The sequence below is a fragment of the Rhodococcus sp. P4_F3_2 genome, from assembly GCF_056401335.1.
On record NZ_JBFUJN010000020.1, the window covers coordinates 1 to 92,338 of the forward strand.

Here is a 92,338-nt window from a genome sequence, read left to right on the forward strand (position 1 = left end):
CTGTTGCTCGTACCGCAGCGCACACTCTGTTGCTCGTACCGCAGCGCACACTTCCTGTGCATCGGCGGCAGAAGCGACACGGCCGGTGCCGATGGCCCAGACAGGCTCGTACGCGATGACGATCTTGGAGATCTCCTCCGCGCTCAGGCCCGCCAACGAACCCTTGAGCTGGTCGACGTTGTAGGCGACGTGATCGCCTGCTTCGCGGATCTCGAGGCCTTCACCGATGCACACGATCGGTGTGAGGCCGTTCTTGAGAGCAGCCTTGGTCTTGGCGAGGACGGTCTCGTTGGTCTCACCGTGAAGGGTGCGACGCTCGGAGTGACCGACCACGACGAAGGTGCAACCGAGCTTGGCCAGCATGGAGCCGCTGATCTCGCCCGTGAACGCACCCGAGTCCTGAGCCGAGACATCCTGCGCGCCGTACGTGAGGAGGAGCTTGTCGCCCTCGATCAGGGTCTGGACGCTACGGATGTCGGTGAACGGCGGGATGACCGTGACATCCACTTTGTCGAAGTACTTCGCAGGCAAGGAGAATGCGATCTTCTGCACCAGGGCGATGGCCTCGAGGTGGTTCAGATTCATCTTCCAGTTGCCGGCGATCAACGGCTTACGTGCCATGTCGGATCAGCCTTCCAGTACTGCGATGCCGGGCAGCTCTTTGCCCTCGAGGTACTCGAGGGAAGCGCCACCACCGGTGGAAATGGGCGAGAAGCCCTCGTCCGGGATACCGAGCTGACGAACGGCTGCTGCGGAGTCGCCGCCGCCGACGACGCTGAAGGCGCCCTTCTCGGTTGCCTCCACGATTGCCTCGGCGACACCACGGGTGCCTGCCTCGAACTTCGGGAACTCGAACACGCCCATCGGGCCGTTCCAGAACACCGTCTTGGCGCCGGTCAGGATCGCGGCAAAGCGCTTGACCGACTCCGGTCCGATGTCCAGACCCATCCAGCCGTCGGGAATCTTGTCGAACGGAACGATCTTCGACTCGGCATCGGCCGAGAAGGAGTCCGCGACAACGACATCCTGAGGAATGTGGATGACGTCGGCGTACCGGTCGAGGAGATCCTTGCAGGTCTCGATCATGGACTCTTCGCACAGCGAATTGCCCACGGAGACACCCTGAGCTGCGAGGAACGTGTAGAACATTCCGCCGCCGATCACCAGAGTGTCGACCTTCGGCGCCAGTGCCTCGATGACGGCCAGCTTGTCCGAGACCTTGGAGCCGCCGAGCACCACTGCGTACGGACGCGCTGCGTCCTGCGTGAGCTTGGCGAGCACCTCGACCTCGGCGCCGACCAGGTAGCCCGCGTAGTGCGGGAGCAGCTTCGCGACGTCGAAGACCGACGCCTGCTTACGGTGAACAACACCGAATCCGTCGGAGACGAATGCGCCGTCGTCACCGACCAGCTCGACGAGAGCTTTGGCGAGCTTGACCCGCTCGGCTTCGTCCTTGCTGGTCTCGCGAGGGTCGAAACGGATGTTCTCGAGCATCAGGACGTCACCATCGGTGAGTCCTTCGGAACGAGCCAGCGCGTCCTGTCCCACGACGTCACCGGCGAGTTGCACGTTGCGACCGAGGATTTCGGCCAACTTCGCGGCAACCGGTGCGAGGGAGAACTTGGGATCGGGCTGACCGTCTGGGCGCCCGAGGTGCGCGGTCACGATGACCTTCGCTCCACCCTCGGCAAGTGCCCGCAGGGTGGGAGCGGACGCGACGATGCGGCCCGGGTCCGTGATTTCTCCGCCATCCAACGGGACGTTGAGGTCGGAACGCACCAGTACGGTGCGCCCCTCGACCCCAGCGTCCAGCAGATCCTTCAGCGTCTGAACTGCCACTGTTATCGAAACTCCGCTCAGAGAGACTTGGCGACGAGGCCGATGAGGTCGGCGAGGCGGTTGGAGTAGCCCCACTCGTTGTCGTACCAGGAAACGATCTTGACCTGGTCGTCGATGACCTTCGTCAGACCCGAGTCGAAGATCGACGAGTGCGGGTCGGTGACGATGTCCGAAGAGACGATCGGTGCGTCGGTGTACTTGAGGATGCCCTTGAGGGGTCCTTCGGCAGCAGCCTTCATCGCGGCGTTGATCTCGTCGGCAGTGGCCGACTTCTTCAGGTTCGCGGTGAGGTCGGTGACCGAGCCCGTGGGGATCGGCACGCGCAGTGCGTAGCCGTCGAGCTTGCCGAGCAGCTGCGGGAGAACCAGGCCGATGGCCTTGGCTGCACCGGTGCCGGTGGGAACGATGTTGAGGGCGGCTGCGCGGGCGCGACGGAGGTCTGCGTGCGGTGCGTCCTGCAGGTTCTGATCCTGGGTGTACGCGTGGATCGTGGTCATCAGACCCTTGACGATGCCGAACTCGTCGTCGAGAACCTTGGCGATGGGGCCGAGGCAGTTGGTGGTGCACGACGCGTTGGAGATGATGTTCTGGCTGCCGTCGTACTTGTCGTCGTTGACGCCCATGACGATGGTGATGTCTTCACCCTTGGCCGGAGCCGAGATGATGACCTTCTTGGCGCCGGCTTCGAGGTGTCCCTTGGCCTTTGCGGCGTCGGTGAAGATGCCGGTGGACTCGACGACGACGTCGACGCCCAGCTCGCCCCAGGGAAGCTCGTTCAACGGGCCGCGGTGTGCGAGGGCCTTGATGCGCTGATCGCCGACGACGATCGTGTCGTCACCGTCGAGCGACACGTCGTACGGCAAACGGCCGAGGATGGAGTCGTACTTCAGCAGGTGAGCGAGCGTCGCGTTGTCAGTCAGGTCGTTGACTGCCACGATCTCGATATCGGTGGTTCCGAGCGCCTTCTGCGCATCCACCGCCCTGAAGAAGTTACGTCCGATACGGCCGAAACCGTTTACGCCAACCCGGACAGTCACAATTCGCTCCTTTGACCATGATTCTGGTGTGCAACTTGACCCACGCATACTCCGAATCCGTGTGTGCACGACGCGGACGTGGGGTTCATCGGTCGATGTGACTCATACCCTAATGCGCGTGGCCCGAACGTGCGCAGCCCGCCCTGACGGAGGGCAGGTCACCCCTCTTCGAGTAGCTCCACATTCACTGCGGATTCGGTGTCGGGTATGCCCGTTTCCTTCGCCTTGCGATCAGCCATGGAGAGCAGGCGACGGATACGTCCGGCAACGGCGTCCTTGGTCATCGGCGGGTCGGCCAACTGGCCGAGTTCTTCGAGGGACGCCTGCCGATGCTCGACGCGCAGTGCGCCCGCCGCCGCGAGGTGATCGGGCACGTCCTCGCCGAGGATCTCCAACGCACGCTCGACGCGCGCAGCAGCCGCAACGGCAGCGCGAGCAGAGCGTCGCAGGTTTGCGTCGTCGAAATTGGCGAGACGATTGGCGGTGGCGCGGACCTCGCGTCGCATCCGTCGCTCCTCCCACACCAGGCGTGTGTCCTGGGCTCCCATTCGGGTCAGGAGATCGCCGATGGCCTCACCGTCGCGGATCACCACACGATCCGTTCCGCGAACCTCACGTGCCTTCGCCGAGATCCCCAGACGCCGCGCAGCTCCGACCAGAGCAAGTGCAGCTTCCGGGCCGGGGCAGCTCACTTCGAGCGCCGACGAACGGCCGGGTTCGGTCAGGGAACCGTGCGCGAGGAACGCACCGCGCCAAGCTGCTTCGGCGTCGCCGACACTTCCGCCGACGACCTGCGCAGGCAAGCCGCGAACCGGGCGCCCGCGAAGATCGAGCAGTCCCGTCTGGCGCGCGAGGGCCTCACCCTCCTTCGCCACACGCACGATGTAGCGAGCGGATTTTCGAAGCCCGCCCGCACTGAGTACGTGAACATCGGCACTGTAGGTGAACAGGTCGAAAATCTCCCGGCGCAGACGTCGCGCCGTAGAGCCCAGATCCACCTCTGCTTCGACGACCACCCGGCCGCCGACGATGTGGAGCCCACCGGCAAAGCGCAGCAACGCGGAGACCTCTGCCTTGCGGCAGCTGACCTGAGTCACCACTAACCGGCTCAGTTCGTCCTTGACCTCCGCTGTCATTGCCACGAAGCGTTCTCCCTCTGTTCTTCGGATTGCTGTTCTGGCAGGGAAGACTGTGTCGAATCCCCTACTGCCGCACTGCTCGACAGTTCAGCCAGTACATCGGCCAGTTTTGCCGGATCGTGTACATGCGCTGCGCCCGGTGAGGTGTCCGCGACATCCGCGTACCTGACTTCGGCTGAAAATTGATCCGCCGCACGCTGCAGATGTTCACGTTCACGCCCGGCCGGTACCGACGCCGAGTCGACCACCACGTAGTCGACCCGAAAATCGGGCACGTGTTGGGAGAGTACGTGCAGGTGACGCTCTGCGGAGAATCCGGCGGTCTCCCCCGGCTCGGGTGCGAGATTGAGCACCAGCACCTTTCGAGCATTCGTCGACGACAGTGATTCGACAAGTTCGGGTACCAGTACGTGCGGGATCACGCTCGAGAACCACGATCCCGGGCCGAGAACCACGAGATCGGCACGATCGATCGCAGTCACAGCCTCGGGACACGCGGGCGGATTGGACGGGAGCAGTCTCACACGCCGAACCTTGCCCGGCGTGGTCGCGACGGCGACCTGTCCACGAATGCAGCGGCTGACGCGTGGGTCCTCTTCGAGTCCTTGAACGTCGGCTTCGATCTCGAGCGCGATCGGCGACATCGGCAGCACGCGGCCACGGATTCGCAGCAGTCGCGCCATCTCGTCGAGCGCGACGACCGGATCGCCGAGCACCTCGGTGAGTCCGGCCAGGATGAGATTGCCCACCGAGTGCCCGGCAAGTGCGCCGACACCGCCGAAGCGATGCTGAATGGTCCGAGTCCAGTCGACTATCTCGGGTTCGTCCGACGCGAGAGCCGCGAGCGCCATCCGGAGGTCACCGGGCGGGATGACGCCGAGTTCGGCGCGCAGCCGGCCCGACGAACCACCGTCGTCGGCGACCGTGACCACTGCGGTGACGTCGACCGTCAGGCGTCTGACGGCCTGGAGCGTGGCGAACAATCCGTGCCCGCCGCCGAGCGCGACGATGGCCGGCCCATCTGGCTTCTCCCGCGAGCTATGCGTCGGTTCACTCATTCGCGCCCCAGATCCCGGTGCACGATGCTGACCGAGATGTCGTCCTCGGAACCCAAACGCCTCGCGAGAGCTTCGGACATGGCCACGCTTCGGTGCTTACCGCCGGTGCACCCGACCGCAATTGTCATGTAGCGCTTTCCTTCTCGCCGATATCCGGCGATCGTCAAATCCACCAGATGTCGGTAGGTGTCTAGGTAGTCTTCCGCACCCTCGCGGGACAACACGTAGTCGCGGACGTCGGCATCCTGACCGGTGTGCGGGCGAAGTTCCGGGATCCAGTGGGGATTGGGCAGGAATCGAACGTCACAGACGAGATCGGCGTCCATCGGCAGGCCGTACTTGAATCCGAACGACTGGACCGTCACCTTCATCGTGCGGTTGGCATCGTTCCCGAACGCCGTTTCGATCTTCTGACGCAACTGATGTGCCTTCAGCGCCGACGTGTCGATGACCAGATCGGCGGCCGCCTTCACCACGGCCAACTGCCGACGCTCGGCTGCKATCCCTTCGGACAACGTGCCGTCGATGCCGTCGTTCTGCAACGGATGACTGCGGCGCACCTGTTCGAACCGTCGGATCAATACGTCGTCGGACGCTTCGAGGTACAGCACCCGAGTGTGGATCGGCTCCGCCTCGAGTTCGGTGAGCACCCACCCGAGATCGCCGGTGAAGAGTCGACTCCGCACGTCGATCACGACGGCGAGACGATCGACCGGCGGATCGGAGGTCAAGCTCAGACCGACCATCCGAGAAATGAGCTCAGGTGGCAAATTGTCCGCGACATACCAGCCGAGGTCTTCGAGCACCTTGGCAGCGGTACTCAAACCGGCTCCGGACAATCCCGTCACCAGCAGGAAATCCATCGTTCGACTGTCTTTGGCGCTGTCGGTAGTCACTGTGCACTCGGCCCCGTCGTCGGCATGGACAATTCTCGCGACTCGGAGCCCTTGTCACCGCTACCGGATTCGGCGCTTGGCGCGTCAGCAGAGGTAACAGACGATTCGGATTCCGTGTCCAGCTCATCATCCCCTACCGCGGCTGGCAGCGCTCGAGCTTCAGCACCCGCATCGGCTGCAGCCGAATCCGTGCCGAGTGCGGCCAGAACTGCTGTGGCTGTGGTCTCACCGATACCGGGGACCTGCATGATCTCCTCGACCGTTGCCGTTTTCAGCTTCGCCACGGAACCGAAGTGAGCCACCAGAGCAGTACGACGAGTTTCACCGAGCCCCTTGACCGAGTCCAGAGCCGAAGCCGTCATCCGCCTCGAGCGCTTGCTGCGATGGAACGTGATCGCGAAGCGGTGGGCTTCGTCTCGGATGCGTTGCAGGAGGTACAACGACTCGCTCGTTCGGGGAAGGATGACCGGATCTTCTTCCCCCGGTACCCATACCTCTTCGAGCCGCTTGGCCAAGCCGACTACCGCAACGTCGGTGACCCCCAGCTCGTCGAGGACCGCCGCTGCGGCCGTGACCTGGGGGGCGCCGCCGTCCACGACGAACAGATTGGGTGGATAGGCGAACCTCCGAGGCCGGCCCGTCGCCGGGTCGATCGCCGCTTCGGGAGCCAGATCCCCACCGTCCGCGTCCATGGTCRACGCCGACGCAGCGAGAATGCCCAGGTCGCGGTTGTGTCGCAGGAACCGCCTGCGAGTGATCTCTGCGATACTCGCCACGTCGTCGGAATGACCGTCGCCGGCAGCTTCCTTGATCGCGTAATGGCGGTAGTCCGACTTACGCGGGAGCCCGTCTTCGAACACGACCAGTGACGCCACGACGTCGGTTCCCTGGACGTGACTGATGTCGATGCATTCGATTCGTAGCGGAGCCGAGTCCAGGTCCAGTGCTTCCTGGATGCCCTGAAGCGCCGCAGAACGCGAGGTGAAATCGCCGGCGCGCTTGAGCTTGTGCTGCGCCAGAGCCTCTTTCGCGTTTCGCTGGACCGTTTCGGCGAGGTCCTTCTTGTCGCCGCGTTGCGGAACCCGCAGTTGCACTTGCGATCCCCGAAGCTTGCTCAGCCACGCCTGGATCTCGGTCGCGTTGGCAGGCAGGACCGGCACGAGAACTTCCTTGGGAACGGCGCTGATCCCGGCCTCGGAGCCCGCTCCCGGGTCGAGTGCCGCCTGCTCACCGTAGAACTGGGTGAGGAACTGCTCGACCAGGATCGGCAGGTCGGACTCGGCGTCGAGTGCGGCCCAGTCGATGGCATCGCCTGCCTTCTCCACGACCCATCCACGCTGACCCCGCACGCGTCCGCCGCGCACGTGGAACACCTGAACGGCGGCTTCGAGATCATCGGTGGCAAAGGCGACGAGATCGGCGTCGGTGCCGTCACCGAGTACGACGGCCTGCTTCTCGAGCGCCTTGCGCAAAGCCCCGATATCGTCACGCAGACGGGCTGCAGTCTCGAAATCGAGGTCCTCGGAAGCCTGCTGCATGCGCTTTTCGAGATCTTTGACCAGCTTGTCCGTGCGGCCGGCGAGGAAGTCGCAGAAATCTTCGACGATCTGACGATGCTCCTCGGCGCTGACTCGCCCGACGCAGGGCGCCGAGCACTTGTCGATGTAGCCGAGCAGACACGGCCGGCCGATCTGGTTGTGTCGTTTGAAGACTCCGGACGAGCACGTTCGTGCGGGAAACACTCGCAGCAGCAGATCGAGTGTTTCGCGGATGGCCCAGGCATGGGAGTAGGGACCGAAGTAGCGGACGCCCTTGCGCCGCGGACCGCGGTAGACGAACAGCCGCGGGAACTCTTCGTTGAGCGTCACGGCGAGAACCGGATACGTCTTGTCGTCGCGGTACCGCACGTTGAACCGCGGATCGAATTCCTTGATCCAGTTGTACTCGAGCTGAAGCGCTTCGACTTCGGTACTGACGACGGTCCACTCGACGCTGCCGGCGGTGGTCACCATCTGCCGAGTACGGGGATGAAGTGTCGTGACGTCCGCGAAGTACGAGTTCAAACGTGAACGGAGGCTTTTCGCCTTTCCGACGTAAATGACCCGACCATGCGGATCGCGAAATTTGTAGACGCCCGGCGCAGCCGGAATGGTTCCGGTAGCGGGGCGGTAAGTCGAGGGATCCGGCACGGTTTCAGGTTAGTCGCCGCCACCGACCGACTCGGAAACGCGCAGGATGCGGGCACCGAACCGGTCGGAAGACGTCAGTTGCTCTTGTGCGCGACCGGTGCGTAGCGGTCGGCCAGTTCGCGGAACTTGCCGACCGTGTCGACGGCGTACTCACGGTCGTTGGACTGGATCGCCATCACTGCCATGTACTCGTCGTCGGGCAATTCGATGCGTGCCCAGGCGGCGCCGTCGGGGAACGAGAGTCCCTCGAACAGATCCCAGTCGACGATCTTCTCGCCCAAGATGTTTCGTACGGCGATTCCCTGCTTGCCCACCTTGACCCGGGGCCGCGTCAACATCAGTACACCGAGAGCCAGAATGGTGCCGATGCCTGCCATCGCAAGTTGGTCCGCGGCGCGGAAGTACACGCCGGTGGACCCCTGGCGGAGCAGGAGTGCAAGTGTGACGTGAACGATCACCAGGAGGACAGCAACTCCGATCGCGTATCGCGTCGACTTACGCGGTGACGCAATCAGTTCCCAGTTCTCGTTGTCGCCGGGTGTACTCATCGAAACGAATCCTCGGTCCATGGTGCTCGGAGATGGCGCAGGGTCACTGCGGTGTCCAGTGCGGCGGCGCAGGCCTGTGCGCCCTTGTCCTCGACGCTACCCGGCAGCCCCGAACGGTCAAGAGCCTGCTGCTCGGTGTCGGTGGTCAGGACACCGTTCCCCACGGGAGTGCTTTCGTCGAGCGAGACGCGTGTAAGGCCCGCGGTGACCGCGTCGCACACGTACTCGAAGTGCGGCGTGCCGCCGCGGATGACAACACCGAGTGCGACGACGGCGTCGTGCGTGCGAGCCAATGCCTGCGCAACGACCGGCAGTTCGATCGCGCCGGCGACACGGACCAGTGTCACGTCCTTGATCTGTGCCTCCTGCGCGACGCGCTGCGCGCCGGCGATCAGAGCCTCGGAGATCGTCGCGTGCCACTGTCCGGCAACGATCGCCAGCTTCAGATCCTTGGCCTCGGCGATCGCGAGCTGCGGCTGACCTTCGCCGCTCACAGTGCGGTTCCCGGCTGTGCGGTGTTCTGGTTCGCCTCGTACTCGTCCAGTCCGATCAGATCGTGACCCATCCGATCGCGCTTGGTGCGCAGGTAGGTGAGGTTCTCCGCATTCGCGCGCAGCGGCATCGGAACGCGATCGGTGATCTGCAGGCCGTAGCCGTCCAGACCCACACGCTTGGCCGGGTTGTTGGTCAGCAGACGCATCGACGAGATCCCCAGATCGACGAGGATCTGCGCACCGATGCCGTAGTCGCGGGCGTCCGCCGGTAGCCCGAGTTCGAGATTGGCGTCGACTGTGTCGGAACCGGCGTCCTGGAGCTGGTAGGCCTGCAGCTTGTGCATGAGGCCGATGCCACGACCCTCGTGTCCGCGCATGTACAGAACAACGCCGCGGCCTTCCTGGGCGACCATGTCCAGTGCGGCGTCGAGCTGCGGGCCGCAATCGCACCGCAGCGAACCGAAGACGTCGCCGGTGAGGCACTCGGAGTGAACGCGGACGAGTACGTCGCTACCGTCGCCGTCGGGGCCTGCGATGTCGCCGCGCACCAGCGCAACGTGCTCGACCTCGTCGTAGATGCTCGTGTAGCCGACAGCGGTGAACTCACCGTGGCGGGTGGGGATGCGGGCCTCGGCGATGCGCAGTACGTGCTTCTCGTGCTTGCGACGCCACGCGATGAGATCCGCGATCGAGATCAGAGCAAGGTTGTGTTCGTCGGCGAAGACTCGCAACTCGTCGGTCTGAGCCATCGCGCCTTCGTCCTTCTGGCTGACGATTTCGCAGATGACGCCGGCGGGACGCAGGTCCGCCATGCGGGCGAGGTCGACTGCAGCTTCCGTGTGGCCCGGACGACGCAGCACTCCGCCTTCCTTCGCGCGGAGCGGAACGACGTGGCCGGGACGAGTGAAATCGTTGGCACCGGATTCGGGGTTTGCGAGCAGACGCATCGTCGCAGCGCGGTCCGATGCCGAGATGCCGGTACCGATTCCTTCGCGGGCGTCGACGGTCACGGTGTAGGCGGTGCCGTGCTTGTCCTGGTTGGTGGCGTACATCGGGGGCAGGCCCAGCCGATCGCAATCGTCACCGTCGAGCGGCACGCACAGGTAGCCGGAGGTGTACCTGACCATGAACGCCACCAGTTCCGGGGTGGCTTTCTCGGCGGCGAAGATGAGGTCGCCCTCGTTCTCGCGATCCTCGTCGTCCACGACGACAACAGCTTTACCTGCAGCGATATCTGCTACTGCGCGCTCGATACTGTCGAACCTGGTCACGTGCTCGCACTCCAAAGTCTTGACTTTTAACATCATCGAATACAACAAGTGCATCCGACGGATGCACTGACAACCCTACGACCAATCGGACGGGTCCGATCAGCCTGGTCCTACCGACCGGCAGAGTGAAGCCGCTCGACGTACTTGGCGATCACGTCCACCTCGAGGTTGACCGGCGTACCGACCACAGCGGTTCCGAGCGTCGTCAACTCGAGCGTTGTCGGGATCAGCGAGATCTCGAAGTACTCGAACCCGCGGTCGCCACCCAGCGCGGAGACCGTCAGCGAGACTCCGTCGACAGTGATCGAACCCTTCTCCACCACGTATCGGGAAATGGAGTCCGGCAGTGCGATCCGCACCACCTCCCAGTTCTCGGAAGGCGAGCGGGAAATGACGTGGCCAGTTCCGTCGACGTGCCCTTGAACCAAGTGGCCGCCGAGTCGACTGTTCAGCGCCGCGGCGCGCTCGAGGTTGACGCGAGAGCCGACATCCAACTTCGCCAGGCTCGAGCGGTTCAGCGTTTCCTGCATGACGTCTGCGGTGAACGAACCGTCGGCAAGCACATCGACGACCGTCAGGCACACGCCGTTGACCGCGATCGAATCGCCGTGACCGGCGTCGGAGGTGACCAGTGGCCCGCGCACCGTGAAGCGTGCAGCATCGACCAGTTCTTCCTTGGCGACAATTTCGCCGAGTTCTTCCACAATTCCTGTGAACACGCGCCCTACTCCTCGTTCCCCGGAGCAGAACTCTCCGGAACCAGACTCAACAAAATATCGGGGCCGATCGTTACCGCGGACTCCAAACGGAATCGGTGGGCGTCGGTGATGGTGTGCACTCCGGCATCGACGAGCGCGGAAGCGCCCGCGCCGAGCAGTATCGGAGCGATGTACGCCTCGATGACGTCGACATATCCGGCGGCGAGGAATGCTCCGGCCAGACGGGGCCCACCCTCGAGAAGTACGTCTGTGTACTCCCCCAACGCCTCGACTACTTCGTCGATGTTGTCGGTGTTGAGCACCAAAGTCGGTGCGGTGTCATCGAGAACGCTTGCCGTCGAAGGTATTTCACGCTTTCCGACGACGACGCGTACGGGCTGATGCGCCGCGAGCTCACCGGTGGGCTGACGCGCCGTCAGCCATGGATCGTCGGCGAACACGGTGCCGGTGCCGACCACGATCGCATCGATCTGCGCCCGCTGAGCATGCACGCGCGCCCTCGCCTGCGGACCGGTGATCCACTGACTCGTTCCGTCCTCGGCGGCGCTGCGTCCGTCCAGACTGGCCGCGTACTTCCACGTGATGTGCGGGCGACCGGTGCGCTGTTTGTGCAGCCAGGCCCGCAGTGGACCAGCTTCCACCTCGGGTGCTCTCAGTCCGGCCGTGACGCTGATTCCAGCTCGCATCAGCGTCGCTGCGCCGCCGGAAGCCTCGGGATTGGGATCACCGACTGCGTAGACGACCGCCGAGACTCCGGCATCGATCAATGCCTGCGAGCAGGGCCCGGTTCGCCCCTGGTGATTGCACGGTTCCAGTGTCACCACGGCCGTACCGCCACGCGCTGCATCGCCGGCCTCGTCGAGAGCCACGACCTCCGCGTGCGGTCCACCGGGCGGTTGCGTCATACCGACGCCAGCGATGGTGCCGTCGGCGGCGAGGATAACAGCGCCGACCGGCGGGTTGGGGCTGGTGAATCCGCGCGCAGAATCCGCTGCGGCCAGCGCGATCTGCATCGCGGCGTCAAGATCAGCCGTCGACGCCTGTCCACCCTTTGCCATCGAGCGGCTCAGACCGACAGCGTCAGGTGCGGCGACGCCGAGGCGGCCTGCGCGCGTAGCTTGCGCACCGCCTCACCGGGATCACTCGCTCCGTACACCGCCGAACCGGCGACGAAGCAGTCGATCCCTGCTTCAGCGGCCTGCTCGATCGTGGAAGCGTTGATGCCGCCGTCGATTTCGACGAGGAGCGTCAGCTCACCCGAGTCGACGAGCTTGCGAACTGCGCGTGCCTTGTCGAGCACCTGAGGCATGAAGGACTGACCACCGAATCCGGGTTCGACGCTCATGATCAGGAGGGTGTCGAAGTCCTTGAGGATTTCCAGGTAGTCGTCGATCGGGGTTCCAGGCTTGATGCTCAGCCCCGCCTTGGCACCAGCTGCACGAATATCGCGGGCAACCGAACGCGGGTCGTCGGTGGCCTCGGCGTGGAACGTGACGTTGTACGCACCGGCCTCGGCGTACGGCGGCGCCCAGCGCTCCGGGTTTTCGATCATGAGATGGCAGTCGAGCGGAATATCCGTCGCCTTCAGCAGACTCTCGACCACCGGCAGACCCAGCGTGAGATTGGGAACAAAATGCGCGTCCATCACGTCGACGTGAAGCCAGTCGGAGCCGGACACGGCAGTCGCTTCATCGGCGAGTCGAGCAAAATCTGCGGACAAAATGGACGGTGCAATCATCGGGGAAGCCACGCCGCCGAGTTTAGCTGTGACTCATCGCCGACCGTGCATGCACATCGGCTGTGCTTCATCGCCGACCGTGCATGCACATCGGAGCCGCTGAAATCCGATCAGTTCTTGACGACGGTGCGGAGCTTTCGCACCTTGGCGGGCGCCTTGATCCGCCACGCATCTTCGAGCATCTCGCCCAACTGCACCTCGTCGATCAGTTCGAGGTGCACGAGGATCGATCCGTGCCCGTGATAGTGATCTGTGGTGAAGAAAGCCGCCTCGCCACTGGCGAGTAGCGCCTCCTTCTCGTCCAGACCGCACATCACGACCAAAGCCCCCTCCGCTTCGGTGCGGAGCCGCGCAAAAGTTTTACCTGCCACCTTGAGTGCCGGGGTGTTGTACGAGGTCGACTCTTCCACGGAGGGAAGAGCCGAACCCAGTACTACAACCTGTTCCCACGTAACCATGTAGGCACCATACGACTACCGATGCCCAGAAGTCATCCGATCAGGCCAGCGGCTTGCGCAAAGCGGCCATGAACATAGCGTCCGTGCCGTGTCGATGCGGCCACAACTGAACCGACGATCCGTCGCCGACGTCCGGGACACCTGGCACCAATTCCTTGGTGTCGAGTTCCACGACGCCATGACGCCGCACCGCATCGGCGACCACTGCCAGCGTTTCCGACAAGTGTGGCGAGCACGTGGAGTACAGCACCACTCCGCCGGGCCGAACCAGTTCGATTGCGGCAGCAAGCAATTCACGCTGCAACTTCACGAGCGGAGCCACATCGGACGGCTGGCGACGCCAACGTGCCTCCGGGCGCCGACGCAGCGCACCCAACCCGGTGCAGGGAGCGTCGACGAGGATGCGGTCGTATCCGGGTTCGAGCCCGGATTCGCGGCCGTCCGCCACGTGTACGTCCACGGGAAGCTCGCGAGTGGTCTTGCGAATCAACTCGGCACGGTGTTCGACCGGCTCGACGGCGTCGAGTCGACCACCTTCGATGCCGGCAAGAGCACCGAGAAGTGCCGCTTTTCCTCCTGGACCTGCACAGAGGTCGAGCCAGCGTCCGGAGTCTTCACCTTCGAGAGGAGCAATGCTGAGGGCGCGGGCAACCAGCTGACTGCCCTCGTCCTGCACTCCTGCCAGGCCTTGGCGGACCGCCTCGAGTTGTCCGGGGTCACCGCCGTCGAGATGCACGGCGTACGGCGAGTACGGCCCGATCTCGCCGCCGGTCACCAGTGCGAGCTCCTCGGCGGAGATCTCACCGGGGCGGGCGACGAGGTGCACGGCGGGGCGGGCGTCGTCGGCGATCAGGACGTCTTCGAGCTCTCCGGCTGCGGCGCCGAGCGAGTCGGCAAATACCTGCGCGATCCACAGGGGATGCGCGTGCTCGAAGGCGAGTCGGCCGACCGGGTCCTTCGGCGCCAGCAGCTCGACCCACTCGTCCTGGGTGCGTTCGGAAACACGGCGCAGGACCGCGTTGACGAATCCTGCTCGGCCCTGGCCGTTTTCGGCGCGGACGAGGTCGACCGAAGTGGCAACAGCAGCGTGCGGTGCGACACGAGTACGCAGCAGTTGGTACGAGCCGAGTCGGAGTACATCGAGCAGGGTTCCGTCGATCTCTTCGATCGGCCGACCCGCCGCATGCGCGATCACCGCATCCAGGAGGCCCTGAGCACGTGCCGCGCCGTACGCGAGTTCGGTTGCCAGCGCCGCATCGCGTGCGTCGAGTTTGCGGTCACGCAGGAGCCCGGGCAGAACCAGGTTCGCGTATGCGTCACGTTCACGGACCGCGCGCAGGACGTCGCGCGCAGCCAGGCGCGGTTGATCGAGCCCGGCGGTTGCCGGATCCGGCCGCTTGGCCTGCTTCGGCTTGGTGTTCTTGCCGCCGGTTGCATTCTTGGCTCCGGGACCCTGTGTCCGCCGTGCCGGTCGTCGTGATTCGGTCACTGTGCTCGTACCTCCGCGTCGAGTCGGGCACCGCGTGCCCAGTCCCCTGCCGACATCAATTTCTTGCCCGGGGGCTGAATCTGCCCGAGTCGTACCGCGGTGGTCGCGGTACCGATGTACAGACCATCCTTGCGTACCGAGATCTCACCGACTGCCAGGGTCTCGTCCGTAACGGTGACCGGGCCGACCTTGACTCGAAGATCACCGATCATCGTCCATGCCCCGGGTGCGGGTGTGACGGCTCGGATGTGCCGGTCCACCGTGCGAGCGGGCAATTCCCACCGCACGCGGGCCGCGTCCACAGTCACCTTGGGGGCGTACGAGACGCCGTCGTCAGACTGCGGAACCGCGTTGATCTCTCCGGCCTCCAGGCCGTCGAGTACCGATTCGAGCAGGGCAGCGCTGTTTTCCGCCAGACGCCCGAGCAGGTCGCCTGCCGTATCGGTGTCGCGAATCCGCTCGGTCATCACTCCGTACACGGGGCCGGTATCCATGCCGGCTTCCAAACGGAACGCACTGGCGCCCGTCACTTCGTCACCGGCACTGATCGCGGCCTGCACCGGCGCGGCGCCGCGCCACGCCGGAAGCAGCGAGAAATGCAGATTGACCCAACCGCATTTCGGAATGTCGAGGACGTTCTGCGGCAACAGGTTTCCGTAGGCGACGACGGGTGCGCAGTCCGGTTCGAGGCGGGCGAGTTCGGCTGCGAAGTCGGGATCGGACGCCTTGACCGGGGTCAGGACCGGGATGCCGTGCTCGTCGGCAAGCAGACCGATCGGCGAGCGGGTGACTTTGCGACCGCGGCCCGCCACAGCGTCCGGACGCGTGACGACGGCTACCACTTCGTGGTTGGCGGACTCGATGAGACGCCGCAGCGAAGGAACCGCGGGTTCGGGCGTTCCGGCGAACACGACGCGCATGTCAGCTCTCCCGTTTCGTTGGGCTCTTCGGACTCTGATCAGCCGATCGGCCTGTCGAACGCGGTGGACTGCAACTCACGAAAATGCTCCCGGATGTGTCGGTGGGTGGAACTGTCAGTCTAAGGACTGCGGGAGCTACGACCTACCTCGCGCCACACCGAACCACTTTCTCAGCAATTTCTTTGATCAGAACCCTGCAGATTCACCGGTCCTCGGTATTGACTGTCTCTGTCGTCGCCACTCGGCGGAGGCTGATACGGGATACACCGATCACACGGAGGAACTTAGATGGCAGGCATCGACAGTAAGTTCGACAAGGCCTACGCAGGAAAGTCCGTCGAAGAATTGGCGGACGCCCCGGTCGCGGCACTCAACGGCGTAAGCGATTCGGACGCAGAACATTTGAAGGCAGCGTTCAACATCAAGACCGTCCGCGACCTCGGAACGAACAAGTTCTTCCTGTGGGCGCAGGCCACTGCCAAGCTCGCCGAGTAAACATCCCGACCCACGTGGTCTCGGTGCTCACGAGTTAGCAGATCACGAATTTGCAGCTCACGAATTTGCGTCGATGACCACTTGCGGAATATCCGTGCCGAGCGGCACCGCGCTGCACGAAGCGTGCCGCTCGGCATCGGGGTCGAGGACCGTCCGGATGACGTCGATCACGTAGGGGTCGTACGGCATGCGGAAGTGGCCGGTCAGGTTCGACGGGCACAGATCCTGGAGGACGATGTTTTCTGCACCGGCGTCGCGGAGCGCGATGTTCGAGGACGGTTGGATCATCTCGTCGACAGTGGACCCGATAGTCGTGTAGCGCACTCCGGGTACGGTGTCACCGCCGTCGTTGAGGGCGTTCAACGTATCCGACCCCTGCATCTGCTCGCGGACAGCTCGCGAAAAGACATCTTCGACAAAGTCTTCTCCGCCGGGGATCGCACGGACGATGGGAACCAACCCGAACATCACCCCGCCGTAGGTCGGCGAAGCCAAACCGACCCAATGATCGACGTAGGCGTCGCCGCCCATTTTGTTGACGTAGTACCGCGTCACCGTCGCGCCTTGGGAGTAGCCGATCACGTCGACCTTGTCCGCTCCGGTCGCGGTCAGCACCTGATCGACGAAAGAACCGAACGCGGTGGCACTACCGACTATGTCGCCGACGCCGTAAGTCTCGTGTGCGACGTCCCCGTCTTCTTCTTCGATCGCACCGCCGTAATTGAGGGCGAAGACGCAATAGCCGTCAGCTGCCAGTGCCGGCGACAGGGCCGCCCAATCCGCGTACGCCTCGGTGTCGGTTCCGTGGGCGAGTACAACTGGTCGGGGATGCGTGGCGGAAGGCTCACAGGCGAAATCGTTCGACCCGGCAGGTGCGGATCCTCGATGAGCATGCGCATATGCCGTGGCAACGGAACGAGTCGCCTGACCCGGACCGATGTCGAGAGGAACGTCCATCGCGTCGGCACTCGCAGACGGGAGCGTCGGTGCGGCAGCCGATATCGCCGGCGGTGCTCCGATCAGCAGCGCCACTGCTACCGAAAATGTCAGTCCCACAGACCGTTTGACGCCAGCCATTGTTCCTGCTCCTGCTCTGATCCTACGAGGGAGCTGACCGTAACACCAGAAACTTCGGGGCGCATACCCTACCGAACAGTAGGTATCCGACGTCTCAATTGCCGCCTTCATCGGCGTCATCACCGGCAAGCACTCGGTAGAGCGACTTACGCGCCTCGACAAGCACGTCGGCTGCGGCCTTGACCTGCGCTGGTGTGCCTACAGCAGCCACTTGACCGGCCGCGCCCATCAGCTGGCCGATCAGTTCACGAAGGTCCTGCTCCGGCTCCCCTACGCTGAGACGAACGTCATCCCACGGTGCCCCGAGATCGGCGCGATGCTCCTCGACGTACGCGAGGCCTTCCTCGGTCAGCTTGGCGGTCTTGCGGCCGGCGACCTTTTCGATGATGACCAGTCCCTCGTCCTCGAGTTGGGACAGCGCGGGATAAATAGAACCCGGACTCGGCTTCCAGACGCCGCCGCTGCGCTCGACGATCTGCTGAATCAATTCGTAGCCGTGCATCGGCTCTTCCGCGATCAACAACAGAATCGCAGCGCGCACATCTCCACGACGACCTCGTCCGCCACGTCCTCGCCCGCGACCGAACTGAGCGCCCGGACCGAAGCCGGGGCCGGGTCCGCCGTCTGGACCGAAACGCCCCCGCCGATGGCCTCTGCGTGGCATGTCACCGAAGCCCGGCCGCTCGTGCGGTCGACCGCGTCGTCCACCGTCTCGATCGCCGGGACCATCGCCCGGCGCGCCGTCGTCCGTCGGCGCCCACATCACAAATGGTGGCCGTTGCTCACGGCCGAAACCGCCGAAGAAACCGCGTCGGCCGAACATCCCCTCGTTCGGGAAACTTGCATCCATCGTCGAACCTCCATCACTATCGTTGATAGTTCGACGATATATCGCCATATCGGGTTGCGCAAGATTTTTGCTGCACACAAGCATGCCTCTGAGAACTCGAAAATCAGCCGATGCGGCGTGGGTCGATCTGAATGCGGACCGGACCCGATGACTTCCGCGCACTGCGCGCGGCCCTCGCATGTGCCAGAGCGTCCGCAAGGCCGCGACCGTCCTTGCGTGGAACGCGGACCAGCATTCGCTCCGGCGCGACACCGCTCTCGTCCTCTCCGGAATACGGAAGCCTCTCCCCCGCAGGCAATTCCACTGGTCCGAGTAGTACAGCACTTGCCGGCAGATCAGCTGAGTCCACCAACTCCGCAATTGCTGCGGATCCACCGTCGATCGCAGCCATGTGAACGGCCGGAGGAAAGCCGACCTCGTCCCGTTCCTCGAATTGAGATTGTGCGTGCCCCACTGGATCCCATCGGACCAACGCCTGCACCGTCGGGATACCCGAGTCTGCGACAACCACAACTTCACCGCCTTCGGACAGCGGAATCACCATGGCAGCAGCCGACATCCAGTGTCTGAGTGTTTCCTCGGCGGCGCGCAGATCGGGCCGGCCGAGCAGTGCCCAACCGTCGAGCAAGAGCGCGGCGCCGTAGCCGCCGGTCATCACCGGCTCCGCACCCACTGTCGAGACCACCAACGCGGGCCCGTGTGGCAGTTCCTTGACCACATCACCGCCCCCGGACAGAACAACTTTCACACCGGGAAACGCCCGCCCGAGTTCTTCGGCGGTCCGGCCGGCACCGACTACCACCGCGCGCAACGCTTTCGCCCCGCACGCGTGACATCGGTAGGCGGCATCGGCAACCCCGCACCAGCGGCACGCCGGTGTCCCGGCGCCGTCGGGACCTGCCGCAGCGGGAAGAGCCAGTGGGCCGTTGCACCGACGGCAACGTGCCGGGGCACGGCACTTTCCACAGGCCAGGGTCGGTACGTACCCCCGCCGAGGCACCTGCACCAGGACTCCGTTGCCCTCACCCAGAGCGCGCCGGGCGGCCGCGAATGCAATAGCGGGCAAACGAGCCGCTCTGGCTCCCGGATCGCGGGCCAAGGCTTGATCGCTGTCGGCAAGCGCGGTGATCTTGGGTGCGTGAGCACGAACGACGTCCCGCGTAGCGACCAGATCGTGCGCCCATCCCGAGTCGACGAGTACCTGCGATTCTGCCGTACGGGAGAACCCACCGATCACGACGGCGCACCCGGCGACGTAGCCACGCAGGACGGCAACTTCGCGGGCATGTGGATACGGCGACCGCGGCTCGGACAAGTTGTCGTCGCCGTCGTCCCAGACGACGACAAGACCGGTCTCGGGCGTCGGCGCAAAAACTGCACTGCGCGTGCCGACGACGATCCGGGCGGTCCCGCGCAGTGCAGCGAGCCACCTTCGGTATCGCATGGCCGGCCCCAGGCCTGCGGACAGACCCACCACTGCATCCGCTCCGGAGAGTTCGGTACATGCGGCGACGACGCGGTCCAGGTCGCGTTGATCGGGCACAACCAGAATCGCGGATTTACCACTTGCCGCTACAGCCCCGGCCAATTCGGCCAGGCGCAGTGGCCAGTTTTCACCAGGCAACGCCTGCCAGACCGCACGCGGGCTTTTCGACTCGCAAATCGCGGACAGGAAGGCGTCACCGAATCTGTAGAGATGCCAACCATTTTCGATCGGTTCAGGAGCGGACGGCGGCTCGGCGGGCTCCCACGGTTCCGCCTCGACCTTCGCGTGGCGCGGCGGTACCGCCAAACGGAGAACGTCAGCACGGGTTCCGGCATAACGCTCCGCCACACGATCGACGACTTGCGCGATTTCGGCCGTCAGGACCCGCTCGGACGAGATGACGCGTTCGAGCCAGCCGAACTTCCCCTGATGGTCACTGGTCGCCTCGCGCGAGACGATGAAACCGTCCACCAGACGACCAGCGAAGCGGATGCGCACCCGGACTCCGGGCTGCGCATCCGCTTCGAGTTCACGAGGAACGAGGTAGTCGAATTCACGGTCGAGGTGAGCGAGCGGGAGCATCGGCAGCACCCGGGCGACCGGATCGACTTCTGCCGCTACTCTTTCCGCGCCCACCCGCGCCCCGTCTGTACGTCAGTGATCAGAGACCAGCTGCGCTACGCAGCTTGTCGGCACGATCGGTGCTCTCCCACGGGAGGTCGATGTCGGTGCGACCGAAGTGACCGTATGCCGCCGTCTGCGCGTAGATCGGACGCAGCAGGTCGAGGTCGCGGATGATCGCTCCCGGACGCAGGTCGAAGATCTCGGTGATCGCCTTCTGGATCCGTGCCGGATCGGTCTTCTCGGTGCCGAAGGTTTCGACGAAGAGGCCGACCGGAGCCGCCTTGCCGATGGCGTAGGCGACCTGAACCTCGATGCGGTCGGCCAGACCTGCGGCAACAGCGTTCTTGGCCACCCAACGCATGGCGTAGGCAGCGCTTCGGTCGACCTTTGACGGGTCCTTGCCGGAGAACGCGCCGCCGCCGTGGCGAGCCATTCCGCCGTAGGTGTCGACGATGATCTTGCGGCCGGTCAAACCGGCGTCACCCATCGGGCCACCGAGGACGAACTTGCCCGTCGGGTTCACCAGCAGACGAACATCGGAGGTGTCGAGATCGGTGAGGTTGACGTCGGTCAGCACCGAGTGAAGCACCTTCTCGCGAAGATCGGGCGTCAACAGGTTGTCGAGGTCGATGTCAGCGGCATGCTGGGTGGAGATGACCACGGTGTCGAGACGGACAGCCTTGTCGCCGTCGTACTCGATGGTGACCTGGGTCTTGCCGTCCGGGCGCAGGTACGGCAGCACGCCGGACTTACGGACCTCGGTCAACCGGCGAGAGAGACGATGAGCCAACGCGATGGGCAGCGGCATCAGTTCCGGCGTGTCGGTGGTGGCGTAGCCGAACATCAGGCCCTGGTCGCCCGCACCCTGACGGTCGATCTCGTCGTCGCTGATTCCGTCGACGCGAGCCTCGTGCGAGTGATCGACACCCTGCGCGATCTCGGGCGACTGAGCGCCGATCGCGACGTTGACGCCACAGGAGTTACCGTCGAAGCCCTTTGCCGAGCTGTCGTAGCCGATCTCGAGGACCGTGTCGCGCACGATCTTCGGAATGTCTGCGTACGCAGTGGTCGTGACCTCGCCGGCGACGTGAACCTGGCCGGTGGTGACCAGAGTTTCGACGGCCACGCGGGCGCGYGGGTCCTGGGTGAGCAGCGCGTCGAGGATCGAGTCGCTGATCGCGTCACAGATCTTGTCCGGGTGCCCCTCGGTGACGGACTCGCTGGTGAATAGCCGACTGCCGGACTTGCTCACAGATCTCCCTCTCGACGACTGAGTTCTTGACTACAGCTTATTGAAGTATCCGAATCACCGTTCGGTGACCGTTTTGTCATGCTTTGTTAGCTGGGGGCTGAGCCGACGATAACGGTTGGACCGCCTGCGCAACACCCTTGTGCTCACCCGATTATCGTGGGGTAACTCTCACCACCGGGCGCGTGTCGCTACTCGGGGAAGAGCTTGACCAGGGCGTCGAGTACTCGACTGGCCATCAAAGCCTTGGATCCGTGCTCGAGCGCGGACTCCGAGCCGTCGGAACCGAGCAGCCAACCGTCGTTGTGATCGACCTCGAACGCCTTGCCCTCGCCGACCGCATTGACCACGAGGAGGTCGCAACCTTTGCGGGCAAGCTTGGAGCGGGCGTAACTGAGAACGTCACCATGGGCGTCACCGGTCTCTGCGGCGAATCCGACGATCACCGTTCGAGCGTCCAGATCGCCGTCACGACGCGCTTCGACGAGACCGGCGAGGATGTCGGCGTTTCTGGTGAGGCTGATCGAGTCGGGTTCGTTTGCGCCCTTCTTGATCTTGCTGCCTTCGACGGTGGTGGGGCGGAAGTCCGCGACAGCTGCAGCCATGACGACTCCGTCGTGTCCCGGTGCRTGCTTCTCCACTGCCAACCGGAGATCTTCGGCCGTCTTGATGTGCACGACGTCGACAGCGGCGGGGTCGGCAAGATCGGCCGTGTAACCGGCGATCAGCGTGACGTGAGCGCCGCGTTGGGCGGCCAGACGGGCGAGCGCGTAGCCCTGTTTGCCGGAGCTGCGATTACCGAGAAAGCGCACCGGATCGAGCGGCTCGCGAGTACCGCCGGCGGTGACCAGGATGCGGCGACCTTCCAGGTCGCGCGGCAACGCGTCCGAGCGCTCGAGGAGCAACGATGCCAACCCGACGATCTCGTCGGGTTCGGGAAGTCGACCGGCCCCGGTGTCTTTTCCGGTCAAACGCCCGGAGGCAGGTTCGATCACGTGGACGCCGCGCGAGCGCAGTGTCGCCACGTTGGACACCGTTGCGGGGTGCTCCCACATCTCGGTGTGCATTGCGGGGGCGAAGACGACCGGACAGCGTGCGGTCAACAAGGTGGCTGTCAACAGGTCGTCTGCGCGGCCCATGACAGCTCGCGCCATCAGATCAGCGGTTGCCGGCGCGATGACAACGAGATCGGCTTCCTGTCCGAGGCGGACATGCGGAACCTGCGGGACGTCGTTGAAGACGCCGGTGTGAACCGGGTTGCCGGAGAGTGCTTCGAACGTGGCGCGGCCGACGAACTCCAGAGCGGATTCGGTCGGAATCACGCGGACGTGATGACCGCTCTCGGTGAAGCTGCGGATGATCGAGCACGCTTTGTACGCGGCGATACCCCCACCGACACCGACGACAATGCGCTTACGTATCGATGTGGGCGCGTCGGACACTCCCCCGACACCCGAACGAGGTTCGGGTGCGGCAGACGTGGTGCTCACTCGCCTTCGGTGTGCTCGAGGAGATCAGCGTGGATTTCACGCAACGCGATGGACAGCGGCTTTTCCTGCAGACCGGGCTCGACCAGAGGTCCGACGTATTCGAGGATGCCGTCACCGAGCTGGTTGTAGTAGTCGTTGATCTGGCGCGCGCGCTTGGCCGAGTAGATGACCAGGGCGTACTTGGAAGAGGTGCGTTCGAGCAACTCGTCGATCGGCGGGTTGGTGATGCCGAGCGGGGTGTCGTAGGCAGGCAGAGCGCCCTGACCTGCTGCGGACGCGGCTGAAGTGCTGCTCACTCTTGTGTCTCCTGAATTAGATCTTCATTGAAGAACTAGTTTTATCGATCCGGATATCTGAGAAACGGGGTGGAAATCGGTTCCCGAAGGGTGCGGAATCAGTTCCCAACCAACAAGGATACCAACTCATCGCAAGCACGGCTTACATCCTCGTTCACGATGACCGTGTCGAACTCGTCCTGCGCGGCCAATTCCACTCGGGCCGTCTCGAGTCGGCGTGCCACGACGTCTTCCGTTTCGGTTCCCCGTCCGGTCAGCCGTTGCACCAGAACGTCCCAGCTCGGTGGAGCCATGAACACCAACAGAGCTTCGGGCATCGCCTGGCGGACAGCTCGTGCTCCGGCGAGATCGACCTCGACGAGTACGGGCTTTCCAGCTTCGAGCGCTTCTTCGATCGGCGCTGCCGGGGTGCCGGAGCGCTGTAGACCGCCGTGGATTTCCGCCCATTCGAGAAGTTCACCGGAGTCGATCATCCGTTGAAATTCTTCACGGGAGGTGAATCGGTAGTCCTTGCCGTCCACTTCACCGGGACGGGGATCGCGAGTGGTCGCCGAAACGCTGAAAACGAGTTCAGGCAACCGAGTTCTCAGCTCGCGAACGACGCTGGACTTACCGACAGCCGAAGGGCCGGCCAGTACAACCAGCCGACCCCTCCGCACTGCGGTCTTGCTCTCTGACACTGTTGCGTCAGCAATCATCAGACACTGCCGCGTCAGCAATCATCACTTGTCGGCTCAGGCCTCGAAGTCAAACTTGGTGAGCAGAGCCTTGCGCTGCCGATCACCGAGGCCACGAAGGCGACGGGTCGGTGCAATCTCCAGCTCGGTCATGATCTCCTGAGCCTTGACCTTGCCCACCTTGGGCAGCGCCTCGAGCAGTGCCGAAACCTTCATCTTGCCCAAGATTTCGTTGTCTTCGGCGTCCTTGAGGACCTGCTTGAGGTCGGTGCCGCCACGCTTCAGGCGCTCCTTGAGCTCAGCCCTGGCCTTGCGGGCAGCAGCTGCCTTCTCCAAAGCAGCAGCGCGCTGCTCATCAGTCAACTGGGGAAGGGCCACGGTTCCTCCGTCTCGTCGTGTGCAAATTTTGTCTATTCCGCTGATAACCAGCAGCGATAGCGACCGTACTCACGCCTGGCGCGAATTGCTAACCCACCCCCCGCGGTCCGATGCAGATCGCGGTGGGTTATGCGCGTCGAATCGATGTCACACATCGTCGCCGTTTTCGGCTGGATCGAGACGGATTCGACGCAACACGAACGTGCGTACAGTACCGAAATAGACTGTAACACAAAGCATTTCGATACATCGGGTGCGACGTCCCCATGCGTGTGTGCGAAATCGTTACCTGCGGGAATGAACGTGGTCGCCGACACATCCAAAAATTTCGAGCATTTTCGACGCCCATGCGCGTGTCGCGGCCTGTTTTCAGGTCGGCATCGACGATTTCGGATCGTCGGCATCGACCGTGTCCGGTTCGGTGCGGCTCACGCCGGGGGCGGCCAGAGCGACTACTACCGCGAGGCTCGCCCAGAGCAATGAATTCTCCAGGACGAAGCCGACGACCGGGATATCCATGTCCGCGCCGACCCGAGGAAGCCGAAACAGCACGACCGCAGCGGTGAGGCCGATCGCGATCCAGGACCACGCGGGTACCGATCGGGTGTCCTCCCCCACGCCCGACTTGATCGGAACGAGGAGCACACCCACCGCCGGCACCAACCACACGAAGTGGTGGGTCCAGGCAATGGGAGTCACGATTGCCGCCAGCAGAGCCACCACCGTGAAACCGGCAAGATCACCTCGCAGGCGCTGAGCGCGCCGCGTCGCGACAATTCCGAGGACACCCAACACTGCACAGGCGACGAGCCATGCCGGACCCACCAGGCCCTCGGGGAGTAGCCGTAAGGCCATTCCACGCACGGACTGGTTACCGAACACAGACGGGTCACCGACCGCGACGCGCCCCGAGAGTGAGGCGATGTCACCGAAGTAGTCGATCGTCTGTCGCGGGAGAACGGCAAAGCCGAGTGCCGTGGCGCCGAGGAAGCCGGCGAGGGCGCCCGCAACCGCTTTCCAACGCCCGGTGATCACGTAGTAACCGATGTAGACGAGAGGCACCAGTTTGACGGCCCCGGCGATCCCCACCAGCACACCCTCGGGAATCCACCGTGGTCGAGCCAGCACGTCGATCAGGCACAGAAGTGTCAGGAACAACCCGACCTGCCCGTACCCGAGGTGATCGGAGATCGGCGATGCCGCCGTCCACAGGACCAGGAAACCCACGTAGACGACGACGGGCCGCCTACGTGTGAACGGGACCTCGCGATAGCTGAGCACGATGATCGCGGCCAGCATCAGGAGGCTGACGAAACTCCATCCCCACTGGACCGCACCCCAGGAACCCAAGGCGACCGGAACGGCGACGAGCGCAGCGAAGGGCGGATAAGTGAACGGCAGTCTCGCGTTGAACGACTCGTCGTACAGGTTCGAGCCGTCGAGGACGGCTTGACCTGCCGTCCGGTACACGGCGAGATCGTCGCCGTGTACGCCGGTGACGGATTGGAACCCGGTGGCGAGCAGCGCGCACGCCGCGACGAGAAGTCCGATCTGCCACCAACGATTCACCGACGGACGGTACCACCGGGTTCCACCGCTCGAACGAGCCTCGAGGTCACTCACGGATCAGTGCGCCAATGCGGCTTCGATCTCGTCTCGGTCACGCATTGCTGCCTCCCGAAGTGCCGATACCGAAGGACCATGCTTGAGCACCCCACGGGAAGTGTTCGGGAGCAGGAGCTCGGTCGATCCCGCGAAGATGTCTGCGAGATCCGCTGCCGTCGCACCCTGCGCGCCGAGCCCCGGAGCGAGAATCGGGCCGTTGAACTGCGACAGGTCCAGACCGTGGTCCCGAGTTGCACCGACCACCAGTCCGACGGTGTCGCGTCCGTCGGCGTTCGCGTCGACCGCAGCGTTGACGATCGACTGAGCCACGCTCACACCGTCAGCCGACGACTGTTGAAGTACGCCGCCTTCCGGATTGGAGGTTCGTGCCAGCACGAAGATCCCGCGTGCGTTCTGCCTTGCCAGTTCGAGTGTCGGAGCCAACGCCCCGAATCCCAGGTACGGCGAAACGGTGACCGAGTCGGAGGCCAACGGCGAATCACCCAACCAGGCTTGCGCGTACGCGTCCATCGTCGAACCGATGTCACCGCGCTTGGCGTCCGCGACGACAAGCGTTCCAGCATCGCGAAGAACCGAGATGGTCCGCTCCAACACGGCGAAGCCGGCGCTGCCGTACGCCTCGAAGAACGCAACCTGAGGTTTGACGAGTCCAACCTCACCGGTGAAGGCCTCGACGCAGATCTCGGCGAAAGTCTCCAGACCTTCGGCGGTACGTGGCAGTCCCCACGCGTCGAGAAGCGCGGGATGCGGGTCGATACACGATGGTCTCGGCACCGGCCGGAACATCCTCACCCGACTGCTTGTACACCTGCTTGCACTCGATACCGTTGCGCCGCAACACATCTGCGGTTCCTTCGGTGGCAAGGATGGTGAATCCGAGATCTGCCAGGCGCTTGACCGGGAAGATCAGCGAACGCTTGTCCTTGTTGGCGACCGAGACGAACACCGCGCCTGTGGTGGGTAACGACCCGTAGGCGGCCGTCTGCGACTTGGCGAAAGCCGTACCGAAGTCGAAGTCGATTCCCATGACTTCACCGGTGGACTTCATTTCCGGGCTGAGCAAGGTATCCACGCCGGTACCGTCGGCGCGGCGGAAGCGGTTGAACGGCAACACAGCTTCCTTGACCGCGATCGGTGCACCGGCCGGGGTGTTTCCACCGTCGCCGGTCGCCGGCAGGATGCCGCTTGCGCGCAGGTCGGCGATCGATTCGCCGAGCATGACGCGGGCGCATGCCTTGGCCAGCTGGACGGCCGTCGCCTTGGAGACGAACGGAACCGTACGGCTGGCGCGGGGGTTTGCTTCCAGCACGTAGAGGATGTCGTCCTTGAGTGCGTACTGGACGTTGAGCAGGCCCTTGACGCCGATGCCCTTTGCGAGAGCCTCGGTGGAGCGGCGGACGTTCTCGAGATCCGCCCGGCCCAGAGTGATGGGCGGGAGTGCGCACGCCGAGTCACCGGAGTGAATGCCGGCTTCCTCGATGTGCTCCATGACGCCGCCGAGGTACACCTCGGTGCCGTCGCACAGAGCGTCGACGTCGATCTCGACCGCGTCTTCGAGGAAGCGGTCGACCAGGACCGGACGATCGTCGGAGATCTCCGTGGCACGCGAGATGTAGTCGGCGAGTGAAGCCTCGTCGTAGACGATCTCCATGCCGCGTCCACCGAGCACGTACGACGGACGCACCAGCACCGGGTAGCCGATGCTTGCTGCGATCTCGCGGGCGCCGTCGAACGTGGTGGCGGTACCGAACTTCGGTGCAGGCAGACCGGCTTCGGTGAGCACGCGACCGAATTCGCCGCGGTCCTCCGCCAGGTCGATGGCTGCGGGGCTGGTTCCCACGATGGGAACGCCGGCAGCTTCGAGGCGCTTCGCCAATCCGAGCGGGGTCTGGCCGCCGAGCTGGACGATGACGCCGGCAACGGTGCCCGACTGCGCCTCCGCGCGGTAGACCTCGAAGACGTCCTCGAATGTCAGCGGCTCGAAGTACAGGCGATCAGCGGTGTCGTAGTCCGTGGAGACGGTCTCGGGGTTGCAGTTGACCATGACGGTCTCGTACCCGGCCTCGGACAGCGTCTGGGCAGCGTGGACACACGAGTAGTCGAACTCGATGCCCTGGCCGATGCGGTTGGGGCCGGATCCGAGGATCAGAACCTTGGGTCGCTCGGTCTGCGGAGCCACTTCGGACTCGGCCTCGGGATCAAGCTCGTAGGTCGAGTAGTGGTACGGCGTCTTGGCCTCGAACTCTGCGGCGCAGGTGTCGACGGTCTTGTAAACGGGGCGCACGCCAAGCTGATCACGCAGAGCGCGAACGGCGTCCTCACCTGCGTGCGTGTCACCACCGAGTTCGGGGCGCAGAGCCGCGATCTGGCGGTCCGAGATGCCGTGGTACTTGGCCTGGCGCAGGGCAGCCTCGTCGAAAGACTCTGCAGCGCGAAGCTTTTCACCGAGCTCGTGAATCTGCTGGAACTGGTCGAGGAACCACGGATCGATCTTGGTGGCGTCGAAGAGCTGCTCGACAGTTGCGCCGAGGGCGAATGCCTTCTCGATGCCGTACATGCGGCCGTCCTGCGGAACGCTCAGATCGGCGAGCAGGGCGTCCAGGCTCTCCGTCTCGATGTCGGCGCCGGTCCAGTAACCCGCACGCTTGGTCTCGAGTGAACGCATGACCTTGCCGAAAGCCTCGGTGAAGTTGCGGCCGATGCTCATGGCCTCGCCTACCGACTTCATCGTGGTGGTCAGGGTTCCGTCGGCACCGGGGAACTTCTCGAAAGCGAACCGCGGAGCCTTGACGACGACGTAGTCGAGTGTCGGCTCGAAGCAAGCCGGGGTTTCCTTGGTGATGTCGTTGACGATCTCGTCGAGCGTGTAGCCGATGGCAAGCTTGGCGGCCATCTTGGCGATCGGGTAACCGGTCGCCTTCGACGCCAGCGCCGACGAGCGGGAAACACGCGGGTTCATCTCGATGACAACCAGGCGGCCGTCGGCCGGGTCCATCGCGAACTGGATGTTGCAGCCGCCGGTGTCGACGCCCACCTCACGCAGAATGTCGATGGAGAGGTCGCGCATCGCCTGGTACTCGCGGTCGGTCAGCGTCATCGCCGGAGCGACGGTGACGGAGTCTCCGGTGTGGACACCGACCGGGTCGACGTTCTCGATGGAGCAGACGATCACGACGTTGTCGCGACTGTCGCGCATCAGCTCGAGTTCGTATTCCTTCCAGCCGAGGATGGATTCCTCGATCAGGACGTTCGCCGTCGGCGACGCGGCCAGACCGCCACCGGCGATGCGGTTGAGATCGTCGACGTCGTACGCCATGCCGGAACCGAGGCCGCCCATGGTGAAGGACGGACGCACGACAACCGGGTAACCGAGTTCGGCGACCGTGGCGTGTACTTCGTCCATCGTGTAGCAAACTGCGGACTTCGCGGATTCGCCACCGACCTTGGCGACGATGTCCTTGAACTTCTGGCGATCCTCGCCGCGCTGGATGGCGTCGAAGTCGGCGCCGATCAGCTCGACGTCGTACTTCTCGAGGATGCCCTGCTCGTGCAGCGCCACAGCGGCGTTGAGAGCGGTCTGACCGCCGAGCGTCGCGAGGACGGCGTCGATCTTGTTGCCCTGCAACGCTTCCTTGGCGATGACCTTCTCGAGGAACTCGGCCGTGATCGGCTCGACGTACGTGGCGTCGGCGAACTCGGGGTCCGTCATGATGGTGGCCGGGTTGGAGTTGACCAGGCTGACGCGTAGGCCCTCCTCCTGGAGGACGCGGCAAGCCTGGGTGCCCGAGTAGTCGAACTCGCAGGCCTGACCGATGACGATCGGACCGGAGCCGATTACCAAGATGTGCTTGAGATCTGTACGGCGTGGCATTAGTTCTTGACTCCGGTTTCTTTCCGTGCGGAGAGCAGGCTGGTGAAGCGGTCGAAGAGGTACGCAGCGTCGTGCGGGCCGGCTGCCGCCTCCGGGTGGTACTGCACCGAGAAGGCCGAATCGTCGAGCAGGCGAACACCTTCGACGGCTCCGTCATTGGCGCAGGTGTGGCTTACCACGGCGCGACCGAACGGGGTGTCGAATTCCTGGCCGGCTTCACCTTCGAGTGCGAAGCCGTGGTTCTGCGCGGTGATCGCGATGCGACCCGTCTGATGCTCGATCACCGGGATGTTGATGCCGCGGTGGCCGAACTTCATCTTGTACGTGCTCAGGCCGAGTGCGCGGCCCAGGATCTGGTTGCCGAAGCAGATACCGAACAGCGGCAAGCCCTGTCCGATGACCTCTTTCGTCAGGTGCACTGCGCCGTCGGCGGTGGCCGGGTCACCGGGACCGTTGGAGAGGAACACTCCGTCGGCCTTGAGGTCGAGGATCTGTTCGAGACTCGCATTGGACGGCAACACGTGGACGCGGATACCGCGCTCGGCGAACATGCGCGGGGTGTTGGTCTTGATACCGAGGTCGATCGCGGCAACCGTGTACAGCGCCTCCCCGCCCTTCGGCTCGACGACGTAGCCGCTGGTGGTGCTGACTTCACCGGCAAGATCGGCGCCGAGCATGGTCGGCTGATCCTGAACCCGTCGGACCAGTTCGTCATCGGCGGCGATGGCTTCACCGGAGAAGACGCCTGCCTTCATCGAACCGCGAGTACGCAGGTGGCGAACCAGGGCACGAGTGTCGATCCCGGCGATTCCGACGATGCCTTGCTCTTCGAGCTTGGCCTGCAGCGAACCGGTTGCACGCCAGCTCGAGGTGACGCGCGAGGGGTCACGAACGACGTACCCGGCAACCCAGATCTTGGCACCGGCACTCTCGCCGGTCGGTCCGACCGACTCGTCGTCTTCGTCGTTCCAGCCGGTGTTGCCGATCTGCGGCGCGGTGGAGACCACGATCTGGCGGTGGTAGCTGGGATCGGTGAGCGTTTCCTGGTAGCCGGTCATGCCGGTGCTGAACACCGCTTCGCCCAGGGTCTGTCCAACCGCACCGAAGGTGGTTCCGCGGAACACCCGTCCGTCTTCGAGGACCAGTACTGCGGGGCTGTCGCCAAAGCCGCTCATGCGTTCTTTCCGTTCTGCTCGATGTCGCCAGAGCTTGCGTCTTCGTTGTCATTCGTCTTGTTCGAGGCAGTCTTGTTCGAAGCAGTCTTGTTCGAAGCAGTTACCGGCTTGACCCAGTCCGGATAAACCGTCTTGTCGTCACCGCGCACGCCCGTGTCGATCTCGGTTCCGCTCGGCAATTCCCAGCGAATCACCAGGACGCCGTCCTTGCTCATGACCTTGCCGGCAAGACCGTTCTCCGTGCGGATCGCACGGATCGACTTCTCCGGAATCCAGATGGCCGACGCACCGTCACGCTCGACCAGAATTCCGCCGCTGTAGCGGCTGATCTCGCAGGTGGCGCGGAAACCGAGGTCGCCGACGGCGATGCGGTCCTGCCAACTGGGTGCGATGGTGCTACCGACGTACAGGCCGGTGGTCGGCAGGACGAGCAGTTCCCCCAGGGTTGCCGGTACCGTCGGCAGTTCGCCGATCTTGTCTTTCTGGCGTCGAGCGCGTCCACGCCAACCGACGTACATCAGGCCGATCATCGCGACCCAGAAGATCGCCAGACCGATGATCCACAGTGCTCTGTCCATGACGCGCTACTCCTCGCTACTCCGCAGCCGCACATTCCCGTCGTGTGCGGTGATGCGGCCACGTAACAGTGTGGTCGTGACCCGTGCGGGCAATGTCATCGACTCGTACGGAGTGTTATGCGCGACACTCGCCAGGTCGGGTCCGTGGACCGTCCACTCGGCCGACGGATCGACCAATGTCAGGTTGGCGGGCTCCCCCACCTCGATGGGACGGCCTTGATCGTCGAGCCCGACGATCGCCGCCGGGCGCTCGCTCATGACCCGCGCAACACCGCGCCAGTCCAACAGGCCGGGCTGGACCATCGTCTGCACGATGATCGAGAGCGCGGTCTCGAGGCCGAGCATTCCGGGGCGGGCGGCCGCGAATTCGCAGCACTTGTCCTGCTCGGCGTGCGGAGCGTGATCGGTGGCCACGCAGTCGATGATGCCCTCGGCCAGACCCTTGCGCAGGGCAGCAACATCGCTGGCCTCACGAAGTGGCGGGTTGACCTTGTTGATGGCGTCGTACGTCTCGAGACGTGAATCATCGAGGAGCAGGTGATGCGGGGTGACCTCGGCGGTGATCGAAATCCCTTGGCTGCGAGCCCACTTCACGAGTTCGACGGTTCCGGCGGTGGATGCGTGGCAGATGTGAACGCGGGCGCCGGCGTCACGCGCGAGCAGTGCGTCACGGGCCACGATCGATTCTTCGGCTGCTCGCGGCCAACCGGCCAGTCCGAGACGCGCGGCCGTGGGACCCTCGTGGGCGACCGCACCGACCGTCAAACGCGGTTCTTCCGCGTGCTGCGCGATCAGGACGCCCAACGAGCTGGAGTATTCGAGCGCGCGACGCATGATCAGTGGGTCGTAGACGCAGTGACCGTCGTCGGAGAACATCTTGACCTTGCCGACGCCTGCGGCCATGGTCGCCATCTCGGCGAGCTGCTTGCCCTCCAGGCCTGCGGTGACTGCGCCGACGGGGTGGACGTCGACGAGGCCGACTTCCTGTCCGCGTCGCCAGACGTGATCGGTGATGACCACCGAATCGGCGACGGGGCTCGTGTTCGCCATCGCGAAGACCGCGGTGTATCCACCCAGAGCGGCCGCGGAGCTTCCGGTTTCGATGGTCTCGGTGTCTTCGCGACCAGGCTCACGTAGATGGGTGTGCAGGTCCACGAAGCCGGGAAGCAGGATCTGCCCGCCGGCATCGATCACCTCGGATGCCGTGGCCGGATCGAGGTCCACGCCGATCTCGAGGATCGTGCCGTCGCCGACGAGGACGTCGGTGGGCTCACCTTCTCCGTAGATCAGGACTCCGCGGAGCAGGACACTCACGGGTGATTCTCCGTTCTCGTTTCTGGTCACAGCGCACCGTCCTCCGACCCGACCAGCAGTCGGAACAAGACAGCCATGCGCATGTGTACGCCGTTGGTAACCTGTTGCAGTACAGCAGTTTTCGAGGAATCGGCGACGGCGGATGCGATCTCCATGCCGCGCAGCATCGGACCGGGGTGCAAGACCACCGCGTGATCGGCCAGCATCGCCAGTCGCTTCTCGGACAGGCCGTAGTTGATCGAGTACTCGCGCTGCGAAGGGAAGAAGCCGCCGTTCATGCGTTCGGCCTGGACCCGCAGCATCAGCACCGCGTCGAGTCCGGGCAGTTCGGCGTCGAGCGAATGCGAGACCGTGACCGGCCACGTGTGCGCACCGATCGGCAGCAGAGTCGGCGGGGCAACGAGGACAACCTCGGCGCCGAGCATCGACAGAAGCAACGCGTTGGAGCGGGCCACACGACTGTGCAGGATGTCGCCGACAATGGCGATCCGCTTGCCCTCGATGTCGCCGAGACGTTGACGCAAGGTCAGAGCGTCGAGAAGCGCCTGAGTGGGATGCTCATGCGTGCCGTCACCTGCGTTGATGACTGCCGGGCCACCGTCGTCGGCCGCTCCGGTCCACTTGGCGATCTGATGGGCGGCACCCGAAGCCGGATGCCGCACGATGAGAGCGTCGGCACCGGCCGCGCGCAGGGTCATCGCGGTATCGCGCAGGGATTCACCCTTGGACACCGAGGAACTCGATGCGCTGACGTTGATGACGTCCGCGCTCATCCACTTACCGGCCACCTCGAAGGACACCCGGGTGCGCGTCGAGTTCTCGAAGAACACCGTCATGACCGTGCGTCCGCGCAGCGTCGGGAGTTTGCGTACTTCGCGACCCAGCAGCGCCTGCTCGAAGCGTTCTGCCTCGTCGAGAAGTTCTACCGCGGACTCACGATCGAGGTCCGCGATGGAAAGAAGGTGCTTCACGCGCTCTTACCTCCGGAGATGACTACCGCTTCCCTGCCGTCGTGTTCCTGGAGGAGAACCTTGACGTCTTCTGACCTCGCGGTCGGGACGTTCTTGCCGACGTAGTCGGCGCGCAGCGGCAGTTCGCGATGACCGCGATCGACCAGCACTGCGAGTTGGACGGCCCGGGGGCGACCGAGATCGCGCAACGCATCGAGGGCGGAGCGCACGGTGCGACCGGAGAAGAGGACATCGTCCACCAGGACGACCAGAGCATTGTCGACGCCACCTTCGGGGACGGACGTGCGCTCGAGCGGGCGATGCGGCTTGGTGCGGAGATCATCACGGTAGAGCGTGATGTCGAGAGATCCGATGGGAAGACGCACACCGGAGAATTCTTCGATCTTGGCGCGCAGTCGCGTGGCGAGGGTGGTTCCGCGCGTCGGGATGCCGATCAGGACCACACGAGGGGCTGTTCCCTCGGGTCCGTCGAGTGCGGTTTTCTCGATGATCTCGTGAGCGATCCGCGCGATGGTCCGGCCCACATCCTGGGCGGACAACAATTCACGGGTCTCACTACTTGCCTCGGCACCAGCGGATGCCTTGGCGCTGCCTGGACCTGCAAGATCGGATGGGCGAGACCCTTCGGGCACGCTCATACAGCGACCTCCTTCTCCGCCTCACTGGACGGATCGTTAAAGGATGTCTGACGGTCCCCACCCTATCAGCCGACAGACCTGATCCCGCCGTGCGAGCAGCGACTTCGACCGGTTGTGTGCAGACACACAACGCGCACGGTGACACTCGCACGGCGGTGGTGGAACAGAACTTGCTACTCGGTACCCGAATCCGATTCCTGCGCGCGCTGCGAGGTCGCAGCTGCAGCCGATCGAACCTGCGGCGCAACGAGAACGACCTGACCGAGGATTCCGTTGACGAATCCCGGAGAGTCGTCCGTCGAGAGCTGCTTCGCGAGTTCGACGGCCTCGTCCACGGCGACAACCGGCGGAACGTCCGTCGCATGGAAGAGCTCCCACACGGCGATACGCAGAATCGCACGGTCGACGGCGGGCAGACGCTCGAGCGTCCAATCCTGCAGATGCGAGGAGATGACCTGATCGATCCGGTCCAGATTCTCCGCAACGCCGGACACCAACGTGACGGTGTAGGCCGCGACGGGTGCTACCGCGTCGTCCTCGACGGACAGATCGGAACGCTCCGATGCGAGCGCGACCGGATCGAGGTCACGTGCCTCGGCTTCGAAGAGGAAGTCGACGGCACGCTTGCGCGCCTTGTGGCGTGCACCGAGTTTCTTATGTGTGCCGGACACTCAGGAATTCACACGCCCGAGGTAGTTGCCGTCACGGGAATCGACCTTGAGCTTGTCACCGGTGTTGATGAAGAGCGGCACGTTGATCTCGGCACCGGTCTCGAGGGTGGCAGGCTTGGTGCCGCCGGTGGAGCGGTCGCCCTGCAGGCCCGGATCGGTGTGCTTGACGACGAGCTCGACCGTGACCGGAAGCTCGACGAAGAGGGGAACGTCTTCGTGGGTCGCGACCTGGACGGCCATGTTCTCGAGCAGGAAACGCGACTGGTCGCCGACGGTGGATTCACTGATCGACACCTGGTCGTAGGTGTCGCCGTCCATGAAGATGTAGTCGCTGCCGTCGTGGTACAGGTAGGTCATGTCACGACGGTCGACCGTGGCGGTCTCGACCTTCACACCGGCGTTGAACGTCTTGTCCACTACCTTGCCCGAGAGCACGTTCTTGAGCTTGGTGCGCACGAAGGCAGGGCCCTTGCCGGGCTTGACATGCTGGAACTCGATGATCGTCCACAGCTGGCCTTCGATCTGCAGAACCAGACCATTCTTGAAATCACTGGTGGAAGCCACTTGCTTCGCGTCTCCTAGGGGTCGGGAAACCGTCTCAGACGACGGTAAGGTCTTTTGCGGTCAGTGTGAGCAGCTCTGGCCCCTGCTCACGAACAACGAGCGTGTCCTCGATCCGTACACCTCCGCGCCCGGAGAAGTACACGCCCGGCTCGACGGTCACCGCCGCGCCGGAAAGAAGTGTACCGGTGCCGAGCTTGCCGATTCCCGGTGCTTCGTGGATTTCGAGGCCGACACCGTGGCCGAGGCCGTGCAGGAACAACTCGCCGTAGCCTGCATCGTCGATCACCGAACGGGCGGCGGCGTCCACGGCCGCACATTCGACACCCGGAGCGAGGGCATCGCAACCGGCAGCTTGTGACCGCGCGACGAGTTCGTAAATCTCCCGTTGCCAATCGGAAACGGACTCGAGCACGTACGTCCGGGTCATGTCCGAGTGGTACCCACCGACCTGTGCGCCGAAGTCGAGTTTCACGAAGTCACCCGACGCCAGGATCGCGTCGGTCGGTCGGTGATGCGGAATCGCCGAGTTGACGCCTGCCGCCACGATCGTCTCGAAGGAAATACCGTCTGCGCCGTTGTCGAGCATGAGGTTTTCCAGTTCACGACCGACCTCTCGTTCGGTTCGGCCAGGTCGCAGACCGCCGCGAGCGATCAACTGCGCCAACGCGACATCGGCTGAAGTGCATGCGGCGCGCAACAACTCCACCTCGTGCTCGTCCTTGACCATGCGCAACTGTTCGACGAGTCCACTCACCGGTTCGAACCGGATCTTCGGTGCTGCCTCGGTCCATGCGCGATGTTCGGCGAACGTCGCGACGTGTGACTCGAACGCGAGAACGGGCATCGTCGACTTCTCGATCAAGTGCGCAGCACTCGAACGGGCGATTTCAGCGCGCAGGTCCGGAACCTGCTCCGCCACCTGCGTCACGTAACGACCGTCGGTGCAGATCACCGTCGCGCGTTCGTCGGACGCCGAATCGGACGCACTGACGACGAGCGCAGCATTGGAACCGGTGAAACCGGTGAGGTACCTGATGTTGAGGAGATCTGTGACGAGAATCGCGTCGAGTTCGCGCTCCGCGAGGAGGCGTCTGAGGGATTCACGGCGTGTTCTGAAGTCGACCGGCATCCCTCGAACCTACCGCCCTGGCAGACCTGCCGATCAACTCGAAACTCACGGTTACAGCAATAAGTGTGGGTTAGGCCACAAGGTGTAATGGGTTCTAGTTAGGCTGTACCCATGAATGCGTGGTTGGTACGTGGCCTCGGCATGGCCCTGATACATGTTGTGTTTCGTGCATTGCTCGGTGCAGCAATCGCACAGTGGCCACTTCAGGGGTCCACCCTGCGCTGGCTGTCCCTGTTGATCGTCATCGTCTTCGCCGCGATCTGGGGTGGTATCGACGGCATTCGCGACCGCCGAAACTTCCCCGAACCCGAGGACGGCGCCGATCTGACCATGCTGTGGCTCAAAGCTGCTTTGGTCGGCGGATTCGTCGCCGGCGCTGCCAGCTGGGCACTCAGCCTGGTCCCCTCCCTCGAACTCACTCAGCAGGGCTTGTTCTTCGAGGTGACCTCCGGTGCGGCGTTCACGATCCTTCTCATCTTCGTCCCTGCCATGATCGCCATCACCGTCGGACGTTTCTTCGTCAGTCGTGAACAGCGCAAGAACGGAACCGCTCCGCAGACCCCGTCCCACGAGCGTCACCACGAACCGGTGCCCGTCAGCGAGGGCTACGACTCCCCCACCGAGCAGCACGCATACAGCGGAGCCGCCATGTCCGTCGAGGAATCCGACGCCGATACCGCGGTCTTCCCAGCGATCGATCTGGGCAAGCGCGAGCAGTAACGCCCGCCGTCCACACAACCGAATGCGGCCCCGAGGAAATTTTCCTCGGGGCCGCATTCGTATGGTCGGCTTTTCGAATTCCCTCGTTCAGCCTCGCTCGGCGAGGAACCTGATCGCCAGCGGATACGCGGCGACGCCGAGTCCGACGATCACGCCGGTCGCAATCGGACTCAGGTAGGAATGGTGCCGAAACTCTTCTCGCGCATGAACGTTCGAGATGTGCACCTCGACGAGACCTGCGGTCAGTTCGGCGCATGCATCTCGCAGGACCACCGACGTGTGCGTCAAGCCACCGGCATTGAGGATCACCGGTTCCCCCGCGTCCGCCGCGTCGTGGATCCAACCGAGCAGATCGCCTTCGTGATCGCTCTGACGGACGATCACCTCGACGCCGAGGTCCTTACCTGCCGCGACGCACAATTCGATCAGATCGTCGTGTGTGGTCGCGCCGTAGACCTCGGGCTGACGCTTACCCAGACGCCCCAGATTGGGTCCGTTGACGACGTTGATCCTCACAGCAGGACCGTTCCGCCGGCCGGCCGAGGATCACGGGCGATCGCGGAGTATGCCGCGACCAGCAGGCTCGGATCCGGCCCTTCGAGGCGGCCCGGCTTGGCGAGGCCGTCGAGGACCACGAAACGGAGCAGCCCGGCACGGTTCTTCTTGTCGGTCTGCATTCCCTTCATCAGATCGCCGAACGCATCACCGTCGTACGACGTCGGCAGCCCGACGAGATCGAGGATCGACTTGTGACGATCGGCGGTGGCGTCGTCGAGTCGGCCCGCGAGCCGTCCGAGTTCGGCAGCGAAGACCAGGCCGACGGAGACGGCGGCACCGTGGCGCCACTTGTAGCGTTCACGACGTTCGATCGCGTGGCCGAGTGTGTGGCCGTAGTTGAGGATTTCGCGCAGATCCGACTCGCGCAGATCCGCGGCCACGACCTTGGCCTTGACCTCGACGGAGCGCCGAATCAGCTCGGGCAGAACAGTTCCCGACGGATCGAGAGCAGCCTTGGGATCGGCTTCGATGAGATCCAGGATCACCGGGTCGGCGATGAATCCGGTCTTGATGACCTCGGCCATGCCCGCAACGATCTCGTTGTGCGGCACAGTCTCGAGCGTCGCGAGATCGATGAACACCGCTCCCGGTTCGTGGAACGAACCGACGAGGTTCTTGCCCGCTTCGGTGTTGATACCGGTCTTGCCGCCCACTGCTGCGTCGACCATCGCGAGCAAAGTGGTGGGGACGTGAACAACCTTGACACCACGCATCCACGTAGCCGCTACGAAGCCGGTGAGGTCGGTCGCCGCTCCCCCGCCCAAGCTCATGATCGCGTCGCTGCGAGTCAGGCCGATCCGGCCGAGCACGTCCCAGCAGAAGCCCGCGACGGCAAGATCCTTACCGTCCTCGGCGTCGGGGATTTCGATGCGGTGAGCGTCGATTCCCTTCTCCGCCAATGCAGCCCGTACAGCCTCCGCGGTCTCCGCCAGCGGCGGCTGATGGAAGATCGCGACAGTGCGCGCGCCGTCGAACTCGGCAACAAGGTCACCGAGCAGGCCGCGGCCGATCACGACCGGGTAGGGACTTGCGGTCTTCACCTCTACACGTACGGGTTCGGTCACTGCTCCACTACTCCGCTCCGGTTGTTCATTTGTCTTGAAGTTTCGACACCAATTGCCCGACGACACGCGCCGGGCTTCGGCCGTCCGTCCGAATCCGAATCGTGGCCGAACGCCGGTACAGCGGACGACGACGCCTCATCAGCTCTTGGTACTTGACCTTGGGATCTCCGCCGGCCAGCAGCGGACGATGATTGTTCGCCCCCGTGCGGCGAAGCCCTTCGGCGACACTGATCTCCAGGTAGATGACCGTGTGACCCTGGAGCAGTTCGCGCGTGCGATCGGACAGGATCGCACCACCGCCGAGCGAGACGATTCCGTCGGTGGCCTGCAACGCGTCGCGAACCACCGATTCCTCGATCTCACGAAACCGAGGCTCTCCGTCATGGGTGAAGATCTCCGGGATCGTTCTACCCGTGGTCCGTTCGATCTCGGCGTCGGTATCGACCAATTCGAGTTCGAGTGCCTGCGCGAGACGTCGACCGATGGTCGATTTGCCGGCACCGGGCGGACCGATGAGTACAGCCTTCGGCTTCATCGATACGTGAGTCCTATCGAGGCGGTCGGGCTGCGATGCCCTCGGCGTAACGACGGTAGTTGGCAGTGGTTTCAGCAATGGAATCACCACCGAACTTTTCGAGTGCGGCCTGAGCCACGACAAGCGCAACCATCGATTCGGCGACGACGCCGGCGGCCGGAACCGCGCACACATCGCTGCGCTGGTGGATGGCAACCGCTTCCTCGCCGCTCTCCATGTCGACCGTCGCCAGAGCGCGCGGAACCGTCGAGATCGGCTTCATCGCGGCGCGAACTCGAAGGGCCTCACCATTGGTCATGCCACCTTCGATACCGCCTGCGCGGTTGGTGGAGCGCACGATGCCGTCCGGGCCCGGGCGGATTTCGTCGTGAGCTTCGCTGCCACGACGGCGCGCGGTCTCGAAGCCGTCACCGACCTCGACGCCCTTGATGGCCTGAATTCCCATGAGGGCAGCGGCAAGTCGTGAATCGAGACGCTCGGCGCCACTGACGAAGGTGCCGAGTCCGACCGGCAGGCCGTGGATGACGACCTCGACGACGCCACCGAGGGTGTCGCCGTCCTTCTTGGCCGATTCGATTTCGGCGATCATCGACTCTTCTGCAGCCTTGTCGAATGCGCGGACCGGGCTCGCGTCGATCGCGTCCAGGTCCTTGCCCTCCGGCACGGGCCCGACGTAAGGCTCGGAAGCACCGATGGAAATAACGTGTGAAACGACCTCGGCACCGAATACCTGACGCAGGAACGACCGTGCGACTGTTCCGGCGGCTACACGGGCTGCGGTCTCGCGAGCGCTGGCGCGCTCGAGGACGGGACGCGCGTCGTTGAAGCCGTACTTGAGCATGCCGCTGTAATCGGCGTGACCGGGACGCGGGCGCGTCAGCGGGGCATTGCGAGCCTGATCGGCGAGCAGGTCCGGGTCGACCGGGTCGGCGGACATGATGGTTTCCCACTTGGGCCACTCGGTGTTGCCGATTTCGATGGCCACGGGGCCACCGAGCGTAAATCCGTGGCGGACACCACCGATGATGGTGACCTTGTCGGCCTCGAACTTCATCCGCGCGCCACGGCCGTAACCGAGTCGACGACGGGCAAGTTCGGACGAGATGGCCTCAGAGGTCACTTCGACCCCCGCGACCATGCCCTCGAGCATCGCGACGAGGGCGGGACCATGGGATTCTCCGGCAGTTATCCAACGCAGCACGCCGACCATCTTTCCACGTCGCGGACCTCAGTTGTCACAGTGGCCCTCCGGGTGAACGCAGATGGCCCACACGCACGATGCGTGTGGGCCATCTCAGAGGTTCCTGCGGGCCTAGAACAGGCGGAATCCTCCACCGTTGGCATTGATGTCAGCCAAACCGATGTTGATGTCCGCCGAGTTGTCGGGAGCATGGAACGGCGGCGGGAGCGGCTCGAAGCAGTACGGTTCGAAGCCGTTGCTGATCAAGCCCACCAGGCGATCGCCGACGACGAGTGGTCCACCGGAGTCTCCGGGAATCGAGCACGTGTGCTCGACAATTTCACCGTAGACGGAGTCGTAGCCCCAGGTGATACCGCACGTGTTGCCGGTCGAACGGCCTTCCTTGCACACGATCGTGCCCGGTGCCGGCGGAGCGCCGATTCCGTTGATCGTCGTGCCGCCGACGGTACGTAGCGGGGCTACCTTCGCGTCGTCGAGATCGATCACCGCGATATCCGAGACCGGACTCGAGTAGGAGAACCGACCGATGGGGCCGGCTTCGGGCAGGTATTCGGCGAACACCCGGTCCCCGACAACTCCGCAGTGTCCGGCGGTGAGTGCCACGAGCGAGCCGGCGTTGTCGTATCCGACCGCGGTCAACGTGCACGCCGCAACTTGCTCCGGATCGGAATGATCCACGTCCGGCAGCAGGATTCCTGAGCCCCCGCCCAGTGCCACCGACGAAGGTGCAGGCGCGGCGCCGGCGACGCCCGCCCCTGCAGCCACAGCCGCCAAACAGGCTGCCGCAGCGACGAAAAGCCTTGTGCGCATAGGTTCCCCCGATAATCGAGTGCGAAACGAGATTCGTTTTGTCCCATTTCCGAAGCCTCAGTCAACGTCAGGGAGTGGACATTCGGCAAGTCCGACTCGCCGCATGCTGGGACTGCGCGCCTGCGATACCCGCCTTTATGAAACCGACGGTTACGTCTTTCCTGCAGATCACGGTCCGTCGTTGAATAGTCAATAACGCAAGGTTTTCCGCGGATGTTGCACTCGTCACGTCAACCAGGCAAACGCCGTCGAACCGCAGGCTGCCAGGCACATCGAGGGACCGTGCGCGATGGGCGAATTGTGGGCTACCGGCCCCGACTGTCGCCGGCCCAGTTTTCGCAGTTCGATCACGACACCCAGGGTTGCGGTGAGCACCGATGCAGACACCAACGACCACAGCCAGGCGTCAGCGCCCACCAATCCGGTCAGAGCGCCCAACGGAAGAGAGAGCTTCACATCGCCGAGTCCCATGGAACCAGGCGACATCACGTGCGCCAGGAGGTGGATTCCGGCGAGCAGTGCCGATCCCACTGCAGCAACCCACACCGTTCCCGACGCCGCCGCGTAGACCATCACGACGACGTAACCCGGCAGCGTGAAACTGTTGGGCAGCCGGCGCACGGCCAGGTCGACAGTCGAGATTGCGACGCACCACCACACCACGGCAAGACCTGAGATCAGTTGCACCACCGAGGTATTCAGTGCGCCGACGGCAACCCAACCTGTGGCGACACCGCACTGGGGCACACAACAGAGAGCCACGACTGGTCGATAACCGTGTCGTCGCAACCAACTGTCGACGATCGCCCGAGCACCGACACCACCGACTACCCCAGCGCCTGCCAAGACCACCAACGTCCACATGGTTTCGAGCTTGGTGTCTAGCGTTCACCAGCGGCACACTACGAATCGTCTTGTGGACTACCTCGACACTGTGAACAGAGCTAAGCGATAGCGGCTGCCATCGCCTCTCGCGGAGCGGGCTTGCCCGTGAACTGCTCTACCTGCCCGAAGGCCTGATTGAGCAACATCTCGAGGCCACCGATCACCGTGCCACCAGCCGCCTCGACAACCGAAGCGAGTGGCGTCGGCCAGGGGTTGTAGATCGCGTCGAGGACAAATCGTGCCCTCCCCAGTTGCTGGGCGAAAGGCGCGGCCGCTTCTGCGGGAACGGTGCTGACCAAGACCGAGGATTCGGCACAGATCCCACCGAGTCGTGCGTCGTCGAAAGAGACCAGATCAATGCCCAACCCGACAGCACTGCCGCATTCGATGGCACCGGATGCTCGCCCCGGATCACGCGCGACCACGGTGACTGTCCGAACTCCCATGTCGGCCAACGCGACCAATGCCGGCCGCGCGGTGCCGCCCGCGCCGACGACTACCGCCGAAGTGCCGCTGAGATCGCCGACGCCGCCGGCGATCAACGCACCGCTGACTCCGTCGACGTCCGTGCAGTCGGCACGCCAACCGCCGTCGATGCGGACCAAGGTGTTGGCCGAGCCTATGGTCACCGCTCGCGGTGTGCGTTCGGTGGCATAGTCGAGTGCTGCGATCTTGCCCGGCATCGTCACGGAGAGGCCGACCCATTCGGGGCCGAGTGAGTCAACGAGGGCAGGCAACTGCTCGCCGGTGCATTCGATCCGCTCGTAGGTCCAATCGCTCAGACCCAAAGCCTCGTACGCAGCAAGGTGCAGCAACGGCGACTTCGAGTGAGCGATCGGGCTTCCGAGAACTGCCGCCTTACGCGGCGTCGCGAGCGAAGTCGCGGTACTACCGTCCACTGTCGAGAATCCCACTTTGCTGTGCCAGTTCGATGTTGGCCAGATGCTCCTCGTAACTCTTGGTGAAGAGCGTCTGGCCTTCCTTGTTGATCGTGACGAAGTACAACCAGTCACCGGCCGCCGGAGATTCCACGGCCTTCAGCGCGTCGATGCTCGGTGAAGCAATAGGCGTCGCAGGCAGACCGGGCATTGCGTACGTGTTCCAGGGCGTGACGCGCTCACGGTCCGCATCGGTCGTGGCGACCTCGGTGGTGTCGAGTGAGTAGTTGACCGTGGAGTCGAACTGCAAAGGCTGATCGACTGCGAGTCGGTTGACGATCACCCGCGCGACCTTGGCCATGTCGCCAGGCAATGCCTCACGCTCGACCAGCGACGCTGCCACCAACAACTGGTACGGCGACATTCCGACTCCGCTGCCTGCTGTCAGGATCCCGGTGGCCTCGTACTTAGCGGCGCTGCCCTCGACCAACGAACGCAGGATCTCGGTCGGCGTCGCAGTGGGGTCGAAATCCCAACTGCTGGCAGCGATCAGGCCTTCGAGCTGACGGTCCTTGTCCGGCACGCTCTTGACCGACGACATCGCCCAGTCCGGCACGCCGAGCGAAGCCAGATCGGAAGACGCTCCCGCAGTGTTCAATTCGTCCGTCGAGACGCACTTCTGAGCGGAAACCGGGCCGACACAACTCGCCTCGGAAATGAGGTTGTAGATGCCCTTCTTGAGCGAGCCCGTCTGCGCGTCCGAACTGTCGTGCAGCTGACGCCCTTCGGCGATGACAACACTGCCGACTCGGGAGTCCGGGGCAACCAAACTGTCGAGTGCGCTCGCGGCACTACTCTGCACCGGCACCTGGTAGAAGCCGGGTTGTACCTTCTGGATCTCCGACGGATTGGCGATCGCAGCGTTGTAGAAAGCAGCGGAACTCGCGACGACGTTCTTCGCCTCCAGCGTCGCACCGATCTCCGATGCGGTTTCTCCACTGTTGATCTGGATGACCACGGGTGCGCCGCCCGGGCCGGCGAAGTCCTCCGCGGCCTTGTTGCGATCCATGTACCAGAGGGCACCGTATGCACCGACACCGAGAACCGCGATCACCAACACCAGGAGAGCGAGAACACCAACCTTCTTACCTCGCTTGGCGCGCTTGTTGCGCGCTTCGCGTTGCTTGCGTGCCTCCGCTCGCGACATATGCGGCGGATCGATGTTCTGCGGCAACGCACGCATGACCATGGTCTCGTCGTTGTCGAAGTCGAACGAACTGGTGGGCCGGCTTCCGCCGCCCTCATCCCACCGCGCGTTCACAGATCGCCCTCCAGTGCAGCGTCCTTCGACGACTCCCCTGGTTTCACAGCTCTACTCCGCTCGTCCAGCCAGCCTTGCAGGATTTCCACCGCCGCAGCCTGATCGATCATCGGCCGCTGGCCGCGTGCCTTGACTCCACTTTCGCGGAGGTTGCGCGCAGCCGTGACGGTCGTCAGTCGTTCGTCGGACAATCTCACCGGGATCGGTTCGACGGCCCGCTGCAGTCGTTTGGCGAATGCAGTCGCGATACCGGCGGCTTTACCTTGCTCACCGCGCAGCGTCTGTGGCAGTCCGACGATAACCTCAACGGCCTCGTATTCGGACACGATGGCGATAATGCGCCGGATATCCGGCGCGTCGGGCCCACGCTCCTTCGAGCGTGGAACCGTTTCCACCGGTGTCGCGAGGATGCCGTCTGGGTCGCTTGACGCGACGCCGATGCGAACACTGCCGACGTCGATGGCGATGCGCCGCCCGCGACCAGGGTCGTCGATGCCGGGGCGATCGGGACCCTGCTGCGTAGCCACCACCGTCAGCTGCCGCCCGCCAGCTCTCCGACTCTGTCCCGGATCGCATCGAGCGCCGCCGGGATTCCGGCAGAGTCCGAACCCGAGCCCTGGGCCATGTCGGGCTTTCCGCCGCCGCGGCCACCGATCTTGGGACCGAAGGACGCGACAAGCTCGCCGGCCTTCACACCGAGACCCTGGGCCGCCTTGCTGGATGCGACCACGAACGGGACCTTGCCGTCGACGTCACCGAGGAGAGCTACGACGGCGGGTTCGGAGCCGAGTCGGCCCTTGATGTCCGTGACGAGGCTGCGCAGATCGTTGCCGCCGACTCCCGCGGGAGCAGGCTCGGCAATGACCAGGACGCTACCGATGCGCTTGGCCTTGGAGACGTACTCGCCTGCCGACGCCAGCACAGCCTTGGCCTTGGTCTGCTCGAGTTCCTTCTCGGCCACCTTGAGTCGCTCGACGAGCGCCTCGACGCGGGCGGGTACCTCTTCCGAAGGAACCTTCAGTGAGGAGGAGAGTCCGGCGAGGAGAGCGCGTTCCTTGGCGAGGTAGCGGTAGGAGTCCAAACCGACGTACGCCTCGACGCGTCGGATTCCGGAGCCGACCGACTGCTCACCGAGCAGCGTGACCTGACCGATCTGGGCGGAGCTTCCGACGTGAGTACCGCCGCACAGTTCCATCGAGAACGGACCGCCGATTTCGACGACACGAACCTCGTCGCCGTAGTTCTCACCGAAGAGTGCCATCGCACCCATCGCCTTGGCCTTGTCGAGATCCGTGACAAATGTGTTGACCGCGTAGTTGGACGCCACGGCTTCGTTGGTGAGTGCCTCGATGTCCTGCTTCTGAGAGTCGGACAGCGCACCCTGCCAGGAGAAATCGAAGCGGAGGTAACCCGGCTTGTTGAGCGAACCCGCCTGAACGGCGTTGGGGCCGAGCACCTGACGCAGCGCCGCGTGCACCATGTGGGTACCGGAGTGCCCCTGGGTTGCACCCTTGCGCCACTCGGCGTCGACGTGCGCGAGCACGACGTCGCCCTCGGTGATCTCGCCCTTCTGCACCGTCACCTTGTGCGTCCAGACCTTCTTGGCGATCTTCTGCACGTCGTTGACCTTGGCTTCGAGGCCCGGCGCGGTGAGCGAACCGATGTCGGCGATCTGTCCACCGGACTCTGCGTAGAGCGGGCTGCGGTCGAGGATTACCTCGACGTCCTGACCGGCCTTCGCGACCGGCACGCGGACACCGTCGACGATCAGTGCGAGGACGTGAGCCTCGGAGACGAGCTCGTCGAAACCGGTGAACTCGGTGGCACCTCGATCGAGCAGTTCCTTGTAGACCGTGAGGTCCGCATGCGCGTGCTTGCGCGCTTGAGCGTCGTCCTTGGCGCGCTTGCGCTGCTCGGCCATGAGCGTGCGGAAGCCGTCTTCGTCGACGGTGAGACCGGCCTCGGATGCCATTTCGAGCGTGAGGTCGATCGGGAAGCCGTAGGTGTCGTGCAGTGCAAACGCCTGATCGCCGGCGATGACCGACTTTCCGGACGACTTGACCGTCTCGGCAGCATTCTCGAACAGGGCCGAACCCGACGCCAGCGTCTTGAGGAACGCGGTCTCCTCACCGACGGCAACGTTCTCGATGCGCGTGAAGTCGGTTTCCAGAACCGGGTACGACGGCGCCATCGTGTCGCGGACGACGATCATGAACTCGCGCATGGTGGGCTGCTCGCTGCCGAGCAGTTTGGCCGAGCGCACGATGCGACGCAGCAACCGGCGCAGGACGTATCCGCGGCCGTAGTTGCCGGGGTTCACACCGTCGGCGATCAACATCGCGGCGGTGCGTGCGTGGTCGGCGATGACGCGGAAACGGACGTCAGAAGTGTGATCGGTCCCGTACACGCTGCCGGTCAGTTCGGCGGCCTTGTCGATGACGGGGCGGAGAAGGTCTGTCTCGTAGACGTTTTCGACGCCTTGCAGGAGGAACGCAACGCGCTCGACGCCCATGCCGGTGTCGATGTTCTTCTTCGGCAGCGGTCCGAGGATCGGGTAGTCGCCCTTGTTGGTGCCCTCGCCGCGCTCGTTCTGCATGAACACGAGGTTCCAGATCTCGATGTAGCGATCCTCGTCGGCTTCTGGGCCACCCTCGACGCCGTACTCGGCGCCGCGGTCGTAGAAGATCTCCGAGCAGGGGCCGCACGGTCCGGGAATGCCCATGGACCAGTAGTTGTCCTTCATGCCGCGGCGCTGGATGCGCTCTTCGGGCACACCGACCTCGTCGCGCCAGATCGAGAACGCTTCGTCGTCGTCGAGATAGACGGTTGCCCACAAGCGCGTGGGATCGATGCCGTATCCGCCGTCCTCGACCGAACCTGTCAGCAACTGCCAGGCGTGGGAGATGGCTTCCTTCTTGAAATAGTCACCGAAGGAGAAGTTGCCCGCCATCTGGAAGAAGGTGTTGTGGCGGGTGGTGATGCCGACCTCCTCGATGTCCAGGGTGCGGACACACTTCTGCACCGACGTCGCGCGCGAATAGGACGGCGTCTGCTGCCCGAGGAAGAACGGCACGAACGGAACCATGCCCGCGTTGACGAACAGAAGGTTCGGGTCGTCGAGAATCAGCGAGGCGCTGGGCACCTCGGTGTGGCCGGCCTTGACGAAGTGGTCGAGGAATCGCCTGCGGATCTCGTGGGTTTGCACTAACCGGTCCTTACCTTCAAGAGCGTCGAGCTATGGGTGTCCAGACTAACGCGTCGACCGGTGGAACCTGGCAGGCGTCAGCCACGAACGATTCGGCGGAGTTTGCTCACCCGATCGGCGATCTCTCGCTCGTTGCCGTGTGCGGTGGGCTGGTAATAGTCGACACCCACCAGATCGTCCGGTGGATACTGTTGCCGCAGAACACCATCACGTGTGTCGTGCGGGTACTTGTATCCGACTGCGTTGCCCAATTGCTCGGCACCCTTGTAGTGCCCGTCACGCAGATGCGGCGGTACCAGTCCGGATTTTCCGGCGGCCACGTCGGCCATGGCTGCACCGAGAGCGGCGATCACCGCACCCGATTTGGGAGCCGTCGCCAGATGAATGGTGGCCTGTGCCAGCGCCAGACGAGCCTCCGGCATACCGATCAGCTGCACTGCCTGGGCAGCGGCGGTGGCAGTCTGCAGCGCCATCGGGTCCGCCATGCCGATGTCCTCGCTGGCATGAACCACCAGACGCCTCGCGATGAAACGAGGGTCTTCGCCCGCGGTCAGCATCCGAGCGAGGTAGTGCAGGGCGGCATCGACGTCGGAGCCGCGAATGCTCTTGATGAAGGCGCTGATGACGTCGTAGTGCTGATCTCCGGCACGGTCGTACCGAACCGCGGCCTTGTCGACACTGGCCTCGACGGTCGCGAGGTCGAGCACCACCGGGCCCGAAGCGTCACCGGCCGTGTCCAGTGCAGCTCCGGCAGCGACCTCCAGTGCCGTCAGGGCTCGGCGTGCGTCACCGGCGGCCAGACGAACGAGGTGTTCCATCGCGTCGTCGTCGATCGCGATCGCTCCCCCGAACCCGCGCTCGTCGGTGACCGCACGCTCGAGCAGTTCCTGGACATCCGCAGCGGTGAGCGATTGCAGTTGCAGGACCAACGAGCGCGACAACAGCGCGGAGACGACCGAGAAGGACGGGTTCTCGGTGGTCGCGCCGACCAGGAGCACGATCCGGTTCTCGACCGCGGCGAGCAAGGCGTCCTGCTGGGTTTTGGAGAAACGATGGACCTCGTCGATGAACAAGACGGTCTGTTCGCCGTTCAGCAGACGACGGCGGGCAAGTTCGATGACACCGCGAACTTCCTTGACACCCGCAGACAAAGCAGACAGTGCCTCGAACCGACGGCCGGTAGCGCCCGAGATCAACGAGGCGAGCGTGGTCTTGCCGGTGCCGGGAGGTCCATACAGGAGAACCGATGCGGCGCCGGACCCCTCGACCATTCTGCGCAGCGGAGCACCAGGGCCGAGCAGGTGCTGTTGACCGACAACTTCACCGAGGGTGAGGGGACGCATGCGGACCGCCAGAGGAGCACCGGGCGGCACCGAGGACAATACGCGCTCGGCGACAGACACGACATCGGGTTCCTCGACGATCGCGGATTCCTCCGGAGTTGCCTCGAACAGGCCGTCTTCCGCCACCACGCCGTCTTTCGCCCCCACACTGTCTTCCGCTTGCCAATCGCTCACGAATCGACGCTACTAGAGACCACCGACGCTTGACACAACCCGCGGTTCCGCCAGCCCTCACGTCCTCGGCAAAGGCGCTGTAATAGCGTTGTCGCCATGAGCACCTCCGAGATCGCCACCGTCCTCGCGTGGCACGATGCACTCAACTCCCAAGACATCGACACACTTCTGCAGTTGTCGAGTGACGACATCGAGGTAGGCGGCCCCAAGGGCGCGAGCCAGGGACTCGCTGCCCTGCGCGAGTGGGCCACCAACGCCGGCATCACGCTCGTCCCCGGGAAGATGTACGTCCACCACGGCGTGGTCGTCGTCGAACAGACCGCAACGTGGGCGGCCGAACCGGACAAGTCCGCGACCCTGGCCTCGGCTTTCCGAGTCGTGGCCGACCAGGTGACGTCGACGTTCCGCCATCCTGATCTGGCGACGGCCCTCGCGGCGACGGACCTGTCCGAGAACGATCTGGTCTCCGACAACTGAGCGGACTCGACCGAAAAAGGGCGCTCGTGCTGCATGCACGGGCGCCCTTCTGCGTGTGATCAGTCAGAGACTCAACTGAACTCGGTGCGCAGCGCCGCCACGACGTCGCGGGCGTGTGCCTCGACGGCGTCGTTGCCGGCGAGCTTCGCCGAACGCGCGAGCCTTGCCCAGCGTCCCACCAGTGCGTCGGCCCGTGGAATCGAGAGATAGTGCTCGCGGACAGCGGCGATACGTGAATGATCCTCGGGCAGGTACAGATAGGTGCTGAGCCAGACCCAGATGAGTTGGGCCTCGACGATCCTGCGCCCCAATTCGGCCTCGTCGGCCAGGGCAGGCCACATCCCGACGACCTCGGCCCGCCAGGCATCGACCATCGCCGACGCCCGCTCTTCGGTCAGGTCGATGTTGCACAGGCAACCGGGGAACGACACCAACGCGTAGGTGATGTCGAGGAGGGCGTCCCGGTAGCCACCCCACTCGTAGTCGAGGAACTGCACGCCGTCGTCGTTGACGATGATGTTGTCTGGGCACAGGTCCGACGGACTGAAGGCGCGGAATCGACCGCCACTGAACAGTGTCTGCGCGTGCCGAACCTGCTCGAGAATGTCCGAGCTCACATCGATGCCGAGACTTTCCACCAACATCGCGGGAACACCGGCCACTGCGCGTCCCACTTGATCCGCCACTTCATCGGAGCAATGGGCGACCTCGGCTCGACGCAGCAGTGCGGTGAAGTCGTCCTCACGGCCGACGGTCGCGGCGTGCATGCGCCCCATGGCCTGCGCCATGGCCATCAGCGTGTGAGTGACGGTGTCCGGGTCGGAGTCTTCGAGTCGGACGCTGATGGCGGTGGCGTCGCCGAGATCACTCAGGATCAAGAGGCGAGCATCGAGGTCGGACGCCAACAGTTCGGCGCCGGGGCGTGCGTCCTTGGCAAGCGCGTTGGCGAACTGATACGACACCGCTTCACGAAGGAAAGCGGTCTCGACGTCGAAGTCACCTTCAGACGCGGCGGGGAGCGCAATCGCGGTTTTGGTAGCTCCCTGGAAGTTGTCGCGGACCTGCTTGATCACCAGCGTTCGAGGCAGGGAGAACGGGTTCTCGGCGACACGTACGCGCAGCACGACGGTGCGGCCACTCCCCCCGAGATCGACTGGATCCACCAGGGTTACGGGTGCCCCTGTGCGGCGTGTCAGCAACTGCTCAGCAGCTGCGACGACTTCGGAAACGGGGTCTGCCAGTAATGCGGTCATCACCGACCAACTTACCCGTTAGTGACTCCGATCATGCCCAGCTCATCCACTCACAGCGGAGAATTCAAGCTCTCACCGCGATAGAAATTGCCGCCTACCTGCGGTGATGACGAAAGTCCCTAATCGCCACACCGGCACACAGTTCTCGCGAGAATTCTGCTGTCGGTGAGCAGAACTCCGAACCGGCGATGTCATGGAGTTTTGTCCTCGTCGACAAATCGAGAAATGCCTTTCAACGCTGCTTCGAATTCCTCGTCGGCCCGGGTCCTGACCCAGAGAACGAGCACGCAGGCAGTGACGATCCCGAGCAGGTTGACAGCCAGTTGCAGCGACGACAACCCGGCGATCCGCCATTCTCCGTTTGCTGCCGCAACCACCGCGAAACCGGCGGCAGGAACCGTGGTGACGGAGATGAACACTCCGACCAAGGCAGCGGACTTCGACGAGACGAGTGCCAGCATTCCAGCCGCACCGGCAAGAAGCGCGACCACAAACGAGATGGGCCCGACCTTGTAGACGAAATCGACCTCGTGGAGCGATTCGAGACTCACGACGTCCATCCACCCGAAGAACTTCACCACGAACGTTGCGGCGAGAGTCACGCCCATCGCGATGGGGAATCCGACGGCGAGCGCGAGAATCGAACGTCGACGCAACCGTCGATCCCGCCGTACGAGTGCCACAGCCAGCGCGGCCAGCGGCCCGAACTCCGGGCCGACGACCATGGCGCCCACGATCGTGATCTGAGAGTCGGTGACAACGCCGATTGCCGCGAGCAGACATGCGATCGTCAGGAACGCGACGAACAATCCGTTGAGAGTTGATTCTTCCCGAGTGCGGGACAGCAATTCCTCCCACACGACGGAATCCGCGGGATCACCCGGCACGTCGCGCTCAGCTTTGCGCGCCGCCGCCGACAACACCGTCTCGACTGGTACGAGCGTCATTCCGCCGTCCTCGGCGACGCCGAGAGCGGTCAGAGCATCGACGACGTCGTTGGCCGCCTCACGGGCGACGTCGGCCTCCACCATGTCGCCGGCGGGATGAACCGCGACATCACGTAATACGACGATGTGTGTCGCGCCCCGCTGCGACGCGAGCGCACCGAGAACTTGCTCGGTGCGCTCGGTCGGGCAGATCACCCGCAAATGCAGCATGGCGATCCGGTGTCGGCTCTACTTGGCTTCGACGGTGTCGCCTTCGGACTTCTTGTCCTCTGACTTCTTCTCGGGCTTCGCATCAATACCCGATTCCTTGCGCTGCTGCGCAGAAATCGGTGCCGGAGCATCCGTCAGCGGGTCGACGCCGCCACCGGACTTCGGGAACGCAATGACCTCACGGATGGAATCCATGCCGGCGAGGAGAGCTGTGATGCGGTCCCAGCCGAAAGCAATTCCGCCGTGCGGAGGCGCGCCGAAGGCGAAGGCGTCGAGAAGGAAGCCGAACTGCTCCTGCGCCTCTTCCTCGGAGATACCCATCACCTTGAACACTCGTTCCTGAATGTCCTTGCGGTGGATACGAATACTGCCGCCGCCGATCTCGTTGCCGTTGCAGACGATGTCGTAGGCGTAGGCGAGTGCGGAATCCGGATCGGTGTCGAACGTGTCGAAGAACTCCGGCTTCGGCGACGTGAACGCATGGTGCACGGCGGTCCAGGCGGAGTGGCCGAGAGCAACGTCACCGGATGCAGTGGCGTCGGCGGTCGGCTCGAACATCGGAGCGTCGACGATCCACACGAAGGCCCACGCGTCGGGATCGATGAGATCCTTCTTGCGGGCGATCTCACCACGGGCAGCGCCGAGGAGAGCGCGCGTCGACTTGGTCGCGCCCGCTCCGAAGAAGATGCAGTCACCCGGCTGGGCTCCGACGTGAGCGGCCAGGCCCTCGCGCTCGGCGTCGGTCAGGTTCTTGGCAACGGGACCACCGAGAGTGCCGTCTTCACCGACCAACACGTACGCCAGGCCCTTGGAGCCGCGCTGCTTCGCCCACTCCTGCCAGGCATCGAGCTGCTTGCGCGGCTGGCTTGCACCACCGGGCATCACGACGGCGCCAACGTATTCGGCTTGGAAGACGCGGAAGGTCGTGTCCTTGAAGAACTCCGCGCACTCGACGAGTTCGATACCGAAACGCAGGTCCGGCTTGTCGCTGCCGTAACGACGCATTGCCTCGTTGTAGGTCATGCGGTCGATCGGCGTCTTGATCTCGTGGCCGACGAGCTTCCAGAGCGCCGTCAGGATTTCCTCGGCAAGCAGGATGATGTCGTCCTGGTTGACGAAAGCCATCTCGATGTCGAGCTGAGTGAACTCGGGCTGACGATCGGCGCGGAAATCCTCGTCGCGGTAGCAACGCGCGATCTGGTAGTAGCGCTCGATGCCGCCGACCATGAGTAGCTGCTTGAACAGCTGCGGGCTCTGCGGCAGTGCGTAGAAGCTACCGGGCTGCAGGCGTGACGGTACGAGGAAGTCACGGGCACCCTCTGGCGTCGAACGCGTAAGCGTCGGAGTCTCGACCTCGACGAACTCGTGGTGCGCGAGAACGCCGCGCGCTGCGGCACTTACCTTGGAACGCAAGCGAATTGCGGATCCGGGCCCTTCACGACGCAAGTCGAGGTATCGGTACTTGAGGCGTGCTTCTTCGCCGACCTGATCGTCGAGCTGGAACGGCAGCGGTGCGCTTTCGTTGAGAACCTCGAGTTCGGTGGCGTTGACCTCGATTGCTCCGGTGGGGATCTCGAAGTTCTGGTTGCCCTCGGGGCGAACCTCGACCGTTCCGGTTACGCGAACGCAGTATTCCGCGCGCAGACGGTGCGCCTGCTCGGCCACGTCACCTGCCCGGAAAACTACCTGCGCAACTCCGGATGCATCACGGAGATCGATGAAGATCACTCCGCCGTGATCACGACGCCTGGCTACCCAACCGGTGAGCGTTACGGTCTGCTCTGCCTGCTCGGGTCGCAATGAACCGGCGAGATGTGTGCGCAGCACGGGATTCCTTTCGAACTACTTCCAATAACCGACGACCGACTACTTTGCCTGCGATCCTACGGAGCGAACTGCGCAGAGCGGAAACGCGGACCCGCATCGCATGCGAAGCTATCTCCAGAAGTGACGGCAAGCACTTGTTCACGACAGCAGAAAGCGGACATAGATGACCTTCAACGAGGGGGCCCGCGGCGAAGCGGGACGCGTTCAGGTTCAAGGCGGCGGGGGCGGCGGTGGCCGCGGCGGCAAGATCGCGATCGGCGGTGGCGCGGGCGGCATCATCGTTCTGATCCTGGCGCTGTTGTTCGGCGGTGACCCCGGCTCACTACTGGGCACGTCCACCGAAACTTCGAGTTCGTCGACCGGACTGTCGTCGGTCGACGAGTGCACCGGCGCTCAGGCAAACGCCGATGTGAACTGCCGCGTCACACTGACCGTCGGAAGCCTCGACGACGTTTGGGAACAGCAGTTGGTCAAGCAGACCGGCACGGCATACGTGCGACCCGAAGTCATTCTGTTCAGCGGTTCGGTCAACACCGGTTGCGGCCAGGCGTCGAGTGATGTCGGTCCGTTCTACTGCCCGGCGGACCAAACGGCGTACTTCGATACGAGCTTCTTCCAATTGCTCGTCGACCGTTTCGGTTCCAGTGCCGGACCGCTCGCACAGGAGTACGTGGTCGCTCACGAGTTCGGACATCACATCCAGAATCAGCTCGGCGACATCGGCCGCGCGCAAGCTGACCCACAGGGCGAGCAGTCCGGCGCGGTTCGCACCGAACTCCAGGCCGATTGCTACGCCGGCGTCTGGGCACATTTTGCGGACACGATTCCCGACGAAGCGACCGGTCAACCATTCCTGAAGCCCTTGTCCGAGAGCGATATTCGGGACGCCCTCTCGGCGGCGTCATCGGTGGGCGACGACCGCATCCAGAAGTCCACGACCGGTCGGGTCAACCCCGAAGGTTGGACACACGGTTCCTCCGCACAGCGGCAGGCGTGGTTCAAGACCGGATACCAGACCGGCCAGATTTCGTCGTGTGACACGTACTCGGCGCGGGATCTGAACAATCCGCCCGATCTGAAGCGGTAGAGAACCTCCGAAATACCATCCCGCCGACAATTTTTTCTGTCTTGACAGATTTGGTTGTCGGTGGGATGGTTTTCTCATGTTGGAAGTTGCAGTCATCGATCGTCCCGCAGCTGCCGAGGCCTCGCTCGATCCGATCCGCCAACGGATTCTGGCTGAACTGGCAGTCCCGGCATCAGCATCCTCGCTGGCACCCCGAGTGGGCTTGACGCGCCAGAAGATCAATTACCACTTGCGCACTCTCGAGGAACACGGACTCGTCGAACTCGTCGAGGAGCGCAAGCGGGGAAACATGACGGAGCGGATCATGCAGGCCAGCGCCGCGTCGTACGTCATCTCCCCCGCTGCAATGTCCGCGCTCGCGCCGGACCCGAGCCGGTTCCCGGATCAGCTCTCGGCGCGCTGGCTCGTCACTCTCGCGGCGCGGATCGTCCGAGAGGTCGGCGAACTGATCGCCGGCGCAACTGCGGCCGGAAAACCGTTGGCGTCCTTTGCCATCGACAGCGACATCACCTTTGCCACGGCGGCCGACCGCGCCGCCTTCGCCGGCGAACTCGGCGAGTCGGTCAACTCACTCGTGGCCAAATACCACGACGGCAATTCCGAAGCCGGGCGCAAACACCGCTTGGTTGTCGCCCTGCATCCCAGTCTCACCACACCCCACGTCACCACACCCGAAACGGAGCAGTAGCGATGTCCGAGAAATTCGAAATCCGCCGCGAGGTGGTCGTCCCCGGAACTCCCGAGCAGATCTGGGCCGCAATCTCGGCAGAGACGGCCGGCTGGATGTTCCCGTCCCCGCTCGAAATCCCTGCGGACGGCAGTAGTCCGGACAGCCCGATCATCGCGACGTGGGAGCCGCCCCGCGAGCTAGCCATCCACATGCAAGGCCCCGACGGCTGGTTCAACAACCTCGAGTACGTCGTCGAGGCCCGCGACGAGAGCACCGCCGTTGTCCGCTACGTCCACGCCGGAGTGTTTGCCGAGGACTGGGACAACCAGTACGACGGCGCGAGTAAGCACACGGACTTCTACCTGCACAGTCTCGGCCAATACGTGCGGTACTTCGCCGGCAAACCCGTCACCTATGTCTCGGCCGAAGGCCCGGAATCCTCGTCCTCGCCGCAAGCGATGGGAACGCTTCGCAGCGCCCTCGGAATCACCTCGGGCACCGCTGTCGGTGACGCCACGTCGGTGGAAGTCCCCGGAATCGGAACCGTCGACGCGATTGTCGACTACATCAACGACTGGTTCATCGGCTTGCGTACCGAGGACGCATTGGTGCGGTTCTACGGACGAAACGCCTTCGGCGGCACCGTCGACGCGGCCCATCACCTCTTCGCAGAGGGCGCTGACGGTGGATCAGCAACGGCAGCGTGGCAGGCCTGGCTCGACGGCGTGTTCGCCTGAGTCGTCACACTCCCCGCTCTGCTGACACGCGACCGTCGTCGATCGCGGTCAGCAAAGCGGCATGATCGCGTGCGTTGCGTTTGGCGTAGGAAGCCGCGAACTCCCCGATCGCGAAATCGAATTCGGTTCCGTCACCGAGATATTCGGCGATCGCAATCCGATCGGACGAGCGAGCATGCGCATAGGCCAGGACCCTCGCGCATAGTCGCCCGTAGAGTTCCATCCCTTCAGGTTTCATGGTTTCGATGACCGCTGATCCCTTGCCGTCCCGAAGTTGGCGGATGTAGAAGTCGTGCTCATCCTCGTCGAGTCCCGGTCCGCGCTCCCACCCCAGGAAGATGTCACTGGTGGCCTGCATCAGGCGCTGCCCGTTCACTACTCGTTCACCCTCGTTGGAGAAGGTGGGGCCATCGACGTACGCCGAGAGAACGGACGGCTGCGCCTCCTTGACCTGCAGGATCAACGGATCGTCGTCGTCGACGCCTTTCATCAGGATCATCCACGCGCGCGTTCCGACGCTCCCGACACCGACAACTTTCCGCGCGATGTGCGTCATCTCGAAGCTTTCGAGCAACACCCGACGGTCCCACTGCAACGTGCTTCGATAGGAACGAACGCGCTGACGTAGCAACTCCTCGATCTGAGTGAGGTCGGTGCCCGCGAACAATTCCTCTGCCGGCACGATCAGCGGCGGGTCACTGATGAACCGCCTTCTCCCGTCGACGATTTCGGTGAATTTGCCGGCCGCCTGAGCGCTGTCTCGGCGACGAGCCTTGTCCAACGTCGCCTGGGTCCGCTCGAGCATTCGCTTCTTCAAATCGACGCGAAGTTCTTCCAGTCCGTCTTCGGGTGCGATGTGCGCGTACCAAACTGCGAGGTTCCCCAATCCTGCCTGAGCGATCAGGGTTTCGCGATACTCGGCCGCACACCCGCGAACGATCTTCTTACGCTCTTTGCCGGAGTATCCGTTGTCCTTCGCTGCGATCGCCAAACTGGCGGCCAGCCGTTTCACGTCCCATTCGAACGGCCCCGGGTACGTTTCGTCGAAGTCGTTGATGTCGAACGCGAGCTTTCGCTCGGGCGTCGCATAGATACCGAAGTTGCTCAGGTGTGCGTCGCCGCAGAGTTGGCTGTTCAGGCCGGAATCAGGGCTTCGGGACAAGTCGTCCGTCATCACCAGGGCAGCACCACGGAAGAACGAGAACCGGGACGCCGACATGCGCCCGTATCGGATGGGCACCAGGTCCTGTACCCGCGACTTCGCCTGCAATTCCAGCAGTGATATCGGATCGCGGTCACTCTCTGTCAGATCCGCGAGCGCGGCCAATGGCGTATCTCTACGCGCCTGGCGGCCGCGCGCCCGCCTCTCGTCGACAGTGGGATGCTCGGTACGCACTGCTGTCATCTGCCCGACCTTTCACTCGCAACGGCTATCGCTACGAACTCGACGCGTCGGGCGTCGTTCGGCCTCCTGATCCGCGCGCTGCGCGTACCAGGAGTTCCGGACTTGACACCAACGCCTTGCGCCACGGAAGTACCCCGTCGATCTCGATCTGAATCGACAGGCTCAACACGGTCCGAATCAGAACGATCATGCCCAGAACTGCGGCGTCGGTCAGCGACGGTGAAGACGTCACAGTCTTCACCAGATCAGCGGCGACAAGGATCTCGAGCCCGAGAAGGATGACCGCACCCATCGTCTCGCGCAGAGTGCGAAACGCTGAACTACCGTCGCGCGTTCGACTCCAGGCGCGCCCCGCGATCACGAATGCGAACACGAACCCGAGGACCATGGCGACAACACCGAGTACTTCGAACCATTCGGTGACAAGCTCGAAGAACCTGATTTTGTCCATGATCATGATTCTCGAGGTAATGCACCGATAAGTCGAGGTGACACGACGGAGTCAGCTGAAGATCCGCTCGATGTCGTCGAGTCGCAGCTCGGTCGCGCGAGGAGAATAGCCCGAGCCCCACAGGCTGTCGTCGACGTAATGGACGTTCCCCGAGCGGACAGCGGGAAGACGCTCCCAGAGCGGGTTCATTGCCAACTGCGCGCGGACGTCCTGCTGGTCCTGGAATGCACCCACGATGATCACGTCGCTGGTCACCTGATCGAGTTGCTCCGCTGTGAGTGTGCGGGTGAACTCCTCCGATGTAGCTCGATCGCCCGGGAAACCGAGAGCATCGAGAAGAGCGTCGACCTGGTTGTAGACGACACCGTTTTCGCCGGTACGCAGCAGCGTCACCGACGGTAGCGAGCCGAGGGCCGAGAGCCGATCCTTGATTGTGAGGAGGCGCTCTTCCGTTCTCGCGTTCAATTCCGCAGCAGCTTCTTCCCGTCGGACCGCGACGCCCATCGAGGTGACCAACTTCTTCATCTCGTCCCACGTGAGGTACCCGTTGAAGCCGGCGAACACTGGAACACCGGTCGCAGAGAGTTCGTCGTAGGACTTTGCCGCATAAGCATTTCCGGCGGTCAGGAGCATGACGATCAGATCCGGCGACGCGCCGATGATCGCTTCCTTGTTCCACGTTCCCGCCGTGCCGAGGTTCGGGATGTTCGCCGCCTCCGGCATCGTGCGCAACACCGCGTCGCCGCCCACCCCTTCGAGACCGAAGAAGCCGCCGACGATCTTCTCCGGCGGCACACCGAGGTCGAGGACCGTCGCCATGGCGCTGACGTGGGCGATGACCATTCGCTGCGGATCCGACGGAATCTCGACTCTGCCCGTCTCATCCTGCACTGTGACGAGACCACTTGGCGCCGAGCCGTTTTCGTCGCTGCTGCACGCTGCCAGCAATGTCGCAGCCGCGACACCGAGCCCGGCGCCGAGGAATCCCCTGCGTGTCAGCGCATCGACGATGCGTTCCCACTGCTCGTCTGTATCGAGTGTGGTGTTATCGAGTGCGGGCGCCAGGCAGATCGAGTTCGGCACAGTTCGGTCCATTCGTTCGAGCGGTCGAAGATCTCCTCGATTGTGGCTATCGAACCGTCGAAACTGAACAGGATTTCGAGCCGACATCTATCGCTGTCCGGTCACACCTTCTTGACGACGCTCGACTTCAATTGCATCGGTCCGATGCCGTCGACCTTGCAGTCGATGTCGTGGTCGCCAACGCCCTGAACAAGGCGGATGTTGCGCACTTTCGTACCTGACTTGATGCCGGTCGGACTGCCCTTCACCTTGAGCGTCTTGACGACCGTCACCGTGTCTCCGTCCGCAAGGATGTTGCCTACGGCATCTTTCACCACACCCAGTTTCACCACACCCGAGTCCTCGCCGGCACTATCGGTCGGCGCCCACTCGTGCGCGCAGGACGGGCAGACCATCAACGCGCCCATCTCGTAGGTGTATTCGCCGGCGCATTCGGGGCAAGGGGGCAAGGTGTCTTCCACGCGGTTCATCCTATCCACCAGGCACCCGATCCCCATTTTTGCATTTCATGAGGCATTCTTGGGCGAAATATTGCATTCGATGAAACTTTGCACTCTGTGCAATTATGGATGAAATGGGAACCGAAACTCTCGGATTGCGCGAACGAAAACGAATTGCGACGAGGCAGCTGATCGAGCACACTGCCGTCGAACTCGTCCTCGACCTGGGCTATGACGAAGTGACCGTCGAGAAGATCTGCGAGGCCTGCAATCTGTCGACCCGCACGTTCTTCAACTACTTCCCCACCAAGGACGCGGCGATCGGTGGGCTCATGCTCGTCGTGCCAAGTGAGGCAACCATGCTCACGCTCATCGGCGAGCACCCGGACGATCCGCTGCGCGGCGCCCTCGCGGTCTTCGAGGCGGCGATGCAGATCGTCGACGAGCGACCCGATCTGCTCGCGCATCGACGCGAATTGTTCGAACGTCATCCCACGCTGTTGCAACAACATCTGGCCACCTTCCACGATCTTGAAGACACGCTCACCCGGATCCTCACGCGGGAGTTGTCGCACAGAACCGAGTATCGCCGCCTGCACTCGGATACAGCCGCTGCCGACGAAGCCACGGCAACGGTCATCACCGCAGGCGCCGCGATGCGTTACGTCTTCCGAAAATGGCAGAACAGTGAACGGGCAAGCCCCAGAACCGACTTGCTTGATCCGGCACTACTCCTGATGGCTCGAATACTCAGGTCCGAGAGCTGATCCACACTCTCTCGCACCAGCTGTCACTCAACTAAGGAACTACATGTCCACTCGAGAAGCTGCGACCGTCGAGCCCGACGGCACGCATACCGATACCGAGGCCGCGCCGGACAAACGGTCGATCATCCTCGTTTTTGTCGGGCTTATGATCACGATGCTTCTGGCATCGCTCGACCAGATGATCTTCAGCACCGCGCTCCCGACCATCGTGGGTGAATTGAACGGCGTCAACCACATGGTCTGGGTGACGACGGCATACATCCTCGCCTCGACCGTCATGATGCCGGTGTACGGAAAACTCGGTGACCTGATCGGGCGCAAGGGCCTCTTCATCGGCGCCATCAGCATTTTCATCGTCGGTTCGGTGATCGGCGGTCTGTCCCACGACATGACCACACTCATCGCTGGTCGAGCCGTGCAAGGACTCGGCGGCGGCGGATTGATCCTGCTGTCCCAGGCGATCATCGCCGACGTCGTCCCCGCCAGGCAACGCGGCCGGTACATGGGTGCGATGGGCGGCGTGTTCGCACTGGCTTMGGTTGCCGGCCCCCTTCTCGGTGGATGGTTCACCGAGGGCATCGGCTGGCGCTGGGCATTCTGGATCAACATCCCCCTCGGGCTCCTCGCCATCGCGAGCGCAATGGCATTCCTTCACCTGCGGAAGCCGAACCTCGGCAAGCCTCGCATCGACTATCTGGGAATGGTCTTGGTCGCAACGGCCGCAACCTGTCTGATCCTGTTCACCACTTGGGGCGGCAACACCTACGCCTGGGGGTCAGGCGTCATCATCGGGTTGATCATCGGCTGCATCGTGACCGCAGTGGCGTTTGTCTTCGTCGAGAAGCGTGCTGACGAACCGGTAATTCCGATGCACCTGTTCGCTCAACGAAACTTCGTGTTGACCACGGTCGCGGGTCTGATCATCGGCATCGCGATGTTCGGTGCGCTCGCCTACCTGCCGACCTACATCCAGATGGTGACCGGTAAGAACGCCACCGAAGCAGGACTGATGATGATTCCGATGATGGCAGGCCTGCTGGTCGCCTCCATCGGATCCGGTCAGCTGGTCAGCAAGACCGGCCGCTACAAGATCTTCCCCATCGTCGGAACATCCATCGTCGCAGTCGCTCTTGTCCTGCTCTCACGTCTGACGCCGTCGACCTCACTGCTGGTCTTCGGTTGCTACATCGCACTCATGGGTATCGGCCTCGGCCTCGTCATGCAGATCTTGATCTTGATCGTGCAAAACACCTTCCCCGCGGCCGAAGTGGGAACGGCCACCGCGTCGAACAACTTCTTTCGTCAGATCGGTGCGTCGTTGGGCAGCGCGATCGTGGGCAGCCTGTTCGCCTCGCGTCTGACCAATCTCCTGGCCGAGCGACTCCCGGCGAATGGCGGCGCGGTCGGTGGTGACGAGAACTCCTTGACCCCGGGAATCCTCTGGAAGTTGCCCAGCCAGGTTCGCGAGATCATCGTCGGTGCGTACAACGACGCGCTGGCGCCGATCTTCCTGTATCTCGTCCCCTTGGTCATCGCGGCAGTTGTCCTGTTGCTCTTCGTCAAGGAGAAGCCACTCGCGACAACGATCGATCGCTCGGCACCCCCGCTCGACTAATTGACTATCGTGGCGTGATGTCGCACGCACCGAATACGCCCAGACGCACTCTCGCTGTTCTGGGCGTATTCGGCGTTGTGGTGGTCGTAGTTGTCGCCGGCGCACTGTGGTGGTTCGCGCGCGGCGACGACGCTCTTGCCGGCGAGAATCTCGATTCGTTCCCGGCCGTCGACCACAGCATTCTCAGCGCTCAGCAGAGTGCGCTACTGGGCGTCCTCGAGCAGGAGTGGGAGTCAGGGAGTCCCGGCACCAAATACGCCGAGGGTGTCGAAGAATCGTGGTGTGCCGATTTCGTGAGCTGGTCGATGAACCAGATCGGCACGCCGTTCTCGAACCCCAACTCAGGGTCGTGGCGCATCCCCGGGGTGTACACGCTGCAGGAGTATTACGAGTCCGTCGACGCGTTTGTCCCCTACGGTCAGGACTACCAGCCCAAGGTCGGCGACACGATCCTGTACGGCGACTCGAGCCCCTTCGGCCAACACGTCAACGTCGTTCTGGTCAACGACGGCGGCACTCTGACGACCGTCGGCGGCAACGAGAACAACAAGGTCATGCTCCATCGCATCGTCCCGTCGGAAGTCCCGGGGATCGTCGGGTTCGGCGTCATCTGAGCCACCCCCGCCGTCGTTGCTTGATGGTTCTTGCGATGTGCAGAGGTGAGGCTACAGATTCGGGGTTGCCGTTGGATGGCACTTGCTATCAACCAATATTCGGATAATTCCGTGTTTCCGTCATTGACAGATATTAGACATCTGTGAAGAAGTTTCCCTGCCAACTAGATTCGTATCCAGCTGTCCCCCACCCAGAACAGGAATTCGATGCGCCCTGGTGAGCTCACCACTCTCGAGCAGATACAACTCATGGCCCGCGCGGCTGCTACGCAGGCCATGAGCACGCCGTCGATGCTCTGGCTGCGGCTCGGCCGCTACCCCACTCGCACACCCGAGCTGCGCAAACGCCCACTCCCGGACACCAAGCTGTGCAGCGAAGCGCTCGATCACGCCAGAGGAACCCTCTCCCCCGCGGTCTTGAACCACAGCCTGCGCTGCTGGATCTGGGCCGACGCCTTCGCGCAGATCGATGCGATCGAGTACGACCCCGAAGATCTCTTCACTGCGTGCGCCCTTCACGATGTCGGACTGGGCGCAGAAGGATCGGCCGAGCACGGGTGTTTCACCTACATCAGTGCCGCAGACGCAGAAGAACTCGCGACCCGAGTGGGAACTTCGGAGAGGTCGGTACGGCGAATCGGCGAAGCGATCCGTCTGCACATGGATCTGACCGTCGACCGCGGCGCGGGCGCTGACGCCTATCTACTGCATGCCGCAGCGCATTTCGACGTTGCCGGTCGGCGTGCGCCCGAAATTCCGCGAGCAACTGTTCATGCAACAATCGCGGAGTACCCGCGAACAGGGTTCACCGACGAGTTCGCGCAATCGATGCGGCGCGAGGTCGAGCTCCGTCCGCACTCTCGCGCGGCGACGCTCTGGAGATCGGGAATGGCCCTGCCGTTGCGTACCAATCCCCTGGATTGGAAGAGCCGGTAACTACGAAAAGTCCTCGAGCACTGCAGTTCGCGGTCCTCCGACGTTCCCGGTATTCACCACGCCGACGGGTTCGATCAACATCACCTCCGCTTCTTCCTCGGCGATCGGGCAATGTTCGACTCCGCGAGGTACCACGAACAGTTCACCGGGCCCCAGTGGAACATCGCCGTTTCGGAGTTGGATTCGAATCTGCCCCTTCGTCACCAGGAACATTTCGTCGGTGTCGGTGTGGGAGTGCCAGACGAATTCACCTTTGATCTTGACGATCTTGATCTCGTAATCATTGAGGACCGCAATCTTCTTGGGCGACCAGTGCTCGGTGAACTGACCGAACTTCTCGCGGAGCGATACCGCTGTTGCCGAACTGTTCATGTTGTTCCTCCCTCGGGCGCGCCACCACCGCGATGACGACCCCGCCACTCTTCGTCACCCGCGGCAGCTGCGTCTTGTACGTTTCTGACATGGATCCCCGCGGCGCACAGATCACCGCGTGGGCACCGGGCCTCGCGGGAATCACCGAGGTCTTCCATGCCGATTTCGTCGGACACGCCTATCCCAAACACACGCACGATCAGTGGTCTCTGATGCTCGTCGACCGCGGCACGATTGCATACGACCTCGATCATCGCGCTCATGGCGCAGCACCCGAGATCGTGACTCTGTTGCCGCCAGGCATCGCACACGACGGAGTTCCGGTCACCGAGGCCGGATTTCGTCAACGAATCCTTTACCTCGACACGTCAGTTCTCGGCGAGGTCCTCATAGGCCCGGCGGTGGACAGCCCCGAGATTCGAGACCCTCTACTGCGCCACCGCATCGATCAACTGCACTCTGCACTCGGCCCGGACGGCGAATCACTCGAAGCCGAAAGTCGCCTGAGGTTCCTCGCTGAAAGATTGAACAAGATCCTCACACCGGCCACAGGTCGATCCCTTCACACGCCGACCGTTGACGAACGCGTTGCCGATCAACTTCGGGACCTGCTCGATGCGCGACTCACAACGGGAATCACGATGCGGGAAGCGTCGAACATCCTGCAACGGAACCCCACGTATCTGATCAAGAACTTCGCGAAGCATTTCGGGCTTCCGCCTCACAAGTACGTGACGGGACGTCGGATCGATCTGGCGCGACGCGCAATCCTCGCCGGGCGCGAATTGGCGGACGTGGCCGTCGACGTCGGATTCCACGATCAATCCCACCTGTCGCGGCACTTCGTCAAGCATGTCGGGGCGCCGCCCGGTAAATACGCACTGAACGTGGTCGGCAGAGCGCGCTAGTCGAAGCACCTGGCACCGGTTTCGTCGAGCAGACACTGGTTCCGGTCAGCTGGTGCCTGTGTCCACTGAATGAAAACGGTGTCAGGTCCCAACGATCAAGCAGCCGTCTCGAGGTCGACCAGGAGGAGGTCCTCGCGCCGCGGCCCGTATTCACGATCGGTCAGCTGATACGAGCGCAACGCGCGAGGCGCGCGGGCCAATTCGTAGAACCGCTCGGACCCGGACACGAACTGCCTCGATGCCCAACCCCAGTTCGGGCCGTGCGGAAACTTCGGGTCGGGCAGCATGTCGGACTCCATCGACATCAGCCGTAGACGGCGAACCACTCCGGTAGTGGAGGCATTCTCGTCGAAATCGGTCCACGCCTGACGGGCATTTGTGTCGTCACGAGGAGTTCCGGCGCGTAGTTGCAAAGCGCCCGCGGCTTCGATCCGAGACGGCAACGGTAGTTCGGCGTCGAACATGAATTGCAGTGCGCCGACGCGAGCGATCGCCGGCTGGACCGGCTCCCGGATGTCYGACCCCTCGCAAGGCAGTCTCCACATCAATGGTTTCGAACTCGTTCGCACTTCCGCCGTCAAGAGCCACGCCGGCTCGACTACCGCCCACCTGCTCGGGCTGTCGACATTCCAGGAGAGTCCCCACCGGACGGTCTCCCCCAATTCCGGAGGAACGAACCACCGAAGACTCAGAGCGTCGACCACTACCGGCGTGATCATCGTGTCGAAGTTCGCCGACGCACCGACCACTCGACCGGCTCCACCGCATCGTCCAGCCCGAGAACCACGCGAGCTGCATTGCGCCCTTGATCAAACAGGGACTGGCGAACTGTGGTCAAGCCGGCGTCCGATGCGGCTGTTGTGTCGTCCCATCCGACGACTGCGACATCGTCGGGCAGCGCGAGGCCGAGTTCACGGATCGCGTCCAGAACCCCCAGAGCCAGTTCGTCACTCATCGCCAAGATGACATCGGGCCTTCGGCCCTCGGGAACGTCGAGAAGGGACCGAGCCATCCGCGCACCCTCGCTCCGCTCGTTGACGGTGACGACCCCCACCCGCACCGAGGGCCAATCGAGGCCCGCGTCGCGGACGGCGCGCTCGTAGCCCTCGAGCCGATGGCGGGACACCGGAAAGAAGGCTTCACTTGAAACCACGTCCATCCGAATCTCGGACCGACGCTCACGATCCCACGGAAGGCTGATCACCGCGGGCCGCTGCGCCCCCGACAACCCGACTGCCGCGATCGCAACGGCGCCGGCAACATCGTCCATCCCGACGAGATCCACACCCTCGTGCAACGGCCCACCCTGGATGCATGCGGGTTTTCCGGTGCCGACAATCGCGTCGAGGATGGGATCGTCGAAGACGGTGGTCCAGACGACAAAACCGTCTACTGCCGCGTCGCGAACTCTGTCGACGTCTCCCGGTTTCCCCGAGTTCGGCAGCATCATCAGCCCGGCGTTCGCATCCAGGCACGCTTCGGCGACTCCCGAGAGGAATCGCCGAGCTACTGCGTCTTCGAAGGCGTACGTCAGCTTCTCGCTGAAGACGACCGCGATGTTGTTGAATTTCCCGCTCCGCAAGGACTGCGCCGCCCGGTTAGGGCCCGCGTACTCGAGCTCTTCGGCGGCGGCGAACACCTTGGCTCGCGTTGATTCAGACACGCGCTCGGGCTGTGCGAAGGAGTACGACACCGACATCACCGACACGCCTGCGGCCTTGGCGACGTCGGCCATCGTCGGTCGACTCGAACGCTGCGCACGTATGGCCATGAGCATCAGCATAGCGAGTGCAAAATATCCATTGCGCAGGTGTGTATCGATACATGTATCGTTACACAACATGACTGTTCGACTGCCGAAGGCAACCACGCTACGGCTGATGACACTGGCCGGAGCAGCCTTCGCCTACGTGACGGCCGAAATGCTCCCCGTCGGACTGCTCAGCGAAATCTCGACGGACCTCGACGTCACCGAAGGGCGTGTCGGCCTACTGCTGACCTTCTACGCATACGGTGTCGCGGTCTTGACGCTTCCGCTGATCGGAGCGGTCAAAACCTGGCCGCGCCGACGCGTTGTCGTTCTGACGGTGGCCACCCTCGCGGTGTCGCAACTGGTCGCAGCATTGGCCGTCAACTATCCGATGCTGGTGATCGGACGATTGCTCTGCGCTGCGACGCACGGAGTGTTCTGGGCTGTCGTTGCCCCGGTCGCAGCCACTCTGGTTCCGCGCGGACAACAGGGCAAGGCAATCGCGATGGTGTATGCCGGTACGTCTCTCGCATTTGTTCTCGGAGGTCCACTGTCTTCGGCGATCGGCCAGTCCTGGGGTTGGCGGACTGCGTCGGCGGCAATCGGCGCGGTGGCAGTGGTCATCGCTTTCTCACTGCATCGTGCGTTGCCCGAAATGTCGGTCGATCAACACCATCGGAGCAAGCGAGACAAGCCGAAGCCGACACCGGAGATGAAACGGGCACTCGCCGTCATCTGCGCGGCAACGCTGTTTGCCGCCCTGGGGCAGTTCGCTTCGTACACGTTCTTCACACTTCTGGTGGAGGAAAGCCTCGGCTCGTCCGGTGGCATCCGTACCGCGATGCTTCTGGTCTACGGCGCCGCCGGCGCAGTCGGAGTGTGGGTCGCCGGCAAGTACTACGACCGCCGACCGCGTCTCTTCACGCTCATCTCGATCGCGACGGTGGCAGGCGCGCTGGCCATCTTCTGGCTCTTGGCGCCGTCGATGGGAGCGTTCGCCGTCGTCGCCACGATCTTGTGGGGTGCGGCGTTCACCACCGTTCCGATCTGCCTCCAATCCTCGGTTCTGCGCGCCGTTCCGATCGGGACCGACCGAGCCTCCGCCGTCTACGTCGTCGTGTTCCAGATCGCGATTGCAACGGGCGCTCTGCTCGGCTCTGCCGTCGTCGACGGTGGCGGGCTCTCACATCTGGCGGGCATCGGGGCCACTCTGATGATCGGTTCGTTGGTGATAGTCGGGTTCGGCCGACGCGCATTTCCCCGCGAACCGCAGCGGTCTACTCACTCCCCCACCGACGCGGCAGCGACGGTCGCGTCGTAGATCAGGGTGTATCGCCAGAACAGTCGTCTCCTGATCCGGCTACCTGGCAAACACAACGCGGCCGCGCGTCGGACGTCAGCCATCGACTCACCCGGTTCCGCGGTGGGAGCCGTCATCGCCTTCAGTGGCTCGGAGGCAACCCGTCGATGCTTGACGACGCCGACGACGGGATTGCACACGGTCGCCAACACCGACAGGAGTGCGTCGGTGGCTGTGGTCGATCGATAACACCCGACCACGACGAGCCGGCCGCCCGGTTCGAGCAGGCCGCTCAGCCGCTTCATCGACTCCTCGAGTGGAAGATGGTGCAACGCTGCAACGACTGTGATCGCGTCGTACTTCGCCTCGTATGCAAAGTCCTCGATCCGCCGCGCTTCGATGATCACGTTCTCGTCGTCGACAAACCTTGCGCGCACGGCGGCCGACGTCGTCAGGTCAGGTTCCACACCGACCACCACGTCGAACCGCCGCCGCAAGAGGTCGATCAGATTGCCGGTCCCGCTCCCCACGTCGAGAGCGCGACCGGACCTGACCCCGCGCAGATTACGTAGAACCCACCGGCCGTAGTGATCGTTGTGACTCCACGGATGGCGTCGGTTGAAACCGTCCAAGCGCGCAATCACACCCATACCCGACGGTATCAATCCGAGCCCGGGCACCGGCCGTCACAACCGCGGGTCGACCGGCTCCGATTCGAGAGCCAACACTGCGAACACGGCCTGGTGCGCTCGCCACAAAGGTTCACGGTCGACGAGCCTGGATACCGCCTCCATGCCGAGCGCGTACTCGCGCAGCGCCATCGACTGCTTGTGTCCGAGGTTGCGGTTACGCAATCTCGCAAGAGTCGACGGTTCGAGGTAGTCGGCACCGTAGATCAATCGCAGGTACTCCCGGCCGCGGACCTTGATCCCCGGCTGAACCTTCGCGTTGTACCCCCGCGGTCCGTGAATCTGATTCGCCAGCGGTTTGACGACCATCCCCTCACCACCGTCACCGGTGAGTGACTCCCACCACTTCGTCGCTTCGGACACCGAGTCTTCGGAACCGAGATCGACCACCAGGCGACGTGTAGTGGTAAATCGATTCGGGTCGGCCGCGGCCAGGCGGTCCGAAATACCGAGGTGCCATTCGTGATCCCGTTCCCCGTACGACTTGCCCTCGGCCGCCAGAATCTGGAACGGCGCGATGGTGACGCCGTCCAGTCCGTTCGTCGGCCACACGTACCGTCGGTAGGCCTCTCCGAAGCGCTCGATACTGGCGGCCCGAACAGTTGTCTGTTCGAACATCTCCGCCACGTCCAGGCCCCGCGCCCCGGCCTGCGCCAACACGGCCTCGCGAGCTGTGAGGTCTGATCGCCCGGCCGCCGCGACCGACGCGTACTGCGAGCGCAGCAGACCTTCCGCTTTGACGTTCCACGGCAACAGTTCGCAGTCGAGGAGCAGCCAGTCGGTGCCCAACTCTTCCCACAACCCAGCGGAGGTGACTGCGGCGGCGATGTCGTCGATCAACTGCTGAGTCAGGTCGTCGTCGAAGAACTGGCGGCCGGTGCGGGTGTGCACCATCCCGGTGAGCGCATCCGGTGCGTCGAAGCGGGACTGAGCAACCGATCGATCACGGCACACGAGCACCACTGCCCGCGAACCCATGTGCTTCTCTTCGCAGATCACTGTTCCGATTCCGCCGGCCCGGTATGCGTCGAACGCGGTCGACGGGTGTTCCAGATAATCATCGGATTGGGCGCTCGCGCAGGGCGCCATGGTCGGCGGTAGGTACCGCAGCCATTGCGGCGCGACGGCGAATCGGCTCATCACTTCCAAGGCGCCGGCAGCGTTGTCGGTGCGAACGGACACTCGACCGCGCAGTTCGGTGTCGACGCCTGTTGTTTCGAGGACGTCGGCGAGATCGAGCACGTCCGGATCGCGAGTCGGCGGTGCCAGCGGTACCACCGGCTCGTACCAAACCTGCTTCGCCGGAACCGACACGATCTCTCGTTCCGGGTATCGAAGGGCGGTGAGGGATCCACCGAACACGCAGCCGGTGTCGAGGCACGCGGTGTTGTTGATCCATTCCACCTCGTGCACCGGAGTGTGACCGTAGAGGACCATCGCTGATCCTCGGTAGTCCTGCGCCCACGGGTACCGAACGGGCAAGCCGAATTCGTCCGTCTCACCGGTGGTTTCACCGTAGAGCGCAAAGCTTCGCACTCGGCCGGACGCCCTGTTGTGGTAGTCCTCCTTGAGACCGGCGTGCGCGACAACGAGTTTGCCGTCGTCCAGGACGAGGTGCGCGACGAGACCGTCACAGAAGTCGACGACGCTTTCGCGGAACTCCGCCGACTCGGTGGCCATCTGCTCGAGGGTCTCGGCGAGTCCGTGACTCGGCGTGACCTTCTTACCGCGCAGCGCCTTGACGAGTTTGTTCTCGTGGTTACCCGGAACCGCTATCGCATGTCCCGCCGCGACCATCCCCATGACCAGACGCAGCACACCGACCGAATCCGGACCTCGATCCACGTAGTCACCGAGGAAGACGGCAGTTCGCCCGTCCGGCGGCACCGCATCGACAGCTCTGCCATCCGTCCCGAAGTCGACGGTGTAGCCGAGTTTCACGAGGAGCGTCTCGAGCTCACTTCGACATCCGTGGATGTCACCGATGACGTCGAACGGACCACGCTCGACACGCAGATCGCTGCGGAGCGGGTGGCGCAAGAATGTGGCTTCGGAAACCGCGTCCTCACCTCTGAGGATGTGAACCGAACAGAAACCTTCCTTACCCAACCCGCGGAGCGAGCGAGTCAACTGTTGGTGCTGGCGGCGAATCACGTCGCGTCCGAACGTCCGGTCAGAGCGAGCGTCGTTTCGTGCAGAGCAGACCGATTCCAGAACATCGAGCACGACTGCCACCGGCAGTATGTCGTGCTCGCGAGCCAACGCAACGAGTCGCTTGCGCGCAGCGGGCTGGACGTTGGTCGCGTCGATCACCGTGAGGCGTCCGCGTCGCAAACGCTTGGCCGCGACGAACTCCAGCACTTCGAAAGCATCGGACGTCGACTCCTGTGAGTTCGGATCGTCACTGACCCACCCTCTGAATGTGTCACTCGAGAGGGTTTCGTACTCACCGAAGTGGCGCGCCGCAAAGGTCGACTTTCCCGAGCCACTGACGCCGATGAGTACTACCAGGGCGAGATCTGGAATCTCGTACACCGTCATGACGTTCGTGCCTCCTTCGTGAAGATTGCCATCTGTGTCGGCCCGCCGAGGACCGGATCAATTGCTCCGATAAATTCGAACTCCACGCAATAGCCGTGGACTCGGGCCGTTTCGGTTGCCCAGTCGTCGAATTGGGTCCGTGAGAACTCGAACCTGTGATCGGGGTGCCTGAACTCTCCCGCGGCCAATGCCGGATACAGCACGTTGTAGTCGGCATTCGGAGTAGTCAGCAGCACATACTGCGGTGCTGCGTCCACGAAGACCGATCTGACCAGCGCCGGCAGGCGCGCCGTGTCTACGTGCTCGACCACCTCCATCAGCACGGCTGCGTCGAAGCCTTTCAAGCGTGCGTCGCGGTACGTCGCGGACGACTGCATCAAAGACACACGTTCACGCTGGACGTCGGACATTTCGGTGAACTTCAATCTGCGTTGCGCCCGGGTCAGTTCGCGCGCGCTCACATCGACGCCGACAAGTTTGTCGAATCGAGCGTGCGGCATCAGCGCCTCGAGCAATTTACCTTCGCCACAACCGATGTCGACAATTGTTCTCACGTGCAGTCGCTGAAGCGTCGCCAAAACTGCGTCGACGCGAAGGCGTGCCAGCGGCGGATCCGGTCTCGGTGCTTCGATCTGCGCCTCAGCTTGTTCGGGAATCAGTCGATCGACCACCGATTCGACCAGGTCGCGTCGACGAGCCAGGTAGCGGGACATGATCAGCGCGGAATCCGGATGCGACGCCAACCACTCTCCAGCGACGCGGATCAATTTGTCTGCCTCGTCAGGTCCCACCCAGTAGTGCTTCACATCGTCGAGGACGGGCAACAGCACGTAGAGGTGCCGTAGGGCACTCTGCACCGTGTGTTCCCCGGTCAGTGTCAGCGACACGAAGTCGGAGTTTCCCCACGTCGGTAGGTGCGGATCAAGCTGCACCGGTAWCGCGGTCACGTCCCAGCCCAGCGGCTCGAACAGCCGACGAGGCAATTCCGCATCGCCGCCACACGGAACCACCGGAATCGAGAAGGTCAACGCGAGTTCGGCTCCGACGAGTTCCGGGTGCGACTTGCACGTTCCCGTCAACGCGGTGCGAAACAGCTTCGATAGAGCAACCGAGAGTATGGACGACGCCGCATACGGCCGATCGTTGACGTACTCCCCCAGCGAAAAGTTGTCGCCACTCTTGCCGCGTCGATACCTACTCTGCACAAGTTCGATGGGGTCGACGTCCACAATCACTGCCACCGTGGTCTTTTCGGCCGTGGCCTCCGGGTACAGAACCGTGGCGGTGCCGATCGCCAAGTCGAAGCTTTGCACGCGGTCGGGATGTTTGTGCAGCAGGTAGCTCAACGCGGTCGCATCAGGAGTCTGCGGGGTCGGGGTGGACGTCAGTGTGAGTAGCACCAGGCGAATGTAGCCCGGCAAACGTCCGGGGCGCCTCCGATTTACGCGCCCGCGGCCGTCAGAACAAGGTGAGAGCTGCTCCCGCACCCACCAGTTCCCGAGGCGCCTCACGCGATTCACTGCCAGCTGCACTGACATCTCGATGCTCCGAACGACCACCCAACCCATGACGCTCGACCAATGGCTCGACACGGCTTGCGAGCCAACGCTTGTATTCGGGAGTGACATACGCACCCCGCCCGTACAGCTCGCGGTAGCGACGGATGAGTGCCGGATGTTCCTGAGCAAGCCAATTCATGAACCAACCCCGAGTACTCCCCCGCAGGTGCATCGGGAAGACCGTCACACTCGTCGCACCGGCTTCGGACAGTGCCTCGAACAGACCGTCGAGGTGACTGGTGGAATCGGTGAGGAACGGAATGACCGGCGCCACCATGACATTGCACGAGAATCCCGCGTCGGTGATGGCCCGGATCATCTCGAGACGCGCCCGCGGTGACGGGGTACCAGGCTCGATCTGCTTCTGAAGTGCAGCGTCGTTGATCGCCAATGACACTCCGATTCCGACGTCGACCTGCGCCGCCGCCATCTTCAACAGCGGCAGGTCCCGTCGGAGCAGAGTTCCCTTCGTCAAGATCGAGAAGGGAGTTCCCGATTCGGTCAACGCGCGAATAATGCCGGGCATCAAGCGGTATCGGCCCTCCGCTCGCTGATAAGGATCAGTGTTGGTACCCAGTGCCACTGCCTCCCGTTTCCAGGACTTTCGCGCCAATTCCTTGCGGAGCACCGCGGCAATGTTCGTCTTCACGACCACTTGGGAATCGAAATCCGCGCCGGCGTCGAGGTCGAGGTACTCGTGACTCGGTCTCGCGAAGCAATATCGGCATGCGTGCGAGCAACCACGAAAAGCGTTGACGGTGAAGCTGAACGGCAACGTCGACTCTTCGGGCATCTTGTTGAGCGCGCTCTTGCAGAGCACCTCGTGAAACGTGATTCCCTCGAACTCGGGAGTCTGCACGGAGCGAACCAACCCGGCCCGTTCGAGTCCGGGTAGCGCTCCGTCATCTGCATCCAATGCCTGACCCGACCACCTCATGGCCCCAAGTCGAACACTTGTTCTAAGGTATGTCAAGATGGAGCGAATACCCGACCGTGCCTCACCACGGCCGGGGAGTTGTTGGCAGAATTCGGGGCATGTCGAACAGAATCAATATTTCGTCCGGTTCCGAATGGGAACCCAAGATCGGTTACTCCCGTGCCGTGCGCATCGGTAACCAGATCGCAGTCTCTGGCACCACCGCTCCTGGTGAGACCCTCACAGATCAGACCCGCGCAGCGCTCGAAACTATCAAGGCAGCACTTGCCGAGGCCGGCGCCTCGCTCGACGACGTCATCCGCACTCGCATGTACCTGCGCGACATGACGCAGTGGGAGCAGGCCGCTCTCGCGCACGGTGAAGTGTTCGGCGAGATTCGTCCCGCCACGACCATCCTCGAGGTCAGCTCGCTGATCGACCCCGCTCTGCTCATCGAGATCGAGGCCGACGCGGTTCTCAGCTGATCGCCAATCCGGACATTTGTGAAATGGGCGCCTAGTCTGAGCCGATGAAACCGATGCGGCTGTATCCGTTGACGCTCGCGCTCGGCATCACCGCCGCTTTCCTCTCGCCCGGTTCTGCACTCGCAGATCCGGGCGAGAGTCTTTCGACGGCTTGCGGCAGCCAGTTGAGCAATGCCGAGGTAGGCCGGATTGCCGAACTCAGCGACGTCACGACGCTGAACGGTGCCGGACTGCCTCGGCTCGAGACCGCTGTCGAACGTCATCGTGAGATCACGTCGATCCTCGTCTCACACCACGATTGGCGAGGCTTGTTCTCCATCGGCCTCGACGCTGTCGAACACGAGGCGGTGATGCCGCTGCAGCGAGACCCTGCGGCCTTCGCCGATGACGAGTGGGCCCATTCCGTCAGCTTCGAATTGCTGCGCAGGTACCTGGTGAACGTCCATGCGGAGTTCACCGGTACTCCCACCGATCCGGCGTGGACCAACTACTTCGCCCTGACACGTCAGTGCGATGCCAGTCCAGCACGGGTTGCCATGGCCGGCTACAACGCGCATCTCACCGTCGACCTCGCTCACGCCGTCGCCACGTCCGGAACCACTGCGGAGGATGTCACGGATTTCTACAAAATCGTCGATTCCATTGCCGTCAAGGGTGGTTCGATCGTGACCCTCACCAAGGCCGAGTACGACGCCGATCTGGGGCCGCTCTGGCGGTTCTACTTCGTCGGCGAAGGACTCGACCGATTGGCCGGAAACTCGCAGCCCTCGGAACTGCTGCTCCGCGCCGCCGACAGCGGATACAACACCATCACACTGGCCAACGGATTCGCCCTCCAGAATCCGCAGACACGTCCCGGCGCAGAACAGGAGATCGACGCACTCTGGCGTACTACGGATTCCGCTCTCGACGTACTCTCGCGACTCGGCGGTCTCTGACATCTCACCCTCCGCTGCCTGAAACGGACACACCTGCGACAATGACCCCATGACGGGGCACTCGGCGGGGCAAGGCATCCAGAGTCCCGCCATGCGCCGGGTGCGAGACCTGTTGCGCGGGCCCGCAATTGTCTGCGACGGCCAGGCAACCATCCGCGAGGCCGCGAAGTTGATGACCGATGCGGGCCGCCGTGCTGTTGTGATCCCGACGGAGACAAGCGGTTTCGGAATCTTCACCGAAGGTGACCTACGCGCTCGCGTGGTAGTCGGTGGTATCGACAGCAATCAGCCGGTATCAACAGTGATGACGCCGTCAGCAGTGACAGTCGATCCGGATCGATTGGGCGCCGACGCCGTGACCGACATGCTCGAGTACGGATTGCGCCATCTCCCGGTCGTGACCGAGGCAGGCGCACTGATGGGTGTGCTCGAACTCAGCGACCTCCTGACTTCGGCCACCAATCAGGGTTTCGAACTGCGCGCAGCGCTCGCCACAGCACAGGACGACGCCCACCTCGTCGAAACAGCCCGCGCGGTCCCTGTTCTGGTGACGGAATTGGTGGCCTCACGGGTCTCACCGCTCGACATCGGCGCGACGCTGGCCGTGCTGATCGACGTGACGGTCAGGCGAGCCATCGAATTGGTGGTGGGCGGAGACGAGCGACCGGATTTCGCGTGGCTGTCGCTCGGCAGCGTCGCCAGGCGTGAAGCGCTCCCCTCTTCGGATATCGACAGTGCGCTGGTGTGGGGCGGCGAATCTCATCACGAGGGAGCCGACGCCGCGAAGACCATCCACGACATCCTCGATCTCTGCGGGTTCCCTCGCGACACCAAGAACGCCGTCGCGACCCAGGCCAGGTTTGCTCGGACGCTCCCACAATGGCGCACTGCGCTGCGGAAATGGGTATCCAATCCGTACCAGGACCAAGCCCTGGTCATGTTGTCGATGCTGGCGGATGCCCGCGTCGTCGCAGGCGATCCGGCGTTGGATCCTCGCCCTGCGGCGTTGGATCAACTGCGACTGCACCCGGCCGTCATGCGACTGCTCCTTCGCGAAGCGGTCGGAGACAAGGCAAAGCTCCATTCGTTCAAGGACGTGATGACGCGTCGGACCGGAACCGTCGACCTCAAAGCCAGCGCCGTCCAACCGATCGTGAACATCGCTCGATGGGCGGGGATTTCCGTGGGCGCCCGCACGAGTTCGACACTCGAACGTCTCAAGGCTGCAGCGGGAAGCGGTTTCCTACTCGACGACGACGCCCAGGTACTGATCGAATCTTTCGAGGTGTTGCAGCAGATTCGTGTCCGCCACCAGACCGATCAGTTCGCGGCAGGTCGGCCACCGACCGACGAAGTCGTGATCTCCGAACTCACTCCGCTCTCGCGGAGCTTGCTGAGCAATGCAGTGCGCGAGGTCGCAGGTGTGCAACGACGACTCGAATATGCCGCGTCCGCGTCGGCGCTACCCGACATCGACCCGTGAATCGCACTGCGCTCGAACAGGTTCTGGCGGCGGAGCGCCTCGAAGGCTGGGATCCGAGTAACGAGCAGATCGCGGAACTCGAGGCCGTCATGATCGGGATGCTCTCTCGGCGTGAGTATTTCGAGCAGGAATTGGCGCGAGCCGTCGGCCTGTCGTCACCAATTCCCCCGCGGATCCGCTGGCGAAGATCAGCGCCGTACGTCTATCGCGGTACATCGGTGCTCGAGAACAATTTCGACGTGCGAGATCCCGCCGCACTGCAATCACTCGAGTTCGCGGCGACCGCGCTTCGTCTGGGTGAGGCGCATCTCGGCGGCGACCTCGTACCGCACACGCGAGACACAGCCGAACTTCTCCTACTTCACCAGCACGTTTTCCAAGATCTGTACCAGTGGGCCGGACACATCAGAACCGTCGACATCAGGAAAGGTGCGGCAACGTTTGCTCCGGTCTCGGCGATTCGGAACTACCTGTCCGAGGTGGAAGAGATCATCGCCGCCGTCGATTGGGTAGCGCTCGATCACGGCGCTGCGTCGTTCGCGCTCGCATCGGTGTACTCGACGCTCAATCATGCCCACCCGTTTCGGGAAGGAAACGGGCGAACCGGAACACTCTTCCTGCACCGACTCGCCGCCGACACCCGATATCAGCTCGACTTGTCGCGGGTGAGCAGAACCGAGTGGGTATCCGCGTCCAGGGATTCTGCGCCTTTCCGGCCCACCGGGACCCCGTCGCCTCGCCCGTTCATCGATCTGTTCAATCGCGCTCTGACTCCCTGACGAGCCCGGTGAACGGAGTGCCGCTTTGCACTATCACCACAAGCATCCCGTGATCCGAWCCGGACTCGTGGATCTCGCCAGGGCTCCACAACACTGCCTCGCCTGACGCCATCGAGACCCGTCGACCGTCGCCTTCGGCTACCCAGCCCGAGCCGTCCACGACGACGTACAGCTGCCAGAGGTTCGCAGAGTGCTTCCCCAACAGGCTGTTCGGCCGACACCACGCGAAGTGACTCCTGAATTCTCCACCGTCCACCGAACGGGCGAGCTGCATCATGGTGATGTTCCGGCTGCCGTACTCGTCGGCGTCCAGGCTTCCTTGGGGCAGTGTCACGAATCGCATGGCTGAGTGTCGCTCACCTCGTCGACCTCCACAATGACCAACCATGAATGWCCAATGATGACAACCACCGCGGACTGAACACCGTTACTGCTGAGTGAGCACCGCTTCCGACACGCTGGAAGCGGTGCTCACTCGAAGAAAAGGGTGCTCACTCGACCATCAACCGGGCAGCGCGAACTCTCCCGCGTCGGACCAGCGCTGACGCTCGGCTCCGAATGCGACGGACTGCATCGCGCGGAACTCCTCGATCGAGCGCGAGTTCGACGCGAGGAACTCCTGATGCTCAGCCAGCGAGAAGCTGCCGTCCTCGATCTCGACTCCCCCGCCGCGGCCGGCCGCAGTGTCCGCGCGCAGATCCATCAGCTCTTCCGGCTCGACGGGGTACCAGGAGATCCGGTCGAAAAATCGCAGCAACCAGGGAGTGCCCTCCTCGAACGGGCCCGACTTCGCGGGGTGACGGTGATTCCACACCTGCGTCGTACGTCCGACGAACTGGTACCCACCTGGGCCTTCCATGCCGTAGATGCAGAGGTAAGCCCCACCGATCCCGACGGCGTTTTCGGGGGTCCAGGTGCGGGCGGGGTTGTACTTGGTCGTGACAAGGCGATGACGTGGGTCGAGCGGCGTCGCGACCGGAGCTCCGAGGTAGACGTCGCCGAGCCCGAGCACCATGTATTCGGCGCCGAAAACGGTGTCGAACACGTCGTTCACGGATTCGAGACCGTTCATCCGGCGGATGAACTCGATATTCCACGGGCACCACGGCGCGTCCGCACGCACTCCGTGCATGTACCGCTGGATCGCTTCGCGCGTAGCCGGGTCGTCCCACGACAGTGGCATCCGCACAGTGCGACTGGGCACAACGAGTTCGTTGGCCGCAGGCAAGGTGTCCTCCGCCTCGGCGAGCATTCCCATCAGTTTGCCGACGGGCAGCACGTCCGGGTCGACGCGGACCTGCAGGCTGCGGATTCCCGGGGTGAGATCGAGTAGTCCGGCCGGCTTCTCGGCTTCGAGTCGCTGATGCAGTGCATGTGCACGCGCACGTAGCGCCAGGTCGAGATTCATGTCGCCGTATTCGACCAACACATTGTCATCGCCTGAGCGCCGGTACGTGACCGCGGTGTCGCCGTCACGGCGAGCTATGACGCCGTCGTCGCCGTCACCACCGGAGGAATGAACAACCGAATTGGACGCTCGACGCGATACTCCGAGGTCACGGCGGGAAGCTGCCCGGTCGGCGCGGACCGGCACGAAGCGAATCTTGTTCCCGGGAGCCAACTGTCCGAGCTTCCAGCGATCAGCAGACACCACCGTGATCGGGCAGACGAAGCCGCCGAGGCTCGGTCCGTCGGGTCCGAGGAGGATGGGCGTGTCGCCGGTGAAGTCGAGTGCACCGATCGAATACGCGTTGTCGTGGATGTTCGAAGGGTGAAGTCCCGCTTCGCCGCCGGTGGTTCTGGCCCAGTCAGGTTTCGGACCGATCAACCGGACTCCGGTGCGGTCGGAGTTGAAGTGGACCTCGTACTCGGTCGCGTACAGCGTGTCGATGTCGGAGCGGGTGAAGAACTCCGGCGCCCCGTGCGGGCCCTCGGTCACCGCAAGTTCCCAGCACGTGTGTATCGCCGGAACATGCTCGGCGGGAACACCTCCCGCTGCCCCGGTCGCCTGTCCGAGTTTGAGAACGTCCCCCGCCCGCAAAGTCCTACCTTCGTGTCCACCGAACCTGCCCAGGGTGAAGGTCGACGCACTGCCGAGATAGTCGTCGGTCTCGATTCCGCCCTGTACGAGTACGTAGATGCGCAGTCCTGGGCCGCTGAGCGTCCCGACGTCGAGCACCGCTCCAGCGGGGACGAAAACAGGACGCCACTGACCGTGGGCGATGCCGTCGACGGTCACAGACACCGGAGCGCCCGTGACGCACACCGTGGTGTCCTCGTCGAACGTCATCGCAGGTCCGGCCATCGCGCATTCGATGCCGGGTGCGCCTTCGGGATTTCCGAGTGCGGTGTTTCCCAACCGAAACGACAGGTCGTCCATCGGGCCCGACGGTGGGACACCGATCTGCCAGTACCCGACGCGCCCTGGATAGTCCTGAACCGTCGTCAACATTCCGGGACGCACGATGGTCAGTTTTGCGTTCATTCGTCTGCCTCCGGCCGTGTGACGATCATGCGGACGGCCGTCGGATCGAAGCCGTTGCACGGGTTGTTGATCTGCGGGCAGTTGGACACGAGGACGAGCGCGTCGCGTTCGGCACGCAACGCGAGCCGCTTGCCTGGCGCAGACAGTCCGTCGACGATTCCGAGTGTGCCGTCGGGGTCGACCGGGACGTTCATGAAGAAGTTGATGTTGGACACCAGGTCCCGCTTGCCGAGCCCCCATTTTGCGCCCTCGACGAGGAAGTTCTCTACGCACGCGTGCTGATGCTTGGTGTGGTGGCCGTATCGCAGGGTGTTCGATTCCTGTGAGCACGCTCCGCCGACGGTGTCGTGGTTTCCGACCTCGTCCGCGACCAGGGTCATGAGTGGAGTTCCGTCGTCACTTCGGAGCACGGATCCTGTGGTCAGAAACAGATTCTGCTGCGCTGTGACCGTCGCTGCTGCCGAGTACCGAACGCTGTGATCGTCACCGGCAAAGACGAGTGTGTCGACGGCTTGATTTCCGTGCAGATCGACGATTGTCAGGACGTCGCCGGCGCGGACAACTGCGGACCACGGCCCGAACGCGTCAGCAATCTCGTCGAGGATCACCGTTCCGGGAACGAGGGCGGGGACATCCAGGGTGGTGGTCATGCGATCTCCTCCAGGTTCGAAGCCGTCCAGGCGTCTTCGGTATTGAGCACTGCGCGTTGGTATTCCGGCCCGAGATCGTCACGGCTGCCGAGTTCGTCGGCCGCGTTCCACGCGAGCACTTCGAGGGACGTGGTGGGAAACTCCAGCGCCGGATCGAGTGGGTGCGCGGTGTTGGCGATCATCACGATGACCGGCAGGTGGATCAGAAGGTCGACCGTCGCGCCGGCGCCGGCGGAACCCGTACTGGTGAGAGCGCCGTCCGCCTCGACGCGGACACCATGGAAGAAGGACAACGGTGGCGCTATGTCCTGCGGCCCGAGTCCGTTCTTCGCGGCAGCGACGGTGAACAGTTCACGACCGGCGGGTGAGGCACTGTGCAGCGAACCCTGCCCGTACTTCGCCTCGTTGGTAGCGCGTGACGTCGTTCCACAGAACGCGTCGTGGTGCCCCGACGTGTCGGCGACCACCGTCGCGAGGACTCGCCCCTGATCGGAGAGCAACGGGTGCCCGACACCGAGATAGGCCTGCCATGGCACCTTGACGGTATCGGCGACGTTGAGACGCTCCCAGGGGGCGTCGGCGCGGTATAGCAAGATGTTTGCACAGGCGCTGCCGACGATGTCGCGAAGTCGCAATCGGGTTCCTCGGGCGAGAACCTTGGTCGTGTATCGCCCACCCGGCACTGTTTCAGCCCAGGTCAGACGTTCGGGAGCGACGTCGTCGGGCGGGTTCGGCCAGCGGGTGGCCGGCAACACCGGCATGGAGTCTGTGATTGTTCCGGCCTGGGACCGGGCATGCTCGCGCGCTCCGGCGGTGGTCTGAGTACTCATGGTCAGGCTCCGATCGTGACGGGATTCGGGGTGGCGCGGCCACGTGGGAAGCAAGCGACTCCCAGCCCCACGACCAGCGCTACCGTGATGGGCGCGGCCCACTGCAGAATGGGGTACTCCCCGGTGGGGTTGAAGATCTCGGCTCGTGGCCAGGACAGGTTGATCACCATCAGCGCGCCGTACACAACCGCGGCGATGTTGACCGGAACTCCCCAGATGCCCAGGGAGAAAAGCTTTTTGCCTTCGGCGTCGAACTTGGGGCCGACTGCCGTGCGAGGCCATCCCTTGAGACGCTGAACCAGCAGCGGCACGGTCACCATGAGGTAGGCCAAGTAGATCAAGATGATGCATACGCTGGACAGGGTTGCGAAAATTGCCGAGTTGCCTACGTTGACGGCCAGGACGGCAATGCAGACCAGACCGATGAGGACGGACGGCGCGATAGGTGTTCCGGTGCGGGGGTTGACCTTTGCCAGTACCTGCGAGGCAGGAAGCCGCCCGTCGCGGGCCATGGAGAACATCAGCCGTGAAGCAGCAGTCTGAATGGCCAAGGTGCACACGAACACTGCGATCGAGACGTCGATCAACAAGACCGTGCCCCACGGCGAACTCAGAATAGAGGTCAGTACGTATGGCAAACCTTCCGTGGCCAGGCGTCCGTCKGTGAGTGAGGGCGCTGCCATCAACGCGCCGAGGATCATCAAGCCGCCGCCGAGTGCGGAAGCGGAGAGTGCAAGACGGATCGTACGAGGTGCGACGCGTCGGGGGTTGCGGGTCTCCTCGGCCAGTTCGCCTGCCGAACCGAAGCCGACCATGACGTAGGCAGCCATCAGTCCGGACATGATCCACGCCCAGGCGTATCCCGGCTGACCGCCGGCACTGCCGGTGTCGAAGACGACGTCCGGTCCGCGCTGAGCGTGGGTGAAGAACATCCCGATCACCGCGATGACACCGACGATTTCGCAGGTCACGCCTATGTTGTTGATACGCGACATCCAGTTGACGCCGATGCAGTTGATGAAGGTGGTCAGAACCAGAAGTACCGATCCGAGCAGCACGGCATTGGCAGCACCGCTCGAGGAGGTGAGTGCACTGTCCTCACCGATGATCTGGAACCCGCTCCACACATTCGGGAGCACGACCTGCAAGGCGATCGCGGCGGCCGACGCGGTGACGATCTGAGCGAGAATCATGAACCAACCCGCGAACCAGCCGACGATTTCACCACCCATCCGCCGCGACCACTGGTAGATGGCACCCGAAATCGGATATCTGGCAGCAAGTTCCGCAAAGTTGAGGGCCACCATGAACTGACCGATGAATACGACGGGCCAGGTCCAGAAGAACGCCGGACCCGCGAAACCGAAACCGAGGCCGAACAATTGAAAGATCGTGGTCAGGATGGAAACGAAGGAGAAGCCCGCGGCGAACGACGCGAACTTTCCCAGCGATCGATGCAGCTGCTGCTCGTAGCCKAACTCCGCGAGGTCACCGTCGTCGTGAGGCGAAGAGGCGAGTGCGGATGCGGTGGTGGGCTGCGCAGCCGGGGTGGTTGCACTCAACGGCGTACTCCTTCGGCGAAGCGATTCAGAGGCGAATAACTGTCGATTGATAGTTTTCGCGAAATCCACTCGCCGCAGGTGACGCCCGCGTATACGATTCGCCTGATTCTGTAACAGGCTCGTTGAGTACGTTTCGAGCACGTGACCGAATGCTCACAGCGACGGCCACCCCGCATGTAAGGCCAGAGCCTGCCACTATGGAAGGCGTGACCAACGCCGGCCCCGGACGACCCCGCCTGACCGCTCGCCGACGCCCGGGTGGGACTGCCCGGGCGGAGATCTTGGATGCAGCCGCTGAACTGTTCACCACCCGAGGCTTCGCCGCGACGTCGACACGCCACATCGCCGAAGCAGTCGGAATGCGTCAGGCGTCGCTGTACAACCATTTCGCCACCAAGGACGACATCCTGGTTGCACTGCTCGCCGACACCGTGACTCCGGCGCTCGACTTCGCGGAGAATCTCAGGCCACGCGGCACCTCACCCGAGGTGAAGCTGTACGCGCTTTCGTACATCGACGCGGCCCAACTGATCACCGGACGGTGGAACCTCGGTGTCCTCTATCTCTTGCCGGAACTGAGAAGCGACAGGTTCATGTCGTTCCGAGCCGATCGCGATCGGCTTCGCGAGCAATACCGGGCCCTCGCCCAGGCAGTGCTCGACGCGATTGACGATCCAGCATCAACTCACCTGGCCGAGCTTCCGTTTCGCCTGGTAGAAAGCGTGATCAGCGCGCGAGCCGACGCACTCGAAGGCACCCCGATCCCCAACGCCGCCGTCATCGCCGGGTCGGCACTGCACATTCTGGGGTGGCGCCAGGATCTTGATCCCATCCACACGGAAGCGGCAGAGCTAATTGCGAACGCAGAAACGCCGAAACTGTCCGGGGCTGCATCAGCTCCGGACAATTTCGACGCAATGAGGACCTAAACGGCCACGAGACTAGACCGAGAGGGACTGTCCCGGGAAGATCAGGTTGATGTTCGGGACCTGGCTGGCGAGGTTCTCGAGCGAGATGCCGTGTGCAGCAGCGATCTTCGACAGGGTGTCGCCTGCCTTGACCACGTAGTTGCCGCTTCCGGTGCTTGCTGCCGGAGCCGACTCGACGGAAGCCTCAGCGGTGACGGGGGCTGCTGCGGCCTCGTAGTTGCCTGCGGTGGTGCCGGTGGTCAGGTACTGACCGCAGACGGGCCATGCGCCGACGCCCTGGCCTGCGAGAACGTTCTCGGCGACACGGATCTGCTCAGACTGGCTGGCGTTGGCAGCGTTGCCCGATCCACCGAACGCGTTCCAGGTGCTCTGTGTGAACTGCAGTCCGCCGTAGAAGCCGTTTCCGGTGTTGGCGGCCCAGTTACCGGAGGACTCGCAGTTTGCGACTCCGGACCAGTCGTGGCCGGCTGCCGAAGCGGTGCCGGTGCTCATGGCGAGCGGGATTGCGACGACTGCGCCTGCGGTTGCAACTGCGCCGAGGGCGCGCTTGAAGGTGATGCTGGTCATTGGGTAAATCCTCTCCGCTACCGCGGACGAGGTCGGCCCGGACGCTTTCACGTCTCGTCGATCGACTCGTCTGTTTCACTCCTGCCCCGCGAAGGTTTCGGGAGTACCGGACCCGCGGGGCAGAAGCACGCAGTTGCGGGTCGGTGTTTGCCCGGTAGTTTCGGGCTGTCAACGACCGTAGGCGATGGTCACGGATTGGTCACGGGGCAGTTTTCCGGCACTGCCGTACCAGATTCAGTCGAGATTCAAGAAATAACCACAGGTCAACTAGTTGATTCGAGCTTCAACCATACCGATCGTTATCCGTCCGTTATGTGGCAACCGTCACTGCGATTTTGTGACCCCCCGCACCGAAACAGGCCGTGTCGGAACGCAAAACAGCCCCATTCAAATGTTAAGAGAGTCCTGGCAACGAGCAAAAACCAACCGCCCCAATCATTATGGAGAATGAACTGGTGATCGTCGCAGTAGAAGGACCCAGCGCCGCCGGCAAGACCACCTGGTGCCGAACCCAACTCGGTGGACAAACGGCACCGGAAGGATTCGTCGCCGAGTATCAGCCCACGGGGCGCGAGCCGGACGGCACGGATCTCGACGTCCAGGCAAGTTACTGGGCAACCGTCAATTCGAAGCGATGGTCGCAAGCGGAAGAACTCGAATCGAGAACCGGGATCGCGCTCTGCGACAGCGACCCGCTGAAACTGCACTACAGCTGGTGTCTCGCCGCGGTGGGCGCCGCACCTCGGGAGCGATTCGAGTACGAGCTCGAGGCAGTCGAGACGGCTTTTACGCGCCTCGAACTGGGTCTCGCGGATCTGACCGTCATCTCGATACCGTCACCGAAGCAACTTCGACTGCAGCGCGAAGGAGACCCCAGCCGCCGACGACGGCATTTCGAGCTTCACGCGGCGCTCGCCGAGCCGCTCACCCACTGGTACTCGGCGGTGGACAGGGTGGATCCAGGTCGCGTTCTGTGGGGCTTCCCGACACTGCTCGATCTTTCGCGCTGTCCCCCACCTCGATCGGATCGCAGCGATCCGGGCCTCCTGCGCGCGATGCTCAACGAGTTGCCGCCACTCCCCAGATAGCAAGCGGCTACTCGATCTCAGCGCGCTCGTTCGACCCTGGCCTCGTCCCACACCGGAGACTCGCTCTCGTACACGTTCCCGTCCGATCCGAATACCAGGAACCTGTCGAACCCGCGCGCGAACCAACGATCGTGGGTTACCGAGATGACGGTGCCGGCAAACTGTGCGATGCCCTGTTCGAGCGCGTCAGCCGAATGAAGGTCGAGGTTGTCGGTCGGCTCGTCGAGCAGCAACATCGTGGCGCCGGAAAGCTCGAGGAGCAGAATCTGCAGGCGCGCCTGCTGTCCGCCGGACAGGTCGTCGTACTTCTGTTCGACTGCTTGGGACAATCCGTAACGGTCGAGCGCGCGGCTCGCCGCTTCACGCCCCATTCCGTTTCGGTGTTCGTCGCCCATGTGCAGGATCTCGAGCAGCGTGTTCCCGGTCAGATCAGGCCTGGAATGGGTCTGCGCAAACAATCCGGGACGTACCCGGGCACCCAGCGTCGCAGTACCCCCGTGCTCGACCGGCGCGATGTCGAGCGCCTCGACGGGCAGATGCTCGGTCCCCGGATCGGTCCCACCACCCGCCAAGAGACGAAGGAAATGTGACTTCCCGGATCCATTGGAGCCCAGCACGGCAACCCGATCTCCGTACCAGATCTCGGTGTCGAAAGGCTTCATCAATCCGGTCAACTCGAGATCCTGACATACCAACGCGCGCTTGGCGGTTCGCCCGCCCGCCAGCCGAACTGTCACCTTCTGCTGAAGTGGAATCGCTTCGGGTGGCCCTGCCTCCTCGAACTTCGCCAACCTGGTTTGCGAGGCGTGATACCGCGCAGCGACGCCGTCGTTGAACTTGGCCTTTTCACGCAATCGCAGAACCAGGGCACGCAGTTTCGCGTGCTCCTCGTCCCAGCGTCGACGCAGTTCTTCGAATCGAGCGTTCCGATCTTCGCGGGCCTGGTGGTAGCTGGCCAGCCCAGCGCCGTGGGTCCACGACGTTGCGCCGCTGATTCCGGGCTCGAGCGTCACGATGTGGGTGGCCGCGTTGGCGATCAGTTCGCGGTCGTGGCTGACGAACAAAACCACTTTCGACGATTCCGAGATCGCCTTTTCCAGCCATCGCTTGCCCGGAACATCGAGGTAGTTGTCCGGCTCGTCCAGCAGGAGTGCGTCGTCGGGCCCAGCGAACAGTGCTTCGAGAACCAACCGTTTCTGCTCGCCACCGCTGAGCGAGTTGGCCGCGCGCCACTTCGCACGGTCATAAGGAACACCGAGAGCCGCGGTAGTGACCTTGTCCCAGAAGTCTTCGGTCTCGTAGCCGCCCACATCGGCCCAATCGGCCAGCGCGTGCGAATACTTCATTTGAGTTGATTCCTCGTCGCGCTCGATCATCGCGTTTTCTGCCGTATCGAGCGCCAGTGCTGCATCCCGGATCCGCGCCGGAGAGACGGACAACAGAAGATCGCGCACGGTGGACTCGTCGCGAACCTGGCCGACGAATTGCCGCATCACGCCCAGTGTTCCGGATCGAGTGACAGCGCCCTCGTCAGCGACGGCGTCTCCGGCGACAATGCGAAGCAATGTCGTCTTACCAGTCCCGTTGGGCCCGATCAGTGCAGTTTTTGCACCGTTTCCGACCCGAAAGCTGACACCGCTGAGCAGTTGTCGACCATCAGGAAGGAAGTAGTCGACGTCGGCGATGTTGAGGTGGGTCACGCTCTCAAGGGAACCCTACCCACGGCGATCTGCCAAACCATTATTCCGGCCTTCGGTGTCGAGTTCACGACCGTCATGGGATCGTCCGACCGCATCGAGCGCGGCCAGATATCCGAAAACCATTGCGGGACCGATAGTTGCACCTGGACCGGCATAGGTATGACCCATGACCGGCGAGCTGGTATTTCCTGCTGCGTAGAGCCCGTCGATGACCGAACCGTCGGCGCGCAACGCTCGCGCGCGAGCGTCCGTGTTGATGCCGCCTTTGGTCCCCAGGTCTCCGGGCACCATCTTCGCGGCATAGAACGGACCCTTCGTGAGTTCTCCGAGGCTGGGGTTGGGCTTGTTGGTGCAGTCGCCGTAGTAGTGGTCGTATCTGCTTGTCCCACGGCCGAAGTCGCGATCGACTCCGTCGCGCGCGTGACTGTTGAATCGTGTGATGGTCGCGGACAGCGCATCGCCCGGCACTCCGATCTCGGCAGCGAGTTCGGCAATAGATCCAGCTCGCACGATCGCACCCGATTCGATCCACGACCGAGGTATCGGCCTGCGCGCCGGCACTCCCGCGAACAGGTAACGGTCACGGTACGTCTGATCGAAGATCAGCCAAGCCGGGATGTTTTCAGCGGGTCCTTCACCTCGGCCGTACTTTCCGCCGAACATGGCGTGCGCGGCTTCGACGTAGGGAAGCGACTCGTTCATGAAGCGCTGACCGCTGGCGTTGACCATCAGGCTTCGAGGCAACGAGCGTTCCGCCAAGGCGAACCACGGGCCTTTGGGCAGCGGGATCGACGGGGCCCACCACGCGTCGTCCATGTACGAAATTGCCGCGTCGACGCGTAGAGCTGCACGTATACCGTCTCCGGTATTGGTCGGTGCCCCGAGAGTCCACTGCGCACTACTCGGCCGGCGCTGGTACTCGCCTCGCATGTCGTCGTTGTTGTCGAACCCGCCGCACGCGAGGATGACACCGCATCGAGCCTGCATGGTTCTCTGCACTCCCCCGGACTCGAGTCGCACACCCACGACACGATCATTGTCGGTAACCAGATCCACAAGCCTCGTCCCGAGCTCGACCGTCACGCCGGCGTCCCGAACTCCGAGCATCAGTTCCGCCATGAGCGCCGGCCCGAGCCCGATCAGCTTCTTCTTCCGAGCCTTCGCGACCAGGGATCTCATTCCCACCCGAAGCATTCGCACCGGCCCCCTCCAATGCCGAACCCCCGTGCTCAGCCAACGGTAATCAGATTGTTGGACAACCATGTTGAGCGGCACCTTCATGTACGGCGGATGAAGGGTCGCGAGATCGTCGCCCAGAGCTCGCGCGTCGAACGGGCGCGGCTCGCACGAGCGGCCGCTTGCAAGTCCGCCGGGTGCCTCGGGAAAGTAGTCGGAGTAACCCTTCACCCATTCGAGCTCGAGTGCGGAGTGCCGAATCAGGAAATCGAGGGCTTCCGGGCCTCGATCGATATACGTGTCGATACGGTCGCTGTCTGCATCCTCTCCGACAATGCTCTTCAGATATGTTCGCGCAGAATCGATATCATCTGCCGGCGCCTCGCGGCGAAGTATCGAGTTTCCCGGAATCCACACTCCGCCCCCGGACCGGGACGACGAACCGCCCCAGTACTCCGACTTCTCCACGAGAATTGTCGAGAGTCCGTTGCGGGCTGCAGTGATGGCTGCGGACATGCCGGCAGCCCCCGATCCCACAACGATCACATCCACCACTGGCACATCCACTACCGAGAGCTCGGAGTTGCGAGAGTTCTCGTTCATCACTGATCACGACCTTTCGTGTCATCGTCATCCTGCGTGCGCCACCGGGATCCCTGAACCGCGTCGAGTGCCCCCTCGACGCACACGGGAAGTGATGCCCCACGCTTCTGGGGGTTACGTATCCATTGCCGATAGCCGAACTCCGCCGCCGCCAACATCAAGTGAACGAGTAGTCCTGGTCGGCTGTCATTTTCAGGATCGAGTTGCATTCGTTGTGCCACCAACTCCACCAACCGATCACGATGCTCGGGCGCGATCAGCGCGACTCGATCCATCAGGTGCGGCGCGGTGCGGAACGCTGCTCGCCACTGATCGATCTCCGCGGACTCGAAAGCATTGGAACGCTCGAGGATTGCCCGCGAGATCGCAAGATCAGCCGACTCAGATGCCGGGCGATTCTCGAGCAGTGTCACGATCCCGGCACCGCCCTGCCTGACCGGGTCCAACAGCAGATCCTCTTTGTTACGAACGTGCCGGAAGTACGTACTCGCCGACACCCCCGCTGCTGCCGCAATCTGCTCGGTGGTCACATCCTCGAAACCGTCACGCGCGAACAGATCGAATGCCGCACGTTGAATGTCTGCTCGCACCTGCAACCGTTGTCTCTCCCGTAGTGACATCAGCAACGTCCTCCCGCCTCGGCCGAGATCCGGCCATTCTCGATAATGCGAGTCTCACCTATTATGACAGTCACTGTCAATATCCAATTCTCTGTCAGATATCAGCAGACCCCGGCATTTCGTTGACAGGGCATTCGATGCCACGACAAGCTTCGAAGATGAAACGATGGTTCGCGGCGGGCTTCGGAACGGCGATCGTCTCGCGATCACTTCTGCGCAAAGCACTCATCTTCAAGTTCCGACGCGACGTCCGTGCACTCAATTCCGGCAACTACCGGCCGCTGTTGAATTCCTATCACCACCACGCGGTGCTCAGATTCGCCGAGGGTGATCATCGGTGGGCAGGAGTGCATGCCGGACGGGACCAAATCGAGACGTTTCTCCAGGAATTTGTCGACGCGGGGCTTCAAGGCGCGGTCACCGAAGCGTATTTCGGTGGTCCGCTCTGGCGCATGACACTGCTCGTCCGATTCGACGACCGAGCCCTAGGCCCGGACGGCGCCGTCATCTATCAAAATCGAACAGTGCTTCTCGTTCGAACCAAGTGGGGAAGAATCGTCGAGCAGGAGGACTACTACGAGGACACCGCCAGAATCGGTGACTTCGACAGACGGCTCCGCGAAATCGAAGCCGGACGAGCCTGTGGCACAGTCGCGGAATGACGGACGTCAGGATTGACCGCCACCGGAAACTATCAGCATTCCTGTCTTCCCAGAACGATGTCGAACTGGCCCTACTGGTCGACACCGCTCGAGTCTCGAGCGTAGGCGTGGGCGGCGCCGCAGGACTCGTCGGTGTCTGCGAAAACGGGTTCGACAGCGTTCCGGTATTCACCAAACGCATCCCACTGACCGAACAGGAACTCGCCGACGTGGGCTCTACTTCCAACCATTTCGACTTGCCGACGTTCTGCCAGTACGGCATTGGGGGCCCGAGCTTCAACGCCTGGCGAGAGCTGGCCGCGAACGTCATGGTCACAGAGGCCGTTCTGGCCGGCGAAACACAGTCGTTCCCAATGCTTTACCACTGGCGGGTGCTGCCCGGTCGATCGCCGGTTGCACCCGAACACGCCGACATCGCTTCCGTTCCCACCGCCTGCGCCAGTAGTGAAGCGCGGGTCCGCCTCGAAGCACTCGCCACTGCGCCGTGCAGCCTCGTACTGTTCTGCGAGTACATCGCACACCCGATCTCGGATTGGCTGCATGACAACCCGGCCGCCAAAGCTGCCGAAGTCGAGCGACAGTTTTCGGAGATCGTGGCGTTCTTACGCGATCGACAGTTGCTGCACATGGACGGACATTTCGGCAACATGCGCACCGATATGGAGCGGATCTATCTCACCGACTTCGGACTGGCCACATCCCCACACTTCGACCTGTCGACTACCGAACATGACTTCGTCCGGCGCCATGCCACCCATGACGCCGACTACGCCGCCATGCTTCTGGTCAACTGGCTGGTCACCGAGGTCTGCGGAGTGCCGAGACCGAAACACGGCGGACCAGTCGCCCGCAACCAGTACGTACGACGATGCGCCACAGGTCATGTCCCAGGTGATGTGGCACCGGAGGTGGCCGCGATCTTGACCCGGCACGCGCCCGCCGCTGCGAGAATGAACGACTTCTACTGGCGATTGTTCGACGGCGACTTCGACGCGCCCTACCCTCATGCCGCGGCAGTTCCGACTTCCGGTCGAGGACAGGGTTTTCCCTGAACTGCCGTCTCCACATCTCAGGGTCCATGTCATCCTCCGGACCGATGTGCTGGTCAGCGCCGTAAGGCACAGTTCTCCTCATGATTGAACTGAGGGGATTGACCAAGGTTTACGGACCGACGAAAGCGGTGGACGATTTGTCGTTCACGGTCAAGCCGGGCATCGTGACGGGCTTTCTGGGCCCGAACGGTGCGGGTAAGTCGACGACGATGCGGATGATCCTGGGTTTGGATCAGCCGACGTCGGGTGCGGCGTTGATCGACGGCAAGCCGKACCGGGAGTTGAAGACGCCATTGCGGACTGTCGGCGCGTTGTTGGATGCGAAGTGGGTGCACCCCAATCGCAGTGCGCGGGCGCATCTGCAGTGGATGGCCGCTTCGAACGGGATCCCGAAGTCCCGCGTCGACGAGGTGCTCGGGTTGGTCGGATTGTCCGAGGTGGCGGGSAAGAAGGCCGGCGGGTTCTCGYTSGGTATGTCGCAGCGTCTCGGGTTGGCGGGTGCGTTGTTGGGTGATCCGAAGGTGTTG

General features: G+C 63.4%; 89 protein-coding genes and 1 pseudogene. 21 read left to right on the top strand and 69 right to left on the bottom strand.

Translation table 11 applies throughout. The features are described 5' to 3' along the window. The 16 genes from tpiA to fmt form a co-directional block, all read right to left on the bottom strand. Positions 1–621, bottom strand: a 621-nt coding sequence (gene tpiA / locus AC1DWA_RS21255) for a triose-phosphate isomerase (RefSeq protein ID WP_477916993.1), incomplete at its 3' end; no start/stop codon positions are given. A 6-nt stretch (positions 622–627) separates the two neighbouring features. Then, the gene (locus AC1DWA_RS21260) at positions 628–1,839 is read right to left on the bottom strand and encodes a phosphoglycerate kinase (protein WP_477916995.1); all 1,212 of its coding nucleotides are present in this window, start codon (positions 1,837–1,839) and stop codon (positions 628–630) included. A gap of 17 nt (positions 1,840–1,856) precedes the next feature. After that, positions 1,857–2,876, bottom strand: a complete 1,020-nt coding sequence (gap, locus tag AC1DWA_RS21265; protein WP_003944851.1) for a type I glyceraldehyde-3-phosphate dehydrogenase — start codon at positions 2,874–2,876, stop codon at positions 1,857–1,859. 158 nt (positions 2,877–3,034) lie between these two features. Continuing rightward, positions 3,035–4,012, bottom strand: coding sequence for a DNA-binding protein WhiA (whiA, locus tag AC1DWA_RS21270; RefSeq protein WP_021344225.1), 978 nt, complete (start codon positions 4,010–4,012; stop codon positions 3,035–3,037). Beyond that, complete coding sequence (locus AC1DWA_RS21275; protein WP_477846632.1) at positions 4,009–5,073, bottom strand: gluconeogenesis factor YvcK family protein; 1,065 nt, start codon at positions 5,071–5,073, stop codon at positions 4,009–4,011. Before AC1DWA_RS21275 ends, whiA begins: the two co-directional genes overlap by 4 nt. Then, entirely contained in the window at positions 5,070–5,969 is a 900-nt protein-coding gene (rapZ, locus tag AC1DWA_RS21280) for an RNase adapter RapZ (RefSeq protein WP_003944872.1), read from the bottom strand. The genes AC1DWA_RS21275 and rapZ overlap by 4 nt, the downstream gene beginning before the upstream one ends. Beyond that, positions 5,966–8,158 (bottom strand): excinuclease ABC subunit UvrC, encoded by a 2,193-nt coding sequence (gene uvrC / locus AC1DWA_RS21285; RefSeq protein WP_477916997.1) that lies wholly within the window; start codon positions 8,156–8,158, stop codon positions 5,966–5,968. The genes rapZ and uvrC overlap by 4 nt, the downstream gene beginning before the upstream one ends. A 74-nt stretch (positions 8,159–8,232) precedes the next feature. Then, the gene (locus AC1DWA_RS21290) at positions 8,233–8,706 is read right to left on the bottom strand and encodes a PH domain-containing protein (protein ID WP_007727982.1); all 474 of its coding nucleotides are present in this window, start codon (positions 8,704–8,706) and stop codon (positions 8,233–8,235) included. After that, complete coding sequence (gene ribH / locus AC1DWA_RS21295; protein WP_003944999.1) at positions 8,703–9,200, bottom strand: 6,7-dimethyl-8-ribityllumazine synthase; 498 nt, start codon at positions 9,198–9,200, stop codon at positions 8,703–8,705. The genes AC1DWA_RS21290 and ribH overlap by 4 nt, the downstream gene beginning before the upstream one ends. After that, entirely contained in the window at positions 9,197–10,471 is a 1,275-nt protein-coding gene (locus AC1DWA_RS21300; protein ID WP_003944833.1) for a bifunctional 3,4-dihydroxy-2-butanone-4-phosphate synthase/GTP cyclohydrolase II, read from the bottom strand. The genes ribH and AC1DWA_RS21300 overlap by 4 nt, the downstream gene beginning before the upstream one ends. 110 nt (positions 10,472–10,581) lie before the next feature. Continuing rightward, positions 10,582–11,190, bottom strand: a complete 609-nt coding sequence (locus tag AC1DWA_RS21305) for a riboflavin synthase (RefSeq protein ID WP_003944892.1) — start codon at positions 11,188–11,190, stop codon at positions 10,582–10,584. Positions 11,191–11,195: 5 nt separating this feature from the next. Beyond that, positions 11,196–12,248, bottom strand: a complete 1,053-nt coding sequence (gene ribD, locus AC1DWA_RS21310) for a bifunctional diaminohydroxyphosphoribosylaminopyrimidine deaminase/5-amino-6-(5-phosphoribosylamino)uracil reductase RibD (RefSeq protein ID WP_019748385.1) — start codon at positions 12,246–12,248, stop codon at positions 11,196–11,198. 8 nt (positions 12,249–12,256) lie between these two features. Beyond that, the gene (gene rpe, locus AC1DWA_RS21315) at positions 12,257–12,940 is read right to left on the bottom strand and encodes a ribulose-phosphate 3-epimerase (RefSeq protein ID WP_019748384.1); all 684 of its coding nucleotides are present in this window, start codon (positions 12,938–12,940) and stop codon (positions 12,257–12,259) included. A 98-nt stretch (positions 12,941–13,038) separates the two neighbouring features. Continuing rightward, positions 13,039–13,386: an MmcQ/YjbR family DNA-binding protein gene (locus AC1DWA_RS21320; RefSeq protein WP_019748383.1), complete on the bottom strand. Its 348-nt coding sequence runs from the start codon at positions 13,384–13,386 to the stop codon at positions 13,039–13,041. Positions 13,387–13,426: 40 nt separating this feature from the next. Further along, a complete protein-coding gene (locus AC1DWA_RS21325) occupies positions 13,427–14,875 on the bottom strand; it encodes an RsmB/NOP family class I SAM-dependent RNA methyltransferase (RefSeq protein WP_019748382.1) in 1,449 nt (482 codons plus the stop codon). Further along, positions 14,872–15,795 carry a methionyl-tRNA formyltransferase gene (gene fmt, locus AC1DWA_RS21330; protein WP_477916999.1) on the bottom strand — a complete coding sequence of 308 codons (924 nt, stop codon included), beginning with the start codon at positions 15,793–15,795 and terminating at the stop codon, positions 14,872–14,874. The genes AC1DWA_RS21325 and fmt overlap by 4 nt, the downstream gene beginning before the upstream one ends. 288 nt (positions 15,796–16,083) lie before the next feature. Between fmt and AC1DWA_RS21335 the strand changes: the two genes are divergently transcribed. After that, a complete protein-coding gene (locus tag AC1DWA_RS21335; RefSeq protein WP_003944900.1) occupies positions 16,084–16,290 on the top strand; it encodes a hypothetical protein in 207 nt (68 codons plus the stop codon). Between the two features lie 57 nt (positions 16,291–16,347). On the opposite strand, the gene AC1DWA_RS21340 is transcribed toward AC1DWA_RS21335, so the two are convergent. The 19 genes and pseudogenes from AC1DWA_RS21340 to AC1DWA_RS21430 form a co-directional block, all read right to left on the bottom strand. Next, a complete protein-coding gene (locus tag AC1DWA_RS21340; protein WP_477846635.1) occupies positions 16,348–17,367 on the bottom strand; it encodes an esterase/lipase family protein in 1,020 nt (339 codons plus the stop codon). Between the two features lie 94 nt (positions 17,368–17,461). Next, a complete protein-coding gene (locus AC1DWA_RS21345) occupies positions 17,462–18,130 on the bottom strand; it encodes a PadR family transcriptional regulator (RefSeq protein WP_477846638.1) in 669 nt (222 codons plus the stop codon). Positions 18,131–18,320: 190 nt separating this feature from the next. Next, positions 18,321–20,339, bottom strand: coding sequence for a primosomal protein N' (locus AC1DWA_RS21350; RefSeq protein ID WP_477917001.1), 2,019 nt, complete (start codon positions 20,337–20,339; stop codon positions 18,321–18,323). Positions 20,340–20,364: 25 nt separating this feature from the next. Beyond that, the gene (metK, locus tag AC1DWA_RS21355) at positions 20,365–21,579 is read right to left on the bottom strand and encodes a methionine adenosyltransferase (protein ID WP_003944827.1); all 1,215 of its coding nucleotides are present in this window, start codon (positions 21,577–21,579) and stop codon (positions 20,365–20,367) included. Positions 21,580–21,767: 188 nt separating this feature from the next. Further along, on the bottom strand, positions 21,768–23,066 hold the full coding sequence (gene coaBC / locus AC1DWA_RS21360) for a bifunctional phosphopantothenoylcysteine decarboxylase/phosphopantothenate--cysteine ligase CoaBC (RefSeq protein WP_020969581.1): 1,299 nt from the start codon (positions 23,064–23,066) through the stop codon (positions 21,768–21,770). After that, a complete protein-coding gene (rpoZ, locus tag AC1DWA_RS21365) occupies positions 23,063–23,362 on the bottom strand; it encodes a DNA-directed RNA polymerase subunit omega (RefSeq protein WP_003944996.1) in 300 nt (99 codons plus the stop codon). The genes coaBC and rpoZ overlap by 4 nt, the downstream gene beginning before the upstream one ends. 98 nt (positions 23,363–23,460) lie before the next feature. Continuing rightward, a complete protein-coding gene (gene gmk, locus AC1DWA_RS21370; RefSeq protein ID WP_029255329.1) occupies positions 23,461–24,060 on the bottom strand; it encodes a guanylate kinase in 600 nt (199 codons plus the stop codon). Positions 24,061–24,096: 36 nt separating this feature from the next. Continuing rightward, complete coding sequence (gene mihF / locus AC1DWA_RS21375) at positions 24,097–24,417, bottom strand: integration host factor, actinobacterial type (protein ID WP_003944825.1); 321 nt, start codon at positions 24,415–24,417, stop codon at positions 24,097–24,099. 369 nt (positions 24,418–24,786) lie between these two features. Then, positions 24,787–25,986: a glycosyltransferase 87 family protein gene (locus AC1DWA_RS21380; protein ID WP_477846740.1), complete on the bottom strand. Its 1,200-nt coding sequence runs from the start codon at positions 25,984–25,986 to the stop codon at positions 24,787–24,789. Between the two features lie 57 nt (positions 25,987–26,043). Next, positions 26,044–26,829: an orotidine-5'-phosphate decarboxylase gene (gene pyrF / locus AC1DWA_RS21385; RefSeq protein WP_477917003.1), complete on the bottom strand. Its 786-nt coding sequence runs from the start codon at positions 26,827–26,829 to the stop codon at positions 26,044–26,046. Beyond that, positions 26,801–29,914: pseudogene (carB, locus tag AC1DWA_RS21390) on the bottom strand (carbamoyl-phosphate synthase large subunit); the annotation flags it as partial. The pseudogene carB and the gene pyrF, both read right to left, overlap by 29 nt. Next, the gene (gene carA / locus AC1DWA_RS21395) at positions 29,914–31,089 is read right to left on the bottom strand and encodes a glutamine-hydrolyzing carbamoyl-phosphate synthase small subunit (protein WP_477846742.1); all 1,176 of its coding nucleotides are present in this window, start codon (positions 31,087–31,089) and stop codon (positions 29,914–29,916) included. The gene carA and the pseudogene carB, both read right to left, overlap by 1 nt. Beyond that, positions 31,086–31,667, bottom strand: a complete 582-nt coding sequence (locus AC1DWA_RS21400) for a PH-like domain-containing protein (RefSeq protein WP_020907699.1) — start codon at positions 31,665–31,667, stop codon at positions 31,086–31,088. Before AC1DWA_RS21400 ends, carA begins: the two co-directional genes overlap by 4 nt. Before the next feature lie 6 nt (positions 31,668–31,673). Continuing rightward, entirely contained in the window at positions 31,674–33,011 is a 1,338-nt protein-coding gene (locus AC1DWA_RS21405; protein ID WP_007728012.1) for a dihydroorotase, read from the bottom strand. Beyond that, positions 33,008–33,952 (bottom strand): aspartate carbamoyltransferase catalytic subunit, encoded by a 945-nt coding sequence (locus AC1DWA_RS21410; protein ID WP_046378533.1) that lies wholly within the window; start codon positions 33,950–33,952, stop codon positions 33,008–33,010. Before AC1DWA_RS21410 ends, AC1DWA_RS21405 begins: the two co-directional genes overlap by 4 nt. Then, positions 33,949–34,590: a bifunctional pyr operon transcriptional regulator/uracil phosphoribosyltransferase PyrR gene (gene pyrR / locus AC1DWA_RS21415; protein WP_020907698.1), complete on the bottom strand. Its 642-nt coding sequence runs from the start codon at positions 34,588–34,590 to the stop codon at positions 33,949–33,951. The genes AC1DWA_RS21410 and pyrR overlap by 4 nt, the downstream gene beginning before the upstream one ends. Positions 34,591–34,763: 173 nt before the next feature. Next, entirely contained in the window at positions 34,764–35,261 is a 498-nt protein-coding gene (nusB, locus tag AC1DWA_RS21420) for a transcription antitermination factor NusB (protein ID WP_477846743.1), read from the bottom strand. Beyond that, entirely contained in the window at positions 35,262–35,825 is a 564-nt protein-coding gene (efp, locus tag AC1DWA_RS21425; protein ID WP_003944958.1) for an elongation factor P, read from the bottom strand. A 34-nt stretch (positions 35,826–35,859) separates the two neighbouring features. Beyond that, positions 35,860–36,954 carry a M24 family metallopeptidase gene (locus AC1DWA_RS21430; protein ID WP_020907697.1) on the bottom strand — a complete coding sequence of 365 codons (1,095 nt, stop codon included), beginning with the start codon at positions 36,952–36,954 and terminating at the stop codon, positions 35,860–35,862. 111 nt (positions 36,955–37,065) lie between these two features. Between AC1DWA_RS21430 and AC1DWA_RS21435 the strand changes: the two genes are divergently transcribed. Continuing rightward, positions 37,066–37,674, top strand: a complete 609-nt coding sequence (locus AC1DWA_RS21435) for a B-4DMT family transporter (protein WP_019748369.1) — start codon at positions 37,066–37,068, stop codon at positions 37,672–37,674. 87 nt (positions 37,675–37,761) lie between these two features. On the opposite strand, the gene aroQ is transcribed toward AC1DWA_RS21435, so the two are convergent. The 11 genes from aroQ to AC1DWA_RS21490 form a co-directional block, all read right to left on the bottom strand. After that, entirely contained in the window at positions 37,762–38,190 is a 429-nt protein-coding gene (gene aroQ / locus AC1DWA_RS21440) for a type II 3-dehydroquinate dehydratase (protein ID WP_020907695.1), read from the bottom strand. Beyond that, positions 38,187–39,296 carry a 3-dehydroquinate synthase gene (aroB, locus tag AC1DWA_RS21445; protein ID WP_020907694.1) on the bottom strand — a complete coding sequence of 370 codons (1,110 nt, stop codon included), beginning with the start codon at positions 39,294–39,296 and terminating at the stop codon, positions 38,187–38,189. Before aroB ends, aroQ begins: the two co-directional genes overlap by 4 nt. Positions 39,297–39,321: 25 nt before the next feature. After that, positions 39,322–39,831 carry a shikimate kinase gene (locus AC1DWA_RS21450; protein WP_020907693.1) on the bottom strand — a complete coding sequence of 170 codons (510 nt, stop codon included), beginning with the start codon at positions 39,829–39,831 and terminating at the stop codon, positions 39,322–39,324. Positions 39,832–39,844: 13 nt separating this feature from the next. Beyond that, positions 39,845–41,032, bottom strand: coding sequence for a chorismate synthase (gene aroC, locus AC1DWA_RS21455; RefSeq protein WP_003944974.1), 1,188 nt, complete (start codon positions 41,030–41,032; stop codon positions 39,845–39,847). A gap of 111 nt (positions 41,033–41,143) precedes the next feature. Continuing rightward, a complete protein-coding gene (locus AC1DWA_RS21460) occupies positions 41,144–41,842 on the bottom strand; it encodes a S1 family peptidase (RefSeq protein ID WP_020907692.1) in 699 nt (232 codons plus the stop codon). A gap of 225 nt (positions 41,843–42,067) precedes the next feature. After that, positions 42,068–42,706, bottom strand: coding sequence for a prepilin peptidase (locus AC1DWA_RS21465; RefSeq protein ID WP_097387380.1), 639 nt, complete (start codon positions 42,704–42,706; stop codon positions 42,068–42,070). A gap of 80 nt (positions 42,707–42,786) precedes the next feature. Further along, positions 42,787–43,626, bottom strand: a complete 840-nt coding sequence (locus AC1DWA_RS21470; protein ID WP_020907690.1) for a shikimate dehydrogenase — start codon at positions 43,624–43,626, stop codon at positions 42,787–42,789. Beyond that, the gene (gene mltG, locus AC1DWA_RS21475; RefSeq protein WP_019748362.1) at positions 43,616–44,926 is read right to left on the bottom strand and encodes an endolytic transglycosylase MltG; all 1,311 of its coding nucleotides are present in this window, start codon (positions 44,924–44,926) and stop codon (positions 43,616–43,618) included. Before mltG ends, AC1DWA_RS21470 begins: the two co-directional genes overlap by 11 nt. Beyond that, positions 44,923–45,456, bottom strand: a complete 534-nt coding sequence (ruvX, locus tag AC1DWA_RS21480; protein WP_003944838.1) for a Holliday junction resolvase RuvX — start codon at positions 45,454–45,456, stop codon at positions 44,923–44,925. Before ruvX ends, mltG begins: the two co-directional genes overlap by 4 nt. Before the next feature lie 2 nt (positions 45,457–45,458). Further along, complete coding sequence (gene alaS, locus AC1DWA_RS21485) at positions 45,459–48,131, bottom strand: alanine--tRNA ligase (RefSeq protein WP_477846744.1); 2,673 nt, start codon at positions 48,129–48,131, stop codon at positions 45,459–45,461. Between the two features lie 77 nt (positions 48,132–48,208). After that, positions 48,209–49,555 (bottom strand): replication-associated recombination protein A, encoded by a 1,347-nt coding sequence (locus AC1DWA_RS21490; RefSeq protein ID WP_477846769.1) that lies wholly within the window; start codon positions 49,553–49,555, stop codon positions 48,209–48,211. Positions 49,556–49,744: 189 nt separating this feature from the next. On the opposite strand from AC1DWA_RS21490, the gene AC1DWA_RS21495 reads away from it, so the two are divergent. Next, complete coding sequence (locus tag AC1DWA_RS21495) at positions 49,745–50,125, top strand: nuclear transport factor 2 family protein (RefSeq protein ID WP_019748359.1); 381 nt, start codon at positions 49,745–49,747, stop codon at positions 50,123–50,125. Positions 50,126–50,196: 71 nt separating this feature from the next. On the opposite strand, the gene AC1DWA_RS21500 is transcribed toward AC1DWA_RS21495, so the two are convergent. The 3 genes from AC1DWA_RS21500 to aspS form a co-directional block, all read right to left on the bottom strand. Beyond that, the gene (locus tag AC1DWA_RS21500; RefSeq protein ID WP_021344212.1) at positions 50,197–51,378 is read right to left on the bottom strand and encodes a protein kinase family protein; all 1,182 of its coding nucleotides are present in this window, start codon (positions 51,376–51,378) and stop codon (positions 50,197–50,199) included. 191 nt (positions 51,379–51,569) lie between these two features. Beyond that, positions 51,570–52,535: a DUF389 domain-containing protein gene (locus AC1DWA_RS21505; RefSeq protein ID WP_195791791.1), complete on the bottom strand. Its 966-nt coding sequence runs from the start codon at positions 52,533–52,535 to the stop codon at positions 51,570–51,572. Between the two features lie 18 nt (positions 52,536–52,553). After that, positions 52,554–54,362 (bottom strand): aspartate--tRNA ligase, encoded by a 1,809-nt coding sequence (gene aspS, locus AC1DWA_RS21510; protein ID WP_019748356.1) that lies wholly within the window; start codon positions 54,360–54,362, stop codon positions 52,554–52,556. A gap of 163 nt (positions 54,363–54,525) precedes the next feature. On the opposite strand from aspS, the gene ypfJ reads away from it, so the two are divergent. The 3 genes from ypfJ (at position 54,526) to AC1DWA_RS21525 (ending at position 56,856) form a co-directional block, all read left to right on the top strand. Beyond that, on the top strand, positions 54,526–55,449 hold the full coding sequence (gene ypfJ / locus AC1DWA_RS21515) for a KPN_02809 family neutral zinc metallopeptidase (RefSeq protein WP_021332960.1): 924 nt from the start codon (positions 54,526–54,528) through the stop codon (positions 55,447–55,449). A 76-nt stretch (positions 55,450–55,525) separates the two neighbouring features. Next, positions 55,526–56,137 carry an ArsR/SmtB family transcription factor gene (locus tag AC1DWA_RS21520; RefSeq protein ID WP_021332959.1) on the top strand — a complete coding sequence of 204 codons (612 nt, stop codon included), beginning with the start codon at positions 55,526–55,528 and terminating at the stop codon, positions 56,135–56,137. Positions 56,138–56,139: 2 nt separating this feature from the next. Beyond that, complete coding sequence (locus AC1DWA_RS21525) at positions 56,140–56,856, top strand: SRPBCC family protein (protein WP_477846745.1); 717 nt, start codon at positions 56,140–56,142, stop codon at positions 56,854–56,856. 4 nt (positions 56,857–56,860) lie between these two features. Here AC1DWA_RS21525 and AC1DWA_RS21530 read toward each other — a convergent pair whose 3' ends face one another. From AC1DWA_RS21530 to AC1DWA_RS21545, 4 genes are all read right to left on the bottom strand, one after another. After that, positions 56,861–58,261, bottom strand: a complete 1,401-nt coding sequence (locus AC1DWA_RS21530; RefSeq protein ID WP_477846746.1) for a DUF2252 domain-containing protein — start codon at positions 58,259–58,261, stop codon at positions 56,861–56,863. Between the two features lie 31 nt (positions 58,262–58,292). Continuing rightward, entirely contained in the window at positions 58,293–58,712 is a 420-nt protein-coding gene (locus AC1DWA_RS21535) for a DUF1622 domain-containing protein (RefSeq protein ID WP_007728052.1), read from the bottom strand. Between the two features lie 51 nt (positions 58,713–58,763). After that, positions 58,764–59,795, bottom strand: a complete 1,032-nt coding sequence (locus tag AC1DWA_RS21540) for an ABC transporter substrate-binding protein (protein WP_225989526.1) — start codon at positions 59,793–59,795, stop codon at positions 58,764–58,766. 101 nt (positions 59,796–59,896) lie between these two features. After that, on the bottom strand, positions 59,897–60,256 hold the full coding sequence (locus tag AC1DWA_RS21545) for a zinc ribbon domain-containing protein YjdM (protein ID WP_020969567.1): 360 nt from the start codon (positions 60,254–60,256) through the stop codon (positions 59,897–59,899). 113 nt (positions 60,257–60,369) lie between these two features. Between AC1DWA_RS21545 and AC1DWA_RS21550 the strand changes: the two genes are divergently transcribed. The 4 genes from AC1DWA_RS21550 to AC1DWA_RS21565 all read left to right on the top strand — a co-directional run bounded on the left by AC1DWA_RS21550 (position 60,370) and on the right by AC1DWA_RS21565 (position 64,167). After that, a complete protein-coding gene (locus AC1DWA_RS21550; protein WP_024487257.1) occupies positions 60,370–61,002 on the top strand; it encodes a TetR/AcrR family transcriptional regulator in 633 nt (210 codons plus the stop codon). A 43-nt stretch (positions 61,003–61,045) separates the two neighbouring features. Then, positions 61,046–62,617: an MDR family MFS transporter gene (locus AC1DWA_RS21555; protein WP_477917006.1), complete on the top strand. Its 1,572-nt coding sequence runs from the start codon at positions 61,046–61,048 to the stop codon at positions 62,615–62,617. A 17-nt stretch (positions 62,618–62,634) separates the two neighbouring features. Beyond that, on the top strand, positions 62,635–63,231 hold the full coding sequence (locus tag AC1DWA_RS21560) for a CHAP domain-containing protein (RefSeq protein ID WP_180279591.1): 597 nt from the start codon (positions 62,635–62,637) through the stop codon (positions 63,229–63,231). Positions 63,232–63,438: 207 nt separating this feature from the next. Then, positions 63,439–64,167, top strand: a complete 729-nt coding sequence (locus AC1DWA_RS21565) for an HD domain-containing protein (protein ID WP_477846748.1) — start codon at positions 63,439–63,441, stop codon at positions 64,165–64,167. Here the strand turns inward: AC1DWA_RS21565 and AC1DWA_RS21570 are convergent, their stop codons facing one another. Continuing rightward, the gene (locus AC1DWA_RS21570; RefSeq protein WP_020969562.1) at positions 64,168–64,539 is read right to left on the bottom strand and encodes a cupin domain-containing protein; all 372 of its coding nucleotides are present in this window, start codon (positions 64,537–64,539) and stop codon (positions 64,168–64,170) included. It lies immediately after the preceding gene. 89 nt (positions 64,540–64,628) lie between these two features. On the opposite strand from AC1DWA_RS21570, the gene AC1DWA_RS21575 reads away from it, so the two are divergent. Further along, positions 64,629–65,447 (top strand): helix-turn-helix domain-containing protein, encoded by an 819-nt coding sequence (locus AC1DWA_RS21575; RefSeq protein WP_097387384.1) that lies wholly within the window; start codon positions 64,629–64,631, stop codon positions 65,445–65,447. A 95-nt stretch (positions 65,448–65,542) separates the two neighbouring features. Here the strand turns inward: AC1DWA_RS21575 and AC1DWA_RS21580 are convergent, their stop codons facing one another. Both AC1DWA_RS21580 and AC1DWA_RS21585 read right to left on the bottom strand, forming a co-directional pair. After that, positions 65,543–66,196: a hypothetical protein gene (locus AC1DWA_RS21580; RefSeq protein ID WP_477846749.1), complete on the bottom strand. Its 654-nt coding sequence runs from the start codon at positions 66,194–66,196 to the stop codon at positions 65,543–65,545. Next, positions 66,163–67,218 carry a LacI family DNA-binding transcriptional regulator gene (locus AC1DWA_RS21585; RefSeq protein ID WP_283308943.1) on the bottom strand — a complete coding sequence of 352 codons (1,056 nt, stop codon included), beginning with the start codon at positions 67,216–67,218 and terminating at the stop codon, positions 66,163–66,165. The genes AC1DWA_RS21580 and AC1DWA_RS21585 overlap by 34 nt, the downstream gene beginning before the upstream one ends. 70 nt (positions 67,219–67,288) lie before the next feature. On the opposite strand from AC1DWA_RS21585, the gene AC1DWA_RS21590 reads away from it, so the two are divergent. Further along, entirely contained in the window at positions 67,289–68,518 is a 1,230-nt protein-coding gene (locus tag AC1DWA_RS21590; RefSeq protein WP_477846750.1) for an MFS transporter, read from the top strand. On the opposite strand, the gene AC1DWA_RS21595 is transcribed toward AC1DWA_RS21590, so the two are convergent. The 4 genes from AC1DWA_RS21595 to AC1DWA_RS21610 are packed head-to-tail and all read right to left on the bottom strand — an operon-like array spanning position 68,479 to position 74,223. Next, positions 68,479–69,147, bottom strand: coding sequence for a class I SAM-dependent methyltransferase (locus tag AC1DWA_RS21595; protein WP_070386082.1), 669 nt, complete (start codon positions 69,145–69,147; stop codon positions 68,479–68,481). The two genes, AC1DWA_RS21590 and AC1DWA_RS21595, sit on opposite strands and share 40 nt — an antisense overlap. A gap of 36 nt (positions 69,148–69,183) precedes the next feature. Beyond that, complete coding sequence (locus tag AC1DWA_RS21600) at positions 69,184–71,727, bottom strand: polynucleotide kinase-phosphatase (protein WP_477917008.1); 2,544 nt, start codon at positions 71,725–71,727, stop codon at positions 69,184–69,186. Further along, complete coding sequence (locus tag AC1DWA_RS21605; RefSeq protein ID WP_477917010.1) at positions 71,724–73,148, bottom strand: 3' terminal RNA ribose 2'-O-methyltransferase Hen1; 1,425 nt, start codon at positions 73,146–73,148, stop codon at positions 71,724–71,726. Before AC1DWA_RS21605 ends, AC1DWA_RS21600 begins: the two co-directional genes overlap by 4 nt. A 37-nt stretch (positions 73,149–73,185) precedes the next feature. After that, positions 73,186–74,223, bottom strand: a complete 1,038-nt coding sequence (locus AC1DWA_RS21610) for an Rv2578c family radical SAM protein (RefSeq protein ID WP_069146537.1) — start codon at positions 74,221–74,223, stop codon at positions 73,186–73,188. A 98-nt stretch (positions 74,224–74,321) separates the two neighbouring features. Between AC1DWA_RS21610 and AC1DWA_RS21615 the strand changes: the two genes are divergently transcribed. The 4 genes from AC1DWA_RS21615 to AC1DWA_RS21630 are packed head-to-tail and all read left to right on the top strand — an operon-like array spanning position 74,322 to position 77,887. Then, positions 74,322–74,687 carry a RidA family protein gene (locus AC1DWA_RS21615; RefSeq protein ID WP_019748335.1) on the top strand — a complete coding sequence of 122 codons (366 nt, stop codon included), beginning with the start codon at positions 74,322–74,324 and terminating at the stop codon, positions 74,685–74,687. Positions 74,688–74,740: 53 nt separating this feature from the next. After that, positions 74,741–75,625 carry a DUF5995 family protein gene (locus tag AC1DWA_RS21620; RefSeq protein ID WP_020969555.1) on the top strand — a complete coding sequence of 295 codons (885 nt, stop codon included), beginning with the start codon at positions 74,741–74,743 and terminating at the stop codon, positions 75,623–75,625. A 49-nt stretch (positions 75,626–75,674) separates the two neighbouring features. Further along, positions 75,675–77,108 (top strand): putative nucleotidyltransferase substrate binding domain-containing protein, encoded by a 1,434-nt coding sequence (locus tag AC1DWA_RS21625; protein ID WP_223257836.1) that lies wholly within the window; start codon positions 75,675–75,677, stop codon positions 77,106–77,108. After that, positions 77,105–77,887 carry a Fic/DOC family protein gene (locus AC1DWA_RS21630; protein ID WP_477846752.1) on the top strand — a complete coding sequence of 261 codons (783 nt, stop codon included), beginning with the start codon at positions 77,105–77,107 and terminating at the stop codon, positions 77,885–77,887. The genes AC1DWA_RS21625 and AC1DWA_RS21630 overlap by 4 nt, the downstream gene beginning before the upstream one ends. Here AC1DWA_RS21630 and AC1DWA_RS21635 read toward each other — a convergent pair. The 5 genes from AC1DWA_RS21635 to AC1DWA_RS21655 form a co-directional block, all read right to left on the bottom strand. Beyond that, the gene (locus tag AC1DWA_RS21635) at positions 77,865–78,230 is read right to left on the bottom strand and encodes an AraC family ligand binding domain-containing protein (RefSeq protein WP_133728024.1); all 366 of its coding nucleotides are present in this window, start codon (positions 78,228–78,230) and stop codon (positions 77,865–77,867) included. The genes AC1DWA_RS21630 and AC1DWA_RS21635 overlap by 23 nt on opposite strands. 159 nt (positions 78,231–78,389) lie before the next feature. Continuing rightward, the gene (locus AC1DWA_RS21640; protein ID WP_060938527.1) at positions 78,390–80,372 is read right to left on the bottom strand and encodes a 5-oxoprolinase/urea amidolyase family protein; all 1,983 of its coding nucleotides are present in this window, start codon (positions 80,370–80,372) and stop codon (positions 78,390–78,392) included. Further along, positions 80,369–81,022 carry an urea amidolyase associated protein UAAP2 gene (locus AC1DWA_RS21645; protein WP_021332947.1) on the bottom strand — a complete coding sequence of 218 codons (654 nt, stop codon included), beginning with the start codon at positions 81,020–81,022 and terminating at the stop codon, positions 80,369–80,371. Before AC1DWA_RS21645 ends, AC1DWA_RS21640 begins: the two co-directional genes overlap by 4 nt. After that, on the bottom strand, positions 81,019–81,852 hold the full coding sequence (locus AC1DWA_RS21650) for an urea amidolyase associated protein UAAP1 (protein ID WP_477846753.1): 834 nt from the start codon (positions 81,850–81,852) through the stop codon (positions 81,019–81,021). The genes AC1DWA_RS21645 and AC1DWA_RS21650 overlap by 4 nt, the downstream gene beginning before the upstream one ends. 2 nt (positions 81,853–81,854) lie before the next feature. Further along, the gene (locus AC1DWA_RS21655; protein ID WP_477917013.1) at positions 81,855–83,414 is read right to left on the bottom strand and encodes an amino acid permease; all 1,560 of its coding nucleotides are present in this window, start codon (positions 83,412–83,414) and stop codon (positions 81,855–81,857) included. Between the two features lie 197 nt (positions 83,415–83,611). On the opposite strand from AC1DWA_RS21655, the gene AC1DWA_RS21660 reads away from it, so the two are divergent. Beyond that, on the top strand, positions 83,612–84,343 hold the full coding sequence (locus AC1DWA_RS21660) for a TetR/AcrR family transcriptional regulator (RefSeq protein ID WP_041814987.1): 732 nt from the start codon (positions 83,612–83,614) through the stop codon (positions 84,341–84,343). Positions 84,344–84,355: 12 nt separating this feature from the next. Here the strand turns inward: AC1DWA_RS21660 and AC1DWA_RS21665 are convergent, their stop codons facing one another. Continuing rightward, entirely contained in the window at positions 84,356–84,910 is a 555-nt protein-coding gene (locus tag AC1DWA_RS21665; RefSeq protein WP_019748325.1) for a LysM peptidoglycan-binding domain-containing protein, read from the bottom strand. 440 nt (positions 84,911–85,350) lie between these two features. Between AC1DWA_RS21665 and AC1DWA_RS21670 the strand changes: the two genes are divergently transcribed. After that, positions 85,351–85,998 carry a hypothetical protein gene (locus AC1DWA_RS21670; RefSeq protein ID WP_080910440.1) on the top strand — a complete coding sequence of 216 codons (648 nt, stop codon included), beginning with the start codon at positions 85,351–85,353 and terminating at the stop codon, positions 85,996–85,998. Between the two features lie 17 nt (positions 85,999–86,015). On the opposite strand, the gene AC1DWA_RS21675 is transcribed toward AC1DWA_RS21670, so the two are convergent. From AC1DWA_RS21675 to AC1DWA_RS21685, 3 genes are read right to left on the bottom strand one after another with little or no spacing between them, the layout of a single operon-like run. Beyond that, entirely contained in the window at positions 86,016–87,698 is a 1,683-nt protein-coding gene (locus tag AC1DWA_RS21675; RefSeq protein ID WP_477846754.1) for an ATP-binding cassette domain-containing protein, read from the bottom strand. 15 nt (positions 87,699–87,713) lie between these two features. Beyond that, complete coding sequence (gene kstD / locus AC1DWA_RS21680; protein ID WP_477846755.1) at positions 87,714–89,477, bottom strand: 3-oxosteroid 1-dehydrogenase; 1,764 nt, start codon at positions 89,475–89,477, stop codon at positions 87,714–87,716. Further along, positions 89,477–90,097 (bottom strand): TetR/AcrR family transcriptional regulator, encoded by a 621-nt coding sequence (locus tag AC1DWA_RS21685; protein ID WP_308370542.1) that lies wholly within the window; start codon positions 90,095–90,097, stop codon positions 89,477–89,479. Before AC1DWA_RS21685 ends, kstD begins: the two co-directional genes overlap by 1 nt. Positions 90,098–90,255: 158 nt before the next feature. On the opposite strand from AC1DWA_RS21685, the gene AC1DWA_RS21690 reads away from it, so the two are divergent. From AC1DWA_RS21690 to AC1DWA_RS21700, 3 genes are all read left to right on the top strand, one after another. After that, positions 90,256–90,759, top strand: coding sequence for a nuclear transport factor 2-like protein (locus tag AC1DWA_RS21690; RefSeq protein WP_223257837.1), 504 nt, complete (start codon positions 90,256–90,258; stop codon positions 90,757–90,759). Next, positions 90,756–91,811: a BUD32 family EKC/KEOPS complex subunit gene (locus AC1DWA_RS21695; protein WP_477846756.1), complete on the top strand. Its 1,056-nt coding sequence runs from the start codon at positions 90,756–90,758 to the stop codon at positions 91,809–91,811. Before AC1DWA_RS21690 ends, AC1DWA_RS21695 begins: the two co-directional genes overlap by 4 nt. 80 nt (positions 91,812–91,891) lie before the next feature. Further along, the coding region (locus AC1DWA_RS21700; RefSeq protein WP_477917015.1) for an ABC transporter ATP-binding protein at positions 91,892–92,338 on the top strand (447 nt) is incomplete at its 3' end.

Bases quoted from the DNA above. Each gene is read 5' to 3' on its own strand.
- AC1DWA_RS21575 (WP_097387384.1), top strand. From the start codon at position 64,629: ATGGATCCCCGCGGCGCACAGATCACCGCGTGGGCACCGGGCCTCGCG.
- AC1DWA_RS21590 (WP_477846750.1), top strand. From the start codon at position 67,289: ATGACTGTTCGACTGCCGAAGGCAACCACGCTACGGCTGATGACACTG.
- AC1DWA_RS21450 (WP_020907693.1), bottom strand. From the start codon at position 39,831: ATGAAGCCGAAGGCTGTACTCATCGGTCCGCCCGGTGCCGGCAAATCG.
- AC1DWA_RS21460 (WP_020907692.1), bottom strand. From the start codon at position 41,842: ATGCGCACAAGGCTTTTCGTCGCTGCGGCAGCCTGTTTGGCGGCTGTG.
- AC1DWA_RS21320 (WP_019748383.1), bottom strand. From the start codon at position 13,386: ATGGTTACGTGGGAACAGGTTGTAGTACTGGGTTCGGCTCTTCCCTCC.
- AC1DWA_RS21560 (WP_180279591.1), top strand. From the start codon at position 62,635: ATGTCGCACGCACCGAATACGCCCAGACGCACTCTCGCTGTTCTGGGC.
- AC1DWA_RS21505 (WP_195791791.1), bottom strand. From the start codon at position 52,535: ATGCTGCATTTGCGGGTGATCTGCCCGACCGAGCGCACCGAGCAAGTT.
- AC1DWA_RS21525 (WP_477846745.1), top strand. From the start codon at position 56,140: ATGTCCGAGAAATTCGAAATCCGCCGCGAGGTGGTCGTCCCCGGAACT.
- carA (WP_477846742.1), bottom strand. From the start codon at position 31,089: ATGAGCGGCTTTGGCGACAGCCCCGCAGTACTGGTCCTCGAAGACGGA.
- gmk (WP_029255329.1), bottom strand. From the start codon at position 24,060: ATGATTGCTGACGCAACAGTGTCAGAGAGCAAGACCGCAGTGCGGAGG.
- AC1DWA_RS21640 (WP_060938527.1), bottom strand. From the start codon at position 80,372: ATGAACGCAAAACTGACCATCGTGCGTCCCGGAATGTTGACGACGGTT.
- kstD (WP_477846755.1), bottom strand. From the start codon at position 89,477: ATGAACGAGAACTCTCGCAACTCCGAGCTCTCGGTAGTGGATGTGCCA.
- AC1DWA_RS21500 (WP_021344212.1), bottom strand. From the start codon at position 51,378: ATGACCGCATTACTGGCAGACCCCGTTTCCGAAGTCGTCGCAGCTGCT.
- AC1DWA_RS21290 (WP_007727982.1), bottom strand. From the start codon at position 8,706: ATGAGTACACCCGGCGACAACGAGAACTGGGAACTGATTGCGTCACCG.
- AC1DWA_RS21495 (WP_019748359.1), top strand. From the start codon at position 49,745: ATGAGCACCTCCGAGATCGCCACCGTCCTCGCGTGGCACGATGCACTC.
- AC1DWA_RS21570 (WP_020969562.1), bottom strand. From the start codon at position 64,539: ATGAACAGTTCGGCAACAGCGGTATCGCTCCGCGAGAAGTTCGGTCAG.
- AC1DWA_RS21670 (WP_080910440.1), top strand. From the start codon at position 85,351: ATGGAGAATGAACTGGTGATCGTCGCAGTAGAAGGACCCAGCGCCGCC.
- AC1DWA_RS21695 (WP_477846756.1), top strand. From the start codon at position 90,756: ATGACGGACGTCAGGATTGACCGCCACCGGAAACTATCAGCATTCCTG.
- AC1DWA_RS21275 (WP_477846632.1), bottom strand. From the start codon at position 5,073: ATGAGTGAACCGACGCATAGCTCGCGGGAGAAGCCAGATGGGCCGGCC.
- AC1DWA_RS21400 (WP_020907699.1), bottom strand. From the start codon at position 31,667: ATGGACAGAGCACTGTGGATCATCGGTCTGGCGATCTTCTGGGTCGCG.
- AC1DWA_RS21625 (WP_223257836.1), top strand. From the start codon at position 75,675: ATGACGGGGCACTCGGCGGGGCAAGGCATCCAGAGTCCCGCCATGCGC.
- AC1DWA_RS21685 (WP_308370542.1), bottom strand. From the start codon at position 90,097: ATGTCACTACGGGAGAGACAACGGTTGCAGGTGCGAGCAGACATTCAA.
- ribD (WP_019748385.1), bottom strand. From the start codon at position 12,248: ATGGCAAAGGGTGGACAGGCGTCGACGGCTGATCTTGACGCCGCGATG.
- AC1DWA_RS21335 (WP_003944900.1), top strand. From the start codon at position 16,084: ATGGCAGGCATCGACAGTAAGTTCGACAAGGCCTACGCAGGAAAGTCC.
- AC1DWA_RS21615 (WP_019748335.1), top strand. From the start codon at position 74,322: ATGTCGAACAGAATCAATATTTCGTCCGGTTCCGAATGGGAACCCAAG.
- AC1DWA_RS21620 (WP_020969555.1), top strand. From the start codon at position 74,741: ATGCGGCTGTATCCGTTGACGCTCGCGCTCGGCATCACCGCCGCTTTC.
- AC1DWA_RS21340 (WP_477846635.1), bottom strand. From the start codon at position 17,367: ATGGCTGGCGTCAAACGGTCTGTGGGACTGACATTTTCGGTAGCAGTG.
- AC1DWA_RS21665 (WP_019748325.1), bottom strand. From the start codon at position 84,910: ATGACCAGCATCACCTTCAAGCGCGCCCTCGGCGCAGTTGCAACCGCA.
- AC1DWA_RS21660 (WP_041814987.1), top strand. From the start codon at position 83,612: ATGGAAGGCGTGACCAACGCCGGCCCCGGACGACCCCGCCTGACCGCT.
- pyrF (WP_477917003.1), bottom strand. From the start codon at position 26,829: ATGTTCCGGCCGGTGCCGAGACCATCGTGTATCGACCCGCATCCCGCG.
- AC1DWA_RS21465 (WP_097387380.1), bottom strand. From the start codon at position 42,706: ATGTGGACGTTGGTGGTCTTGGCAGGCGCTGGGGTAGTCGGTGGTGTC.
- whiA (WP_021344225.1), bottom strand. From the start codon at position 4,012: ATGACAGCGGAGGTCAAGGACGAACTGAGCCGGTTAGTGGTGACTCAG.
- AC1DWA_RS21595 (WP_070386082.1), bottom strand. From the start codon at position 69,147: ATGGGTGTGATTGCGCGCTTGGACGGTTTCAACCGACGCCATCCGTGG.
- AC1DWA_RS21435 (WP_019748369.1), top strand. From the start codon at position 37,066: ATGAATGCGTGGTTGGTACGTGGCCTCGGCATGGCCCTGATACATGTT.
- AC1DWA_RS21430 (WP_020907697.1), bottom strand. From the start codon at position 36,954: ATGCCGGTCGACTTCAGAACACGCCGTGAATCCCTCAGACGCCTCCTC.
- AC1DWA_RS21535 (WP_007728052.1), bottom strand. From the start codon at position 58,712: ATGGACAAAATCAGGTTCTTCGAGCTTGTCACCGAATGGTTCGAAGTA.
- AC1DWA_RS21650 (WP_477846753.1), bottom strand. From the start codon at position 81,852: ATGAGTACTCAGACCACCGCCGGAGCGCGCGAGCATGCCCGGTCCCAG.
- AC1DWA_RS21585 (WP_283308943.1), bottom strand. From the start codon at position 67,218: ATGGCCATACGTGCGCAGCGTTCGAGTCGACCGACGATGGCCGACGTC.
- AC1DWA_RS21690 (WP_223257837.1), top strand. From the start codon at position 90,256: ATGAAACGATGGTTCGCGGCGGGCTTCGGAACGGCGATCGTCTCGCGA.
- AC1DWA_RS21345 (WP_477846638.1), bottom strand. From the start codon at position 18,130: ATGTGGGCGCCGACGGACGACGGCGCGCCGGGCGATGGTCCCGGCGAT.
- AC1DWA_RS21520 (WP_021332959.1), top strand. From the start codon at position 55,526: ATGTTGGAAGTTGCAGTCATCGATCGTCCCGCAGCTGCCGAGGCCTCG.
- AC1DWA_RS21550 (WP_024487257.1), top strand. From the start codon at position 60,370: ATGGGAACCGAAACTCTCGGATTGCGCGAACGAAAACGAATTGCGACG.
- ypfJ (WP_021332960.1), top strand. From the start codon at position 54,526: ATGACCTTCAACGAGGGGGCCCGCGGCGAAGCGGGACGCGTTCAGGTT.
- AC1DWA_RS21565 (WP_477846748.1), top strand. From the start codon at position 63,439: ATGCGCCCTGGTGAGCTCACCACTCTCGAGCAGATACAACTCATGGCC.
- fmt (WP_477916999.1), bottom strand. From the start codon at position 15,795: ATGCGCGTCGTGTTCGCCGGAACGCCCGAACCCGCGGTTCCTTCGCTG.
- pyrR (WP_020907698.1), bottom strand. From the start codon at position 34,590: ATGAGCGTGCCCGAAGGGTCTCGCCCATCCGATCTTGCAGGTCCAGGC.
- AC1DWA_RS21530 (WP_477846746.1), bottom strand. From the start codon at position 58,261: ATGACAGCAGTGCGTACCGAGCATCCCACTGTCGACGAGAGGCGGGCG.
- AC1DWA_RS21600 (WP_477917008.1), bottom strand. From the start codon at position 71,727: ATGACGGTGTACGAGATTCCAGATCTCGCCCTGGTAGTACTCATCGGC.
- AC1DWA_RS21610 (WP_069146537.1), bottom strand. From the start codon at position 74,223: ATGAGGTGGTCGGGTCAGGCATTGGATGCAGATGACGGAGCGCTACCC.
- AC1DWA_RS21645 (WP_021332947.1), bottom strand. From the start codon at position 81,022: ATGACCACCACCCTGGATGTCCCCGCCCTCGTTCCCGGAACGGTGATC.